Source organism: Paenibacillus tianmuensis, assembly GCF_900100345.1.
GTDB classification, from domain to species: domain Bacteria; phylum Bacillota; class Bacilli; order Paenibacillales; family NBRC-103111; genus Paenibacillus_G; species Paenibacillus_G tianmuensis.
Genome location: NZ_FMTT01000002.1, coordinates 115,343 through 227,714 on the forward strand (window position 1 = coordinate 115,343; position 112,372 = coordinate 227,714).

General features: G+C 53.0%; 116 protein-coding genes and 1 riboswitch (1 of these 117 only partly in view). Of the genes, 42 read left to right on the top strand and 74 right to left on the bottom strand.

Features of this window, described 5'->3' with window-relative positions:
* Together sdhA and BLO51_RS02185 are read right to left on the bottom strand one after the other, a co-directional pair.
* A protein-coding gene (gene sdhA / locus BLO51_RS02180; RefSeq protein ID WP_090666375.1) for a succinate dehydrogenase flavoprotein subunit crosses the window boundary here: on the bottom strand, nt 1–704 show its start. It extends 1,057 nt beyond the left edge of the window; the window shows 704 of its 1,761 coding nt (coding positions 1–704); the start codon lies at nt 702–704; its stop codon lies off the left edge, out of view.
* 15 nt (nt 705–719) lie between these two features.
* The gene (locus BLO51_RS02185) at nt 720–1,376 is read right to left on the bottom strand and encodes a succinate dehydrogenase cytochrome b558 subunit (RefSeq protein ID WP_090666378.1); all 657 of its coding nucleotides are present in this window, start codon (nt 1,374–1,376) and stop codon (nt 720–722) included.
* A 262-nt stretch (nt 1,377–1,638) separates the two neighbouring features.
* Between BLO51_RS02185 and BLO51_RS02190 the strand changes: the two genes are divergently transcribed.
* Nucleotides 1,639–2,547: a LysR family transcriptional regulator gene (locus BLO51_RS02190; protein WP_090666379.1), complete on the top strand. Its 909-nt coding sequence runs from the start codon at nt 1,639–1,641 to the stop codon at nt 2,545–2,547.
* Between the two features lie 20 nt (nt 2,548–2,567).
* Here the strand turns inward: BLO51_RS02190 and BLO51_RS02195 are convergent, their stop codons facing one another.
* The 3 genes from BLO51_RS02195 to BLO51_RS02205 are packed head-to-tail and all read right to left on the bottom strand — an operon-like array spanning nt 2,568 to nt 5,883.
* Nucleotides 2,568–3,803, bottom strand: coding sequence for a cation:proton antiporter (locus BLO51_RS02195; RefSeq protein WP_090666381.1), 1,236 nt, complete (start codon nt 3,801–3,803; stop codon nt 2,568–2,570).
* Nucleotides 3,804–3,857: 54 nt separating this feature from the next.
* A complete protein-coding gene (locus BLO51_RS02200) occupies nt 3,858–4,517 on the bottom strand; it encodes a potassium channel family protein (protein WP_090666383.1) in 660 nt (219 codons plus the stop codon).
* 13 nt (nt 4,518–4,530) lie between these two features.
* A complete protein-coding gene (locus BLO51_RS02205) occupies nt 4,531–5,883 on the bottom strand; it encodes a TrkH family potassium uptake protein (RefSeq protein ID WP_090666385.1) in 1,353 nt (450 codons plus the stop codon).
* Nucleotides 5,884–5,951: 68 nt separating this feature from the next.
* Nucleotides 5,952–6,097: riboswitch (cyclic di-AMP (ydaO/yuaA leader) on the bottom strand.
* A 232-nt stretch (nt 6,098–6,329) separates the two neighbouring features.
* Between BLO51_RS02205 and BLO51_RS02210 the strand changes: the two genes are divergently transcribed.
* Nucleotides 6,330–8,039 carry a CPBP family intramembrane glutamic endopeptidase gene (locus BLO51_RS02210; protein WP_090666388.1) on the top strand — a complete coding sequence of 570 codons (1,710 nt, stop codon included), beginning with the start codon at nt 6,330–6,332 and terminating at the stop codon, nt 8,037–8,039.
* Here BLO51_RS02210 and uvrC read toward each other — a convergent pair.
* Both uvrC and trxA read right to left on the bottom strand, forming a co-directional pair.
* Entirely contained in the window at nt 7,927–10,032 is a 2,106-nt protein-coding gene (gene uvrC / locus BLO51_RS02215; protein WP_281180310.1) for an excinuclease ABC subunit UvrC, read from the bottom strand. The two genes, BLO51_RS02210 and uvrC, sit on opposite strands and share 113 nt — an antisense overlap.
* A gap of 44 nt (nt 10,033–10,076) precedes the next feature.
* Nucleotides 10,077–10,394, bottom strand: coding sequence for a thioredoxin (trxA, locus tag BLO51_RS02220; protein WP_090666392.1), 318 nt, complete (start codon nt 10,392–10,394; stop codon nt 10,077–10,079).
* 217 nt (nt 10,395–10,611) lie between these two features.
* Between trxA and BLO51_RS02225 the strand changes: the two genes are divergently transcribed.
* On the top strand, nt 10,612–10,761 hold the full coding sequence (locus tag BLO51_RS02225) for a YqzM family protein (RefSeq protein ID WP_090666394.1): 150 nt from the start codon (nt 10,612–10,614) through the stop codon (nt 10,759–10,761).
* A gap of 73 nt (nt 10,762–10,834) precedes the next feature.
* Here BLO51_RS02225 and dnaI read toward each other — a convergent pair whose 3' ends face one another.
* The 3 genes from dnaI to BLO51_RS02240 form a co-directional block, all read right to left on the bottom strand.
* Nucleotides 10,835–11,797, bottom strand: a complete 963-nt coding sequence (gene dnaI, locus BLO51_RS02230) for a primosomal protein DnaI (RefSeq protein ID WP_090666397.1) — start codon at nt 11,795–11,797, stop codon at nt 10,835–10,837.
* Nucleotides 11,798–11,865: 68 nt separating this feature from the next.
* Nucleotides 11,866–13,365, bottom strand: coding sequence for a replication initiation and membrane attachment family protein (locus BLO51_RS02235; RefSeq protein ID WP_090666398.1), 1,500 nt, complete (start codon nt 13,363–13,365; stop codon nt 11,866–11,868).
* A 293-nt stretch (nt 13,366–13,658) separates the two neighbouring features.
* Nucleotides 13,659–13,943, bottom strand: a complete 285-nt coding sequence (locus BLO51_RS02240) for a YuiB family protein (RefSeq protein ID WP_174551183.1) — start codon at nt 13,941–13,943, stop codon at nt 13,659–13,661.
* 400 nt (nt 13,944–14,343) lie between these two features.
* On the opposite strand from BLO51_RS02240, the gene hemQ reads away from it, so the two are divergent.
* Nucleotides 14,344–15,090 carry a hydrogen peroxide-dependent heme synthase gene (hemQ, locus tag BLO51_RS02245; RefSeq protein WP_090666403.1) on the top strand — a complete coding sequence of 249 codons (747 nt, stop codon included), beginning with the start codon at nt 14,344–14,346 and terminating at the stop codon, nt 15,088–15,090.
* A 67-nt stretch (nt 15,091–15,157) separates the two neighbouring features.
* Here the strand turns inward: hemQ and BLO51_RS02250 are convergent, their stop codons facing one another.
* Together BLO51_RS02250 and BLO51_RS02255 are read right to left on the bottom strand one after the other, a co-directional pair.
* Complete coding sequence (locus BLO51_RS02250; protein ID WP_090666405.1) at nt 15,158–15,415, bottom strand: hypothetical protein; 258 nt, start codon at nt 15,413–15,415, stop codon at nt 15,158–15,160.
* A gap of 3 nt (nt 15,416–15,418) precedes the next feature.
* Complete coding sequence (locus BLO51_RS02255) at nt 15,419–16,609, bottom strand: NAD(P)/FAD-dependent oxidoreductase (RefSeq protein ID WP_090666407.1); 1,191 nt, start codon at nt 16,607–16,609, stop codon at nt 15,419–15,421.
* A gap of 419 nt (nt 16,610–17,028) precedes the next feature.
* Here BLO51_RS02255 and BLO51_RS02260 point away from each other — a divergent pair, with 419 nt between their 5' ends.
* The gene (locus BLO51_RS02260; RefSeq protein ID WP_090666409.1) at nt 17,029–18,015 is read left to right on the top strand and encodes an NAD(P)/FAD-dependent oxidoreductase; all 987 of its coding nucleotides are present in this window, start codon (nt 17,029–17,031) and stop codon (nt 18,013–18,015) included.
* Between the two features lie 115 nt (nt 18,016–18,130).
* On the opposite strand, the gene sda is transcribed toward BLO51_RS02260, so the two are convergent.
* Nucleotides 18,131–18,286: a sporulation histidine kinase inhibitor Sda gene (gene sda / locus BLO51_RS02265; RefSeq protein ID WP_090666411.1), complete on the bottom strand. Its 156-nt coding sequence runs from the start codon at nt 18,284–18,286 to the stop codon at nt 18,131–18,133.
* Between the two features lie 343 nt (nt 18,287–18,629).
* Here sda and BLO51_RS02270 point away from each other — a divergent pair, with 343 nt between their 5' ends.
* The 3 genes from BLO51_RS02270 (at nt 18,630) to BLO51_RS02280 (ending at nt 20,038) form a co-directional block, all read left to right on the top strand.
* Nucleotides 18,630–18,926, top strand: coding sequence for a magnetosome magnetite crystal formation protein family (locus BLO51_RS02270; RefSeq protein WP_090666413.1), 297 nt, complete (start codon nt 18,630–18,632; stop codon nt 18,924–18,926).
* Between the two features lie 73 nt (nt 18,927–18,999).
* A complete protein-coding gene (locus tag BLO51_RS02275) occupies nt 19,000–19,389 on the top strand; it encodes a cyclic-phosphate processing receiver domain-containing protein (protein ID WP_245719496.1) in 390 nt (129 codons plus the stop codon).
* Nucleotides 19,390–19,492: 103 nt separating this feature from the next.
* On the top strand, nt 19,493–20,038 hold the full coding sequence (locus BLO51_RS02280; RefSeq protein WP_090666419.1) for a hypothetical protein: 546 nt from the start codon (nt 19,493–19,495) through the stop codon (nt 20,036–20,038).
* Between the two features lie 72 nt (nt 20,039–20,110).
* Here the strand turns inward: BLO51_RS02280 and BLO51_RS02285 are convergent, their stop codons facing one another.
* On the bottom strand, nt 20,111–20,569 hold the full coding sequence (locus BLO51_RS02285; protein WP_090666421.1) for an SRPBCC family protein: 459 nt from the start codon (nt 20,567–20,569) through the stop codon (nt 20,111–20,113).
* 200 nt (nt 20,570–20,769) lie between these two features.
* Entirely contained in the window at nt 20,770–21,078 is a 309-nt protein-coding gene (locus tag BLO51_RS02290) for a hypothetical protein (RefSeq protein ID WP_090666423.1), read from the bottom strand.
* Between the two features lie 245 nt (nt 21,079–21,323).
* On the opposite strand from BLO51_RS02290, the gene BLO51_RS02295 reads away from it, so the two are divergent.
* Entirely contained in the window at nt 21,324–21,557 is a 234-nt protein-coding gene (locus BLO51_RS02295) for a helix-turn-helix domain-containing protein (protein ID WP_090666425.1), read from the top strand.
* Nucleotides 21,558–21,649: 92 nt separating this feature from the next.
* Here BLO51_RS02295 and BLO51_RS02300 read toward each other — a convergent pair whose 3' ends face one another.
* The 3 genes from BLO51_RS02300 to BLO51_RS02310 all read right to left on the bottom strand — a co-directional run bounded on the left by BLO51_RS02300 (nt 21,650) and on the right by BLO51_RS02310 (nt 23,193).
* Nucleotides 21,650–22,207 (bottom strand): hypothetical protein, encoded by a 558-nt coding sequence (locus BLO51_RS02300; protein WP_090666608.1) that lies wholly within the window; start codon nt 22,205–22,207, stop codon nt 21,650–21,652.
* A 351-nt stretch (nt 22,208–22,558) separates the two neighbouring features.
* Nucleotides 22,559–22,924 (bottom strand): HesB/IscA family protein, encoded by a 366-nt coding sequence (locus tag BLO51_RS02305; protein ID WP_090666427.1) that lies wholly within the window; start codon nt 22,922–22,924, stop codon nt 22,559–22,561.
* Nucleotides 22,925–23,007: 83 nt separating this feature from the next.
* Entirely contained in the window at nt 23,008–23,193 is a 186-nt protein-coding gene (locus BLO51_RS02310; protein WP_090666429.1) for an aspartyl-phosphate phosphatase Spo0E family protein, read from the bottom strand.
* 439 nt (nt 23,194–23,632) lie between these two features.
* On the opposite strand from BLO51_RS02310, the gene mqnE reads away from it, so the two are divergent.
* Complete coding sequence (gene mqnE / locus BLO51_RS02315) at nt 23,633–24,736, top strand: aminofutalosine synthase MqnE (RefSeq protein ID WP_090666431.1); 1,104 nt, start codon at nt 23,633–23,635, stop codon at nt 24,734–24,736.
* A 31-nt stretch (nt 24,737–24,767) separates the two neighbouring features.
* On the top strand, nt 24,768–25,832 hold the full coding sequence (locus tag BLO51_RS02320) for an NAD(P)/FAD-dependent oxidoreductase (RefSeq protein WP_090666433.1): 1,065 nt from the start codon (nt 24,768–24,770) through the stop codon (nt 25,830–25,832).
* A 3-nt stretch (nt 25,833–25,835) separates the two neighbouring features.
* On the opposite strand, the gene BLO51_RS02325 is transcribed toward BLO51_RS02320, so the two are convergent.
* Entirely contained in the window at nt 25,836–26,093 is a 258-nt protein-coding gene (locus tag BLO51_RS02325; protein WP_090666435.1) for a YuzB family protein, read from the bottom strand.
* A gap of 77 nt (nt 26,094–26,170) precedes the next feature.
* Here BLO51_RS02325 and BLO51_RS02330 point away from each other — a divergent pair, with 77 nt between their 5' ends.
* Nucleotides 26,171–26,419 (top strand): NifU family protein, encoded by a 249-nt coding sequence (locus tag BLO51_RS02330; protein ID WP_010493716.1) that lies wholly within the window; start codon nt 26,171–26,173, stop codon nt 26,417–26,419.
* Nucleotides 26,420–26,485: 66 nt separating this feature from the next.
* Here BLO51_RS02330 and BLO51_RS02335 read toward each other — a convergent pair whose 3' ends face one another.
* The 5 genes from BLO51_RS02335 to BLO51_RS02355 form a co-directional block, all read right to left on the bottom strand.
* Nucleotides 26,486–27,304, bottom strand: coding sequence for an SDR family oxidoreductase (locus BLO51_RS02335; RefSeq protein WP_090666437.1), 819 nt, complete (start codon nt 27,302–27,304; stop codon nt 26,486–26,488).
* A gap of 104 nt (nt 27,305–27,408) precedes the next feature.
* Nucleotides 27,409–28,104, bottom strand: a complete 696-nt coding sequence (locus BLO51_RS02340) for a Cthe_2314 family HEPN domain-containing protein (protein ID WP_090666439.1) — start codon at nt 28,102–28,104, stop codon at nt 27,409–27,411.
* Nucleotides 28,105–28,246: 142 nt separating this feature from the next.
* Entirely contained in the window at nt 28,247–30,007 is a 1,761-nt protein-coding gene (locus tag BLO51_RS02345) for a UbiD family decarboxylase (RefSeq protein WP_090666441.1), read from the bottom strand.
* A gap of 88 nt (nt 30,008–30,095) precedes the next feature.
* Nucleotides 30,096–31,040: a COX15/CtaA family protein gene (locus BLO51_RS02350; protein ID WP_090666443.1), complete on the bottom strand. Its 945-nt coding sequence runs from the start codon at nt 31,038–31,040 to the stop codon at nt 30,096–30,098.
* 232 nt (nt 31,041–31,272) lie between these two features.
* Nucleotides 31,273–31,617, bottom strand: coding sequence for a thioredoxin family protein (locus tag BLO51_RS02355; RefSeq protein WP_090666445.1), 345 nt, complete (start codon nt 31,615–31,617; stop codon nt 31,273–31,275).
* Between the two features lie 213 nt (nt 31,618–31,830).
* On the opposite strand from BLO51_RS02355, the gene BLO51_RS02360 reads away from it, so the two are divergent.
* Both BLO51_RS02360 and BLO51_RS02365 read left to right on the top strand, forming a co-directional pair.
* Complete coding sequence (locus BLO51_RS02360) at nt 31,831–32,673, top strand: SPFH domain-containing protein (protein ID WP_090666447.1); 843 nt, start codon at nt 31,831–31,833, stop codon at nt 32,671–32,673.
* A 9-nt stretch (nt 32,674–32,682) separates the two neighbouring features.
* Nucleotides 32,683–32,895 carry a type II toxin-antitoxin system antitoxin gene (locus BLO51_RS02365; RefSeq protein ID WP_090666449.1) on the top strand — a complete coding sequence of 71 codons (213 nt, stop codon included), beginning with the start codon at nt 32,683–32,685 and terminating at the stop codon, nt 32,893–32,895.
* A gap of 135 nt (nt 32,896–33,030) precedes the next feature.
* Here BLO51_RS02365 and BLO51_RS02370 read toward each other — a convergent pair whose 3' ends face one another.
* Nucleotides 33,031–34,593: a copper amine oxidase N-terminal domain-containing protein gene (locus BLO51_RS02370; protein WP_090666451.1), complete on the bottom strand. Its 1,563-nt coding sequence runs from the start codon at nt 34,591–34,593 to the stop codon at nt 33,031–33,033.
* Nucleotides 34,594–34,737: 144 nt separating this feature from the next.
* Here BLO51_RS02370 and BLO51_RS02375 point away from each other — a divergent pair, with 144 nt between their 5' ends.
* Nucleotides 34,738–36,027: a DUF2515 domain-containing protein gene (locus BLO51_RS02375; RefSeq protein WP_090666453.1), complete on the top strand. Its 1,290-nt coding sequence runs from the start codon at nt 34,738–34,740 to the stop codon at nt 36,025–36,027.
* A gap of 172 nt (nt 36,028–36,199) precedes the next feature.
* On the opposite strand, the gene BLO51_RS02380 is transcribed toward BLO51_RS02375, so the two are convergent.
* The 4 genes from BLO51_RS02380 to asnB all read right to left on the bottom strand — a co-directional run bounded on the left by BLO51_RS02380 (nt 36,200) and on the right by asnB (nt 41,155).
* Complete coding sequence (locus tag BLO51_RS02380; RefSeq protein ID WP_090666455.1) at nt 36,200–37,888, bottom strand: putative polysaccharide biosynthesis protein; 1,689 nt, start codon at nt 37,886–37,888, stop codon at nt 36,200–36,202.
* A 25-nt stretch (nt 37,889–37,913) separates the two neighbouring features.
* On the bottom strand, nt 37,914–38,393 hold the full coding sequence (locus tag BLO51_RS02385; protein WP_090666458.1) for a DUF456 domain-containing protein: 480 nt from the start codon (nt 38,391–38,393) through the stop codon (nt 37,914–37,916).
* Between the two features lie 56 nt (nt 38,394–38,449).
* A complete protein-coding gene (locus tag BLO51_RS02390) occupies nt 38,450–39,193 on the bottom strand; it encodes a Cof-type HAD-IIB family hydrolase (RefSeq protein WP_090666460.1) in 744 nt (247 codons plus the stop codon).
* Between the two features lie 87 nt (nt 39,194–39,280).
* On the bottom strand, nt 39,281–41,155 hold the full coding sequence (gene asnB / locus BLO51_RS02395; protein ID WP_090666462.1) for an asparagine synthase (glutamine-hydrolyzing): 1,875 nt from the start codon (nt 41,153–41,155) through the stop codon (nt 39,281–39,283).
* 177 nt (nt 41,156–41,332) lie between these two features.
* On the opposite strand from asnB, the gene BLO51_RS02400 reads away from it, so the two are divergent.
* Complete coding sequence (locus tag BLO51_RS02400; RefSeq protein ID WP_090666464.1) at nt 41,333–42,181, top strand: sugar phosphate isomerase/epimerase family protein; 849 nt, start codon at nt 41,333–41,335, stop codon at nt 42,179–42,181.
* Between the two features lie 24 nt (nt 42,182–42,205).
* Nucleotides 42,206–42,400: a hypothetical protein gene (locus tag BLO51_RS29650; RefSeq protein ID WP_217266674.1), complete on the top strand. Its 195-nt coding sequence runs from the start codon at nt 42,206–42,208 to the stop codon at nt 42,398–42,400.
* Between the two features lie 128 nt (nt 42,401–42,528).
* Here BLO51_RS29650 and BLO51_RS02410 read toward each other — a convergent pair whose 3' ends face one another.
* The 4 genes from BLO51_RS02410 to BLO51_RS29025 form a co-directional block, all read right to left on the bottom strand.
* Nucleotides 42,529–44,595 carry a peptidoglycan D,D-transpeptidase FtsI family protein gene (locus tag BLO51_RS02410; protein WP_090666466.1) on the bottom strand — a complete coding sequence of 689 codons (2,067 nt, stop codon included), beginning with the start codon at nt 44,593–44,595 and terminating at the stop codon, nt 42,529–42,531.
* A gap of 225 nt (nt 44,596–44,820) precedes the next feature.
* Complete coding sequence (locus BLO51_RS02415; RefSeq protein ID WP_090666468.1) at nt 44,821–45,981, bottom strand: transglutaminase domain-containing protein; 1,161 nt, start codon at nt 45,979–45,981, stop codon at nt 44,821–44,823.
* A gap of 41 nt (nt 45,982–46,022) precedes the next feature.
* Complete coding sequence (locus tag BLO51_RS02420; RefSeq protein ID WP_090666471.1) at nt 46,023–46,463, bottom strand: hypothetical protein; 441 nt, start codon at nt 46,461–46,463, stop codon at nt 46,023–46,025.
* 84 nt (nt 46,464–46,547) lie between these two features.
* Nucleotides 46,548–46,703, bottom strand: a complete 156-nt coding sequence (locus BLO51_RS29025; RefSeq protein ID WP_167670081.1) for a hypothetical protein — start codon at nt 46,701–46,703, stop codon at nt 46,548–46,550.
* Nucleotides 46,704–46,858: 155 nt separating this feature from the next.
* On the opposite strand from BLO51_RS29025, the gene BLO51_RS02425 reads away from it, so the two are divergent.
* From BLO51_RS02425 to BLO51_RS02440, 4 genes are all read left to right on the top strand, one after another.
* A complete protein-coding gene (locus BLO51_RS02425) occupies nt 46,859–48,022 on the top strand; it encodes an MFS transporter (RefSeq protein WP_090666473.1) in 1,164 nt (387 codons plus the stop codon).
* A 394-nt stretch (nt 48,023–48,416) separates the two neighbouring features.
* Nucleotides 48,417–50,042, top strand: coding sequence for an S-layer homology domain-containing protein (locus BLO51_RS02430; protein WP_090666475.1), 1,626 nt, complete (start codon nt 48,417–48,419; stop codon nt 50,040–50,042).
* 143 nt (nt 50,043–50,185) lie between these two features.
* Nucleotides 50,186–50,632: an SMI1/KNR4 family protein gene (locus tag BLO51_RS02435; RefSeq protein ID WP_090666476.1), complete on the top strand. Its 447-nt coding sequence runs from the start codon at nt 50,186–50,188 to the stop codon at nt 50,630–50,632.
* Nucleotides 50,633–50,787: 155 nt separating this feature from the next.
* Entirely contained in the window at nt 50,788–51,147 is a 360-nt protein-coding gene (locus BLO51_RS02440) for a ribonuclease M5 (RefSeq protein WP_090666478.1), read from the top strand.
* Here BLO51_RS02440 and BLO51_RS02445 read toward each other — a convergent pair.
* The 9 genes from BLO51_RS02445 to BLO51_RS02485 form a co-directional block, all read right to left on the bottom strand.
* Nucleotides 51,144–52,070 carry an AEC family transporter gene (locus BLO51_RS02445; RefSeq protein ID WP_090666480.1) on the bottom strand — a complete coding sequence of 309 codons (927 nt, stop codon included), beginning with the start codon at nt 52,068–52,070 and terminating at the stop codon, nt 51,144–51,146. The genes BLO51_RS02440 and BLO51_RS02445 overlap by 4 nt on opposite strands.
* Nucleotides 52,071–52,096: 26 nt before the next feature.
* Nucleotides 52,097–52,705 (bottom strand): SCO family protein, encoded by a 609-nt coding sequence (locus BLO51_RS02450; RefSeq protein ID WP_090666482.1) that lies wholly within the window; start codon nt 52,703–52,705, stop codon nt 52,097–52,099.
* Between the two features lie 92 nt (nt 52,706–52,797).
* A complete protein-coding gene (gene cyoE, locus BLO51_RS02455; RefSeq protein WP_090666484.1) occupies nt 52,798–53,736 on the bottom strand; it encodes a heme o synthase in 939 nt (312 codons plus the stop codon).
* Nucleotides 53,737–54,009: 273 nt separating this feature from the next.
* The gene (locus BLO51_RS02460; protein ID WP_090666486.1) at nt 54,010–54,864 is read right to left on the bottom strand and encodes an urease accessory protein UreD; all 855 of its coding nucleotides are present in this window, start codon (nt 54,862–54,864) and stop codon (nt 54,010–54,012) included.
* Nucleotides 54,857–55,525 (bottom strand): urease accessory protein UreG, encoded by a 669-nt coding sequence (gene ureG, locus BLO51_RS02465; RefSeq protein WP_090666488.1) that lies wholly within the window; start codon nt 55,523–55,525, stop codon nt 54,857–54,859. The genes BLO51_RS02460 and ureG overlap by 8 nt, the downstream gene beginning before the upstream one ends.
* Nucleotides 55,526–55,580: 55 nt before the next feature.
* Entirely contained in the window at nt 55,581–56,282 is a 702-nt protein-coding gene (locus BLO51_RS02470) for an urease accessory protein UreF (protein ID WP_090666490.1), read from the bottom strand.
* A 27-nt stretch (nt 56,283–56,309) separates the two neighbouring features.
* On the bottom strand, nt 56,310–58,037 hold the full coding sequence (gene ureC / locus BLO51_RS02475; RefSeq protein ID WP_425415795.1) for an urease subunit alpha: 1,728 nt from the start codon (nt 58,035–58,037) through the stop codon (nt 56,310–56,312).
* Nucleotides 58,038–58,048: 11 nt separating this feature from the next.
* The gene (locus BLO51_RS02480) at nt 58,049–58,414 is read right to left on the bottom strand and encodes an urease subunit beta (protein ID WP_090666494.1); all 366 of its coding nucleotides are present in this window, start codon (nt 58,412–58,414) and stop codon (nt 58,049–58,051) included.
* A gap of 95 nt (nt 58,415–58,509) precedes the next feature.
* Nucleotides 58,510–58,818 carry an urease subunit gamma gene (locus tag BLO51_RS02485; RefSeq protein WP_090666497.1) on the bottom strand — a complete coding sequence of 103 codons (309 nt, stop codon included), beginning with the start codon at nt 58,816–58,818 and terminating at the stop codon, nt 58,510–58,512.
* 382 nt (nt 58,819–59,200) lie between these two features.
* Between BLO51_RS02485 and BLO51_RS02490 the strand changes: the two genes are divergently transcribed.
* The gene (locus BLO51_RS02490) at nt 59,201–60,034 is read left to right on the top strand and encodes an aldo/keto reductase (RefSeq protein WP_090666499.1); all 834 of its coding nucleotides are present in this window, start codon (nt 59,201–59,203) and stop codon (nt 60,032–60,034) included.
* A gap of 174 nt (nt 60,035–60,208) precedes the next feature.
* Nucleotides 60,209–60,655, top strand: coding sequence for a spore coat protein GerQ (gene gerQ / locus BLO51_RS02495; RefSeq protein ID WP_090666501.1), 447 nt, complete (start codon nt 60,209–60,211; stop codon nt 60,653–60,655).
* A 67-nt stretch (nt 60,656–60,722) separates the two neighbouring features.
* Here gerQ and lplT read toward each other — a convergent pair whose 3' ends face one another.
* The 16 genes from lplT to BLO51_RS02575 form a co-directional block, all read right to left on the bottom strand.
* Entirely contained in the window at nt 60,723–61,958 is a 1,236-nt protein-coding gene (gene lplT / locus BLO51_RS02500; protein ID WP_090666503.1) for a lysophospholipid transporter LplT, read from the bottom strand.
* A complete protein-coding gene (locus BLO51_RS02505) occupies nt 61,955–64,084 on the bottom strand; it encodes an AMP-binding protein (RefSeq protein WP_090666505.1) in 2,130 nt (709 codons plus the stop codon). Before BLO51_RS02505 ends, lplT begins: the two co-directional genes overlap by 4 nt.
* 213 nt (nt 64,085–64,297) lie before the next feature.
* Nucleotides 64,298–65,152, bottom strand: coding sequence for a metallophosphoesterase (locus BLO51_RS02510; protein ID WP_090666507.1), 855 nt, complete (start codon nt 65,150–65,152; stop codon nt 64,298–64,300).
* A 95-nt stretch (nt 65,153–65,247) separates the two neighbouring features.
* Complete coding sequence (locus BLO51_RS02515) at nt 65,248–66,222, bottom strand: ABC transporter ATP-binding protein (RefSeq protein WP_090666509.1); 975 nt, start codon at nt 66,220–66,222, stop codon at nt 65,248–65,250.
* Nucleotides 66,203–67,216 carry an ABC transporter ATP-binding protein gene (locus BLO51_RS02520; protein WP_090666511.1) on the bottom strand — a complete coding sequence of 338 codons (1,014 nt, stop codon included), beginning with the start codon at nt 67,214–67,216 and terminating at the stop codon, nt 66,203–66,205. Before BLO51_RS02520 ends, BLO51_RS02515 begins: the two co-directional genes overlap by 20 nt.
* 14 nt (nt 67,217–67,230) lie before the next feature.
* Complete coding sequence (locus tag BLO51_RS02525) at nt 67,231–68,040, bottom strand: ABC transporter permease (protein ID WP_090666513.1); 810 nt, start codon at nt 68,038–68,040, stop codon at nt 67,231–67,233.
* Nucleotides 68,041–68,052: 12 nt separating this feature from the next.
* The gene (locus BLO51_RS02530; protein WP_090666515.1) at nt 68,053–68,994 is read right to left on the bottom strand and encodes an ABC transporter permease; all 942 of its coding nucleotides are present in this window, start codon (nt 68,992–68,994) and stop codon (nt 68,053–68,055) included.
* 113 nt (nt 68,995–69,107) lie between these two features.
* Complete coding sequence (locus BLO51_RS02535; RefSeq protein WP_090666516.1) at nt 69,108–70,661, bottom strand: ABC transporter substrate-binding protein; 1,554 nt, start codon at nt 70,659–70,661, stop codon at nt 69,108–69,110.
* A gap of 59 nt (nt 70,662–70,720) precedes the next feature.
* Complete coding sequence (locus BLO51_RS02540) at nt 70,721–71,455, bottom strand: MBL fold metallo-hydrolase (protein WP_090666518.1); 735 nt, start codon at nt 71,453–71,455, stop codon at nt 70,721–70,723.
* Entirely contained in the window at nt 71,452–72,321 is an 870-nt protein-coding gene (locus BLO51_RS02545) for a MurR/RpiR family transcriptional regulator (protein ID WP_090666521.1), read from the bottom strand. Before BLO51_RS02545 ends, BLO51_RS02540 begins: the two co-directional genes overlap by 4 nt.
* Entirely contained in the window at nt 72,318–73,031 is a 714-nt protein-coding gene (locus BLO51_RS02550; protein WP_090666523.1) for an HAD family hydrolase, read from the bottom strand. Before BLO51_RS02550 ends, BLO51_RS02545 begins: the two co-directional genes overlap by 4 nt.
* A 288-nt stretch (nt 73,032–73,319) precedes the next feature.
* Nucleotides 73,320–74,435 carry a Ger(x)C family spore germination protein gene (locus BLO51_RS02555; RefSeq protein WP_167670082.1) on the bottom strand — a complete coding sequence of 372 codons (1,116 nt, stop codon included), beginning with the start codon at nt 74,433–74,435 and terminating at the stop codon, nt 73,320–73,322.
* Complete coding sequence (locus BLO51_RS02560; RefSeq protein WP_090666527.1) at nt 74,432–75,535, bottom strand: GerAB/ArcD/ProY family transporter; 1,104 nt, start codon at nt 75,533–75,535, stop codon at nt 74,432–74,434. Before BLO51_RS02560 ends, BLO51_RS02555 begins: the two co-directional genes overlap by 4 nt.
* Before the next feature lie 43 nt (nt 75,536–75,578).
* Nucleotides 75,579–76,688 (bottom strand): Ger(x)C family spore germination protein, encoded by a 1,110-nt coding sequence (locus BLO51_RS02565; protein WP_090666529.1) that lies wholly within the window; start codon nt 76,686–76,688, stop codon nt 75,579–75,581.
* 112 nt (nt 76,689–76,800) lie between these two features.
* Nucleotides 76,801–78,339 (bottom strand): spore germination protein, encoded by a 1,539-nt coding sequence (locus BLO51_RS02570; protein WP_090666531.1) that lies wholly within the window; start codon nt 78,337–78,339, stop codon nt 76,801–76,803.
* A gap of 479 nt (nt 78,340–78,818) precedes the next feature.
* A complete protein-coding gene (locus BLO51_RS02575; RefSeq protein ID WP_090666533.1) occupies nt 78,819–80,096 on the bottom strand; it encodes an ArnT family glycosyltransferase in 1,278 nt (425 codons plus the stop codon).
* 500 nt (nt 80,097–80,596) lie between these two features.
* On the opposite strand from BLO51_RS02575, the gene BLO51_RS30040 reads away from it, so the two are divergent.
* On the top strand, nt 80,597–80,689 hold the full coding sequence (locus BLO51_RS30040; RefSeq protein WP_143006804.1) for a dihydroorotate dehydrogenase: 93 nt from the start codon (nt 80,597–80,599) through the stop codon (nt 80,687–80,689).
* Nucleotides 80,690–80,752: 63 nt separating this feature from the next.
* Here the strand turns inward: BLO51_RS30040 and BLO51_RS02580 are convergent, their stop codons facing one another.
* The 6 genes from BLO51_RS02580 to BLO51_RS02605 all read right to left on the bottom strand — a co-directional run bounded on the left by BLO51_RS02580 (nt 80,753) and on the right by BLO51_RS02605 (nt 85,896).
* Nucleotides 80,753–81,340, bottom strand: a complete 588-nt coding sequence (locus BLO51_RS02580) for a hypothetical protein (RefSeq protein ID WP_090666536.1) — start codon at nt 81,338–81,340, stop codon at nt 80,753–80,755.
* A gap of 90 nt (nt 81,341–81,430) precedes the next feature.
* Complete coding sequence (locus tag BLO51_RS02585) at nt 81,431–81,973, bottom strand: TetR/AcrR family transcriptional regulator (RefSeq protein ID WP_090666539.1); 543 nt, start codon at nt 81,971–81,973, stop codon at nt 81,431–81,433.
* 94 nt (nt 81,974–82,067) lie between these two features.
* The gene (locus BLO51_RS02590; protein WP_245719498.1) at nt 82,068–82,817 is read right to left on the bottom strand and encodes an alpha/beta hydrolase; all 750 of its coding nucleotides are present in this window, start codon (nt 82,815–82,817) and stop codon (nt 82,068–82,070) included.
* Nucleotides 82,818–82,849: 32 nt separating this feature from the next.
* Complete coding sequence (locus BLO51_RS02595) at nt 82,850–83,845, bottom strand: FecCD family ABC transporter permease (RefSeq protein WP_090666544.1); 996 nt, start codon at nt 83,843–83,845, stop codon at nt 82,850–82,852.
* Nucleotides 83,846–83,864: 19 nt separating this feature from the next.
* The gene (locus BLO51_RS02600; protein ID WP_090666546.1) at nt 83,865–84,875 is read right to left on the bottom strand and encodes a FecCD family ABC transporter permease; all 1,011 of its coding nucleotides are present in this window, start codon (nt 84,873–84,875) and stop codon (nt 83,865–83,867) included.
* 25 nt (nt 84,876–84,900) lie between these two features.
* Nucleotides 84,901–85,896, bottom strand: a complete 996-nt coding sequence (locus BLO51_RS02605) for an iron-hydroxamate ABC transporter substrate-binding protein (RefSeq protein ID WP_174551184.1) — start codon at nt 85,894–85,896, stop codon at nt 84,901–84,903.
* A gap of 237 nt (nt 85,897–86,133) precedes the next feature.
* Here BLO51_RS02605 and BLO51_RS02610 point away from each other — a divergent pair, with 237 nt between their 5' ends.
* The 6 genes from BLO51_RS02610 to BLO51_RS02635 all read left to right on the top strand — a co-directional run bounded on the left by BLO51_RS02610 (nt 86,134) and on the right by BLO51_RS02635 (nt 90,455).
* A complete protein-coding gene (locus tag BLO51_RS02610) occupies nt 86,134–86,487 on the top strand; it encodes a hypothetical protein (protein ID WP_090666548.1) in 354 nt (117 codons plus the stop codon).
* Nucleotides 86,488–86,614: 127 nt separating this feature from the next.
* Nucleotides 86,615–86,995, top strand: a complete 381-nt coding sequence (locus BLO51_RS02615; protein ID WP_090666550.1) for a hypothetical protein — start codon at nt 86,615–86,617, stop codon at nt 86,993–86,995.
* The gene (locus BLO51_RS02620; RefSeq protein WP_090666552.1) at nt 86,992–88,350 is read left to right on the top strand and encodes a right-handed parallel beta-helix repeat-containing protein; all 1,359 of its coding nucleotides are present in this window, start codon (nt 86,992–86,994) and stop codon (nt 88,348–88,350) included. The genes BLO51_RS02615 and BLO51_RS02620 overlap by 4 nt, the downstream gene beginning before the upstream one ends.
* On the top strand, nt 88,347–88,928 hold the full coding sequence (locus BLO51_RS02625; RefSeq protein ID WP_090666554.1) for a nitrous oxide reductase accessory protein NosL: 582 nt from the start codon (nt 88,347–88,349) through the stop codon (nt 88,926–88,928). Before BLO51_RS02620 ends, BLO51_RS02625 begins: the two co-directional genes overlap by 4 nt.
* Nucleotides 88,928–89,749 carry an ABC transporter permease subunit gene (locus tag BLO51_RS02630; protein ID WP_090666557.1) on the top strand — a complete coding sequence of 274 codons (822 nt, stop codon included), beginning with the start codon at nt 88,928–88,930 and terminating at the stop codon, nt 89,747–89,749. Before BLO51_RS02625 ends, BLO51_RS02630 begins: the two co-directional genes overlap by 1 nt.
* A complete protein-coding gene (locus BLO51_RS02635) occupies nt 89,742–90,455 on the top strand; it encodes an ABC transporter ATP-binding protein (protein WP_090666559.1) in 714 nt (237 codons plus the stop codon). Before BLO51_RS02630 ends, BLO51_RS02635 begins: the two co-directional genes overlap by 8 nt.
* 62 nt (nt 90,456–90,517) lie before the next feature.
* Here BLO51_RS02635 and BLO51_RS02640 read toward each other — a convergent pair whose 3' ends face one another.
* Nucleotides 90,518–91,420 carry a TetR/AcrR family transcriptional regulator gene (locus tag BLO51_RS02640; protein WP_167670083.1) on the bottom strand — a complete coding sequence of 301 codons (903 nt, stop codon included), beginning with the start codon at nt 91,418–91,420 and terminating at the stop codon, nt 90,518–90,520.
* 61 nt (nt 91,421–91,481) lie between these two features.
* Entirely contained in the window at nt 91,482–92,726 is a 1,245-nt protein-coding gene (locus BLO51_RS02645) for an MFS transporter (protein ID WP_090666564.1), read from the bottom strand.
* A 398-nt stretch (nt 92,727–93,124) separates the two neighbouring features.
* Between BLO51_RS02645 and BLO51_RS02650 the strand changes: the two genes are divergently transcribed.
* Entirely contained in the window at nt 93,125–94,603 is a 1,479-nt protein-coding gene (locus tag BLO51_RS02650; protein ID WP_090666566.1) for an Lsa family ABC-F type ribosomal protection protein, read from the top strand.
* Nucleotides 94,604–94,687: 84 nt separating this feature from the next.
* Here BLO51_RS02650 and BLO51_RS02655 read toward each other — a convergent pair whose 3' ends face one another.
* The 7 genes from BLO51_RS02655 to BLO51_RS02685 form a co-directional block, all read right to left on the bottom strand.
* Nucleotides 94,688–95,068 carry a VOC family protein gene (locus BLO51_RS02655; protein WP_090666569.1) on the bottom strand — a complete coding sequence of 127 codons (381 nt, stop codon included), beginning with the start codon at nt 95,066–95,068 and terminating at the stop codon, nt 94,688–94,690.
* Nucleotides 95,069–95,200: 132 nt separating this feature from the next.
* On the bottom strand, nt 95,201–95,605 hold the full coding sequence (locus BLO51_RS02660; RefSeq protein WP_090666571.1) for a hypothetical protein: 405 nt from the start codon (nt 95,603–95,605) through the stop codon (nt 95,201–95,203).
* Entirely contained in the window at nt 95,602–95,868 is a 267-nt protein-coding gene (locus BLO51_RS02665; RefSeq protein ID WP_090666573.1) for a GNAT family N-acetyltransferase, read from the bottom strand. The genes BLO51_RS02660 and BLO51_RS02665 overlap by 4 nt, the downstream gene beginning before the upstream one ends.
* 149 nt (nt 95,869–96,017) lie before the next feature.
* The gene (locus BLO51_RS02670; protein WP_167670084.1) at nt 96,018–97,418 is read right to left on the bottom strand and encodes a M28 family peptidase; all 1,401 of its coding nucleotides are present in this window, start codon (nt 97,416–97,418) and stop codon (nt 96,018–96,020) included.
* A 177-nt stretch (nt 97,419–97,595) separates the two neighbouring features.
* A complete protein-coding gene (locus tag BLO51_RS02675; protein WP_090666577.1) occupies nt 97,596–98,279 on the bottom strand; it encodes a VOC family protein in 684 nt (227 codons plus the stop codon).
* 23 nt (nt 98,280–98,302) lie between these two features.
* The gene (locus BLO51_RS02680) at nt 98,303–99,217 is read right to left on the bottom strand and encodes a YitT family protein (RefSeq protein ID WP_090666579.1); all 915 of its coding nucleotides are present in this window, start codon (nt 99,215–99,217) and stop codon (nt 98,303–98,305) included.
* 267 nt (nt 99,218–99,484) lie between these two features.
* Nucleotides 99,485–100,354 carry a LysR family transcriptional regulator gene (locus tag BLO51_RS02685; RefSeq protein WP_090666581.1) on the bottom strand — a complete coding sequence of 290 codons (870 nt, stop codon included), beginning with the start codon at nt 100,352–100,354 and terminating at the stop codon, nt 99,485–99,487.
* Nucleotides 100,355–100,492: 138 nt separating this feature from the next.
* Here BLO51_RS02685 and BLO51_RS02690 point away from each other — a divergent pair, with 138 nt between their 5' ends.
* Genes BLO51_RS02690 through mdcH form a run of 8 tightly spaced genes read left to right on the top strand, consistent with a single transcriptional unit; the run spans nt 100,493 to nt 109,600 of the window.
* The gene (locus BLO51_RS02690) at nt 100,493–101,875 is read left to right on the top strand and encodes a M20/M25/M40 family metallo-hydrolase (protein WP_342672323.1); all 1,383 of its coding nucleotides are present in this window, start codon (nt 100,493–100,495) and stop codon (nt 101,873–101,875) included.
* A 16-nt stretch (nt 101,876–101,891) separates the two neighbouring features.
* On the top strand, nt 101,892–103,427 hold the full coding sequence (locus BLO51_RS02695) for an AbgT family transporter (RefSeq protein ID WP_090666583.1): 1,536 nt from the start codon (nt 101,892–101,894) through the stop codon (nt 103,425–103,427).
* 51 nt (nt 103,428–103,478) lie between these two features.
* On the top strand, nt 103,479–105,140 hold the full coding sequence (gene mdcA / locus BLO51_RS02700; RefSeq protein WP_090666585.1) for a malonate decarboxylase subunit alpha: 1,662 nt from the start codon (nt 103,479–103,481) through the stop codon (nt 105,138–105,140).
* A gap of 1 nt (nt 105,141) precedes the next feature.
* Nucleotides 105,142–106,044, top strand: a complete 903-nt coding sequence (locus tag BLO51_RS02705) for a triphosphoribosyl-dephospho-CoA synthase (protein WP_090666587.1) — start codon at nt 105,142–105,144, stop codon at nt 106,042–106,044.
* Nucleotides 106,032–106,328, top strand: coding sequence for a malonate decarboxylase subunit delta (locus BLO51_RS02710; RefSeq protein ID WP_090666589.1), 297 nt, complete (start codon nt 106,032–106,034; stop codon nt 106,326–106,328). Before BLO51_RS02705 ends, BLO51_RS02710 begins: the two co-directional genes overlap by 13 nt.
* Before the next feature lies 1 nt (nt 106,329).
* Nucleotides 106,330–108,039 (top strand): biotin-independent malonate decarboxylase subunit beta, encoded by a 1,710-nt coding sequence (locus tag BLO51_RS02715; protein WP_090666614.1) that lies wholly within the window; start codon nt 106,330–106,332, stop codon nt 108,037–108,039.
* Complete coding sequence (locus BLO51_RS02720) at nt 108,027–108,650, top strand: malonate decarboxylase holo-ACP synthase (RefSeq protein ID WP_090666592.1); 624 nt, start codon at nt 108,027–108,029, stop codon at nt 108,648–108,650. The genes BLO51_RS02715 and BLO51_RS02720 overlap by 13 nt, the downstream gene beginning before the upstream one ends.
* A 23-nt stretch (nt 108,651–108,673) precedes the next feature.
* Nucleotides 108,674–109,600 carry a malonate decarboxylase subunit epsilon gene (gene mdcH, locus BLO51_RS02725; RefSeq protein ID WP_090666594.1) on the top strand — a complete coding sequence of 309 codons (927 nt, stop codon included), beginning with the start codon at nt 108,674–108,676 and terminating at the stop codon, nt 109,598–109,600.
* 54 nt (nt 109,601–109,654) lie between these two features.
* On the opposite strand, the gene trxB is transcribed toward mdcH, so the two are convergent.
* Nucleotides 109,655–110,596: a thioredoxin-disulfide reductase gene (trxB, locus tag BLO51_RS02730; protein ID WP_090666596.1), complete on the bottom strand. Its 942-nt coding sequence runs from the start codon at nt 110,594–110,596 to the stop codon at nt 109,655–109,657.
* 216 nt (nt 110,597–110,812) lie between these two features.
* Between trxB and BLO51_RS02735 the strand changes: the two genes are divergently transcribed.
* From BLO51_RS02735 to BLO51_RS02745, 3 genes are all read left to right on the top strand, one after another.
* Complete coding sequence (locus BLO51_RS02735; protein WP_090666597.1) at nt 110,813–111,340, top strand: YfbM family protein; 528 nt, start codon at nt 110,813–110,815, stop codon at nt 111,338–111,340.
* A gap of 30 nt (nt 111,341–111,370) precedes the next feature.
* Complete coding sequence (locus BLO51_RS02740) at nt 111,371–111,973, top strand: hypothetical protein (RefSeq protein WP_143006805.1); 603 nt, start codon at nt 111,371–111,373, stop codon at nt 111,971–111,973.
* A gap of 199 nt (nt 111,974–112,172) precedes the next feature.
* A partial coding sequence (locus BLO51_RS02745) for a helix-turn-helix domain-containing protein (RefSeq protein WP_167670085.1) occupies nt 112,173–112,372 on the top strand: 200 nt, incomplete at its 3' end.

The window sequence follows — 112,372 nt, forward strand, 5'->3', positions numbered from 1 at the left end:
ATCTGAATGAACTCGCCGTTCGCGTAATAAACGCCTTGTTGATATACCGCACTGGCCGCCGTACCCGTGTTGATAACCGAGTTCGTCGTTTTACCGAAGATAATTCCCGGGCCGCCTGTCGCCAAAATAACCGCATCAGCCTTGAACGTGTTGACTTCCATGCTGCGCAGGTCTTGTCCGGCAATGCCGCGGCATACGCCGTCGTCGTCCAGCACCGCGCCCATGAACTCCCAATGCTCGTATTTTTTCACCAGACCGGCGGTTTCCCAGCGGCGTACCTGCTCGTCAAGCGCATACAGCAGCTGTTGGCCTGTCGTCGCTCCGGCAAACGCCGTACGGTGATACTTCGTTCCTCCGAAACGGCGGAAATCGAGAAGTCCTTCCGGCGTACGGTTGAACATAACGCCCATCCGATCCATCAAGTGGATGATGCCCGGCGCCGCTTCGCACATTGCTTTAACCGGCGGCTGGTTGGCGAGGAAGTCTCCGCCGTATACTGTATCGTCAAAGTGTTCCCACGGGGAGTCGCCTTCCCCCTTCGTATTCACCGCTCCGTTGATGCCGCCCTGCGCACACACGGAGTGGGAACGTTTAACCGGCACCAAGGAGAACAGGTCGACGTGAACTCCGGCCTCTGCCGCTTTGATGGTGGCCATCAAGCCGGCCAAGCCTCCACCGACTACGATGATTTTTGAATTCGCCATGATCGTCCCTCCCCCTTAACCTTTCACCGTTTTCGGCAGCTGACTGAAATCCGGATTCATAAATGCTGTCAAAGACAAAATAAACATGATGGACATCACCACGAACACGCCCATCCATACATAAGTCGAAACTTGCTGCGCGCGCGGCCCCACGGTAATCCCCCAGCTGACGAGGAAAGACCACATGCCGTTGCTGAAGTGGAACACGGCCGCAATGATGCCAATACAGTACATAATGAAGTAAATGGTGTTGGTAGCGATCCCATGCATGTGCACGCCAATCGCCGCTTGCTCCACGTTGCCGAATGTGATCTGCAGGCGAGTTTGGAAGAAGTGAAACGCCACGAACAAGAACGTAATAACGCCTGTTACACGCTGCAGGAAAAACATCTGGTTGCGGAAGTAGCCGTAGTTGGATACGTTGTTGCGCGCCGTATATGCGACGTACAAGCCGTAGATCGCGTGATAAGCGAGCGGAATCCAGATGCCGAAAATTTCCAGCAAGTACATCAGCGGCAGGTCATGCAGCCAGAACACCTGATCCAAAAAAGCCGCATGTCCGCCGCTGAACGCCTTGTAGTTCGTCAGCAGGTGCTCGACCAGGAAGAAGCCGACCGGAATGACACCAAGCAATGAATGCAGCTTCCGTGAAAAGTAAGAATTTTTAAACATTGAAACTCGTTCCCCCCTCAAATTAAGGCTTGTCACCGCTTCGTCAAAACCATTTACCATTGTACTCCCGCGTACTGGGAGCGTCAACAAAAAACGCTATGCCTATTTTCCATGTTCCGACAAGCTTTTATACCGTTTGCGGCAAAAAATGTGAACAAGAAGTGACATATTCCATACTACTCCTGAATCGCTTATAATGGAAGTGCTTATTTTTTATATATGCTTATAACTTATTAACATATGAAAAGGAGGGATACCCGCTATGGAGCTTATCGACGTATTTGCCACTGTCGTCGAGCAGCAGAGCTTGAACAAAGCCTCGCAGCTGCTCAACGTTTCCCAGCCCGCGCTGTCTCGTAAAATTATGCGGCTGGAGGAGGATCTCGGCATTCAGCTCTTCGTCCGCAAAGGCAAACGACTGGAACTGACCCGTGCCGGCGAGGTATGCTACGAGTTCGCCCTGGAGCAAAAGCGGCTGGAACGCCGGCTGCACGAGAAGCTGCAGGCGTTCAAAACAAACGTCAAACCCGCGAGCATCGTCATCGGAGCAAGCCTGACGACGCTCCAGTCGACGCTGCCCGACCTGATTACGATTTATACCCGCGAATATCCGAATACGGACATCAAGGCCGTTACCGGCAAAACGCACGAGATCGTGCCGCTCATCAAAGAGAAACGCGTGGACATCGGTCTCGTCGCCTCCATGATCGAAGATCCGTCCATCGTCTGCGTGCCCTTATTCGATGACCCGCTCTGTCTTGTACTACCCGAAGGGCATTCGTTCGCAGACAAGGAGGAGCTTAATATTCAAGATCTGCATGAGCTGCCGATGATCTTGTTTTCGCGGGGCACATGGTACCGCGTCTTGATGGACGAGATGTTTCACCGCTGCGGGGTACACCCTGACGTCAAAATGGAGATCGACTCGTTCGAAGCGATTACCCGGCTTGTATCCACCTGCAAAACGGCAACACTCTTGCCCGAATCGTATTTGCGCCGCAATCTGATCGAAGACAACGAACTGACCGTGCGCTTCATCCCCGATCTGGAACAGACGAAAAGAACGACCTCGCTGTTGTTCACGGAGGAAGCCGTTCTTGAACCGTCTATCCGCCGCTTCATCGATCAAGCGGTTCGGCATTACCATACGTCGGACGAATACACGTTATAGAAAGCCGGGGAGACGAAGCGTCAGGTCTCTCCGCCCGCCTTCTCCTCCAATCCGAGCCTTCGGGCGACATACGCCGTCGTTCCGGCCTGCAGCAGGATGGTCAGCAGTACGGCCAGAAACGTGACTGACGCGATCACGTCCCCATACTTCACGCCCATCCCGACAACCATGCCCGATAACGCCGCCGGGATCACTCCCGTTTCGCGCACCCAGAACATGAATACAATCTCGTTGCGTTTCCACCCGGCCTTGCGGTCCGGAAGCGCGCAGGCCAGCACCGTCAACGGGCGGGCGATCAGCATAAATACGGCGATGACGGCAAGACTCGGCCATAGATGATCGAGAATGACCCGGAAATTCACTTGGCTGCCCAGCATAATAAAGATGAGCATCCGCATAACCACCGTCATATTTTCGGTAAAATGGGCCATTTCGTGCAGCTTGTCGTCCAGCTCCAGCTTGAACATATCGTGATTGCCCCAGATGAGGCCGGCCACGAAGGTCGCCATAAAGCCGCTGACGTGCAGCACGTCGCCGAGCCAATACGCGCCGAGCGCCGTGACGATCAAGGCGATGGTCGCATAATCCCGCAGCCAGCCAAGCTTGAAGTGAGCCGTAACATAGACCAATACGAGTCCGACAAGCACGCCGACGACAATGCCGCCCACGGCCGACTGCACAAACCCGATCACACTCGCGCTGACCGACAAGGCTTGTCCGCCTGTGATCGCGCCGAGCACCGAGAAGGTCAGGATGGAGCCGGTTGCGTCGTTGAAGGCGGACTCGCTTTCGACCGTTTCCCTTACCTTCGGACGAATGCGCACCTGCTTGAAAACGGGGATGAGCGTCGCCGGGTCGGTCGAAGAAATAATCGCGCCGAGCAGCACCGCGTACATCATCGGGATGCCGAGCAGCCAGTGTGCGGCAAAAGCAACGACGGCACAGGTGATCAGAACCCCGGGCACACTGAGCAGCGATACGGTGATCCATACTTTGCGAAGCCCCGACAACCGGATATTCCGTCCGCCGTCAAACAGAATAAGCGCCGATCCGGCCGTCAAAATAAACTGGTTCATAAACGAGCTGCTGGGCTCGTTGACCAGATGTAGCCCTTGGCCCACGACAACGCCCGCGATCAAAAAAAGAGCGACGTCCGGCAGTTTCAGCCAGCTCGCTACTTTTCCGAAAATCATACCGATGAGGAGGATAAATATAATAAGAAAGAGTACGTGTTCGATCATAACACTGTTTTCCATTTGTACCTCTTCGCCTCCTGAAAACTCGGCCTTACTGCGGTCGATCGCCCTTTGCTACCGGATATCGTTCTCAAACGTCTCGATCTGCTCGTTCGTTCCAATGACGACCATAACATCACGCTCTTCCACCATATCTTCTGCAGTCGGAGCGATGATGACGCCGCTCTTCTTATTAATCGCCACGACGCTGCAGCCGTACCGCGCTCTCGGATCGAGCTCCTTCAACGAACGGCCGTTCAAGCTGCGCGGCACCGAAAGCTCCACAATCGTATAATCGTCAGACAGCTCGATGTAGTCGAGCAGATTGGGCGATACCAGTTGGTGCGCCACGCGGATGCCCATATCCCGCTCGGGATAGATGATGCGGTCCACCCCGATCTTTTGCAGCACTTTGCCGTGCAGCTCGGACAGCGCCTTGGCCACCACCATGCCTACACCGCTATCTTTTAACAAAATCGCCGTTAAAATACTTGCTTGAATGTCATCGCCGATGGAAACGACGACGCAATCGAAATTCCGGATGCCGAGCGAGCGGATCACATCCTCGTCGGTAGCGTCCGCCACCACGACGTGCGTCAGCTCGTCGCTCATCTCCTCCACCGCTTCTTCATCCTTGTCGATCCCCAGCACCTCATAACCGAGCTTGATCAGTTCCTTTGCAAGGCTGGAACCGAAACGGCCGAGGCCGATGACTGCATACTGACTACGTTTCATTCGCTAGCTTCCCCTATCCGATCGTAATTTTTCCTTCCGGGTATCGGTACAACTCTTTTTCCGCTTTCGGCCCAAGCGCATAAGCGAGCGTAAGCGGTCCGAGACGGCCGGCAAACATAGTGAGAGAAATCATAATTTTTCCAAAATAAGAAAGCTCCGGCGTCACACCCATCGTTAATCCGACCGTGCCGAAGGCGGAAGTCACCTCGAACAGCAGCTTCAGAAACGACTGGTTTTCCGTCATGGTGAGCAGCATTGTGACGAAAATGACCAGAAACAAAGCGATCATCGTGAGCGTAATCGCTTTAAGAATGCGATCCTTGCCGAGCCGGTAATGGAACAAGACGATATCTTCCTTCCCGCGGATCATGGCAATCATCGCTCCAATCAGCGTTGTGAACGTCGTCGTCTTAATCCCGCCGCCCGTCGATCCCGGAGACGCCCCGATAAACATCAGGATAATGATAAAAAATTGCGACGCCTGGCGCATCGCCCCAATATCGACCGAGTTCGCCCCGGCCGTCCGCGGCGAAACGGATTGAAAGAACGAAGCCAGAATTTTGCCGGACCAGTTCAGCGAGCCCAGCGTCTTCTGATTCGTAAACTCGAAAATAAAGATGACGACCGCCCCAACCACGATCAGAAGGCCAGTGGCGGACAGCACGACCTTAGAATGCAAGGACAACCGCTTATGCTTTCTGTAATCGACGACGTCGGACATGACGACGAAGCCTATGCCGCCCAGTATGATTAAGCTCATCGAAACGATGTTCACGATCCAATCGTCCGCGTACGTCGTCAGACTGGTGAACGGAGCAACGACAGAGCCGAATAAATCGAAACCGGCGTTATTGAAAAACGAGATCGCATGGAATATGCCGAAATAAATGCCTTTGGCTATCCCCAAATCGAACGACCAGCGAATGGAGAAAATAACGGCCGCAACGAATTCGATCGTAAGCGAATAGACGAGGACGCGCCGGATCAGGCGGACGATCCCTTCCATGCTCCCTTGGTTCATCGCTTCCTGCAAGATGAGCCGCTCCTTGAGCGATATGCGCTTTCGGAGCACGAAAGCAAACAGCGTCGCCATGGTCATAAAGCCGAGGCCTCCGACCTGGATCAAGGAAATAATGACAATTTGTCCGAACATGGAATAGTGGCTGCCCGTGTCCACAACGACCAATCCGGTTACGCAAGTGGCGGACGTGGCCGTGAACAACGCGTCCAGAAAGGGCGTAGGTTGTCCGCTTGCCGAGGAGATCGGTAAGGAGAGCAGAGTAGCCCCGAGCAGAATGATCGCCGCAAAGCCGATCACTAAAATTTGCGGCGGCTTCAGCTTGATTTTTTTGGCGATAGATTTCATCATACACCTCTGTTAACAGGTTTCAGGCAACAAAAAAGACACTGGAAACCCCTAGTGTCGTGTGTAAAGGTTCCTGCAAAGAAAGCCTACGAGGTTAGCTGACGGATTCGGGCTTACAGGCACCCTATCCACACGCCCAAAGAAGGACTTGCGGAATTCACCCCTAAAATCATGGTTCCCCCGTTTTCGTAAAGAAATTCGGCTTGTTATTCAATTGATATGAATTGAATTATAATCCCGTTTGCCCGGAAGTACAAAGCTGTTTTTGACTGAAATGGTACGAGAATTAGAACCTAAAGTCAGATGTAAGCGCTCTTACGCCTATGTGGCTTCGCTTTTCGCGTTTTTCCCTTACCACGCTCGCAATATCGATGGATTTTCTCGGAGCATGTATGCTAATTTATAAGAATACAATGTTATTATTCCGGATCCGATAAGGAGCTCTTATGCTGAAACGATTCTATTCCGCAACTCCCCTGCCGTTGCTTGCCGTCATCGGACTGCTGCTGTACTTTGGCGTCATCATCGTCTCGCCTTTTTTTCGGGACACAGAGCGGGTGGACCAAGCCCCGCCGAACACCCCGGAAGTGTCCAAACAACAAGCGGAAGCGGCAGCGACAGACTTTGTGCGCAGCAGGTTCAAGCTGTCCCCGGAGTCGCAAACGAACGTGCTGTATCAAGCGTACACGGCCATTAGCGGCTATCTGCAAAAAGAACACCTGTACAACCAATACGCGAAGCGCTACGGTGACCAATATCCGCTTGAATATTACGAGGTAGAGATCAACGACAAGCGGTACGGAACAACTTATTATGTCGCCGTAAATTACAAAACGCTGCAAATCTTCAGTTGGGAGCGCAGTAAATCTCCGGCTGCAAAAAGCGATGCGGTCAGCTCGTCCGAAGCCGATCCCGCCCGATTGGCGGAGCAAACCATCCGGGAGATGGGCTACGCACCGGAGCAGTTTACACGATCTGGTGAACAAGGCAGGGACCGCAGCGGGGCTCTCGTCTACGTGAGCAAAACAGAACAAATTGGCGCGGCAAAGCTGGAGCTCCGTCTCGGCGTGTCCGGCGGGCAAGCGGTGTCCTTTAAACCGGTTTTCCCGGCTCCGGACAGCTTTATTTCCTGGCAGCAAGCCCAAGATGAGCGATCCGCCCTGATGACTAGAATCAGTATGGCGGCATCTCTGATGATGACGTTTGCCGCGCTGATTGTTATCATCCGTTATCGGAGGCAGGTCCGCTTCGGACGCGGCACGGTGCTGACAATGCTGTTTTTAGCCATCTACCTGACGAACAACTTCAATATGCTGCCGGCCTTCCGGACCATGCACGGAAGCGGCCCCTCGGAACCGGAGGCCGCTATCTATTTGCTGATTATGAATATTTTCATTACGCTGATGGCCGGCTCGACTTACCTTTCCTTCCTGGCCGGGCGGCAGCTTTGGCTGAACCGCGGCTGGAATGCGTGGCCGGTATGGCGCGATCCGCAGTTCGGAAGCGAGACGCGAACGGCCATGGTACGCGGCTACTTGATCTGCTTGTTCATTCTTGGCGTGCAGCAAGTGATGCTCTTCATCGCCTCGGAAGCATTCGACGTGTGGGCGGTCAGCGAGCCGACGGACTCCATATACAATATGCGCGTACCGGGCTTATTCCCATTAATGGCTTGGGCTGCCGCGATATCGGAGGAAGCCGTCTACCGGCTGCTCGGCATTGCGCTCGTGCTCAAACTGACCCGCAGCCGGGCGCTGGCTGTGCTCCTGCCCAGCATCATCTGGGCCATGAGCCATACGCAGTACCCGATCTATCCGGTGTACACGCGACTGATCGAGGTGACGGTGCTCGGCCTTGTCTTCGGATGGGCGTTTCTGCGGTACGGCTTCCTGACCGCTATGTTCGCCCATGCCGCTATGGACAGCATCCTGATGGGACTATCGCTTATGTATACGGGAGAACCGCTGCAGATTGCCCTCGGAGCGCTATATCTCCTTGTACCCGCAGCGGTCGGATGGATCATTGCATGGCTTCACGGCCGGTTTAATCGGCGTCCGCCTGCTGCATCTCTTCCTGGAGCTCCCCCGCTTCCGGAGGCGAGTCCGGATTCCGGCCGTTTAACGCCGATAAAATTTGGCCCGCCAGCTTCTCACTGATCCCCAGAGGCTTGAAGTCTGCGACTTCGGCCTCTTTTATTTTCTTAAGCGAGCCGAAATGCTTCAGCAGCGCCTTACGTCGCTTCTCCCCAATACCGGGAATCGCGTCAAGCTGCGAGACGGTCATCGACTTGGCGCGGGTTTCCCGGTGGAACGTGATCGCAAAGCGGTGCACTTCGTCTTGAATGCGCTGGAGCAAATAAAATTCCTGACTGTCGCGCGGCACCGGGACCACTTCGGCCGGATCGCCGATCAGCAGCTGGGCGGTTTTGTGCTTCACGTCTTTGACCAGCCCGCAGACAGGAATATAAAGCCCCAGCTCGTTCTCTAGTACGTCGATCGCTGCGGACATATGACCCCGCCCGCCGTCGATGACGATCAGGTCGGGCATTTGCAGGCCTTCCTTGAGCACCCGCTCGTACCGGCGGCGCACCACTTCCCGCATCGTTTCGTAATCGTCCGGACCTTGTACGGTGCGGATTTTGTACTTCCGGTACTCTTTGCGGTCCGGCTTGCCGTTCGTAAATACGACCATCGCGGATACAGGGTCCGACCCTTGAATGTTCGAGTTATCGAACGCTTCGATCCGGCGAACGGTGCCCAGGCCGAGCCATTGTCCCAGATTTTCGACCGCTTTGACCGTCCGGTCCGCGTCGCGCTCGATCAGACGGAATTTTTCTTCCAGCGATACGCGGGCGTTGTCACATGCCATGTCGACCATATTTTTCTTGAGTCCGCGCCGCGGAATATGCACTTTGACCTTGAGCCAGCTTTCCAGCGCTTCCTTCACATCGGCCTTGGACCCCGATCCGGTGGGATCGTCCGCTTCTACTGGATCATCGGCTGGCTCCGGATCGGTGTCCGTGGAATACACGGTTCCGGTTTCGGCTACCATTTCCACGTGCGCCTCCATCGCTGGCGCCTCGACGGTGGCGGCCGTTTCCGAGCCTGACGCGGGCGGCTGCCCTTCCGTCCATGCCGGGAGGAACACTTCCTTCGGCAGCGCCGGGTTCTCGCTGTAATATTGCGTCACAAACGTCAGGAAATCGTCATACGCTTCGCCGTAGTATGGAAAAGACGACGCATGCCGCTCGATCAGCTTGCCTTGGCGCATATAAAGAATCTGCACGCACATCCAGCCCTTGTCTACGGCGAAGCCGAAGACATCGCGATCCACGGTATCCGTCGTCGTGATCTTCTGCTTTTCCATGACGATATCGATGTGCTGAATCTGGTCCCGCAGCTCCTTCGCCCGTTCGAAATTGAGCTCCTCCGCCGCTTCGTGCATTTTGCGGGTGAGCTCCTGCTTGATCTCGTTATGCCCGCCGCTGAGAAACCGGCTGATTTCGTGCACCATCTTGTCGTACGTCTCCTGCTCGACCTCGTATTCACAGGGCGCAATGCACTGTCCAAGATGATAGTACAAGCATACGCGGTCCGGGAGCGTCTTGCATTTGCGGAGCGGATACAGCCGGTCCAGCAGCTTCTTCGTCGCCCCCGCAGCGTACGGGTTCGGATAAGGACCGAAATATTTGGCTTTATCCTTCAGCACCCGGCGCGTTACTTCCAGCCGGGGATGCTTTTCGTTCGTAATTTTGATGTATGGAAATGACTTGTCGTCCTTCAGCAGAACGTTGTATCGCGGATAATATTTTTTGATCAGATTGCACTCCAGAATGAGCGCTTCCATGTTATTGGCCGTAACAATGTACTCAAAATCGACGATATCGTTTACGAGCAGCTGCGTCTTGATCGTATGACTCCCTGTAAAATAAGACCGCAGCCGGTTGCGCAGCACCTTGGCTTTGCCGACATAGATGATCGTGCCTTCCCGGTTCTTCATCAAGTAGCAGCCGGGCTGCTCCGGGACGAGCGACAGCTTGTTTTTGATCGCTTCCCGTATTTTTTTCCGGTCCTGGCGATCCGGTTCCCCTGCATATTCGGTCAACGAAACCCTCCCCTTTCCCAACGCAAAAAGCTCTTTTTCCAGCATAGCAGAAAAAGAGCTTTTTCTCACGCAGTCCGCAGGCTGCCAAATTATTGATGGCGGCTCAATACGTTTTTCAACGCATCTTTACTCTGGAAGCCGACGGTTTTATCGACAGGCTGGCCGTCTTTGAACACGATCAGCGTCGGAATGCTCATTACACCGAAACGGGAAGCGGTCTCCGGGTTGTCGTCCACGTTCACTTTCACGACTTGCACGCTTTCGCTGATTTCTTTATCCAACTCCTCCAATACAGGAGCAAGCATTCTGCAAGGACCACACCAAGGAGCCCAAAAACCTACAAGAACCGTACCAGATCCTTCTACGTCAGTTGAGAAAGATTGGTCAGACGCATTAACGATAGCCATGATTCAATTTCTCCTTTTGCGGAAATAATGTCAACATGTAAAGTATACCACAACGAGAGCCTTTTTCAACCGAGCCAATGTTTGCACAATTGTCACTTTACATCCTTTACAATAGAATGCGACTTTGGGTATACTAACCGTATATGAGTATCGCTAAGCTGCCTAAGCTGTGCCGTCAGGCGGCTTTGCCCGGCACAACCCGAAGGAGGAACCTTGTATGAACGACTCGACAAGAAATCCCGAACTGCACGTGTATGAAGAAAAACGGGACGATTTTATCGACGTTGCCACGGGCTTCGGCGTGTTCTTCGCCATCCTGCTCGTGATCGGTATCATCGCGACAGCGGCTTCGCTTATGATGAAGTAAATGGCTCGGCCGTTGCGGAAAGCCTCTGCTTGATCTCCATTTCCGGAGGACGGCAGAGGCTTTTTTATGCGTTTTAGGATTCAGGATGCGCTCCGCGCTTGTTATACCCGTTCACCATGACCACGTCCACGAACGGCCGAATCCGGTCCATGATGCGCCGTCCTTTGAACTCCTCGTCCCCGTCCTTGCTGGTAAAGCTGAAATGCTTCTCCAACGCGTCCAAATCGTGATTGGACGTGAAGAACGTTGGCTTGCGGTTCATCCGGTAATTCAGGATCGCTCCCATCACATGGTCGCGAAGCCAAGGATTCAAATTCTCCGCTCCGATATCGTCAAAGACGAGCAGATCCGTCTCTTTCAGGACGTCGATCGTTTCCTTCAGCTTAAGCGGATCTTGGAACATCGTTTTTAAATCCTCGGCAAAATCCGGCATGTACACGATAGCCCCGCTGTAGCCTTCTTTTGCCAGCTCATAGAGCAAATAGCACATCAAAAACGTTTTACCTGTTCCGAAGTTACCGGCTAAATAGAGGCCCGTTGGCTGTAGCCCCTGCTGACGAATCGTTACGATGTATTGCATAATCCGGCCGATCGCTTCTTCCCGGTCCGGATCTTTATCGAAAATTTCGAGCGACGAGTACCCTTGGGACAACGCCCGCTCGTCCACATAGAAGCTCCGAATCCGGCTGCGGACCGCATCCTGCGTCGTTCTGGCGATAAATTTCTTGCATGCGACCTTCTGATCATACACCCGTGTCCAATCGTCCCCCGGCTCGACGTTCAGCATCGTGTAATGACCTTCCATATCGTTCGGACAACGGTCCAGCCCCGGGCAATTGTTGCAGTTGTTATATTCCGTTATATATTGGTGCAGCTTGTTCAAATTCAGCTTGATCGTCTTGCTGTCGAGCTCCGGGTGTTTGGCTCTCAGCTTGACGATCAGCGGATCGGATGCAATTTCCCGCACCTTATTTTCCGCCTGCTGCAACAACTGACGTCCCTGACCGCCCCGCAAAAGTTCCCCAAGCGACTCCATCCGCTGCACCTCCCCATTGATTGCTAGCCGGGCATCGCTGACACTTCTCTAGTACGATTACGTCTCTATTACAGCTTGCCGTCGAGCTGCTGCGCCATTTTACGGAGCGCTTCCCGCTCAGTCGCAGACAGCGTTTTCGCTGCCGGCGTATCCTTGACGATCGGAATGACCGGCTTCTGTCGCCCCCGGCCTCCCCGGGCCGGAGCGCTCGCACCGCTTGCGCCTGCGCTGCGGCGCGTCCGCTGCTGCTCCTGATACTTCATTTGCTCGCGGATGTACTGCACCGCTTCTTCAAACGTGCCGACCTGCTTGGCCAGCATGTCCGTGACGCTGAATTCGATGGACGCTCTCGACCAGGAACGCTTATTGACATACATGTAATGAATCAGCACGTTCATGACTTCCTCGCGCAGGCCGTAGTTCAAATCGACCTTGGCCAGCGTATCGAGCAGCCCGTCCGGTATGGAGCCTTGACTGAATATCTTCTCCAGCAAAAACGTATACGGCTCATTGCGCAAAATGTAGTTGTATTGATGCTGGTTGCATTCTCCTTGAAACAGGTCGGGCACTTGGAGGTAATATTCCATCTCGACGATTTTGTCTCCAGCCGGTTCCGGGCTCTTGCTAGCGCGGTCCGTCTCGCCGGTTTTATCCGCAATCCTCGCCATATGGCGCGTCCGCTCTTCGGTTCGCTTTTTGTCCTGCCGGAACACTTGGTTCGCCTTGTGCTGCAGCAGCTCGAGCACAATCCGTCCGTCCTCGTCGAACACGCCGTCTTCATCCAAAAGCCGGCATACGTCGGTTAAAAACAGGTTGTACTTTTTCGCTACAAAATTGATCGTCGCCAACTGCTCCGGCTCGTATTTGAGCCGCTCCACGAAGTCCCGGTTTACCGACTCCCGCGGAAAGTGCATAATGATCTCCGCATATTGGTAGCCCTTGTACATGACCTCCGGCTTCGCTTCGGCAGGCTTCGCCGCCGCCGATTCGAAGAACGCCTTCTCCAACTCGTGATCGATCACCTGCGTATTCAGACGGAACAGCTCGTAGAACGGCACGGACAAATTTTCGGTATTGGCGTCCGCCACTTCCTGCGCTTCCGGCAGCACCAGCTCGTCCCGCAGCGCAAACACCGCATATTTGCCGACCTTATCCCGCAGCAGCAGCGTCAAATGCTGATTCCGGAAAAATTCCGTCGGCGGCAGCGGCGCAAACAGCGTGTACTCGTACACGTAATCATCCGAAGCGGCCGCAAACCGGCGCGACGTCTTGAGCAGTCCCACCGCTTCCAGCCTTGAAGTCTGTTCAATGAACAGCTTCCGTCCGTTCTCGCTCGCATCCAGCTCCAGGGCCAGAAACAACTTGCGCTGCTGCTCCATTGCCGAATGCCCGACTTTGTCCGCAGGCAGCTGCTGAAACAGCGTCATGTATACGCTGACGGCATAAGCGCCGATCATCGGCTGATATACCGCGGCCATCATCTTGTAATCCAAGCTGCTTAAAGCGAAATCCCGCATGACATAGAAACGGTGATATTCGGAAAAATGCAGCAAATTCGTTATCCGCATTCGGTCAAAACTCCATCCGTGATTCAAGTGTTTACTCTCCATTTTATCACACAAATCGACAATGAGGGTAGAAGGAAAAAGCAGGCTTTGGGGGGGTGGCAGGGTATGTTTTTAGGGATCAGAGGATTGGGGAGTTGCGCGGAGAGTCGTGCTGACTGCCTCCGGCAGTCACACGACTCTCCGCTCCCCCCCCTATTCCCCCAAAAAAACACAAGCTCTGCCAAACGGCAGAGCCTGCTTGAAAAAGAGTAATAAAAAGCAAAACCAAAAATCAAAAACAAAAACCCGAAAAATTAAAACATTTTAAACCCTTTTTCACGAAGGGATTTGATCGTAGAGCCGCTAAGGATGGCGCCGATCAGGCCGCCGACGGCAGGGACGTAATCGGCGAAGGAATATTCGGCCAGATTCGAAGCGAGCGAGCCGGTGCCCCAGCCCCAATAAATGACCAAGCCGATCAAGAGCGCTATATATCCGTAAATAGGGAACCAAGTCGTTTTCATGAGCATGTTTAGAATAAAACCGAGCCCGAAAAACAGAACGAACAGCAGCACGGTTACGATGATCAATTGCAACAAAGCGGACAGCTCCTTTCCATATGCCTATATTGTATAAAAAAACGAAGGCGCGGTAAAGTGAGCCGTTGTGAACGAAATATGAAAAAAATCACAGACGCGAGCTAAAAAAGAGAACAGATAAAACGGTACCAGCCGATCGCCGCGATCCAAAACGGGATGCTGATGAGCGTCCCCATCAAAATGCCTAGCGTTAAACGGTTTGTCATGACGGACGCCTCCTTTTACAGGTACATCGGCATACGGACTCCGAATTGTAATAGCATTTTTTCCAGGAAGCCGTTCACAAAAAGTTTGCCGTTTCGTCACGGAGCCGCATTTGCCCTTTGCGGCCGATTTCGCTACAATAAAACAAGCAGCTGGCAGCAGTGCCCATTTTGAAGGAAAAAGGGAGTGTCCGTTAATGAGTGAAGTCGTACATCCATTGGATGGCTGGTATAGCTTGCATGATTTCCGCGCGATCGATTGGAACGCCTGGAAAAGCTTGACCGCTCAAGAAAGAGCGCGCGCCGAGGACGAACTGTTCACCCTGCTCGGCAAATATCAGAGCACCGAGGACCAAAAGCAAGGCAGCACCGCCTTTTATTCCATTGTCGGGCAAAAAGCCGATTTCGTCTTCATGCATCTGCGTGAGACGCTGGAAGAATTGAACGAGCTGGAAACCGAATTTAACAAATCCATGTTCGCGCAAGTGACGATTCCGACGTACTCTTACGTCTCCGTGGTCGAGCTCGGCGCTTATATGGCCAAGCCGGGGACCGATCCGATGCAGGACCCGGATGTCGTGGCGCGCCTGAAACCGATCCTGCCGAAAGCGGGACATATCTGCTTCTACCCGATGAACAAGAAGCGCGAGGGCAACGACAACTGGTATATGCTGCCTGCCGAAGACCGCCGCAACTTTATGCGCGGACACGGAATGATCGGCCGCAATTATGCCGGCAAAGTGAAGCAAATCATCGGCGGCTCCATCGGTCTGGACGATTGGGAATGGGGCGTTACGCTGTTCGCGGACGATGTGCTGCAATTCAAGAGAATCGTTCATGAAATGCGCTTTGACGAAACGAGCGCCCGGTTCGGGGAGTTCGGCGATTTCTATGTCGGCAACTTGCTGAATCAAGAGAAAATGGCTTCGATGCTGAAGCTGTAACGGGCCAATCCGCTCAAAAAACCCTTGCTGGCATTCGCCGAAACGAAAGCTGCAAGGGTTTGCTCGTTTATTCGTCGTCTTCATCCAAGAGTCCCAGCTCTTTGCGCCGCAAGTACTCTTCCGTGTCCCGGTCGCGCTGTCGCGATTTTTCCTTCAGCCGCTCGATAGCTGGAAGAATGAGGATGTCGATTTCTTTCTGCACGATATACGACAGGTCGTAACGGTTCTGCGATTCGAGGTAATGACCTACATCGAGAAGGGCGTTGTATCGGTCAAGCTCCTCCCGAGTAAGCAGCCCCCGAACCTGAATGCTACAGTTGCGCATGATCTAGAAGCGGCCTTTCTTCAGCACGAGCGGAATACCGCCGATGATATACAAGTAGCGCAGGTCGATGAGCTTTTTCATCACGGCCGCGGCACCGCCCTTGATTTTCTTGGAGCCGACGATCCCGATCGCTTCGCCGCGTCCGAGAGAGGCTACGGTACCTTTCGGCTTATACTCGAACTTATTCAGCTCGGAGCCGCGGATTTGCGCTACCAGATTGTGCGCGCACACATCAGCCTGCTGCATCGAGATTTGCGCCGTTGGCGGATAAGGACGGCCTTCGGGGCTCATCACAATCGAACAGTCGCCGAGCACGTACACGTTGTCGTGTCCTGGAGCATGCAGCGTATCGTCGACCTTGATGCGGCCGCGCATCGTCTCGAAGCCAGCTTCCTCCAGCATATGGTTGCCGCGAATGCCGCCTGTCCAGATGACGGTAGCGGATTTGATCTCTTCACCAGTTGCAAGCACGACGCCGTCCGGGGTGCACTCTTTGATCGCGGTCGCGATTTTGAATGTGACGCCTTTGTTTTTCAATACGTTCATCGCGTACTCGACGAGCTCGGGGTCAAAGCCCGGAAGCGCCGTCGGGGCTGCTTCGATGTTATATATTTTTACGAGGGATGGGTCCACGTCGAATTCTTTGCACAGGTCCGGAATCCGGTCGGCCAATTCACCGACAAACTCGATCCCGGTGAATCCGGCGCCGCCGACAACGAAGGTCAGATAGTCCGTACGGGAAGGCTCGCGCTTGAACTTCGCAAATTGGTACTCTACGTGCTCGCGGATGAAGCGAACGCTGTTGATGGAGCGAATATTCATCGCATTTTCTTTCAGCCCCGGAATGCCGAACGTTTCCGGTTCGCCGCCCAAGCCGATAACCAAGTAATCGTAAGAGAGCGTGCCCTCTTCCAGAATGACTTTTTTCTCTTGCGGCCGAATTTGAACGACGGTTGATTTCACGAAATCGATCTTGAACTCGTCGATCAACTTCAGAATGTTCACGCGTGCATTTTCGGGATTATCCGTCCCTGCGGCAGGCATATGCAGATGGGTCGTAATGTAATGATAGTCGTGCTTATTTACGAGCGTGACGTCAGCTTCATTATAATTCAGCTCTTTTTGCAACCGAATAGCCGTTACGATCCCGCCGTAGCCTGCGCCTAAAATGACTATTCTTGGAATTCGACTCATGGTTCTATCCCTTCCATCACATATTTTTCTATATAGTATATGAGTTTGAAAACTGTTTGTGAAAAATTACACAAGCGACGCCGAAAAATGGTTTTCTTCCTATAAGGTTCCCTCCGGCGTTTGAAAATATAAGCAAATGATGTGTATTTATACCAACAGTTTTAACCAATTCAAATGCAATAATATAATGATACGAAGCAAATAGCAAGTTTTATTTTGATTAAAAACCCAGGAAAATCGCCAGACTAACTAAGGTATCCCCTCGATTCCTTCGGCTGCTGCCTTTTGCCATATAAAAACTTTATCAGGCTAATTAATTATATCACTCATTGAAAAGTCTTATTTATATTTTCAATGTCGTGGCCGTACGATTATAATTAGAATGGACCTTACTATGTTTCGGAGGTGTTTGACCCACCATGAGCAGCGAAATCGTCGACATTATTATCGTAGGCGGCGGCCCGGCAGGGATGTTTGCGGCGTTTTACGGAGGAATGCGCCAAGCTTCCGTTAAATTGATTGAAAGCATGCCACAACTGGGCGGTCAGCTTGCAGCGCTTTATCCGGAAAAATACATCTATGACGTAGCCGGCTTTCCGAAGGTAACGGCGCAAGAGCTTGTTAATAATTTGGAAGCGCAAATGAAGCATTTCCCACTCTCCATCTGCCTGGAAGAAAAGGTATTGAAAGTGGAGAAAAAAGACGAGCGTCTGTTCGAAGTGACGACGGACAAAGGCGTGCATCAATCTAAAGCGGTCATCATTACCGGCGGCGTCGGCGCGTTCGAACCGAGAAAGCTCGAACTCCCAGAAGCTGCGCAATACGAGAAGAAAAACCTGCACTACTTCGTCAGCGATCTTCACCGCTTCGCAGGCCAAAAGGTACTGATCAGCGGCGGAGGCGATTCTGCAGTAGACTGGGCGCTGATGCTGGAGCCGATCGCAGAGAAAGTAACGCTGATTCACCGCCGCGACAAATTCCGCGCGCATGAGCACAGCGTCGAGAACCTGATGAAGTCCAAGGTGGAAGTTATCACTCCGACGGAAATCAAGAAGCTCGAAGGCCGCGACCAAATCGAGCAAGTCGTACTTGCCCATTGCAAGACGGGCGAAGAACGCGTCATTGATGTCGATGCTGTGATCATCAACTTCGGCTTCGTCTCCTCCCTCGGCCCGATCGCCGAATGGGGACTGAACATCGACAACGGCTCCATCATCGTCGACTCGCGGATGGAAACGAACGTGCCCGGCATTTTCGCGGCAGGCGACATTACGACGTACCCCGGCAAGCTGAAGCTCATCGCCGTCGGTTTCGGCGAAGCGCCAACCGCCATCAATAACGCGAAGGTGTATATCGATCCGACAGCTAAGCTGTCCCCGGGCCACAGCAGCAACATGAAATTGTAAAAATACTTTCATCTATATTTGCTTTAGCCGAAAAGATCGCTCTGTTCCTAACAAAAGCGATCTTTTTGACTTTTAACAGGGGAATCGCTTTCCACATAAAAGAAAAAAAGCCCGGTCAGCTGACCTGGGCTTCACCTTCTTTGTAGTAATCTAAGTTGATTTGTCTCCTCTTGATCTCGTCTAACAACAATTCGACAAAATCTTCTTCGAGTTTCAAATCGACGGCTTTGAAATAGGAGTCCACTAAAATCTCATTACTGATCAGTTTCATGGAACAACTCACCTTATCCTGTAATGTAAAATTATATTAACATGTGCCCAAAATTAGAACAACCGTTCCATTATCCACATAGAATTGTGCATATCTTGTGAGTATTATGTTAATAAGTGTCGAATATACGTCATTGGCGGGGTGTATAGTGTGGACAAAGTTATACACAAGCAGCGTACCGTTTTTCGCGATAAAAAAATATGATCGGAAAAGACCATTTTACTCCATTTTGACTATAATAGGGTAATTTAAGGATTATCTTGTCATTTATTGTTTAATCGTCCCTCCGTCGGTTGAAACTATGTAGTGATGGATTTTGATATACGAAGAAGGGAGCATCCCCGTGGAGGCACGTAAGCTGATCGCTTCGTTTTGTTATTTCAGCATATTTTTCGCCGGATTTCTTGTACCGGTTGTCGTCTACTTCGTCACCAACGACGGCTGGGTCCGCGAACACGCCAAAAAAGCGCTTCTCTCGCACATCTTGCCGTTCTTCTCGCTGCTCTTCTTCCTCATCATCTGGATAGCGACGATCTCGGTCACCTCCACGATTTTTCTGGGCGTGCTCAGCCTGATTTTGTATTTCGTCGTAACGATCTGGAACGTGATCAAAGGCATTCAAGTTCTGCTGGAACGATAACTGCCATGCTGCGTGCGGACGCTACTTCGAACAAGAAGTGGCGTTTTTGGCGTTCGCGGGATAAACGCGCGCTGTGGCTGTGCCGCAGTCCAAGCAATCTAAACGTGCGGTGCGTATGCTGGAAGTCAAAGAGAGGCGATGGCATATGATTAACGTGTATTTGGATGACTTGCGTCCGTGCCCGAAAGGTTTTACGCTGGCGAGGTCAGTCGAGCAGTGTATCGATTTGATGACGGCCGGATCGGTTAACATCCTGTCGCTCGATCATGATCTGGGCCTCGGTAAAGCCAGCGGCTACGATTTGGTCAAATATATGGTCGAGAAGAACCTGTATGCAAAAGAAATTATTATTCACAGCGCCAACCCGATTGGCCGGCATCTCATGTGGACGCTGCTGCAGAAGCATAAGCCAAGCAAGGTCAAGCTGTCGGTTCGACCCCAGCCATTGGCGTTTAGGATTTAACCGGCGGATGCGGATATGATACAATGAAGTATCCGTTCGCACGTTCGCTGCCAACTACGGCAGGAACCGCGGAATAAACCCATGCTTAGATAGGAGCAGTCACGTGAATGCCAATGTGCTGAATTTTGAAGGAGACTCGCCGAAGACGGAAGCCAAAGCCAAGCTCACCGACAGCCCGGATATCGTATTCGAAGAGCTTCAAACGATTGCGATCCGACGGGAGGACGCCGACTTTTGGCTGAAATTTGCTTCCGAATGGGGCGGGGCTTTGTACTTGCTGGACGAAAAAAACTTCAAGCAGTTCGAGCGCGGGGAGATCGACCCGCAGGCGTTTGAATTTGCGCGAAGAACGTATCGGCTCGGCCTTATTACGCTAAGCGCCTTGTATGACAAGCTGAAGACTTGGTCGGATTCGAATCCGCAAGAGGACTACCAGTTGGCGATAAACGTATTGGAATGTTATTTTTTGCCGAGTTATCTGGACGACTACGGCCGCGCATACGCGCCGGGAAAAAAACAGGGTCGAGCCTACGTCGAAGCGATTCGGCAAGCCTTCGGCGAAGGTGGCAGCCTTGAGCAAAAGGCGGAAGCCCTGCAAGCGCTAGTGCATGAATATATCGAGTACCTGCATGTCTACGCCAAACAGTGAGCCGGACCATCAACCACGGTAAAAAAGCGGACTCCTTGTACAGGATCGTCCGCTTTTTGCATGGGTGGGCATTCATGCGGCTTGCTTCTCCGCCAGCTGTTTAATGTAGAGATTTCGTTTCAGCAAAAAACTTCTCATGTACGCTTCCAGAAACATCCGGTCCGCCAGCTTGCCAAGAGGCCCTAATGGCGATGTGTAATCAAATTCGTCAATCATCAACGTTCCCGAATCGACGGCGCAGAACTCATGCGTATGCCGAAACCGCTTGAACGCGCCCCGGACCATCTCGTCCACAAAATAAAAAGGCAACTCAAATTCCGTTATTTTCGCGGTCAACCGCTGCTTGATGCCGAAATGGACGGCCTCCCACGTTACCGTCTGCCCCAGCTCAATCAACCCGCTCATGACTCCGCCGACCGCTCTTTCCTTCGTTTGCGAAGTCGATTGGGCATGAACGTCGATACTTCGCGCCAGATCGAAGCAGGTTTCAATCGGCGCTTCTATGTACAATTCGGATCTGATTACCGGCATATTCGTCCTCCTCTCCAAATCGAACGAAGCGCTGCGTCTTCCACGCCCCCGGTAACAAACACCTGTTCTGATATTACTACAAAATGGTTATTTGAGCAACGAAGCGCCAATCCGGTTCGAGGATGTTGTTGAGTGTGAAAACTCGTCATCCGTCGTCAGCTTTTGGCCGTCGTGCCAAGTTATGCCAAGAGAGTCCATCTTCAACGAATAAGGCTCAGTTTATCTGCATCATGGAGCACATGGAAATTCAGAAGTTCGTAAGCAGTCATAGCATGGAGCTTTTCGTGCAGATCGAAAATAGCGATTTCTCCTTTATGCGTCTTGCCTAAATTTAATTTGGCACCGCACTCCACGTAAATTCGATGATTTTGCGTCCGGGAAGCCATGGTATAATGAACAATATGGTTTAAAATAAAAAATGCGTGCGATTCGTCGGGCGTCAAGTATGCATCTGTAAGTTCAAAATCATTTTCGCCCGCTTCGAGAACAAGGGTTACCCTCTTCAACATGTTCTGCCACTCCTTATTGTTCTTTTAATGCGTTCGTTCCGCAGAAGTACCAAAGATGAAGCCACACAACATCGGATGCCTACTACCGGTGAAGTGATGAGATGTGATGTCAGAGCTCCTTTAATGTAATTACGTTTTTCGTAATTTTATTACTTTTATAATAATTCCGAATTTCGTAATTTTCAATATTTCATTTTTTTCTATCTTCTCTGTTTTTTGTATACTTCTATTTGAGGTGGATATTGATGAGAAAAGTGCGCTGCAATCTGAAAGCGATTCTTGAAGAACGAGGCATGGAACAAAAAGAGCTTGCACAAATAACGGGGATTAGAGAAGCGACCATTTCCGAGCTCTGCCGCGATATCAATAAAATGTTTCCGCGTACCGTGATCGATAAAATTGCAGATGCCCTGCAAATCGACGATATTAATCTATTAATTTCTATCCAAGACGAAAAAGACGGCAGCCGATCGGAATAATCTGAAAGGCTATCGTCTATATTTGTTTCAAAATATTTAGCAACTGAATCCTCGTAAGCCTAGTGCTCTTTGCTTCGGCTTCGTCCTGAAATTTATTTCTTCTTCAACGCCTGTACATCATCTTTAAAAGCGTCACTATACTGCTCGAATAATCCCGTATTAAACTTATAACTCTTGTCATTGGCTTGGGGCTTATTTTCCTTAAGTTGTTTGTACAAGTTATCGGTTTCACTCGATAGTTTAGTCCATACTTGCTTCACATTATCATACTTCGCATCCAATCCCTTTATATAAGCATCATATTCCGCTTTCTTCTCCATCGCTTTACCAAGTCGTTCAATTGTGAAATCTATGTCTAACTCCTTGCCTGTGGCGCTGGTACCTCTACTTTTGTACGAACCGATGTTTACGAATCCTTCGTTCCAAACATTCACGGTTATAAACCTGTCAATCTCAGCTAGTTTTGATTCCACTGTAGGCTCTTCCTTTTTAGTAGAAGCATCCGCCTTATTAGCAGAGTTCGCAATCGATTTCTGAATGGCCTCGGCTAGCTTTTCCTCATCGGTTTTTTCTTTTGCACATCCGGAACTGACGAACAGCAATACAACGGCCATTCCAATCAAAAAACCAATTTTGTTGCGATTAAACATCTCAATACTCCCCTCTTTACACATGTTGATTTCCTTTTATATCGGTTACTCCCATATATATCGGATTTTCCAACAAAATTTTGAAGGAAATTTATGAAGAAGTTGCCCTAACTACCTGGCTTCAAATCGCGTGTGCCACCGAAGGTAATCACCGGCAGACCAGCGCCCGACCACCAACACCTCCGAGCAGCACACTTTTTTTGTATGTACTGCATACATGTTTTTAAGCTTCAAAATAAAAACCTCCCAACGTTGTATTCCGAAGAATAACGTCAGGAGGTACGGAGTTCGCAACCCATAAATGAAAAAATTCGGGTTGTTATCGTTCATTTCGTACGGACCAACCGTGCCTCAATCCTCGCAAGGCTGTGCCAGCACTTCTTCTTCCGGCTTCGTGCGGAAGCTGGAGCCGCAGCCACATGTGGCTACCGCGTTCGGGTTATGAATGCTGAACCCGCCGCCGATGCCGGTGTCTTGGAAATCGATCTCCACGCCGTACAAATATTTGGCGCTCTCTTCATCCACGACGACCTTCAGCCCGTGGATGTCCATGACTTTGTCGCCTTCCTGCTCGTTGTCGTCAAAGCCCATCCCGTAGGAGAAGCCGCTGCAACCGCCTTCCTTGACGCCTACGCGCAAGAACAGATTCGGAGCTGCTTCCTCCGCCGCGAGCATTTCTTTAATTTTATCGCAAGCCGTTTCGCTGATTTTAATCATATCGCCATGCCTCCCTTACCTGCTCGAAAATGTACTTCTATATAGAAGTATACTCCTTCCGGCCTCGGTCCTCAAGGGCTGCCTCATTTGCGGCTGTCCGTTTTATCGGCTTCATAATAACGAAGCAGCAATTGATCCAATTGTCTGCTGCAGTGCTGCACTTCCGGATGCATGAACCCGAACTGGTTTCCTAAACTTACCATCTGTTCCCGCATGTCTTCGATTTCTTCGGAAATGGAGGCCTGCTCATCGAGAGCTGGAGTAAGCAACTTGGCACCGTCCTACCCAATGTGATTTCAATCTAACAGTATACTAGACTCCCCTGCCCATGAAAATAGGAACTAAACCCTATCTTGTTAAATTCTACAACAGGAATAATATAGTTTTAACGATTCATGTATTGCCCCTCTCCGGCAGTAGGTTTATAATAAGGAGTATTGTTTATCACACGTGTCATTCGGGTGAAACGCATCGTTGGTCTGTCCAAGCGCTCAAGCGAAGCTTCGTATTTCATGGAATACGTCCAAGCTTCGCCTACCTGTGTGTCCTGGCCTGTTGACCATGTGCAAGCTTTCACAGCTTTTGCCGGTTCATCCGCAGCAGACTGCGAAAGACACGATTCCCTGTATCGTTGTACAACTTCATCGACAGAGCGTCCCGTTAACGGAAACCAGGGGCGCCTGACCCATTTACGGAGGTGGCTAAACCATGAGTACGATCATCAACAGCCAGGAAAGGCGCATGGCCGAAATCGCCGAAAAAGTGGAGCACGGAGAGCGTTTGACCCTGGAAGACGGCGTTTTTCTGTACGAAACGGACGATTTATTAACCATCGGACAATTAGCGAACCAAGTGAATTTGAAAAAGAACGGCAAAAAAGTGTATTTCGTCGACAACATGAGCCTGTACTTCACCAATGTTTGTGAGGAGCATTGCGCGTTCTGCCATTTCCGCCGCGACGAAGGCGAGGACGGCGCGTACACGCTGACGGCCGAGCAAATGTTCGATTACATCGACAAGCACTACCATCCGAACATGCGGGAGTTCCACATTACGGGCGGCCACAATCCGAACGTGCCGTTCCAATATTATGTCGACTGTATCAAGGGACTGAAGCAGCGCTATCCGAATGTGACTATCAAGGCGCACACGGCGGCAGAGATTGAGTTTTTTTCCCGACTTAGCGGGTTAAGCTATAAAGAAGTGCTGCAAGCGCTGATGGATGCCGGACTCGGCACGATGCCGGGCGGGGGCGCGGAAATTTTGTCCGAGCGTTACCGCAAAAAAATGCACCTGGTCGACAAAGCCTCCACCGAAGCGTGGCTGGAAGTGCATCGTACGGCGCATCAGCTCGGCATGAAAACGCACGCCACCATGCTGTTCGGCGCCATCGAGACGTTCGAAGAACGGATCCAACATATGATGTACTTGCGCGAGCTGCAGGACGAAACCAGCGGCTTCATGGTCTTTATACCGAACTCGGTTCAGCCGGCCAGCGTCAATGCCAGCATCAAGCGCCGGGTATCGGCCTTCGACAATTTGAAGACGATCGCGATCAGCCGTCTGATGCTAGACAACATTCAGCATATCAAAGCTTATTTCATCAATCTCGGTACGCAGCTTACGCAAATCGCCCTGACGTTCGGCGCTTCGGACGCCCACGGCACGATTATCCAGGAGCGTATCAGCCATGCCGCCGGAGCGACCTCGCCGGAAGGCATGACACGGGACGAATTGGTTTGGCTCATTCAAGGAGCCGGCCGCATTGCCGTCGAGCGCGATACTTTCTATAACGAGATCAAGGTCTACTAATTAAGTCATAAGAGAAAGGGTTAACCGTTGTATGAAAAAACTTGTCATTTTGGGCGGAGGCTACGGTGGACTGACGGTAGCGAAAGAATTGTTGGAAGGAGACATCCCGGCCGATACGGTGATGATCATGATCGACCGGATGCCTTATCAGGGACTGAAGACGGAATACTACGCGCTGGCTGCCGGGACGGTGTCCGAACAAGACGTCCGGGTGCATTTTCCGGTAGACCCGAGATTGATTCTGAAATACGGCGAAGTCACGGCCGTCGATCTCGAGCAGAAGGTGATCCGTTTCGCGAACGACGAACCATTGTCTTACGACTGGCTCGTTATCGCGCTTGGATGCGTGGACAAATACCACAACATTCCTGGGGCGCAGGAATTCTCGAACAGCATTCAGTCGTTGTCGGCCACCCGCAAAACATACCAGGCTTCCAACGATGCGGCTCCTTACGGTCAGATCACCATTGTCGGAGGCGGTCTCAGCGGCGTAGAAATGGCGGCGGAGCTGCGCGAAAGCCGGCCGGACTTGAACATTCGCATCCTGGACCGCGGCGGCAGCGTTCTGTCTCCGTTCCCGGAAAAGCTGCAGCGGTATGTGCGCGAGTGGATGCTGGAGCACGACATCGAGTTGCGCTCGCACGTATCGTTGAGCCGCTTGGAAAGCGGTCTGCTGTATAACCAGCAGGAAATCATTCAGACCGACATTACCATCTGGACCGCCGGCATTCAGCCCAGCCCGATCGTGCAGAACTTGAATCTGCCCAAGGACAATCAAGGACGGTTAACGATTAACAAATACCATCAACTACCGGACTACAATGAAATTTATGTCGTCGGCGACTGTGCGGCCCTGCCCTTCTCCCCGAGCGGACAAGCGGCAGAAGCGCAAGGCAAGCAAGTGGCGGAAGTCCTGCAAGCCGTATGGAAAAACGAAACTCCCCGGCTCGGTAAAATCAAGCTCAAGGGAGTTCTCGGGTCGCTCGGCAAAAAAGCCGGCTTCGGCCTGATGGGCAAACGGACGGTCATGCTCGGCATGGTGCCCCGTGCCTTGAAGAGTGGCGTGCTCTGGATGTCGAAGCGCCATCTGGGATAAACTTTATTCGTCTTGGAAGAGATCGAGCAGATCCTCGATCTCTTTTATTTTAAGCAGAATGGCCGCCTCCAGCTCCTCTGCGGTCGCTGCCGCTACGATCTCGCCGTTCACCAGCGCGAACGGAGCCAAATAGCATTCGCCGCAGTTGCCGAGACATCCATACTCGATCACGTCATATTCCGGATTTTGCTCCAGTTGCTGCATCAGCTTGGCTGTCCCGTGGTGCATATTGTTCGTACAAAATTCAATGATCGGTCTCATCGTACTTCGCCTGCCTTACAGCCATTTTAATTTTCGGTCGATTGTACTATAATAAAATAAGAAGGGAGATGATGCAAATGAGCGAGAACACTCAGCAAAGCACCATGTACGACGAGGTTCTTGAAGTTCTAGATAAGCTGCGTCCGTTCCTGCAACGCGACGGCGGCGACGTAGAGCTGGTCGACGTGGAAGACGGCATCGTTAAACTGCGTTTGATGGGCGCTTGCGGCAGCTGCCCGAGCTCAACCATCACGCTGAAAGCCGGTATCGAGCGCGCGCTGCTTGAAGAAGTGGAAGGCGTTCAAGAGGTTATGCAAGTATTCTAATGCATGGACCGCCGGATCACAGTCTTACGAAGAACAGCCCTGAGCCCGCATGCAACCATGCGCCGCTCAGGGCTGTTTGTTTGTGCCGTTTGCGGACGCTTGCACGGACCCGCTGCCGATCATGGCGCGGATCGGGTCAAGCCCTCCGGATACGTCCATAATGTTGCCGGTAATGAAATCGGAGCGCTCTTCACATAAAAAAGCGATAACCCGTGCGATGTCTTCTCCCGTTCCGGGACGTCCACGCGGGGATTCGTCATCATGCAGATGCTCTACCTCGCCGATCGTCCGCTCTTTATTCGCGCCGCGAATGTCCCCCGGGCAAATCATGTTGACTGTAATCCCTTCCGACGCTTCTTCCACGGCCAGCGTTTTCGTGAAGGAGACGAGGCCGACTTTTGCCGCTGCATAGGCTGCCCGGTGCGGCCATCCCCGTGCCTCCGCCGCATGGCCGAAGCCGAAATGAATAATCCGGCCCCACTGCTTTCGGCGCATCATCGGAATAACCAGATGATCCAAATGCATCACGCCGAGCAGATTACCCTGCATCAGCTCATTGATTTCTCCAAGTCCATACTCCATAAACAGCCGGCGCTCGCGGATGAACGGACCAGCGTTGTTGATCAAAATATCGATAGATCCGAAATGACCGATCGCTTCCTGTACGAGCCGTTCCCTGTCCTCGGGAACGGCTACGCTTCCCTGCACCGTCTCGCAGCGCACGCCCTTGCCGCATATCGCCTCGCGCAGCTCGAACGCTTCCTTTTCGCTGGACACGTAATTCAGCACGATATCGGTTCCCCGTTCGGCAAGCAGGAGCGCGGTCATTTTACCAAGACCTTTGGCGCTTCCCGTAATAAGGGCGGTTTTCCGCTGCCCCTCCATGCTCCCACCTCCCGCTTCTCGTTCGTTCCCATTCTATACAAAGTATAGTGCAAGCCGGAGAGCGATTCAACTTCATCCGATACATAAACTCAACACGCTCCGGATCACCGGACCAGATAACGAAATACGGTCGTCACCGAACGGAACGCCATGTCGCAGCCTTGCGCGAGATCGGCCAAATTCTCTCGGACATCCTCCGTCTCGGAACGCAGCCGTTCCCCGTATTTCGCTTCCTCCGCCTTCATCAGATCGTCCAGCAGATCGGCGTTAATCGTATGGATTTCCATGTTGCGCTGATTCCGCAGACGCGTAAGCGGCTCTTTGTAGCTCGTTTTAAGCTCGTAGAGCTTCGCCTCCAAATCGGTAAACAGCTTATGTTGATGCATATTGCGAAGAACGGTAAAATATGAGAACCTCGATTTGATCTTTTCGGTCTTCAAAGCCAAACGTTCGTTCATAAAATGCCCGAGCTTGTCCAGCACGGCAAACAGCCGAATCAGTGCGTTGTTATAATAATATAAATGGCGGTGGTAATCGTCCAGTTCCTCGCGTTCCATCTGATCGATGAACGTCGTCTTCACTCGCTCTCCGTAGCGGAGGGCTGCGTACTGGCTTTGCTCCAATTCGTCCAATGCCCGCAGAAAGCTTTGGCACCAAATCGCATAACGGCGCTCCTGCGGGGTCGGAGCCGCCCCCTTCTTCCGGGTGACGGTCCGCATATAGCCCCGGATCGCCTCGTTGGCCTCAAGCAGGAGCCCGGTGTCCTGCCTGGGCGGCTCGCCAAAAATCGCTCTTAACATAGGTGTCCCCATCCCATCCTGTTGTCCCATTCAGTATACCCGATCCCGTTTTGCAAAAACAATCGCATCCTGCAAAAAAAACGATAGTGGCGCATCGCCCTGGTAAAAGGACACGCCGCTATCGTCGGTTGCGTTCGTGAAATTAAGCAAAATATTCGCTCCATCTGGAGTCGACCAGCTTCACGATATCCTCCCGTGGGAAAAGCTCATCCGGGTACCCCGGCTTCATCCGGGCGTCAATCACGAGCGGCAGCTCGTATCCGATATGATGGCGCTTGACCTGCGTGCGCGCGTAAATATCGGCGGCCGGGTTGAAGCGGGTGAACACCGTCCACAGAAACGCCGTCTGGTCGCCGGCAATAGACGTCTCGTCCGCCACGATGACAAGCGGCCACTGGGCAAGACGATCTCCCGCCTCCTCCGCCAACCGGTTAGCCAATCTGGGATCGTCCGTATAGGAGGCGCCGGAGACGACGAGACAGCCGCGGCAATAGACGGCGGCAGCCGAAATGCCTGGCAGCTCCCCGCCCATATAAACGGCCGGCAGCTCCCGCTTCGGCTCACCAACACCGACCAGCACCGCTTTACTGCCATGGTTAAGCCGGTCGCCGGTATAATCGAGCGTATCATTCGACGTATTGGCGAATACATACAAGTCCTGCAGCGGATCGAACCGCTCCAGCACCGTCTCCAGCAGCGTCGGGAAACGTTCTAGTTCCACTTGCCGATCCGTCACCATCAAAACCTTCGTCAGCGACAGCTGGCCCTCGCCAAGAATACGGAAAGCCGTGACGATCGCTTCGCGGCTGTAGCTTTCGCGGACAATCGCCGCGGCAAGCGCATGAAAGCCGGTTTCGGCGTACGTCCACAGGTCTTTGACGCCCGGCATCGCCATCGGGAAGGCAGGCGAAAGCAGCTTTTGCAGAAACTCTCCGAGATAATAATCCTCTTGTCTCGGCTTGCCGACAATGGTGGCCGGATAAATCGCATCCTTACGATGCCATACATGACTCACGTTGAACACCGGAAAATCGTGGGTCAGCGAATAATAGCCGAAATGGTCTCCGAACGGGCCTTCGGGACGGCGCACATGCGGCGCTACCGAGCCGCAAATCGCAAATTCCGCCTCGGCGACGAGACGATGTCCGCCGTGCGGATTGGCCACAAGCGGCAGCTTCTGCCCCAAAATCAGCGAGGTCAGCAGCAGCTCCGGGAGATGCTCGGGCACCGGCGCGATTGCCGACGCGATCAAGGCCGGCGGACCGCCGAGAAAGACTGTCACCGGCAGCGCTTGTCCGCGCTTCTCCGCTTCGTGGTAGTGGAAGCCGCCGCCCTTATGAATTTGCCAGTGCATCCCTGTCGTCCGGTCGTCATACACCTGCATCCGGTACATGCCCAGGTTATGATTGCCGTTTTCCGGATGCTCGGTATACACCAGCGGAAGCGTGACGAACGGCCCTCCGTCTTCCTGCCAGCTCGTCAATACGGGCAGCCCGGCAAGCGGCGCCTCGGTCTTGCACTGCTGCAGCACCGGAGCCGCATCGGAGGACACGTTCTTGGTCCCGACTTTGAGCAGGTCCAGAAGAAGCTGCCGCTGATCCCAGACCGCCTTCGGCGTTGGCGGAAGCAGCGTATCCTTGGCCGCGATAATATCCTTCATCAGCTGCTCGGGACGCGGCCCGAACGCGAGGTCTACCCTTCGGCTTGTACCGAACAGATTCGTTACGACCGGAAAGGAAGCGCCTTTTACATTGGTAAACAGCAGTGCAGGCCCTTGCTCATCGATGACCCTGCGGTGAATTTCGGCAAGCTCCAAATTCGGATCGACCGGCGCGGAGATGACTTTTAATTGATTTTCCTTACGAAGCGCTTCCAGAAAGCTGCGTAAATTTTCGAATCTCATGGCCAAGCGTCTCCCTTCTTTCATCCCACGAAGTGAAATAGATCATTGCTAAATGTCCCCGATTAGGACATATAGTAATAAGAGGGGCTTACGGCAGCCGAGGAGCCGCGTAAGCCCGTACTTTCCCCTCTTCCGCGTGCAGAGACGTTATCCCCAAGTAGCACATGATGCCGAACAAGCAGGAGATCAACAGCGCATGCAGCATGCTGGCGACCAAATAAATATCGTAGCCCATGGCCAGCGTGACAAAGCCGCCGCTTAAGATTTGCAGGATGACAAGCACCAGTGATAGGCGGGTCGCCTGATAGATCGCGCTATCCGTATGCGCCTGCTTCCGTACGACCAGGAACAGCACGAGAATAGCGATCCCCAATACCGCAGCCGCCACGCGGTGCATGAATACGATGCCGGTCGCCCCGCCCAGCTCCGGAATGACTTGTCCGTTGCACAAGGGCCAGCCGATACAGCCACCGGTCGATTCCGTATGCCGGACAAAGGCTCCCAAATAAACGACGACATAAGAGTAGATCAAAATACCCCAGATGGCGGCACGCACGCCTTTGGTCAGTCTCGTTCCGTCACCTCGGTGCAGCGCGTCTCCGAATTTCGTGAAAACCAAATACAGCAGCAGCGTAAAGGCAAATGACAGCAGCGAGAAGCCGAAGTGCAGCGCAAGCACCGGGCCGGATTGCGGCCATATGACGGCCATGGCGCCGAGGATCGCTTGCAGCACCGTGAACGCCATCGCCCCGCCTACGTACCATTTGGCATCCTTACGATGGCTGTACAGCAGCACGAGAATGGTCGTAACAAGCAAAATAATCCCCACAATGCCGACCACAAAGCGGTGGCTGTATTCTATCATCGATTCAATCGTATAAGCCGGAACGAACTGTCCGTTGCACAGCGGCCAATCGTCGCCGCAGCCCCGGCCCGATTCCGTTTTCGTCACCAACGCACCCATCAGCAAGATCAAAAACATGCCAGCCATGCTCGCAAAAGATAAGCGTTTCAACCAACGTTGTATGTTCATGCGTCACATTCACCCGCTTCTTCTATAAAATACGTCTATCATCATTTGTCGACAACATTAGACAAAAGCGAACGTCCAACCCTTATTATAGCGATAAAAAGTACCTAAATCCATGCAGAAATGTTACAAAGCCTTGAAACCGGACGAACCGGCTACACCGCCCTCTTCAACGAACAAAAGCCCGGCCGGAGCGGTTTCCGGCGGGCTTTTGAGCTTGGGCCCTCTATGGCTGTTACTTTTGCAAGGCGTTCGATACTTCCAGTGCGCGGTCCAGGAATTGCTCGATCTCGTCGCGCGTTTTGCGCAGCTTGCTGACAAAACGGACAAGCTCTTGACCGTCGCGGAACGCGATAAAGCTCGGGATGCCCAAAATGTTCAATTCCGAGCTAAGGTCCGGCAAATCGTCGACGTCAATATGAACGAGGTTCAGGCGATCTTGGTACGCTTCCTCCACTTGAGGCATGAATGGATGGATAAAATGGCAATCCTTGCACCAAGTCGCTTGGAAAACGACAACGGTCGGCTTGGAGCCGGCGATTACTTCTCTAAATCGTTGTTCGGCTGTCACTTGTTCCATAGAAAGCACCGCCCTTCGGTCATCGTTTTGCGCTATTTCTTTCGCTTACCCCACTTATAGCACTCGGAGTGGCTTCTGTCAATCTTGCGTAGGCGGAGCCAATTTCAATCCTAAATTGAATTTCCAGTTTATACATCTTTACAATTATTTCTAAAAGTGATATCATAAAAATATCAAAACAATATGATTTCCTTAAAAAAAGGAGTGCTTGCGATGAAAGAAAGAAAAGCATGGGTGATGAACGGATTTCTCGGGCTGCTGCTGGTGCTTGCAATGGTTGGAGGAGGACTTTACCTGCTGATTACCGAAGCTTCGACCACTCTGGGCATTGTCTTGATCGTCCTGTCGGTGCTACCGTTATCCTCATTGACGGTCGTTCAACCGAATCAAGCGATGGTCGTAACGTTCTTCGGCAGCTACGCCGGAACGCTGCGCGAGAGCGGCATGTGGGTAACGGTTCCTTTCTCCGTTCGGAAAAAGGTATCGCTGCGCGTCCGCAACTTCAACAGCGCCAAGTTAAAGGTGAACGACATCGACGGCAATCCGATTGAAATCGCCGCCGTTGTCGTCTTCCGCGTCGTCGATTCGGCTAAAGCCAGTTTCGATGTTGACAACTATGAGCAATTCGTCGAGATTCAGAGCGAAACTGCGCTGCGGCACGTAGCCAACAAATATCCGTACGATTCATACGAGAACGGCTACTCCTTGCGCGGCAACTCCGAAGAGGTTGCCCTAGAGCTGAGCCGCGAGCTGCAGGACCGGCTGTCGGTGGCCGGCGTCGAAGTCCTTGAAGCCCGCTTGACGCATCTCGCTTATTCCACGGAGATCGCCAGTGCCATGCTGCAGCGTCAGCAGGCAACGGCGATCATCGCCGCACGCGGCAAAATTGTAGAAGGCGCCGTCGGTATGGTGCAGCTCGCTATCGCCCAATTGCAGCAAGAAGGCGTCGTAGAGCTTGACGAAGAACGCAAAGCCGCCATGATCAACAATCTGCTCGTCGCCATCGTGTCAGACCGTTCCGCCAGCCCGGTCATCAATACGGGAAGCTTATACTGACGGTCCCCCATGGCCGGCAAAAAAAACTTCCCGCTGCGGCTTGATCCGAAGCTGTACGAAGTGCTGGAAAAATGGGCGGCTGACGAATTCCGCAGCGTCAACAGCCACATCGAATATTTGCTGCGGGAGACAGCCGCCCGAGCCGGTCGGCTGCCCTCCCCCCGGTCTCTGGGGCCGGGAACGGAGACGAAAGCCCTAACTTCCGATTCAACCCAGGATTAGGCCTGATCCTCGTATATGAAATAGAAACAGCCCCCCATCTTTCCGAGGCGGAGTCGGATGGGAGGCTGTTTTCTGCTTTCAAGGCCGAATAGTCCGGCCATTCAAGCACATATTAAGGATGAAGCCATATTCATATTAATCGCGGGTAATTTTAACGGTTTGCATTGCTTGCTCCCAGCCTACTTTCGCTCCAAGGCCTTCGGAAACGACGCGAACGGGAACAAAAGTAACGCCTTCTACGAGAACGGCCGGCTTCTCCAGCTTAACGGTCTTGCCGTTAACGGTAGCTTCGTCGCTGCCGATCGTTAATACGAGCACGGCACCGCTCAGCGGATCGGTCACTTTGACTTGCTTGGTGGCCGCATCCCACTTCACATCGGCGTCCAGTTCCTCGACGACGAAACGCGCCGGGACCATAATCGTACCGTTGTCGTTATAAGGAAGCGTGCCGAAAGAAAGTTCTTTGTCTTCGCCGACGATCATGCTGATATTTTTCTTCGTTACGCCAAGATCGTCTTTAAGCAGTTTGTACAGTTGAGAGTTCGGATCAAGCGATGCGACGAATTTGCCTGCCGTCAGGCTGCCGTCCGCACCGTTCATTTCGATAACTCCGCCTGCGGTATCGATTGTGGCGGCCTGTATCGGTTTGTTCACGTTCCACACTTCGTAGACCGACGTAATTTTGACGCTTTTCAAGCCGCCTCCCTTGCCTTGCGGAAGGGTAAATCCAATTTCCGCGTTCGATTTGCGGGTAACGTAATCTTTATCTACATACAAGTCCATCTTAAGCGATTGGTTGTCGCTCAACCAGGCTTTGGCTTCCGGATCCATCTTATCGACCGACGCGTCGAAATCCTTGAGCGCTTGCTCCAATTGTGTTTTCACGAACGTATGAACGAATTCTACCGCCAGCGCTTTATTGTTCAGATAAGGCGTGAGCGTGTCGTTTGAATCGGCATTATTTTTGCCGACTTCCTGGGTGACTTCCTTCAAGATCGGCACGTACAGATCGTACAGCACGCCGATGAAATCTTTCAGACCTTGATCGTCGGCGAGCACGTTCGTCAGGAAGCCTTTCACCAAGCCCAGCAGCTCGTTGCCGTAAATTTCGGCATGAACCTTTTGCAGGGTCAGCGCTTCGCCGTTCACGGTTTCGCTCACTTCCGCAGCCGTAATTTTGCTCGGGTTCGGGAAGTTGCGGGTGAAGAACGGCGTGAGCGAAGGTACCGCTTCAACCGCCTTCTTGCTAAGCTGCTGGAGCTGCTCCTGCAATTCCTTGGGAAGCTCGGTAGCGGCCGTCGCGCTGTTGCGGATCATGATCGGCTTTTTCGCGCCTTCGATTTTGAGCGTGTAATTCATGTCGGACATGACCAGTTCGAACGGCACGCGGCCTTTCTGATACTCGAATGCGCCTTTCATAGACGCGTGCAGCTGATCTTGCGTCTTCATCTCGGTAATGTCAATTTTCACCTTGCTGAACAGATCAAACATCCGCTTGCCCTCCGGCGACATCGTGACCGCCGGGTCCGGCGTCAGCTCCAGCGTTACCGTTTGCTTGCCTTCCGAAGATTTGACGGCCAAACTTCCGGCCATCGCTTTGCCTACGTCGACATTGCCGACCGGTTGGCAACCGGCAAGCAGGATCAGAATGCCGACCAGCACGAGGCTCAGCATGGTGTTCCAACGTTTTGTTCTCATCGGGAACCTCCTAAAAATATGTACTATGATGCATGTAACCCACCGTCTTATACGAAATAATTGGCAGAACGTTGCGCACCTGCATATGGAATTATACGACAGACGTTTGAAAAATCCTTTTTTTAAGGCGGGAGGTCTCGGACCATGAACCGGAGAAATTACCGTTGGAATGGCATCGATCTGCTTCATAAGCTGGCGGATTTGCCACAGGAAGCGGTAGAGTGGATCAAAGGAAAGGCGCAGACGGTAGCGCATGAAAAAAAGCTTCTGGCCGCGGCGCACCGCATTCCGATCGATCCGCTTTCGATCGAAGCGCTGCGCAAGCGGCTGCAGTGGAAGCTTGCGCTGCAGGAAGGGAACGCGGAGTCGGTAAAAGAATCCCCGGAGACTGGGCCGGATGCCAAAGAAGAGGAGCAGGAGCTGCTGGAGCGAATCCTACGTGAGCGGGACGTGCATATCCGCAACAACGTGACGCGTACCGCGGCTTATTTGCATATGTACCGGGAGCATCCCGAACTGCATTGGGCGTTGCTGGCCCATATGGTGTCGCGCAACGGGGGGTGGAGCATGACGGATCTACGGGGAGATCTGCTGCCTTTTCTGTTGAACGAGGAGCAGTGCGAGAACGTCTTCGCTTTTTTGGAAAGGGCCAACGCGCTCATCTTCCGGGATGCTTACCCGCAGCTTCTACTGTACCGGGCGAGCGTGCAGTTGAAACGCCCGCTATTTCATCTGCTTCCCCTGCTCGGCGTCTCGCGCTTTATGCGCCCGGTCTGGGACCGTTTCTGGATCGAGCGGGAATCCGGGCTGTTGACCATCGCATTAATCGTGAACGAGCAGCATTATATTGAGGAGCGCGTCGTCCGTCATCCTTCGTTTCAAAGCACCGTACTCGACACCTTGTTTTTTCAGACGCAGACGCTGCTTCAGCTGAACCAGGTCGTGTTTCCTTATGTCCAGGGCGACCGTATACGGCTCGCAGGTCTGATTCTGGAGAACTTCAGCAGCGTGCGCGAGCGCATCGAGGTCGGCAAAAAGCTGTACGCCATTCTATTCGGCATCCGTGCGGTAGCCGAAGGCGCTCAGGCGTTTGCCTGCGGACGCCGTCACAGCGGCTCCCGCGCGGATTACTGGCCGCACCTGTTCGCACCCGTGCGCAAGGAGACGCCCCGGCCCCGCGGCCAGCTGCTGGAGCGGCTTGACGGCTGCAAGCTGCGGCCTGGCGCGGCCCCGCTGTACAGTCCGGCGCTGACGGATGCATGGAGAGACAGAGACGTCGAACCGCCCATTCCGGGGGATTGGTTCCGCGACCTGTCCGTCCTCGATTATTTTACGGAAATCAGCGCGCCGTTCTCCTTCGAAATGACGCAGGAATGCGGCCTCGGACTGAAAAAAATCGAGTTCGCCGTGCTCGCCGGCGATCTGCTCGTTTAATGCGCGGACTCCAGCGCAGGTCCACTGCACTTCTGTGTGGCGCACACGGGAATGATAGCGCACTCCGAAGCCGCCTCCGGACGACGAACAGCCCCGAACCTCCTCAGCAGCAGTATCTGCTTGGAAGGTTCGGGGCTGTTTTTACAATCGTCTATGAGCATTGCCGCATCGTTTACCGTTTTTCTTGCTGCGTCGTGCGACCAAGACGAGCGAGCAGCGGCTTCGCCAGCTTCCGGAGCGGTCCTGGCAGATGCTGCAAATCGTGCAGCGTCATGACCCGCGTCAGGAAGAGCAGGACAGGGTAAGCCGCGCCGATGATCGCACAGATGATCAAGGCTTGCACCATATCATCCCAACGTCCGCTGCCGAACGGATGGACATAGGCAACACACAACTGCTCCAGTCCATAGCCGATCAGGCAAATCAGCGTCGTCGTCGCCGCGAGCGACAGCCAACGGCGCAGGCCGAACACCCGGAACGGCACGGCGGACCGCAGCACCGAGAGGTTGAGCCACGCCATCACGATGAAGCACAGGGCGGTGGCAGCGATGATGCCGTAGATGCCCCAGTACGGAGCCAGTACATAGCTTCCTGCCAGCTTGACCGCGATGCCAAGGATCACGCTCAGTACAAGCGGCCTCATGCGGCCCATTCCCATCAGCACCGCGCCCGAGGTCTGCATGACGATCTGGAACATCGCGCTGACGGTAAGCAGAGTGATGATTGAAGGGGCATACGCATCCACGATCAGCGAACCGGTCAGGTTCGCAAAAATAAACCCGTTGATCGGGCGCGCCCCCAGACTGATCAGCAGCACCATCGGCAGGCCGGTAAGAATCGATAATTGCAGTACCTTGGCTGTCTGATCGGATACCTGCTTCAGGTCTTTTTGCGAATAGGCTGACGAAATAATCGGTACGACCGATTGGCTGAGCGCCACTGCGAGAATGATCGGAATGCCTGCCAGCGATTGCGCCCGGCCAGCTAAAATCCCAAGCATTTCACGAGCCGCGTGCTCTCCAAACTGATCCTTGAGCAGCAGAGTCACGATGGACGAATCGATCGTATAAATCAGCGTGACGGTCATCGAGAAAATGACGATCGGCACGGACAGCTTGAACAGCTGCGCATAGATCGCTTTGAACGTCAGCGGTTGGCCGGACGCCGCAGCGCCCGCGCTCTCTGCCGCAGCTGCGTCGGCGCCCTCCGCGGACCGCTCGCGGCGGTCTCTTTGCTTCAGCCGCAACGCATAATACAGCATCACGGCCGCTGCCGCGATGCTGCCTACCACGCCGCCGAACGAAGCTCCGGCGACGGCATAGTCCAAGCTGTGGCTAAGCAACAAATAGGCAAGCGCCACCGAAGTAACGACGCGGAACAGCTGTTCGATGATCTGCGATATGCCGTTCGGCATCATCATCCGGCGTCCCTGGAAGTAGCCGCGCATGATGGCGATCAGCGGAAACAGCAGCAGCGCCGGTGCGATAGCTTGGATCGGCAGCGCCGCCTGCGGGTTGAGAATGCTGTCGGCAAAATACGGTGCTGCGGCATACAGCAGAACGGTCATCAGCACACCTGCGCATACGGCAAACCACAGCGCCGCCTTGTAGATCCGGTCCGCCTCCGCATGCCGGCCGAGCGCGGTCTTTTCGGAGATCATTTTGCTGAGCGCGCTCGGAATGCCTGCGGTGGCGACGACGAGCAACACGGAGTACAGGTTGAAGGCGATGCCGTAGGCCGCCATGCCGATATCGCCGAGCAAATAAACGAGCGGGATACGCTGCACCACGCCGAGCGCCCGGGCGACCAATGCCGCCAACGTTAGAATCAGCGTTCCTTTAACTAATGAATCTTTGGACAAAACGTTCCCTTCTTCCCTTCATGCCTTACACGACCCAGATGATAAACAGCACGATCATCAGCAGCTGCAGCACGAGTTTAACGACGAGCCCCGAGAAAAAGCCGACCAGCGCCCCGATTCCCGCCCGCACCGCCTGACGGAATTCCGTTCCGACGATCAGCTCGCCCACGACGGCGCCAATAAACGGACCGATCAGCAGCCCAGCGACCGGGATCACGAACGGTCCGATCAACAGCCCGATCGTACTGCCGATGACGGATGCCCGCGTGCCGCCGAACTTTTTGGCGCCAACCGCGCTGACGGCATAGTCGGCCACTATCAGAACGGCTACGATCGTCGTTTGAATGAGCCAGAACCAAACCCCGAACGGTTCGAAGCCGACCATAAAGCCGTAGACAAAAAACGCCGCATAAATCGCGAGCGCTCCCGGCAGCACCGGATATACCGCCCCGGCCATGCCGACGAGAAACAGAACAACGATGATGATCCATGCGGCGATGACCATAGATGGATGCCTCCCTTTTCAGCTGCGATGCGTAACTTGCCGGACGGCACGATCCGCTATTTCAGCGCAAACTCTCTGATAATTTGAGCGACGCCGTGTTCTTCGTTCGTCCCGGTCACCGCATCAGCCAGCCGCTTGACTTCCTCCTGCGCGTTCCCCATCGCCACACCGAGTCCCGCTTCGCGGATCATGGCCGCATCGTTCAAGCTGTCGCCCATGGCGATTACCTGCGACATCTCGATTCCCAGCACCGCGCATACTTGTCTCAGTCCGCTGGCTTTGCTAATGCCTTTCGGATTCACCTCGATATTGAACGGATGAGAATTCGTAATTTCCAGCTTATCCCACGATTCCAGCTCCCGGCGGATGGCCGCGAGGCTTTCTTCGTTCTCGATATAATAGCCGAACTTCAGCCACTGCTGCGCATCGATCTCCGCTTCGGGCAGCCAGTGCTCTTTGTTGTAGATGTCCTTGACGCCATAAGCCCAAAACCAAGTATCGTATTGGACCGCGAGCGCATGCATGCGGCGGATCAGCTCCGTGTCCAACGTATGACGCTCAAGCAGCTCACCTGGCGCTTTCCATACTTCGCTGCCGTTCACCGTGACGAGCGGCGACTTCAGGCCGAGCTCCTCCGCATAAGACTGACAGTTCTGAATGCCCCGACCGGTCGAAAAGACGACCGTTACTCCGGCATCTTGCGCCGCTAGAATAGCCGCGCGGTTTTCCTCCGAGATCGTCTTTTCTTCCGTCAGCAATGTGCCGTCCAGATCCAACGCTACCATTTTGAATCGACTCATGTTCGCTTCTCTCCCTTTTCGTCCGTTCCTTGAAGTAACGTACCTGCCGCGTTCTGCGGCCGCACTCGCTCCTCTGCGGACCTTCGCTTATTGAGCGTGCGCGAGCGTTCGGGCCGGCAGCTCCTCCATGTAGGCCGCATGCCAAAGCGCGAACATATAGATCGTCCAAATGCGCCGGGCGTAATCACCCTTGCCGCTCTGATGATTTCCGAGCATCGCCCTTACCGTGTCCATCCGGATGTAATTGTCGATGCCGCTTGCCGCGATCTGCTCCATCACGACGTTTCCTTGCGGACCCTTCAGCCACTCGCGCATCGGCACCGGAAATCCGAGCTTCGGCCGGTTCAGAATAAAGTCCGGGATCATGCCTTCCATCGCTTTGCGGAATACGTATTTGGTCGTGCCTTCCGCAATCCGGTATTTGGCCGGAATCCGGCGCGCCACCTCATACATCTCCACGTCGAGGAACGGCACGCGCAGCTCCAGCGAATGCGCCATCGTCATTTTGTCCGCCTTCATCAAGATGTCTCCGGGCATCCACAGGTTCATATCGATATACTGCATCCGGGACACGGGGTCCAGATGCTTGCTTTTATCGTAAAATGTTTGGGCGATGTCGAACGGATTGCGGTACCGGCTCAGCAGCTCGCGGTCGGCGCGCACGATCTCGGCCTTCATGTCTTCGGTAAAAATTTTGGCGTTGCCGAGGAACCGCTGCTCCAGCGGAGTCGTGCCGCGCAGCACGTAATTGCGGCCGTAGACGCCGTCCGGCAGCAGCCGGGCAAGCGCATGCAGCAGCCGCTTCACACCGTGCGGCAGCCGCTCGATCGGCGCTAGCGACTGCGGCTCGCAGTAGATGCGGTACCCGCCGAACAGCTCGTCCGCTCCTTCGCCGGACAGCACGACCGTCACGTGCTCGCGCGCAAGCTGCGCCACATGATACAGCGCAATCGCCGAAGGGTCGGCCACCGGCTCGTCCTGATGCCAGGCGGCTTTGGCCAAGGTGCCGAAGTAATCTTCCTTCGTAATAATTTTATCGTAATGCTCGGTACCCAGCGCCTGTGCGGTCTGACGCGCGATAACGGTCTCGTTGTTGGCCCCCTCGAAGCCGACGGAGAACGTGCGGATCGATTCGATCTGGCGCATATGCGCGGCGATCGCCGTCGAGTCAATGCCGCTGGATAAGAAGCAGCCCCGCTCCACGTCGCTCTGCATATGGTGAACGACCGAATCCTTGAGCGCCTCGCGGATGCGCTCGACGCATTCGTCAAACGGCCGCTCCTCCGGCTCCAGCATCGCATCCCAGTATTGCTTGACCGACAGTCCGCCGTCATACGATACGGTAACGGTATGTCCCGGCGGCAGCTTATGTATGCCTTGAAACATCGTCGTCGGCTCCGGCACGTACTGGAACGTCAAGTAGTTCAGCAAACTTTCCGTATGAATCGTCCGAGTGACTCCGGCGGCCAGAATGCTTTTGATTTCCGAGCCGAACAGGAATTGGCCGCCGTCGTGGTAATAGTAGAACGGCTTGATGCCGAAATGGTCCCGCGCGCCGAACAGCTGCTTTTTCTTGCGATCCCAGATGACGAACCCGAACATCCCGCGAAGCTGCTTCACGCATTCTTCCCCGTACTCCTCGTACAGGTGGACGATGACTTCGGTGTCCGAATGGGTTTTGAATTGATGTCCTTTCGCCTGAAGCGTATTGCGCAAATATTTATAGTTATAAATCTCGCCGTTAAACGCAATCCATACCGTTTCGTCTTCGTTGGCGAGCGGCTGATGGCCTTCCTGCAAATCGATGATGGACAAGCGGCGGAAGCCGAGTCCGATGCGGTTCTCACTCCAAAATCCAAAATCGTCCGGTCCCCGATGCACGATACAGTCGGTCATGCTCTTCAGTATGGACGGGGAAGGCTCGCGGTCTTCAAAATACATGACGCCGGTGATCCCGCACATTGTTTTTCCTCCTCAAACGCTAAAAAATAGTCCGATACAACAGTATACCATATTCGTACGGGTTTCAGGAAATGGTAGGTTTCCTGAAAAATATGTCGCTTTTTCCGAGTAGACAGCCTGCGGAGCGGCGGTTTATGATGTGGGCGGATAGACCTTGTGGAAGGAGAGGACGAACGGATGATCAAGGGATTGACCAGGGCAGGCATCGGCGAGGCCGGGACGATCCGCGAGTTCGCGGAGCTCGCCTCCCGCTTCGGGTTTGGCGCGATCGACGCGCACGGCCAAGAGCTGGAGGCATGGATCGCAGCGGCAGGCTTGGAGCAGGCGAGAGATTTTTTGCAGGAGAAACAAGTGCGCATTGGCGCGACCGGACTCGCCGCGGAATGGCGGCAAACCGAGGAGGCGTTCCGGGACGGCTTGCCCCGGCTCGCCGCAGAAGCGGCGGCGGCAAGCAAGCTCGGCGTAACCGCCTGCTGCACGCATGTGCTGCCATCGACGGACGAGAACGCCGCGCGTTTCATGGCCGTCGCGACCCGGCGGCTGCGCCTTTGCGCGGACATTTTGGAGGCGTACGGCATCCGGCTCGGACTGGAATTCGTCGGGCCGCATCATCTGCGCACGCGATGGAAGCATCCCTTTTTATGGGATGCAGAGAGCACGTTGGAGTGGATCGATACGATCGACAAAAGCAATGTCGGCCTGCTGTTCGACGCCTACCATTGGCATACGACGGGAGGTACGGCCGCCGATATCGCCAAGCTGCGCGCCGATCAGATCGTGCATGTCCATATCAACGATGCCAAGGACGTTCCGGTCGCCGAGGCGCTGGACAACGACCGGCTGTATCCGGGCGAGGGCGTCATCGACCTGACGACGTTCCTGCAAGGGCTGCAACGTATCGGCTATACCGGCGTCGTGGCGCAGGAAATTTTGACGCCGCAGCCGCCAGCGGAAACCGCCGAAGCGTTGGCGGCGCTATCGCAGCAGGCATTTAAGCGCGTATATGAAAAAGCCGGGCTCCAGTGAGCCCGGGCTTTCCCATGTTTGACAATGTCGGTGATCATCCCAATTGTAGCCGTTTTTTTCACTTTGCCGGAAGCGGCACTCTCCTTAGGCGCTCCGCATGCGGCGAGCGATACGGCAAGTGCGAGGAACATGATCGTCATAATAAATCGTTTGAACGAAGACGATAGCCTCGGTTTTGTTTTTACGTTTTTCAAAGTACTCCTCTCCCATCTTTCCTAACAAGTTGTATTAGTCCATTTTTATTTCCCTAATGACTATATGTTTATGATATGCAAATATGTTGACTCAGTGCAAATTTTTTACAAAAAAAGAAATCCCCTTTGTCCAAGGAGATTTCCGGTGCTTCGTTATGGCGTTTTGGTTGTGGTCGGAGGCCCTTTCGGTTTCCCATCTAGTCCGTAATATTGATCGTAAGCGTCGAACATTTTGCGTGCGATCGGGCCGGCGCCGTAGCTGCCGAATCCGCCTTCCGGCACAACGACGGCGACGGCAAGCTTCGGATTTTCCGCAGGCGCGAAGGCGATAAACACGGCGTTGTCGATTTCTTTGCCGCCGGCCACTCTTTGCGTGGAGGTTCCTGTTTTTTTGGCGACCGGATATGGGAAATCGTCAAAGCCTTGAGTGCGGACATCCAACATTCCTTTGATCACAGCGTCCCAGTAAGCTTTCGGGAAATCGGTCTGATCCAGCACGACCGGGTCAAACTTCTTGACAATCTGGCCTTTGTCGTATGTTTCGATCCGGTCGACAAGCAGCGGTTGAAGCCGTTTGCCCCGGCTCGCGAGCGTTGTGGTATACTGCGCCAATTGAAGCGTCGTGTACTTCTCGTTCTGCCCCCAGGAGGCGAATACCATCCGGGATTGTGGCGTTTCTTTTGTATTGGTCTTGTACTCGCTGATTCCCGCGCTTTCCCGCGGCAGGCCGCTGCCGGTAAGCACGCCCAGACCGAATTTGGCCAAATACTGGTCCCAGATCTCTACAGCCTTGCCAGGGGAGCGCATATACAGTGCGTTACCGATCAACGCTGACATGAACGTGTTTGACGAGTTTTTGATCGCTGTCGTAGCATTGATCGGTCCAAAAGAGGCCCGGCCCGAATTCGTATGTCTGGAGCTGTTGTTTTTACCATAGGTAAATACGCCGGTATCGTTGTAAATCGTATTGGGCGTAAGCAGCCCTTCGTTGAACCCGACCAACACCGTGAGCGGTTTAATGACGGAGCCCACATACACGATGGACGTAGGATGATATTTTTGCTCGTCATCCGGGTAGTCCGGATACGCTGTCGTAATCGTGCCGTTGTTGATTTTCGTCTGAACCTGCTTGTAATCGGCATCCGAGAACGGATTGCTCCAGAAGGTCGGATCGTAATCCGGCATACTGGCCATCGCCACGACTTTGCCCGTTTCAACCTCCATCGCCACGGCATAGCCCGCGACGGCGTTGACTCCTTTGGCCGAGTAAGAATTGGAACGATAAGCCGAGCTTTTCAACGTTGCCAGATGGTCCGTGATCGCCTGCTCGGTGGCAAGCTGGACGTTTTTGTCAATCGTCAGGTACAGGTTGTTCCCCTTCTCCGGCGGGGTGACCGTAGGGGCTTCCGCATCGCCGATAATTTTCTGCAAGACATTGACCGGATACGACTTCACGCCGTTTTTGCCACGGAGCTCTTCCTGGTACATCAATTCAATGCCATCATAGCCGACGTATTCCCGGTCGAGGTATTCTGCCGTTTTTGTTTTATCCTTATAAAATTCAAGCCCGTTCTTCGCTTCTCGCGCCGTCGAGAACGGCCGCATGTACCCGACAAGCTGCACCGCAATGGTGTTCTCGCGGTCGTACGTGCGGAGGCTCTCCTCCATGATCTCAGTCCACTTCAGCTCGTCGCGGTGCTCCAAAATAAACGCCATTTCCATTTGTGTCAATTCGGTCTTGATCCGCCTCGGCACCCAGTAATAGCTCGGTTTTTTGGCCGTATCGTCCTGGTTCAAATCGAAGCCGACATCCATTGCCTTAATGATTTCCTCCGCGGTCGGCTGCTTCACGTCCTTGTTGCCGTACTGCGCGAAAATGTCGGCCAAGCGCTTGGCCAAGGCGACCACTTGATCCTTGGGCTGGTCCTGCTCGATACGGAAATAAAGCGACTGGGTCGACGTCGTATAGGCGATCGGGGCACTGCCGCGGTCGAAAATATTGCCGCGTATCGGAGGGATCGGCGTATCGGCGTTGTTACTCCTGTCCTTTTTCGCCGCCAGCTCTTTGCCTTCGACAAATTGCAGCATCGCCAGTCGCACGATAAGCACGGAAAACAGGAAAAACGTAAAGAAAAAGAACAGGTTGATCCGGGTTGTAAAATGACGGCGCTGGCTTCCGTCCTGCTTGCTTGAGTCGTCCATGCCGATAGGTTTCTTCATCTTGCTTGCGGCTCCTTCCTTCCAAAAATAGTTCCCATATGCGACTTTACATCCCGCAGCAGCTCGCGCAGGGAAAGAATGCTGTCCCCAGTATGATAAAACGATAAACCCACCTTTTTCAAACTTACATCGTACCAAGTGTATCATATTCGAAGAATTTATAGAAACGTACGGAAAAGGAAAAAACCGGTTCGTCGCTTTGTGGCGGCCGTCCGGCTTCCGTGATTACGTATCTTTAATATGCGTTTCCTGAAAGCGTGGCGGATTGAACCAGTTGCCTCCGCTGGCCACCCAGGTGGAATCGAGCGGCACCCACTCGCTTTTCTCCCCCAGGTACACTTCGTTCCACGCGTGAGGGCCGTAACCGCCACGTCCGTCATAGCCGAGTCCGGTCACAACCTTGACGTCCAGCCCGACCGCCCTCGCCATCACTGCGTACAACCTGGAAAAGTCGATGCAAACGCCCTGCTTCGTGTTAAACGTATCCTCCGGCGTCTGCTCTCTCCAAATGCGCTGCTCCTCGTACGCCTTCACTTTGTCCCAGTCGTATTTGATACGCGTGCCGACCCAGCGGTACAGCAGCCTGGCTTTCTCTTCATCGGTCTGGCCTTTGGCCGTCACTTGCTTGGCCGCTTCCGCGACATCTTGGGGAATGCGGGCATCCACAACCTCATATTTCCGCTGCAAAATGTTGGCGAACTCCTGTTCCACGGCCCGTGTGAAAACCGGGAGCTGGTTAGCGAAAAAATCGCCCGTCATTGGCCGGATCACTTCCGTCGCCCCTTTTTGAAAAAGGGACGAATCCTGAATATAAGCGGCCACCGGCGTCTGCGGGAACAGCGTCGTGACGATAAACAGCACGGCAATCATAATCATCCCCCGGCCAAACCCGGTCACCGAGCCGATGACGCCGCCGATCAGACTGCTGAGCAGGGAGGGAGTGGCTACTCGTCCCCTGTTGGCGGAGCCCGCATTCGTCCGTTCCGCCAACCAATCGTTCACCAGCGGGTCGATCATGCGGTAAACCAGCTGCTTAATCAAGCCGTATCCCAACACAAACAGGACGCTGAACCGCAGCAGGGAAAAATCGCGCAGAGCCGTTGCGGCGGTGTAATATAGCTGCTTCCAAAAGCCGAGTTCCTCGGATGGTATCGTCAGCCCGAGCCCTATAAGCCACGCCTGCAGCTTGGGCGACAGCCATGAAGTCAGCTCCCAAGCGAGAAACAGGCTGAGCAGTGTAACCGCCCCTTCCGTCACCATGAGCGCCAGATGCTTCGCGGTGGAGGACGCCCCGCGAAGCAAGCCCTGTACAATCGATACTACAAACAATACGGCGATGAGCACGGTAATCCAATTGATTTGCGCCAGCTTCTGCAGCTCGTTCACCAGCGTCCCCCTCCTTTCCTATCGAGATGCGTTCCGAAGGTTTATTGGCCGGCGTTTTTCTTCGCCTGATCGATGAATTCTTTCAGGACATCGTCCAGCTTCATCGTGAACGTTTGGTTCATAAAGGTAACCTGCACATCGCTAGAGCCGGGTTTGCCTTCCAACTTCACGCTTCTGGTGCTTACGGTATACGATCCGTCGGCGTTCTGGCTGTATTTCGCTTCTTTCACTTCGTCGGTAATCGCTTTGACCGTTTGATTCTTGACTTCGGCGGCGACTTTCGCTCCCACCGTCGTGCCCAGCTCCAAAAGCTGATCCTTGTAGCTGGCGCCATACCAGATGAGCCCCGCCAGTATCGCGAGCACGAGAACCCATTTGATGACGGTTTTCACCACTTTGATGACGAGAAACAACACAATCAGCGCCCCGACGAGCACATACCACCGCTCGGATAAAAAAGCCGTTACAAAATCCACTTCCATCGCTCCCCTAAAAGTCCGTCTTCCATCGCTTATGTAAATCCCTTACTGCGGCTCTCCGCGCCCTTATCATACACCAGCCCGGCGTCACTCTTCATCTCTTTTTTTGCGGAGCTCGGCGAGCTTGCGCTGGATTTCCGCCCCTTTGTCTTCTTTTCGCCTGGTTCGGCGAAACGATACGAGCAGCCTCCACAGCGCCAGCAGCAAGACGGCCACCAGCACGATTCGGATAAACAGGTCCATCCGAGATCCCTCCTTTTGTCCGCCGGAACCCGCGTTTCTTATACACTAAACGATCCGGCATGCTGCAAAATACTTGTACTATCCCTTTGCCGGCAGACGTAAACGTATAGAGTAGCGATGGACAGACGAACCCCATTATAAAAAGAGGTGATTTCATGAAAACCGCCGTATGGCTCTATCTGTTCATGTTCGTCGCCATTTTCGATCTGCATGCCCAATACCCGATTCTTACTCCTTTTGCCGTGTCGCTGGGTGCGACGCCTTCGTTCATCGGGCTTATTCTCGGGGTCTATTCGATCACGCACTTGCCCGGAAACCTGATCGCAGGCTACGGCGTCGACCGCTATGGGAGCAAGGGCTTCATTGTGTTCAGCCTGATTGTAGCAGGAATCGTGCTCTTAATTCAATCCCGCGTCAGTGATCCGTGGGGGCTGCTCGTCATCCGTTCGATCAGCGGCTTCGTGCTGGCATTTTTATCGCCGGCCTGCTTGTCCCTGCTCGCCAAAATCGCCAAAAACCAAATTCAACAAAGCAAGCTAATGGCCGGCAACGGCATGGTGCATACGATCGCTTCCGTGCTCAGTCCAGCCGCCGGCGCCTACCTGGTCTCGCAGCTTGGCTTTGCCAAATCGTTTACGTTTCTCGGATGGGGCCTCATCCTTACCGGCTTGCTCGCTTGGATCGGAGTAAAGGAGCAGCGAGGCGGGAAACCCGCCAAGGCAGCGATTGCGGGGGAAGACGCCTCTCCACCCGCTTCCCAGAGGAATTTGCCGGTCTCCGGCCAGGAAAGCGTTCCTTGGCTTTTCTTCGTTATTCCTCTTGCGCTTTCTTGCTCCCAAGGCATTTTGTTTTTCGAGCTTCCGTTGATGAAGGAGGCGAGCGGCTCCATCATGACCTCCGGCGTGTTCTTTTCCGTCATTTCCATGGGGTCGTTGGTGACGCTTAGCCTATTGTTTTTGAACCGGATTTCCCCTTTTTACCGGATGCTGTTCGGCAGTCTTGCGCTGGCGTTCATTTTTTTCGGGATGTCCGTACATTGGCCGCTGCCGCTCTACGCTTCGCTGTTTCTGATCGGGATGACCAAGGGCGTCATTTTTCCGGCCATCGCATCGCTGCTTGCGGCCCTAACGCACGCGGAACGTTACGGACGCGTCTTCTCGATTCTGTCGATTTCGTACTCGATCGGCGCCTTTATCGGCCCGATTGTCGCCGGGCATACACGGACACAAGTATCGCCGTATTTTCTCGCGTTTCTCTGCCTTATGCTTGCGCTCTCTCTGCTGCCGCCCCGTTCGTTCGCCGCTCCCGTGCGAGTTTGAAACGATTTTTGGAGATAGGAAATATTTTAGCCGCGGTTCTTTGCTTTTCCTAATGAAATTAAATTCCTAACTCAGTTGATTTATAGGTATTTAGTCATAAATTAATAGTCCAAAAGTATCGATATACGCTTCGGAACGCAACTTTATTTCGCTCTCTACCGTTTAAGATGCCGAGATGTTTCACTGCGGGCAGATTGGGCAATGTTCAAAGGGCCGCCATAATGGATCATTCTTCCATTGGCGCGACGGACATAAACGGCTCTGTCCGATTCGAAAACATCTAAATGATATCAATTACTAGCCGAAGGAGGTGAAAATGCATTTGTCCAGGAAACCTGTTCAACGCAATAGCAATAATCCATTATTCGTTAAGGAAGATAGGAGTGAACCCTGCATGAAGCCAGCTGTGCTTAAAAAGACAGCACAAGTGACCGTACTGATGCTTATCATTTCTGTTTTGGTTCCCGTTCTGGCGTTTGCCGCTGCGGGATTCAAAGATTTGAAGTTTGAAAGCAACAACACGGTAACCGGTACGGTGTATTCCGATGTTTACAGCGTGAATGCTACCGTATACGCGTTTGACCCGAACGGAAATCGTTTTGACGTTTCTGACGCCACTTATGTTGACTACGATGTTACAAGCAATGTCTATAACTACAAATTTACGGTAACGAGCAACACCTATGATTATGTTCGTGTACAAGGGCCTTTTGGCACCTCGGTTGACGGAAAAACAATTACTGGTGCTGTTTACGATTCCGTTCAACGTAACACCGGCGGTAACTCTGGCAATAGCGGTTGCTGCTCCGGCGGCGGTGGCGGCGGTGGTGGCGGGATCTGGGGCTCGGAAACGATCTACGTGAACTCTGACGGTTCCGTTGATGCCGACCAACTGAAAAATTCGTTCAAGGACCGCGACAAAGTGACGCTGAAGCTGAGTGGCGACATCGCTCTGATTCCGGCTAAAGCGCTTGTCGATTATGTAACGAATTCCAAGAAGGTACTGGTCATCGTTAACAACAACGGCTCGTACAGCATTCCGATCAACGCGCTGAAGCTGCAAGACTTGGCCAGCAAACTGTCGGTAACGACGGATGAGCTGAAGCTGAAAGTAACCATCGCGAAAGCAAATGATGCGACGAAAGACGGCGTAGATAAGGCTGCTAAAGCGCTTGGCGGTACGGTAGCCAGCAATGCTGTCGATTTCGATATCGTCGGTCTTGGCAAAGATCAGAAAACCGCTGCTCTGGACCTCGGCAACAACTACATCAGCCGGATTCTTCCGCTGAGCAAGGCTGTCGATTCGTCCAAAGCGACAGGCGTTCTGTATAACCCGACAACGGGCAAACTGAGCTTTGTGCCTGCTGTCTTCTCTTCTTCGACGGATGGTAAAGGCGAAGCAACATTGAAACGCAACGGCAGCAGCATCTATGCCGTGATCGAGATGAATAAAACATTCTCCGACATCAACGGCCACTGGGCTGAAAGCTACGTCAAACTGCTGGCTAACAAACTTGTCGTTGACGGGGTAACCGACACGACATTCCAGCCGGAGCGCAATATCACCCGTGCGGAATTCGCAGCACTGGTTGTTCGCGCACTGGGTCTGGATACGAACAGTGGCAGCAGCACATTTAAAGACGTTGCAGCTAGCGAGTGGTACGCAAGCGTTGTAGCAGCAGCAGCCAATGCGAAGCTGGTTGACGGCTACGAAGACGGAACGTTCCGTCCGAACGCTACGATCAACCGCGAAGAGCTGGCGGCTATGGTCGTACGCGCTCTGAACTATGCCAGTGCGAAACCGGACGTCTCGGCTGATAAACAAACTCAACTGTTGGCGAAGTTCAAAGACGCAAGCAAAATCGTATGGGCGAAGAACGAAATCGCCACTGCGATTGACGCCGGCATCATCGACGGCATGACGGACGACACGTTGGGCGCCCGCGATACGGCGACTCGCGCACAATCCGCAACCATGCTGAAACGCCTGCTCTCCAAAGCAAGCTTCATCAACAACTAATTGCTATCACATCATGAACCACTCTCCATGAACTTGGGCCGTTTCTTTTGTCTCTCGCAGACAAGGGCAGCGGCCCTTTTGTTAACGAATGTATCTTCCTCGAAAAGGCTTCGGTAAGAATCTTGTAAAGCAAAGGTGACAATATGGATTTTAACGAATATATGGCGTTTGTCAGAAAATGCAGTCAAGAGCCCATCCAAGAGCTTACTGAATTAGACTTTAATGATTTAGAGAAAACTTTAGAAACAAAATTGCCAGCAGAGTTTAAGTCCTATTATTTGGAATATAACGGAAACGACTCTGCTCCAGATGAATGTTGTTATTTGTTTTTCCCGATAAAATACGGATTTTCTATCGAACGGCGGTTAGAAGTTTATGCAAAACAAGGTATTCACTTTGGAAAAAAGATACCGTTCGCCGGGGATGAATACGGACATACTTATGTTTTGTCATTGGAAGATAGCAGCTTTGGAAAAGTACTATTTTTGCAGCATGAATACGAAGATAATCAGGAATATGAGGTTGTTGCCAATAGCTTTTCTGAATTTTTAACTTCTTTTGTATCCAAAGGAAAGACATTTTTAAGGTAAACTGATTGGCCTTAGTTTCCCTAAGATTGCCCCGCCGTTCATTACAGTCGGCGGGTTTTCTGTATCCATCTTACTCCTCGTCCTCAAGTTCTCAAGTTCAAGCAAAAGGGGATATACTACAAGAAGGAAATTCATTGCAAGAACGGAGGCAGTCGATGTCAATAGCCATCATTGTGGAAGGAAAAAACGACAAAACTAGGCTTCGCCGCCTGCTGACAGAGGACATCATCATCGTTTGTACCTTCGGATCGCTGAATACGGATCGTTTGGAAGAGTTGAAGAAAAAGATCTTAACGCGCGACGTGTACTTGTTTACGGACAATGACCCCTCGGGCAAAAAAATACGCGCCATTCTCCGGGATACGTTTCCGGATGCCGAACAAATGTATACACGGCGCGGCTATGCAGGCGTCGAAGGCACGCCAGACGAGTACCTTATTCAGCAATTGGAAAAGGCCGGGCTGGAGGAGTTTATTATTTATCCCCCGATAATCCCGACCTTTGAGAAGTTTTAGCCTATAAATTTTATTAAATAAATAACCAGCGTTACCGTAAAAATGCTAAATATCGTTGAGGAAAACACCGCCTGCGACGAAAATTCCGGTTCATTGTCGTATTCGACGGCGATGAGCACGCTGCTTAGCGATGTCGGCACCGCGCAGGACAGCACAAGCGCCTGCGCCATGAGCCCTTCGATCCCCATTAGCATGACGATCAGAAATCCGACGGCCGGGCCCACACAGAGCCTCAGCACGTTCGACAGCATGACATCCGTCAGGTTGAACGTCCATTTCATGCTTCCCAATTGTACCCCGAGCGTCAAAAGAGCGGTTGCAATAAACGCGTCCGATACATAATTGATCGGAGCATACACCGGTCCCGGAATAGGAATGTCCAGCCCCTTCATCAAAAACGCGATCGGAATGATGTAGATAACCGGCAGCGTCAGGATCGTGCGGAGCGTCTGCTTCATGTCGTTGCGCTTAGAAGCATTAACGGCATATATGCCGTATGTGTTCGGCAGAAGACTCTGCATCATCATAATGATAATCTGAATCGACAAGGTGAACGCGTCCCCGACAAACACGAGCTGGTTAAGCGGAATCGCATAGTTCGCGCTGTTGTAAAAAATAACGCTGTTGCGCATCGCCGGGATCATGCCGCCCTTATATCCCCGCAGACGGATCACGACTTCCATCAAAAGAAACATCGCGGCAAAAAACAGGACGAAAAACAGCAGCGTTTGTCCGAGAACAGCTAGCGAGAGCGACGATTCATACAGCATTTTGAAGACGAGCGCCGGAGAGAATAAGTAAAAATTCAATTTGGAAAGCGTCCTGATATCGAGCTTGAATGCCCGGTACAAAATGACGCCTATCGCAATCATGATGGTCAGCGGAACGACATTATTGAGCAAGATGTATGTAAAATAAGTCATGTCAATTCGGTGCCTTAGCCGCTTGCCTAGGATTCCTTGCTAACTTGAATCAAATCGTTTGCGATTCCTTCGATATCTATATTTTCGTCGTTACCCGAATAGTAGGTCCGCACGTCGCCTTTACCGTCGACCAGTAAAAATAAGTTCGCATGCGTAAAATCGCCGGTTTTCGGGTCTTTGGTTACGAGGACGTCGAACTTCTTCGCAAGGTCCGCCGTATAGGCCTCGTCGCCGCGCAGGAAATACCAGCCCTTATAATCCGGATGATAACGGCCGGAAAATTCCTTAAGCCGTTCAGGCGTATCCCGCGTCGGATCGAATGTGATGGAAAGAAGCGCCGTCTTTGTGCCGAACATGCCCTTTTTCACCAAGACGTCCTGAATTTTAGACAGGTTGTAGGTCGTTGGCGGACAGACGTCAGGGCAATGCGAAAAATAGAAATATATCAGCTTTGCTTTTCCTGCCGTATCAGCCATCGTTACCGTCTTGCCGTCTAGGTTTTCCAGTTTGAAATCCGGCGCCTTCTTGAGCACCCCGATTTTTTTCTCCGGACCTTTCATCAGCATATAAGCCAATGTTGCGATCAAACCAACCAACAGCACCATGACGACGATTTTAAAACCGGTTTTCTGCATTTCATCGCTCACCTTCCCATTGTTCAAAAAATAAATCCCAAGGCCGGAGCCAAGGGATTGTCATCCACCGTGCTGCACCGTTCGCAAATACCTTAAGGTAAAGGAGTGGTGCTGATGACCATGATGATATACAGCAAGGTCAAATAGTTAATGGAGTAAATAAACATTTTTTTGGCCCATTGCACTTCGTCTTCCGCTTTGAACCCTTTGAGGCTCAAGAACGCCCAGTACAAGCCCATGATCGTAGCCGCGAAGAAGTAAAGCTCTCCTACAAAACCAAGCCAGTACAGCAAAAGCGAAACGGGCACAAGCAGTACGATATAACGAATCATCGCCATCTTGGTAATGTACGTTCCTTTGACTACCGGCAGAAGCGGGAAGCCGGCTGCGCGGTATTCTTCCATCCGGCGAATGCCAAGCGCCCAGAAATGCGGCGGCTGCCACAGAAACATAATGCCGTACAGAATAAGCCCCGCGGCATCGATCTGTCCCTGAACGGCGCAGTAGCCAAGCAGCGTAGGCATCGCGCCGGAAAAGCTGCCGACGAACGTGCTCCATACGGATGAACGCTTAAACCATGCGGTATAAATCCATACGTAAATGAACAAACCGAGTAAACTTAGCAGAGCGGTAAGTGGATTCGTCAAGAACCACAGCACTGCAAGGCCGACAACGCCGAGTACGATGCCGTACCATAATACGGTCTGCGGAGCAATGCTGCCTACTGCGGTAGCACGCTTTTGCGTCCGGGTCATTTTCTTGTCCATGTCCCGGTCCAAATAGTTATTCAGCACGCAGCCGGACGCCATGACCAACACGCTCCCGAGCAGCATATATATCAATTTATCCCACTGGATATGCCAGCCGGAAGCGACCCAAAAGCCGCCAAATGCCGTAATCGCGTTGGAAAATAAAATGCCGGGTTTGGCGAGATTCACAAAATCTCTCCACGTAGCCGACGAGTTGACAGCGGCGTCCGCTTCAATATTTGTCGTCTCTACACCCATCCCCAAGCCTGCCTGTTTTTCCACCTCTATGCAACCCCCTTGTGTGAAGAATTCAAAAATGATTGTGATATCCTTCACTCTTGAAAAGATCCTCTTTATCATAACAACCTGCGAACCTTTTGACAACAAAGGATAGCGTTGTTCAAAATATTGTCGAATCCCCCATCAAGGGACGAGAGCGGTTGTGCGCTTGGAGACGCCGGACATGCACCGCATATTTTCTTGAATATCATCGGAAAATACAAGGAGCGGCGAACCCCTGCTTTTTCCGTCTAAGACCAGAGACATTGACTGGAATTACTTAGGAACCCTCAACACTTCCTTGCCGAACGCTTCCGTACGGATATAACGCCAAGCTTCGTCCAGCAGCTCTTGGACATCCCCGACACGATAGCCGAGGACAGAAACGGCAAGCCCGTGCTTGTAAGTCAAGCTTACGCCATAGTAAAGCTCCGAATCGGCCGCAGAAGCGGGAACAAAGCCGTTCAGCCGCTCGCGCAGCCCTTCCACAAGCCCTGTGTCAGTCCGGTCGGAGAACAGATACAGCGTCCCCAGATGCGTATAAAGATCCCAGCGGGCCATGGAACGCGGCGTCTCAAGCTGCGGCTCCACCCGCTGTCTGGCGCTGAAGATCAGCTCGTCGTCGCGGCGGACCGATAACGTGTTTTGGTAACGGGCATAATGAAACCGTTCGCCGCGATGCGTCCGGCCTGGGCAGACGATTTCGCTCAGCACCAAGGATGAGCCCGGCTCCAGCTCGACGATCGTCTCGTTGCAAAACGAAGCGGCCTGGTACAGCATCAGCGGCTCCGGCATATATTCCACGTAAGCTCCCTGTCGGAGCTCGAGCCTTTGCAGCTGTGCGCTCGGACGAGGGACATCCCAACCCGTTTTGTGCGACGGATGCACCTTTGTGTAGGACTGGTTGGTCACATGAACGTTCGTATCCTCTCCGAACCGCCATGTCAGCTCGTATCGGTCGCCCGCCATAATTCCCGGGGATGCGTCCATGACGTAAACGCCAAGCTGCCCGCCGCCGAACGGAAACGTCTTCGCAATCTTGAGCGGATACGATTGCGCATGATTCCTGAGCTGTGTTACGCCGTCCGCCGCCGAAAAGTACGCGTCAATGCAGCCCGTCACTTCAGGCATGGCTATCGCTGTATTCTCGCTCGACCCAAGCCACGATGTCGTCGAGCCCTTGTCCGTCGAACAAGTTGGAGAAGACGAACGGTCGGTCGCCGCGCATTTTTACCGTATCCTCCTCCATGACCTTCAAGGAAGCCTTAACGTGCGGGGCGAGATCGATTTTGTTAATGACCAGCATATCGGAGCGGATGATGCCGGGCCCGCCTTTGCGCGGAATTTTTTCTCCCTGCGCCACATCAATGATATAAATAAACCGGTCCACCAGCTCCGGGCTGAATGCCGCCGCCAGGTTGTCCCCGCCGCTTTCTATGAAGATGATGTCCAGGTGCGAAAAGCGGCGCTCCAGTTCCTCGACCGCTTCGAAATTCATCGAGGCGTCCTCGCGAATCGCCGTATGCGGGCAGCCGCCCGTCTCTACCCCGATAATCCGTTCGGCCGGCAGCGCTTCCGAACGTATCAAAATATCCGCGTCTTCCTTCGTATAAATATCGTTGGTGATTACGGCAATGCTGTACTTTCCGTTCAGCTTCCGCGCCAGCCGTTCCACAAGCGCTGTTTTACCCGAGCCGACCGGTCCGCCGATTCCGATACGCATCGGACGTTCGAGCTGACGATCCTCCGGCGTTTCCCAATGATGGTGATGATGCGTTCCTCCTTGACACATGGTTAAAGCCCTCCTTTGTTTAGAAAATAAGGTTATGATAAAAAGAATTCTGACTCTACGACATGAACAGCCGCGAATAAAGCCCTTCGTGCCGCATCATGGCGATTTCCGCCTGCGGCGTGCTGGAAAAACCGTCCTCCAACGGGTCCAAATGAGCAAAGCGCAGCCACGCCTCCCGGATGGAAGGAAGTAGCGCGGCAAGCAGCCGTTGGCCGTCGGTTTGACCAAGCGACATCAGGCGCAAGCCGCTGTTGATGCCGGTCGTTACGCATGTGTACAAGTATCCTTCGGCGGCTGCCGGCAGCGGCACGCCAAGCTGCAGGCTGATCCAGCCATGGACGAGCGGATGGGTGCCGACGCATCGCCCGTCCCGCATTGCCTCAGCCAGCGGCCCCCACTCCAGCTGCGGGTATATGGCGCGGGCAAGCTGGAGCAGCCTGCGGCCCATTTTGGCCACGCCTTCCCGCGTCTCGGCAGATGCCCGCTGCACATGCTGTGTCCGGTCGACAAGCCACAGCTCCTCCCATCGCTCGCTGGGAGCGTAGCAGTACACCGCTTTGACGGCCAAGGCATCGACCGGCGCCCAGCTGTGAAACAGCATCGCTAACATATAATCTTTTAGCTGATCCGGCCTTTCGATCCGGCCGTCCTGCACCAGCGTCTCCAGACCGAACGAGTGGGAAAACCCTCCGATCGGCACCGCCGAGTCCAATAGCTGCGTATAGGCAAGCCAAGAAAAATCTGTGGTGTGCTCCATGGCGCGGCCGCCTCCTAACGATTGCATTCAGAACAAAAAATACCGCTGCGCCATCGGCAGCACGCTGGCCGGCTCGCAGGTGACCGACTGCCCGTCCACCTTCACCTCATATGTTTCCGGATCGACTTCAATGCCCGGCGTTTCTCCGTTGTGGATCATATCCTTCTTCGTCACGCTGCGGCAATTGCGGACCGGCTCGATCCGCTTCAACAGCCCCAGCTCAAGGTGAACGCCGTTATCGTAAGCCGCCTGTGAAACGAACATGATGCTGTGCCGCAGTGCCCGTCCGAAAGCGCCGAACATCGGCCGGCCGAACACGGGCTGCGGCGTCGGGATTGAAGCGTTCGGATCGCCCATCTGGGCGTAAGCAATGATGCCGCCCTTGAGCACCATGTCGGGCTTCACCCCGAAAAAGGCGGGGCTCCATACGACGAGATCGGCCAGCTTGCCGATTTCGACCGAGCCGACCAGATGCGCGATGCCATGAGTCAGCGCTGGATTGATCGTATATTTCGCAATGTAGCGTTTGATGCGGAAATTATCGTTATCCGGTGTATCGCTGGCCGGACCCGGGCCATCGGGCGCAGGCAAATGCCCGCGCTGCTTCTTCATCTTGTCCGCCGTCTGCCATGTCCGGGTAATCACTTCCCCTACCCGGCCCATCGCTTGCGAATCGGAGCTAATCATGCTGAAGACGCCAAGGTCGTGTAAAATATCTTCCGCCGCGATCGTTTCGGGACGGATGCGGGAATCCGCAAACGCCACGTCTTCCGGGATGCGACTGTCGAGATGATGGCAGACCATCAGCATGTCGAGATGCTCTTCGACGGTGTTGATCGTATACGGCCGGGTCGGATTCGTCGACGACGGCAGAACGTTAAGCTCGGAAGCGATGCGGATAATGTCGGGCGCATGCCCTCCTCCGGCGCCTTCCGTGTGATAGGTATGAATCGTACGCCCGCCGATCGCACGAATCGTATCTTCGACAAACCCGGACTCGTTCAGCGTATCCGTATGAATCGTCACCTGCACGTCGTAGCGGTCGGCTACAGCGAGGCAAGCGTCGATGGCCGCCGGTGTCGTCCCCCAATCCTCGTGCAGCTTCAGCCCGATGGCCCCCGCCTCGACTTGCTCCGCGAGCGGTTCCAGGAATGCGGCGTTGCCTTTGCCCGTGAACCCGAGGTTCATCGGGAACGCCTCCGCCGCCTCAAGCATCCGGCGCATATGCCATGCGCCGGGGGTGCACGTCGTCGCGCTCGAGCCTGCCGCCGGGCCCGTACCGCCGCCGATCATCGTCGTTACGCCGGACGACAGCGCCGTCTCGATCTGCTGCGGACATATATAATGGATATGCGTATCGATGCCCCCGGCCGTGACGATCTTGCCTTCGCCCGCGATGACTTCCGTCGATGCTCCGGCAATCATGCCCGGATGTACGCCGTCCATAATGTCCGGGTTCCCCGCCTTCCCGATGCCGACGATGATTCCGTCCTTGATGCCGATATCCGCTTTGACGATCCCGCCGTGGTCGATAATGACGGCATTCGTAATTAGCGTGTCCAGCACGCCCTGGTCCCGCGTATGGCGCGACGACTGACCCATCCCGTCGCGGATGACCTTGCCGCCGCCGAATTTGCACTCCTCTCCATAAACGGTAAAGTCATACTCGATTTCAGCCCATAAGTCCGTATCGGCCAGACGCACCTGATCGCCGACGGTCGGTCCGAACATGAGGGCGTACGATTTACGGTCCATCTCTGCCACGGTTAAGCTCCTCCTTCCCATTCGGCCAGCCGGATGCGAACCGGCTCCGGGAGAACGCCGCGCCGAACGGCGCCCCGGGACAAGCCGTTCAACCCGTAGGACAAACGCTCGCCCCCAAGCTCGGTAAGCCGCACCTTCTTCTCTTCGCCCGGCTCGAAGCGGACCGCCGTGCCGGCAGGAATATCGAGCCGCATCCCGAAAGCGTGCACCCGGTCGAACGAAAGCGCCCGGTTAACTTCAAAAAAATGATAATGAGATCCGACCTGCACCGGCCGGTCCCCCGTATTCACAACGACGAGGTCCGACTTTTCTTTTCCTTCGTTCAGCTTGATCGATCCCGGTTTGATCTGGTATTCACCCGGTACCATAGACGCTCACCTCTCTGCACCGGCTTTCCTGCGCTGCACACGAAAGCCGCTCCATATGTCGCATGAATGAACGGTAACCCATTGGTTATCAACGGTTAGCCTTTCCGAATCGGCTGATGGACAGTAACCAGCTTCGTCCCGTCCGGAAACGTCACCTCCACCTGTACCTCGTGAATCATCTCCGGCACGCCTTCCATCACCTGCTCCGCCCGGAGCACCGTCGTTCCGTACTGCATCAATTGCGCTACCGTCTTCCCGTCGCGCGCTCCTTCCATGATCTCGGAGGTAATGAGCGCCACACTTTCCGGGTAGTTCAGCTTTACGCCGCGCGCCAGCCGCCGCCGGGCCACATCGGCCGCCACGGTGACGAGCAGCTTCTCTTTCTCGCGTTCCGTCAAATACATGAAACACCTCCCAAATCCAAAGATAAGCTCTCCAATGCGATTATTATTTTTTGAATTCCCCAAGCTGCAAATCATTTTATGTAATATTTTATAACATGAAGGATGGTTTAATACAAAAGTATTGAGTAATAAATGATTATGCATGGCTAATTATATTAAATTAGGTTTTATTTGTAAATCATTTCTTCAAACGAAACCCTTCGAGGAAGAAGGCTTGGCGGCAAACCAAAATCACCACCGCTCGAGAAGCTTTCTACTTCATTAATAGTGGTGATTCATCAGCATCCTTCATCCCACGTGATCCGGACCGCAATTTTTCGTTCCGCAGCCGGTTGTGTTATCATGAAATAGAATGAAATTTGTCCAGGGAGGGAATTTGAACATGACCGAGATTCAGCGAAACAGCGACACTACGGTGTTGAACAACGGCGTCCGCATGCCATGGCTCGGACTGGGCGTCTGGAAAACCAAGGAAGGCGACGAGGTCGTCCAAGCCGTGCAGCATGCGCTGGAAGCCGGTTACCGCTCCATTGATACGGCTGCCGTCTACGGCAACGAAGCCGGGGTAGGCCAAGCGATTCAAGCCAGCAGCATTCCGCGCGACCAGTTGTTCGTCACGACGAAAGTATGGAACGCAGATCAAGGCTATGACAGCACGCTTCGGGCTTTCGAGGAAAGCCGGCGGAAGCTGCAGCTTGAGGTCATCGACCTGTACCTCGTTCACTGGCCAGTGAAGGGCAAATATAAGGAAACGTGGAAAGCGCTCGAAAAGCTGTATAAGGACGGAGTCGTCCGGGCGATCGGCGTCAGCAATTTCAAAGTGCACCATCTGGAGGATTTGCTGCAGGATAGCGAAATCGTCCCTGCGGTTAACCAAGTCGAATTCCATCCGCTTCTGATTCAGCAGGAGCTGCGGACGTTCTGCAAGGAACACAAGATCCAGCTTGAAGCTTGGAGTCCGCTGATGCAGGGTAATCTCGATATGCCGCTGCTGAGCGAGCTTGCGGACAAATACGGCAAAACGCCAGCGCAGATCATTCTCCGTTGGGATTTGCAGAACGGGGTGGTCACCATTCCGAAGTCCATTCGCGAAAGCCGCATCCGCGAAAACATCGACGTCTTCAACTTCACCTTGTCCGACGATGATATAGCGCGTCTGAACGGCCTGAACCAAGACCGTCGCTTCGGTCCGGACCCGGATCATATTGATTTTTAGTTCAGGAAGAGCCCTTGTGAATCGAGGGCTCTTTTTGCATCCGTATACGAAAGGACGAGGAATTCCCATAAAAAATCCGTCACCAAACATTCGCCCACACCATAGTATGAATGGTGTGCTCCAGCCCAGTCGAAACCCAAATCAAGCGAAGTTTGAAGGAGGCTTTATAAAGCGATGTATAGCAATCCGACCAAAGCAGTACCGACTCCTTATGGCGCCGGTTACCCCAGCCCCGGCTACGGCCAGCCTACTGCGCAAGCAGTGCCGCCGATGATTCCGGCAGGCTCTACGATTACTGCTGCAGGACAGCCGGTACCGACGGCGGCCGCGCCGACCACCCCGGGGCAGCTGCCGATGGAGCAGTCCTTCATCGAAAACATTTTGCGGCTCAATTTGGGCAAAATCGCTACGCTGTATATGACGTATGAGAACAACACCCAGTGGAACGCCAAAATTTTCAAAGGGCGTCTGGAAGCCGCCGGCCGCGACCACATCATCATCAGCGACCCCAAAACCGGCATGCGCTATTTGCTGCTGATGGTTAATCTCGACTACATCACGTTTGACGAACCGCTTCAGTATACTTATCCGTACGGCGCGGCCCCGCTGCCGGGACGCTAAGCGCAAGAAAGACCGGATCCTGCCAGGCGGTGGGGTCCGGTCTTTCTTGCGCTTACGAATGCGGGGATTATACGCGGGAATCGGCAACTCCGGCGCTTTTCCGCTTCAGCATCACGGCCTGGAACACCAGATACAGTACGAACAGCGCCAGCACCAGCCCGACGCCGTAAATCGACGTCTCCACGCTTGTTCCCGCAGCGGTCGCCTGCGTATACGCCCGCACGCCCGCGAACATCAGGATGTTCTCGAACAAGTTTTGCACGGCAATCGTTTTGCCTGCTCCGATCTTCGGGTTGCCTACCTTCTGCAGCACCGAATTCAGCGGTACGACGTAGACACCGCCGGCAAAACCGACCGCCAGCAAGATGAACACCGTCACGTACAAATTGCTCAGCATCGGGAAAACGAGAATGAGTATAACCATCACGACGCCGTACAGATAAGAGTTCAAGTACTTGTGCGCCGGGATCAGCTTGGGAGCGGCCAGGGCTCCGACCATAATGCCGATCGCCGTAACCGCAATCAGCATCGAAATCTGATCGACCCCGTGAATGCCGAGATGCAGCGGAATCCAGGCGATAACCGCCACGCGAATCACCGACGACGTCAACCAAAATGAGCCGGTGCCGATCAGGCAATAGCGGGCCGTCCGGTCCCGGAACAGCTCGGCGATATCTTTAAAGAACAAGATCGAATCTTTGATGTAATGAATGTTCGGGTTCCCCACCACCCTCGGAATCGAAAGCGACAAAAGCAGCGCGGTCACGTACAGCAGCAGACAGGCGACGATGCACACCGTCAGCGACTGCTTCGCCAGAATGCCTCCGCCCACCGTACCGGCCAAAATGGCAATGATCGTATAACCCTCGATCTTGGCATTCGCCTTGAGCAGCTCAGAATCGAGCTGCTTCGCATCCGTCGCGGAACGGCTCAAAATTTCGCCGAGGATGCCGTACTTCGCCGGACTGTACACGGCTGCGCCGATTCCAATTACGGCGTAGCTTAAGGCAGGCTCGAGACCGAGCAGCAGACCAACGATCCCGAGCGCTTTCAGCGCGTTGCCGATCAGCAGCACGACTGACTTCGGATGCTTATCCGCGAAGCTGCCGACGAACGGCGCCAGAACGACGTAAGCGAACAAAAAGGCTTGCTGCACATTGCCGATATACGATTCGGGATACGCCTTGGCTCGCAGCATCTCAATGATCGCGAACAAAATAGCGTTATCGGCGAACGCGCTCCAAAATTGCGAGACGAGCAGTGCATGGATCGGCTTGAGTTTGAGTTTTTCCCATAGGTTCATACGGCGTTCGCTCCTTCGTCTGCCGCCGGCTCTTCGGCCAGCTTTTTGAGTGCCACATAATCCGGCTTGCCGCTGCCCAGAATCGGCAGCTTCTCGACCCGCACCAGCTTGGACGGGGTCATGAGTTGAGAATGCCCGTGATCCTTTACGAATTGTTTGATCGTCTGAATCTGATGCTCTTCTTGCGTCACGAACAGAATAATGCGCTCGCCTTTGCGGCTGTCCGGCAAGCTGACTGCGGCTACATTCGCATCCCTATAGCAGCTTGTTGCCATCTCCTCCACCTGGTTCAAGGACACCATCTCGCCGCCGATTTTCGCGAACCGCTTCACCCGGCTCACGATCGTCACGAAGCCGTCTTCGTCAATCTTCACCACGTCTCCGGTATCGTACCATTCGGGGCACGGCTTGAAGCCCTCTTCGTGGAGCAGGTAGCCCTTCATTAAGTTTGGTCCCTGAATCAGCAGCTTGCCGCCTTCCAGCCCCGGCACCGGCTCCAGCTTATATGCGATGCCCGGGAGCAATTGGCCGACCGTGCCTTTGCGGTGCCACATCCGGGTGTTCATCGCCACGACCGGCGACGCTTCCGTCGTGCCGTAGCCTTCCACCGGGCACACATGGAACTTGTCGACCCACAGCTGCCGGACTTCGTCCTTCAGCTTCTCGGCTCCGGCGATCACGCAGCGAAGCGATTGAAAATCGTACGGATGCGCCGCTTTGCCGTACGCCGCCAGGAACGTCGAGGTGCCAAACAGAAACGTCGCATTTCGATCGTAGGCCAGCTCCGGAATGACCTTGTAATGAAGCGGGCTCGGGTACAGAAACACCTTCACGCCGTTCAGCACCGGAAGCACTGTCACCAGCAGCCCAAGGCTGTGGAACATCGGCATCGCGTTGAAAAAGACGTCCCGGGCGTTAATGTCCATCACCGTATGCGTCTGCTGCATGTTTGCATACAGGTTCGCATGGTCCAGCACGACCCCTTTCGGGACGCTTTCACTGCCGGAGGTGAAGAGCACGATCTCGGTATTGTTCACCGTCGCCTTCCGCTTGAGCAGGAAGTCCGCGAAACCGGACAGCTTATCGCTCATACGAAGCGTGTCCTTCATGTCTTCCAAATACAGCACGCGGTACTTGTGGCCGAGACTTTCGATCACCGGCGTCAGCTTTCCTTTGTCGACAAACTGTCTGGAAGTTAGAATCGTGCGGACGGAAGCGGTTTCGCAGGCGATGCGCATGTTAGTTTCACCGGCCGAAAAGTTGAGAATCGCCGGCCGTTTGTCAAGCTTGAACAGCGCGAACAAAACAAGCAGATGGGCGGCGGAATTCGGCAGCAGGACAGCGACACCCGGCTCGTCTTTCAGTTCGGCCGCAAGCTTTCTGGCAAAGACGTAAGAAGCGGTTAATAGCTTTTTATAAGTAAACGTCTGGCTCAAATCCTCGCACACCGGGAAGTTGTAGCCGTGATGCTTGGCGGCGGTCAGCAGTTCGTTGAACAGGTTGATTCCTGTCTTCACCCGGCTGCTCACCAGCTCGGCTTCCAGCTTCTTCTGGATTTGCGCCGCAGCGCGTTCCTTTTGCGATTTCATCGACTGGCTGCGGTCGTAATCCAAGGTAAACGGATCGCCGATCTGCACGGTCACCTTGGGGAACCACACCTGCCGAATTTTATGCTTCAGGTAAGAAAATTTCGACCGTTCTGGGCCGTTCAAGGCAATCGGGTACAGCGTCGCGCCCGTGCGGAGCGCAATGTAGCCGACGCCGCTATATATTTTCATCAGCGAGCCGCCGCTCGCGGTATTGATGCGCCCTTCCGGGAATACGAGGAGCGGGGCCCCTTTCTGTACCGTCTTGACCATCTGCTTCACGGAGTACGGATTCATCGGATCGACGGCGATATGCTTGCGCAGCCGGATCAACGGGGCGAACCGCTTGGCAATGCGCGTGTTCACGACGAACGTCACTTCCTCCGGCAGCCGCGTAGCCAGCAGCGCCGCGTCGATCAGCGACAGATGATTCGGAATCAGAATGGTCGGTTTGCGGAAGTCGAGCTTTTCCAAACCGCTGAATCTCGCTTGAAAGAACAGGTTGAGTACGATTCGGGCCAACCATTTTATCAATACCATAGCCATTCCCTCCGTCGGTGCTTTGTGTTTTTTGCGATTAGTTCTTAGCACCTGGTCTTAAACCATATTGTACGCGGATTCGACAAAGCGGGTAGTACTAACTTTGCGTAGTACCCGAAGCGTACTGCATCCTATTCCGGAAGAACGAAAAAAGAAGCGCCTCCGACCGCTTTCGCCGTAAGAGGTGCTTCCTTTGTAAAATGGACGGATCAATTATGCATTCAGTGGGCTTCGATCCTCAAGAGAGGCCAGCTCGATCACGGACAATGCCTTCGCAACCTCGGTCTGCGCATCTCCCGGATTCGACCATTCCCGGGTATAGCCGAGACAGCTGCATACGTACAGCGTGCCGCCGAAGGTTTGCCGCTTCCGGTAGTGCACGTGGCCGCAGACGGCCAGCTTCACAGAGGAGGCATACGATTCGATCAGCTTCCCGTACTGCTCGCTTCCGAGAAAGGCGTTAAAGTAGCCCCATACCTCGCCAGCGTTCGGGACGGTAAAATAACGGTGAGGCAGGACGTGGGTCATCACGATGACCTTCTTGTCCCGAAGCTCGCTCAGTTGCTTGTCCAGCTTCTGCACGAAATAATCGCAGACCTCTGTCGTCGGCCGGTCCCACCGGGCGAACAGACTGTCCTGCCATGTCCGCTCGCCGAGCGACATCTGGTCAAACTCCTCCTTCGTGTAGCGGTCTGCGCCGAACGAGTAATCGTACCAACCGATATCTCCGACGACGGCCCATTCTTCATTAATCATGTAGGCGCCGTTCGCGAGGTTCCCTTCGTACGCCTGCAGCTCGCGGTACGAATCCCAAGCCGTACGTTCCGGATCATGGATATTCCACAGATCGTGATTGCCCGGGACGAACAAGCACGGAATGGACAGCCGTTCCCGGATGTACCTGAGCGTCTTCAGCGTCGTGGCGCTGTTGTTGGAGATGTCTCCGCCGATCAGCAACAGATCCACCTTCTGCGCAAGCGCCGCTTCGCAGAGCGCGTCCTCGACTGAAACAGAGCAGCCGGGGTTATTGGTATCGATATGCAAATCCGACAAAATGCCGATGTTCAAAACGATTCCCTCCTCGTTCTCCTGTAGGCTTGAGCGGGCCGGATGGCGATGGCGGCTTCTGCAAGCTTCGCCCCGCCGATCCGATGCAATGCTGCTTAAATCAGCAGGCAGCGAGCGTAATGGTCCAGGCCGACAGGCTTCCAGTCCGGCAGCACGAGGGCGCATTCCGCCGCCGCCTGCGGGCAGCGCGTGTGAAACGGGCAGCCCGCAGGCGGATGAAGCGGGCTCGGCACCTCGCCGCGGAGCACGATGCGTTCGCGCCGCTCCCCGTCACGGACGGACGGGATCGCCGAAAGCAGTGCCCGCGTGTACGGATGGACCGCACCGCGAAATAAAGCTTCGGCCGGCGCGAGCTCGACAAGCGTGCCCAGATACATAACGGCGACCCGGTCGCTCATGTACTGCACAACGTTCAAATCGTGCGAAACGAACAGTGTAGTCAGCGCGAAGTGCCGCTGCAGTTCCTTGAGCAGATTCAAAATTTGCGACTGCACCGATACGTCGAGCGCGGACACCGGCTCGTCCGCCACGACGAAGGACGGGCGAAGCATAAGCGCCCGGGCGATGCCGATGCGCTGACGCTGGCCGCCGCTCAATTCGTGAGGATACCGGGAGGCGTAGCTGCGGTCCAGCCCTACCGTCTCCAGCATGTCGCGAGCCTGCTGCCTACGCTCGGCAAGCGATCCGCTCCGGTGGACGCGAAGCGGTTCCTCCAGAATCGAGCCGATCGTATGCCGCGGATTGAGCGACGCGTACGGGTCTTGAAAGATCAGCTGAATGTGCTTCCGCATCTCCCGTATTTCGCGGCCCCGCAGCGTTGTCAGCTCCCGTCCGCGAAAGCGGATGGACCCGGAGGTCGGCTCCATCAGCCTTGCAAGCAGTTGGCCGGTCGTCGACTTGCCGCAGCCGCTTTCTCCGACGAGGCCGAGCGTCTCGCCGCTGCGGATATTGAAGGAGACGCCGTTCACGGCGTTTACCCATGCCTTGGGCTTTCCGAAGCCTGCGGCGGCCGGGTAGCGCTTCGTCAGCCGGTCGATCGCCACCAGCGGTTCAAGCGAGCTGATACTCACGGACGAACGGCCTCCCTTCCTCGGCAAGCAAGCAGCGGACCTCGTGCCGGTCCGCGATCAAGCGGCTCGCCGGCCTAACGCCGGAGCAGGCCGCAACGGCACGGTCGCACCGGGCCGCGAACGGACAGCCTCCGGAGCGCTCCTCCGGCGGAGGCACGCGACCGGGGATCGCGTACAGCGCCTCGTTCCGCTTGTCCGGCGAAGGGATCGACCGCAGCAAGCCGGCCGTGTACGGATGGGCGGGCGACCGGAACAGCTCCGCTGCCGGGGCCGTCTCCGCCACCTGCCCGGCGTACATGACGGACACGCGGCTGCACATTTCCGAGATGACGCCGAGGTCGTGCGAGATCAACAGCACCGACGTGCCTTCCGTCCGGTTCAAGTCCCGCAGCAGCTCCAAAATTTGCGCCTGCACCGTCACATCGAGCGCCGTCGTCGGCTCGTCGGCGATCAGCAGCTTCGGACGGCACGCCAGCGCCATCGCAATCATGACCCGCTGCCGCATCCCGCCGGACAACCGGTGGGGATATTCGCGCATCAACTGCTCCGCGCGGGCCAACCCAACTTTTTCCAGCATGCCTATGCTATGATTATACGCGTCTTTACGGGACATCGCCAAGTGCAAACGCGGCCCTTCCATCAGCTGTTCTCCGACCGTAAATACCGGATTGAGCGAGGTCATCGGGTCCTGGAACACCATCGCAATCTCTCTGCCACGCAGTCTGCGCATCGCCTCCGGCGACAACCGTGTCAGCTCGGCGCCGGCGTAGTCGATCGCCCCGCCCGCAATGCGGGCGCCGGCAGGCAGCAGTCCCATCACGGCTTGAGCCGTGATGCTTTTGCCGCAGCCCGATTCTCCCACGATGCCGACGATTTCCCCCCGCCCGACCGATAGCGATACCCCTTCGAGCACGGCGCGCATGCCCTGACGGGTCGGAAGCTCGATATGCAGCTCGTCCAGCCTCAAGAGAGGCGTTTCTTTTCCTCTGGCCATGGTACGTTCCCCCTTCATCGTTTCGGGTCGTTCCAATCGCGCAGCCCGTCGCCGAGCAGATTGAAGCCGAGCACGGTCATCGTGATCATAAGCCCCGGCGCCAGCGTGTACCACGGCGCTTTCGCAATATAGCTCTGGGCCTCGTTCAGCATGCGTCCCCAACTCGGGTCGGGAGGCTGAATGCCGAGCCCGAGGTAGCTCAGCCCGGCTTCCGCGAGAATCGCCCCCGAGAAGCTCATCGTGGCCGCCACGATGAACGGCGACAAAATGTTCGGAAAAATGTGGCGGAACACAATGGAGAGCGGACCGGCCCCGATGCCTCGCGCCGCCTTCACAAAATCCATCTCCTTGTACTGCACGAACCCGCTGCGAACGATGCGGGCAAACCCGGGCACGGCCATCAGGCCGATCGCCACAATCGTATTGGTCAGGTTCGGCTGAAACACCGCGACCAGCATGAGCGCCAGCAGCAGCCCGGGGAACGCCATCATCGCGTCCATCAGCCGCATCAGCGCTTCGTCCAGCCAACCGCCGACATAACCGGCGGCGGCTCCGACGAGCAGCCCCCCGGCCGCGCCGATCAGAACGGTCAGGAAGCCGACCTGAAAGGCGGTCCGGGAAGCCGTCATCACCCGGCTTAAAATGTCCCGTCCGAAATTGTCCGTTCCGAGCAGGTGCTTCGCCCCGGGAGCGAGAAACCGGCCGGCCGGATTCATGCTATTGACGTCGTAAGGAACATACAGCCAGCTAACCAGCATGAGCGCCAGCATCGCGCCGATCAGTGCGCCCCCCACGAGCAAATGAACGTTCCGATTTCGTGTCATTCCGCTCTTCTCCTACTTCAACCGAATTCTCGGGTCCAGCACCCGGTACAGCATATCGACGGCAAAATTGATCGCAATCACCGTTACGGCCGTGAATAAAATCATCCCCTGCACAAGCGGAAAATCACGGGCGCCGATCGAGGAAACAAGCAGCCGCCCGAGCCCGGGCAGCGCAAACACCTGCTCCACCACCAGACTGCCGCCCAGCACGTCGGCAAAAATCATCCCCATCACCGTGACGACGGGGATGAGCGCGTTTTTCAGTACGTGCTTGTACAGCACTGCCTGTTCTTTCAGTCCCTTGCTGTAGCCGGTTCGGACGTAGTCCTGCTTGAGCTGCTCCAGCATCGTCGTTCGCAGGTAGCGCACCACGACGGCAACCTGCGGGATCGCTACGGCCAGCGCAGGCAGGAACAAGGAGCGCAGCGCCTCAAGCGGCGACTCCGACCACCGAACGTAGCCTCCGGCCGGAAACCAGTGGAAGGTCAAAGCGAACAGCAGCACGAGCAAAATGCCGAGCCAAAACGACGGAACGGCCAGTCCGAGCTGACTGAGCAGCGAAATCCACCAGCCGGACGCCCGGCGCTGGGACTTGGCCGCCGCAATGCCGAGCGGCACGGCGATGACGATCGTTATCGCCATGGACAGCACCGCGAGCGATGCCGTCACCGGCAGCCGGTCCAAAATCAGCTCCCCGACCGGCCTTGAGAACTTGAGCGATTCGCCAAGATCGCCCGATACAACGCCTCCGAGCCAGCTCGCAAATTGCTCGCCGAGCGGACGGTCGGTGCCCAGCTTCGCCTCAAGCGCGGCCACCTGCGCCTCGTCCGCCTCCATTCCGAGAATGGTCAAAGCCGGATTCCCCGGAATGATCCGAAAGACGGCAAAGGTCATCATCAGGACCAGCAGCACCGTCAGCACAAGCGTAAAGGCTCTCCGCCATGCATACGTCACGTCGCTGTCTCTCCTTTCCTAAAAAAGTGGGCGATTCATTCGAGATGCCGCGCGAGCGGACCGTTTTTTCCGATTGATCCGCCCGTTTAACTCGACATTAGCCCAGCTTCTTGTTACTTCACACGGTGAATCGTGGACATATCCTGCACGTAAATCGGGTACAGCTTGTAGCCGTCCAGCTCTTTTTTCATCGCTACGGTGAAGTTCGGGTCCATGATGTAGACGGCGACGGCGTCTTTGGTCAATAGTTTTTGCGCGTCTTTATAGAGCTGCGCCCGTTTGGCGTCGTCCAGCTCGACTTGAGCCGCCTTGATCAGCTTGTCGTATTCCGGGTTGTTATAGTTGTAGAAGTTCGACTTGTAGTCCGACGCGTAGCGCACCAGCACTTCATGCGGATCAAGCTTGCCCGTCAGCCCGATGATCGTCATATCGTAGTCGCGGCCTTTGTAAATCCGGTCCAGCCAGACGGCCCATTCGACCATTTCGATTTTGGCGGTGATGCCGACCTTCGCGAGCTGCTGCGCAATAACCTGCGCGGTATCGACATGGAACTTGTAGTTGGACGGCACCGAAATCGTCGTGCTGAAGCCGTCCTTCAGCCCCGCCTCGGCCAGCAGGCTTTTCGCCTTGTCCACGTTCACGTTGTAGGTCGATTCCAGACCTTCCTGAAAATATTTTTGCATGACCGGGCTCATGTTGGAGCCGAGCTTCGTTCCTTTGCCGTCCGCCACGACTTTAATAATTTCATCTGTATCCACGGCGTAATTGATCGCCTGACGCACGCGCGGGTCGTCGAACGGCTTGCGGGCGATATTCATCGTCATGAGCTGGACCATGTTTTGCATGCCTTCCACATAGCGGAATTGATCCCCTAGCTCGGCGATGCGCTCGTTGCCGATCCGCGGATACATGTCGATGTCCCCGGATTTCAAAGCAAGCAGCGAAGCCTCGGCGTCCGGCATGATGCGAAATTCGACCTTGTCGAGGTAAGGCACGCCTTTGACGTAATAGTCTTTGTTCTTCTCGATCACGAGCTTCTGGTTCGGCTGGAACTCGACGAATTTGAATGGCCCGGTGCCGATCGGCGCTTTATTCTGGTTGTCGTATCCCTTCGGCAAAATAGCGGCCGTGAAGTTGCTCATGAACGAGACGTCGTTCTTTTTCAGCTTGACCGTGACCGTCTTGGCGTCCGGCGTATCGACGGCTTCGACGTTCGCAAAGGCGCTGGAGAGCGGCTTGCCCGTTTCCTTGCCCATCAGCCGCTCGTACGAAAATTTTACGTCCTCCGCCGCCACCGTCTTGCCGTTGTGGAACTTGACGCCGTCACGCAGCGTGAACGTATACGTCAGCCCATCGGGAGAAACCTTGTATTCCTGTGCGACCGCGGGCTGCAGCTCCCCTTTTTCGTTAGGCTTCAGCAGGCCTTCGAACACGTTGAACATCATCTCCTGCGTCCCCGAAGCAACGGCTAGGTGCGGGTCGAGATAGTCCGGGTCCTGCGGAACGGCGACGACGACGCTGCCGCCCTGTATGGGTTCTTTGGCAGCTTCGGCGCCGGTCGCCGGCGTCTTCGCCGGGCCGCCCGAGCCGCAGGCGGACAGGACGGTGACGGACAGCAGCAGAGCGGCAAGCAGCAGGGGGGTCCTTCGCAATCTTTCGGTTAGCATGGTTTCTCCTCTTTTCCATCCGTTGTTTGTTTAATAGGCGGGCATTTCTTGTGGCTGTGTTACAGCACATATTGATCGCCCGTACGGGCGAGATCAATCGGTCCTGGATACGTCTCTTGCGCCTCCCGGACAAGCTGGCCGAGATCGCCGTATTGGGGAAGATGCGTCAGCACGAGCCGCTTCGCTCCGCACTGCGAGGCGAGCCTTCCCGCTTCGCCGGCGGTCAGATGTCCACCGATTTTGCCGAAATATTCGTTGTACAGATTGCTTTCGCAAAGCAGCAGATCCGCGTTCCGGCCGATTCGTACCAAATCGTCGTTCCAAGCGGTATCCGCCGTAAACACGAGCGTCTGTCCCCCATGCTCGATGCGCATGGACAGGCACGGAACGGGATGGGTCGTATGCCCGAAGGTCCAGGTCAGATCGCCAAGCGTAAGCGTATCTCCTACCGCAATGACATGCGAATGCATGTACTCTCCGTAAGCGAGCGTTGCGAAGGCCTCCGGGTCCGCGTCGTGAGCGTAAATCTCGATCGGCTTCGTCCTGCGGCCGAGCTGCATCAGAATCATCGCCGCATGCTGCAGACAGTACACGTCGGCGATATGATCCGTATGGTAATGCGTGAGCACGACCGCGTCCAGCTCCTCCAGCGGCAGATGCCGCTGGAGCTGGGCGAGCGCGCCGGAGCCGCAATCCAGCAGCACGTTGACCGACTCCGTCTGAATCAAATACGACGCCGACGCCGAATCCGCAGCCGGATAAGCGCCCCACGGGCCCAAAATCGTTAATTTCATTTCGTTGTCCCCTTTCCGTTCGGTCCGGTCCACCCAGACGATTCCGTCTCGAACATCCGGAACTTCCGTTCCATCTCCACCATATTGCGCTTGACCCGCTCCAAATCGAGCTGGGCCATCTTCTTGATCAAGGCGTTCGCCAGCGCAAGCGGCGCCACGTACGAATCGAGAAAGCCCCGCGAACGGGTGGCGGCAAGCAAATACACGTCGGCCAGCTTGGCAAAAGGCGACACCGGCGAATCCGTTAAGGCGACGATGCGCGCGCCCTTCTCTTTCGCCGCTTCCGTCAAGTGCCTCGTCGTCTGGCAGTAGCGGGGAAACCCTGAGACGAGCAGCACGTCCCCCGGCCGGAAATGCGCCGCATATTCCGCCGCCTCGCCTTGCGGCACCAACCGGGCCTGGCCGAGCATGTAATGCAGGATGTAAGCGAGCGGCGCCGTCACCGCAAGGCCTGCGCGCCAGCCTGCCGTATACGTGCGCTCCGCGTCCAGCAGCAGCCGGACCGCCTCCTCCACCTTCGCCTCCTGCTTGAGCGCAGCCGTCTCGCGGAGGTTGTCGATATCCCGCGCGAACAGCTCGTCAAGCCACGTTGCCTGCTCCTCCTGCGCCGTCTCGAGCAGCCGCTGCACCGGGCGCGCCTGCAGAAACTGCGATTGCAGCTCGCTCTGCAGCGCGGCGTAGCCTTCGAAGCCGAGCGTCTGCGCGAGCCGGTGCACCGTAGCCTCGCTGACGCCGGCAAGTTCGCCCATCTTTTTGGCCGGCAGCACGGCCGCCTGGCGGATGTCTTTGGTCAGGAAGTAAGCGGCTTTCTTTTGACTCGGACTGAGCGAATCGAATAGTTGCTCGATCTTGCGTTCCACGCTCATACGCTGCACTTCCTTTCCTTTCTTTGCAAATAAGCGGGCAGCTCCTGTACCGACGCAAGGACGGGCTCATACTGCACCTCTTCGATGCCGACCCGGCCGAACCGGTTGATCAGGCAGCAGTCCATCCCCACCTCGCGGCAGCCGACGACATCGTCGTAATAATTGTCTCCAACGTAGGAGCATTCCTCTGCACGTACGCCCGCCTGCCGCAGCGCCAGCTCGAAGATGGCCCGGTCCGGCTTCTCGACACCGACTTCCGAAGAGACGATCACATGGTCGAAATACGGCAGCAGTCCGGTATCCGCCAGCACCTGCCTGGCGCTTGAATCCCAGTTGGAGATCAGTCCGATTCCGTAAGAGTTCCGCTTTAGCTCCGCCAGCACCTCGGCCGCGAAAGGATAGGCCACCCAAGGCGAACGAAGCTCTGCCCGCAGCTCGTTCAGCCGCCGCCACTGCTCCTGCAGATCGAGACACAACCCCAGCCGGTAATTCAAAACGCCCAGATACCACAGGAAGAACGTCGTCGCCTCCCGGCCGAGGACACCGGGGTATTCGCGCATGAACAGCTTGTCCGCATAATGGTAAGCCAGCTCGATCTCCCGCAGCTTCTTCGCGATCCCCTGCTCGGCCAAATAAGCCGCAAACCATTTTTCCCTTTCCAAATAAACTAACGTATACCCCAAATCGAACCACACAAACGTCGTTTCCATGCCTTTCCTCCGCTCCGTTAACCCACCAAGAAGGAAATCCTACACCTTCCTTCACTTTGTTGTATTCTCTACATCTTTACTTTATCCTCCGATTGTTTGCGCAATGTTAAATGAATCCAAAGATGATGTGAAGACGGCGCTACGCTAAAGCGGCGATTTTCATTTCGTGGAACAACGCAAAAAAGGCTCTTGTTCGCATCTTTGCGGCAAGGGCCGATCTTTATTTTTCTCCGGATTTCTCGGAATTTTATTCCGTAACGGATGACCTTGCGCAGAGAGCCGCATGAATCACTTGATGGCCCCGCTGCTCTTGAGCGTCAACTTGACTTTTACGTTCACGTCCGCTTTTGCGAACGCATTGCCCCACTCTTCCTGCACCTGCTTGAATGCCTTGAATTGGTACGCCCGCGCGAAGATGCCGAAGCCGACCGGATCGACCTTCAGGCTCTGGAATTTTTTCACCAGCTCCGAGAATTGCTTGTCCAGCTGCTTCTCAATCGCGGCTTCCAGCTCTCCTCCTTTTTTTTCAATATCAAACGGAAACAGTCTCTGCGTCAAAGCTCCTGACAAATGGATGTCCACATCAAAACGAAACTTCCCTTGATTGTAAGCCGTTTTGATTTTGACCTTCTCGGTACCTGCGTTGAAGCTGACCATATCCGAGGCGAAAACACCGCTCTTCCGCTCATGCGGGATATGGATATTGAAAGGAATCTCTTCTACCGTACTCCTCTGCAGAATAAGCAGCAAAGAACTTTCCTGTTGATTCAGCGAGCCCTTGTATTTCCCTTTGTTATTCAGAAGCGCCGTGCCCGTCACCTCGAATTCCTTGTTCAATTTAAGCTCGGAAATGGAGATGGTCATGCCTTTCTCGTACTTCTGTTCGATCAGCTTTTGAAGCGTCGTCCGGACGGTGAAATTACGCCGATTGTTTTTATCGAGCAGCCTGGTCAGATGAAGGGAAAGCCGCGGCTTGTCCTTAGGATAATGGTGCATCACATCGGATACCCGGCCGTCCACGAGCACGACCTTGGCACTGATGGTCTGCTTCCCGTCCCGGAAAAAGGTATCCATCAAGGGAAGCCAATCTGCCCGTTCCGTCAATCGCTTGCCGAGAAACAATATTTGCGATTTCCCACCGACGGTAAGGGCGGACACGACGGCATCGAACCGGTTTCTGGCCGTGCGGATCGTCTTGGACCGGAATTCGTAGTCTTCATTTTTTTTCTTCGCTTCTTTACTGAACACGGGAGCGGCCATAGAGACCAACAAGTTATCTTTCTCGTCCAAATCGAGGCCTACCGATAAGCCGAGCGTTAAATCCTCAATATTCGCCTGATCCCAACATCCAGGCAGCATCGCCACGAATACGACCAAGGCTGCCGTCCGTACCCATCGCTTCATGTTCCCCCTCGCCTCCAGCGCAGACGATCGTGAAGCCATACGTACAGCCACAATATATATGGGAACAAGTAGCCGAAGAACATCTCCGTCAGGTTGACAACTTCAATCCATTTATCGGTCTTGTTGAACGTCGGCATAACAAAGATCACGCTGCCGACAAAAAGCAGCATTACCCATTGAAGCAGTTTACGGTGATCCTCTCTGCCGAAAATCCAATTGATCGAGAAAACGGAAAGGTATAATCCCGGCAGCCATGTTGTTGAAATGATCATAATAAAGAAAGAGAGAAAAACGATTTCCAGCCGTTCGATAAACCGGAATTCCATCGTTTTGAGCAGATTGACTGAGGGCTCATTAAAGTGGGTAATGGCATCCGGGCTATAAAAGACGTTGCAGGTCACGGTAACATGCAAGTAAACGAGCAGCGTCAGCACATTGGCGATAACAATCCCCCTTGAGGCGTATTGTTTGGATTTTAGAAACGGATACAGGAGAAACGACGCTTCAAACCCTAAAAAGGCGTACAGCGCCGGCTTCATCGCAAGCAGGATCGGATGCAGACCCTCTTTAAACACAGGAAGCATGTACAGCCAATTGCTTTCTCTCAAGGAGAGCAGGTAGAAGAAAGGCATCCACAAGGTGATATAAAGGACGATCTCCGCATAGCGGCCTAAAACGCGAACGCCTCCCCGGGCAAGCAAATACGACGGAATGGCGAGTAGAATCAGCATGACGAAATCAGGGGTTTTCGGTAAAATCCACGACTTGATGAACAAAACAGCCCTTACCATGATGGTATAGGAAAAGAAAGCGAAATACATTGCGGTCAAGACCGCTGCGGCTCGTCCCACCCATTTCCCCGCATACCGCTTCAGCAGATCAAAAAGCGTCCCATCCGGGTACCGCTTCATCACCTGAACAATCGTTAAACTGGAGCAGGTGGCAATGAAAAAACAGATGACGATAGCGATCCATCCGTCGGTTCCTGCGAGTTCGGCCAACTCCCGCGGCAACTGCAGCAAGCCGACGCCCATTTGAATGCCGGCGATCAGAAAAATATATTGCATCAATGTAATGTCATTAAACGCATACTTTTTCATTCGTTATCACCCGCTTTACGAATTGAACAAGCTTGGGCATCTCTTATTTGGCCGGCCCCATATCGACAATTTCTGTTTTTACGGAAAGCTTCACATCCGCCTTGGCCAACGCTTCGCCCCAATGTTCCTGCACCTTCTTGTAGGCTTGATACTCATGAGCGCGGGCGTAAAGCCCGAGACCGATCGGATCAACCTGATGCTTTTGAAAACTTCGGATCATTTGTTCGAACTGCCGCTTCAACTGCTTGTCAATGGCCTGCTCCAGCTTGTCTCCCTTTTTTCTGACGTCAAACGGGAATAACCGCTCCGACAAGGCAATGGGCAACCGAATATCGATGTCGAATTGAAACTTGTCTTGAGCGTGCTTCGTTTTAATCTTCATCTTGACGCTTTTGACCCGAAAGGTGGTCACGCTTCGTGAGACCGGACGTCCATGACCTTTTCCGGGAATTTCAACCGACAGATTTATTTCCTTCCCGCGGTTTTGCAAAAGAAGCAGCAAGCTGCTCTCTTGCAAGCCCAGCAGCTCCGCATACTCCCCGCGCTCGTTCAGCACCGCCGTTCCTGTCACCTCAACGGCTTTGCCCATCTTAACTTCACTAATCGATGGCGTCATTCCCTTCTCGTACATTTGTCGGTGCAGCTCCTGCTGCGTCGTTCGCACGGTTATCCCTCTCCGGTTGGCTGTGTCGATCAATTTGGTCATATGCAGAGGCAGCCGCGGCTTATCGAGCGGATAGAAGTCAATGATTTCTGAAACCGGCCCATCGACGGCGACGACTCTGGCGTTCACGGAATACTTGGCGTCCCGGTATACGACATCGAACAGCCGGAACCAATCCGGATGCTGTAGTACGCGCTTACCTACCAGCATAACCTGTACCTTCCCCCGAATGGTCAGTCCCGTCGTCATCGCATCGAACCCCGTCATCGCTTGACGAAACGTTTCTGTCTTACGGCCGAACTCTTCATTTTTCTTCTTCGCTTCCTTGTTAAATACAGGGCTGGATAAGTAATACACCATATGGTTATCTTGGTCCAAATCCATGCCGAGCATTAAGCCGAGCGTCAAATCCTCGACATTGATCTTATCGTTGCTGCAGCCTGGAACGAGCAGAAGAACCAGCAGTCCGAGCATAACCCATCGTTTCATGCGAGCTGCCTCCGGGTAACACGAGTTTTCATCCACAGCAAAAACCCACAGCTTCAAAAAAAGCACGGCCCGAAAAAAAACGAGCGCGCCGAGCTTCCCTATACTTCTTCATTCAGCCGTCACCTTTCGGGTGGTTATCGCCCATTCTTCGCGATTGAACGGCCCGCGAGCTCTTGGGACGCGTCTTCATGCTCCATAAGGGCAGACGAACGAATGTATCCTTCATATCCGCGAACCGCATCGGGGCGATCGGGTTACCGTAAGGTGTGCCTAGCGATTCCAGTGAAATCAAATGTGCAATCAAGGTCATCATACCGATCACGATGCCCACAATCCCGAACATCGAGGCGATGATCATCATCGGAAACCGAATCAGCCTGATGCCGGAGGCCATGTCATAATTGGGGATAATAAACGAAGCGATCGCCGTGGAAGCGACCACGATAACCATAATGTTGCTGACGATTCCCGCGGAGACGGCCGCTTGACCGATCACGATGCCTCCGACAATCCCGACCGTTTGCCCGATTGGTGCCGGAAGCCGGACCCCCGCTTCGCGCATCATTTCCAGCGTAATTTCCATAAGCAGCGCTTCGACAAGCGGAGGAAACGGAACGCGCGCCCGAGATTCTCCGATCGACAGCAGCAACTGCAGCGGAATGACCTCGTAATTAAAGGAAATGACGGCGATATAGAGCGCTGGTAAAAAGACGGCTAAGGCAAATCCCCCAAACCTCAGCAAACGTGTAAAAGACGCGACCATCCAGCGTGTACTGTAATCGTCCACACTTTGAAAAAACGAAGTAAACGTCGCGGGGCCGATCAGTACGCTGGGCGAACGGTCGACAACGATGACGAATCTCCCTTGCAACAGTTGGGCAGCAGCCGAATCCGGGCGTTCCGTGGTAATAAACTGCGGGAAAGGCGAATACGGGTTGTCCTCGATCAGCTCGACCAATTCCCCTGTGTTAATGATGGCATCGATGTCCAACCGCCGAATGCGATCATCGATTTCCTTTAATACTTCGGGATGAACGATATCGGCCATATATAAGATGGATACGAGGGTGTTCCCCCGGCGGCCGATCGTCAGCTCCTTAATTTTCAGCTCGCGGTTCGGGATGTAGCGTCGGATCAGAGCAATGTTCTGGCTGCCGGTTTCGACAAAGCCTTGATGCGCGCCCTTAAGCGATGCTTCGAGTTGCGGGTCTTCGATCGCCCGCTGCGGCCATCCTTGGGTGTTGAAGACGACGGCTTCGCTGCGGCCATCCTCGAACAAAATGCTGACGCCCTGCAGCATGGCCATTTCGAGATCGGACCACAGACTTATGGTCTTGACATTCCCGACGTTCACCCGGGGCAAATTGTCCGGCGCGTCCGCATCCGATTCGAATTGAAGCGGGCGCAGCACGTTGTTGTTTAGGGCGTTTTTATCCGTAAGCCCGTCCAAATAAGCGATTGCCGCCTGTCTGCCCGTCTGTTTGATCACGAAATGGCGTACGACCAAATCGGGCGTCTGACTGAACAGCTCGTGCAAATCCGCTATATTTTGCGATAATACGGAGCTGATCGGAGTATTCAGCTTGTGGTTCGCCTGAGCCTGCGACGCAAAGCTCTTCTTTCCTCGAATCCAATTATGCAAAAAAGCCATGGCGATCATCCTGTGTGTTGTAGAGAATAAGTTACACGTTAGGATGCGGTTTCCATGGCAAAGTTATACGTTAATTTACGTTAATTCATAGTCTAATTCATCCGTTCTCATTTCGCGGCTGTTTCCCCATTCAAATCTTCATCCGTTATCGAATATCTAATCAGAAATTCATACCAATATTGATCAAAAGAAATTTTGTTCCTGTCCTGCAAGGTCAAGTATCGATCCCATAATCTCATCCGGAGTTTTTCCAAGTCGGTCGTCGGCTCCATATAGCATTCTCCTCCCAGGACGCATGATCCACTTTATGAGATTAGTCTATGGGGATATATCCAAAGGAACACGGTAGTTGCCCAATGAGGAGAAATAAAAAAATCCCTACCAGCCTATGCCAGCGGAACGGGTCGAAGCTTTCCGGCACAAGGTGAAGGGATGGTCGCAATCGCCATATTACTCAGTATGGAGCGATGTGAACCGCGCTAAACCCCACTTTCATGTCGGGGATGCGGCGGTAAGCCATGATTGTTTTTAGCAGTGAACTCTTTTGTAAAAATCAATATTACCTGGTAGATCATATAGCTCATAAACAATATAAAAAATGTCATCACTGGATAGCCATATCTCGACATCGCAACAAATGGGATCTGGATAGCGGTAAAATAAAATAATGTCAGAAGAATCGGTAATAAACTCTTCCCAGTTTTGCGGACACACGCCCAAAACATACCTATGAGGCCGCCCCAAACAATGATAGTCTGTATATTACCAACAATGTTCTTTTTAATTGAGAAGATATCATGCAAGTAGAATGGAACTAAATAAAGGGCACGAAGTCTTCCAATGGTATAGTGATGAATATACTTTAATGGTTCATGTATCAAGCCGTATTTTAGAACATCTAATCCTTTGGCAACCGCCACCTGATCTGCACCGGTAAAGATGGTGCTGGGATCGTATTGAGGATAAGCCGCAAAAAAACCATCAGGCGGAAGCTCGTACCGAATTTGAGTTCCAAGAAGGAATGGGCTCCCCGCGGAATTTGTAAACAAAATAAAATGGCCAAAGGTGATGTAATTTCGAATCCACCACGGGATCAACAGAACGATATAGGCGGCTATGATAGTGAGCGTGAATCGAACAATTTCTTTAAACGAATAGTGGTAACATAGCCACAAAAATAGCATAATGCCTGGAAATAATGAGGCTTGCGGCTTAAAATAAGCTGCTGATGCTGTCAGTAATCCAACCCCAATGTACCAACTCGTTTTTTTTGTATGAAGAGCAGTGATCATGACGCATAAAAGTACCAAAACAATAAAACGGAAAATACTCTCGGTTAGAATTGAACCGGAGGTAAAGTAATCTGGAAGATAGACAGCAACTAATAATGAGGTGATAATAGCAACCCGATGATTAAAAGTATACTTGGCAATATAATAGACTGGAAAAATGCATATAGCCTGCAGAAAGGCTTGAAAGATTCTAAAAGCAGTTACACCGCCATGCTGCTCCCCAAAAATCGCCATAAATCCGCTTAATATAATGGTCAAGCCTGGCATAATAAATGCGGAAGGATCATTCCCTGAATTATAGACAAGGGTACCTTCGTTAAGGAGAACTCTCGCACTGTGGATATATTTAACGTCATCATTATCGAGTTTAATCGGATCTCCCAGTAAAAGACGGTCGCCATGGACCAATACGACTATTATAGAAATAAGAAATACAATGGATGACAAGATCAGCAAGAATCGCATGGTTGTAGCTTCCTTCAAATGAGAAAAAAACAAAATTTTAACCTCCGAACGAAAATAAATTATTTATAAAGCCCATCAATATATAACAATCCTACACTAAGAAAGTTGGTTTTTCAACAAAATCCGCCAAAATCAGCATGTCACATAGGGGAAGCACAAAGGCGAATTGAAGAATATCTTGATTTTTATATCACAAAAGAGCACAACGAAAATTAAACAAGCTGACGCCGATGGAATACCGACGCCAGCTTGCAGCCTAGGGCTTTGTTCAATGTCACTAAATGCCGCAGCTCGTTCGCCAATCAGTGGATATAATCCGCCTTTTTTTGATGAGCCGCGACTGGCTACGAAACGATCTGCAGCCGATGGGTATGTATAAACATGTTAATTGCCACATGTCACCAGCCCATACATTCGCTCTGTACTCGAATATCCTAAGATTGAGAGTTACCGGGAAGGTTACAAACGGTACTCAATCACATTCAGAGGAGTGTTGACTAATGAGTTTCGTTAGAGGTTTTACTTCCACCGGTGTTATTCTGGTTCTTTTCATTCTGCTCGTTATCGTTGCTTGCAGTATCTGTTTTATTTAAGCGAACTAATGTAGAAGGGGGCCGCCGACAGGTGGCTCCTTCCATATTCAATCATGGTCAAAATCAACTGTTTCTGAAGACCTCCTCAAGCATATTTAAATAACCACTCTTAATCATCTTCTGATCTTTCAGCTTTAATAATAATTGATAAAAACCTTCTCTATAATCGGAATAATGGAAGATGTTCGCTTTTTCCATCATTGTTGCAAATCGTTTTTCAAACTGTGGCGCGTCACGCATCATATACTTGTAGTTCATCACCCATAGCTTCATCAGATGAATCCATTGGTCATTTTCAAACCGTGTTTTGTCATAGACCAAATTCTTATCACTGTTCAGGATACAGACATCAAAAAATGTGAAAGGATTGTCTCCTCCAATAAAGGTGGATACTAAAAATTTTTCAGGCATCAGGCTGTTTGCAAAATCATACCACGTCGGTTGGAACTTCGCTTTTATACTTTCGGTCAGTTCGTACAATGCGATATCCGGAGTAATATCTTTAATTGTTAACGATAAGTCTACATCCGAGTAGGTGTCTGAGGTTTGTTCAACACGACTTCCAACTACATGTATTCGGGTTATAAAATCCAAGCCCTTTAAATGGTTCATCAACTGTTCGGTCAAATCTTCATTTGTCGATGTCCCCATAATATCTCCAGCCCCTTCTTTATTTAGATATCGCAAAAAAATAGAATCAGCCTGTTACGGCTGATTCCATAAGCTCATGCTCTTCGGGCTCTAGCGTTCCGGGTGCTTCGGTTTTAGCTCGGGCATCTCCAAAACAGCCGAAATGTTGCACAGCATGCCGTTCGCCATGAACATGCTGACCGCCACCTCCGGCTGCTCGATGCCCGCTTCGCGAAAGCGCGCCTCCACGTGAGCCGTCACCTGAAGCATGCCTTCTCGCATCACTTGGCGGATCGGCTCTTCCTTGATGACCATCGCTTGCATTTGCAAAACGATCTCATGGTGATGCGTGCGCATCAGCTCTTCGTAAGTCTGAATCATCGCCTGCTCCAGCCGGTCCGAAGACGCATCCACCCCCGAGAACACACGGACGACGCGCTCGAAGGCCAGCTTCAGTGCAGCGGCGAACAGCTCCGCTTTGCTTTTGAAAAATTTAAACACGTAAGGCTGTGAAATGCCCACCCGCTCCGCAACCTGCGCCGTAGTGGCGCTGTAGTAGCCATGCTCCGCGAACACCGCAACGGCGGCTTCCAATATTTCTTCTCTGCGGCTCGCCGCGGCAGGCGCGCCGCTCCTCAACTTCATCTTGCCCATCGTTCCTCCTGCAAAATCGGAGCGCTCCGGCCGACCTCTTTGATCAGTTAGTTATTAATTACTAACTGTACTATAAGCGGATCGACCGGATATTTCAAGAACCGATTCCCGCCGGAAACAGCCAAGTCATCGCTTCCGGAAAACGCTTGACAAAATACTTCGACTCGTGACCCACGCCGTCTTCGATTTCAAACCGCAACCGATCCCCGGTGAACCCGCGCTCCGTCAATATCGCATGCGCTTCCCGGGTGTACGGAACCATCATTTTCTGGGCGCTCGGTTTATAAATGCCTTCGATGCTTCCCACATACATGTAGATTTTGCATCCTGCTTCCTCCATCGGCTTCGTTCTCACATACTCCATGAAGTCCGGGTACCAGAAGGAAGCGGACAGCAGTCCGAACCGGCCGAACACGTCGGGATGCAAATATGCGGCATAAAGCGAGACCAAGCCCCCGAATGAGCCGCCGGTAATGCCTGTCTCCTCCGGCAGGCAGGATGTCCGGTACTTCTCATCGATCCATGGCTTCAACCGGCCGGTAACGAAGGCGAGATATTCGGCGCCCTTTCCACCGAAATTCCGGGACTTGTCCGCCAGCGAAAGGGCAACCCACGGCGTGTACTCGTCATTCCGCTCGAACGGCGTAATGCCGACGAATATAAGCTCGCGCAGCCCGCCGCTCTCAAACCTGCGTTCCAGCTCCTCTATGGAAGAATCGAACAAATAGCTTCCGTCTTGTACGTAAACGGCCGGATATGCCGCTCCACTTGTAAAATACGAAGGAGGGAGATAGACGGTTATCTCCCTGCCATCGAACGATTCGACTATGATTTTCCCACGCATGACGCCCTCCCGGGTTGGGACCAGTCCTTGCATCAGGCTCTGGCCTTAAATAACAAATACACAAAATACGGAACGCCGATAATTGAAATCACAATGCCGACAGGCAGCTCGGCGGGCGAGAATACCGTCTTCGCAATAAAATCCGATACGACGACCAGCGCCATGCCGATCAGGCCGCAGACGGGAACCATGCGGACGTGCCGAATGCCTACGAGACGCCTGGCGATATGAGGCGCCATCAGCCCGACGAAGCCGATCCCTCCCGACACGCTGACGCAGGCGCTCACTAGCCCGATGCTGCCGAGCAGCAGAATCATCCGTTCTTTTTCCACAGCGACGCCCAAGCTTCTGACGCTGTTTTCCTCCAGCTGCAGCAGGTCCAGAGTATACGATCTGCGCACAATAACGGGAATAAGAACAACCAGCCACGGGAGCATCGCGACAATAAACTTCCAGTTGGCGTTGTAGATGCTGCCAGTCATCCAGACCGTCGCCATCTCGAAGTCGGACGGATTCATTTTCAGGCTGATGTACATGGAAAGCGCACCGAGTCCGGAAGCGGTAGCGATGCCCACCAGAAGGACACGCTGCGGGTCCAGCTTGCCATCCTTCCAAGCGAACAGATACAGAAATGCAGCCGTGCTTAGACCGCCCGCCCAACCGAACAACGGCATCGCCATCGTGGAGAACCAGCCCGCTCCCTTGATTTGCCCGCTGAAAAAAAACATAAAGATGACGACGGCCGCGCCCGCTCCGGCGTTGATACCCAAAACTCCCGGATCGGCCAGCCCGTTCCGCGTGACGCCTTGGATCGCCGCGCCGGCCACGCCCAGCCCCAGGCCGACCAAAGCGGCAATAACGATGCGGGGCAGCCGGAAATCGAAGATGACCAGATCGTGCTCGGGCTGCGGGTTGATCCGAAGCAGCGTTCGTACGATATCGCCCACCGTGATGTCGAAGGCCCCGTTCGTGAGAGAAAGGTATGCGGCGATGAAGATAAGCGCGACCGCTCCGAGCAGCACCGCCATGTACCTGCCAGCTGAAAGATTACGCACGCTGCTCCCCTCCCTTCTTCCGGATCAGATACAGAAAGAAAGGAACCCCGATCAAGGACGTCACGACGCTGATCGGCATCTCGAACGGGTAGTTCATGAAACGGCTTGCGACATCGCACAAAGCAAGAAATACCCCGCCCAGCACACCGGCGCATGGCACGATCCACCGATAATCGAGGCCGACGAGAAAACGGGTAATATGCGGGACGATCAAGCCGACGAAGGCGATCTTGCCGGCCAGCGCCACGGATACGCCCGTAAGCAAAATGACGGCAGCCATCGCGACCGCTTTAACGATCAGCGTCCGCTGTCCGAGGCTGACCGCCACTTCCTCCCCTAAGGAAAGAATCGAAACGGATTTCGAGATGAGCAGCGCAAGCACGATCCCGACCACGGCAAAAGGAATCGCCAGCTTGATCAGATTCGGGTCCATCTGATGCAGTCGGGCGCTATACCAAAAGCCGATTTTTTGCGAAACCTGAAAATACGTCGAAAACGCGGTCGCCATGCTGCCGAGAAACGTTCCGATCACGGTGCCCGTAATCGCCAGCCGGACCGGAGACATCCCGCCCGGCAGCAGCGACGCCAGTCCGAAGACAAGCCCTACGCCGAGCGCCGAGCCGATGAACGAATAAACGATCATTTCGATCGAAGAAGAGCCGGGCAGCGCGATCATGCAGACCGTAATGGCGAATACCGAGCCGTCGGTCACCCCCATGATCGAAGGGGATGCAAGGTAGTTCCTTGTCATCCCCTGCATAAGCGCTCCCGACATCGCCAGGAAAGCACCGATGAGCAGCGCTCCGACCGCGCGCGGGACGCGGGAGTGCATCACGATTTGATGATTGACGTTGCCCGGGTCGAAACTTGCGAACGCCTCCCAGAGCGTGTCTGCATCGATCGTTTTGGAGCCGAAACGGACGGATAAAATGATCGAGAGGACAATCGCAACCGGCGAAAGCCATAAGATCCACGCCGGGTGAAGCTTGTATGCTTGTCTCATGCTTTGTCGGCTCGCCTGCCTGGAATCAGGAGGCCAGCTTTTCCATAGCTGCTTTCAGGAATTGAATTTTGCTCCACGAGGTGCCGCCTTGCCCTAACGGATCGACGACGTTGACGAATACTTTGCCGTTTTTCACTGCATTTATGCTTTGCCAGATCGGATTTTTTTGCAGATCCTCCAGCGCCTTCGGCTTGTCTTTGTTTTCGTCCTCGGAAAATTGCAGGAAAATGTAATCCGGGTTCATTTCGCTAAATTTCTCGATCGAGATGAGCTCCTGCGCCTTCGCGGCCTTCACTTCCGGAGGCGCCGTAAAGCCGAGATCGGCATACAGCGACGCGTTGAAGAATACGCCTTCGGGATAAATGTACAGGTTGCCGGTCCGGACTCTCAGGGAGACGACCTTCTTGTCTTTCAAGCGATCGCCGAGCTTCGCTTTGGCTGCTGTCACATCTTCCTTATACTTTTGCAGCACCTGCTTGGCCTGCTCTTGTTTGCCGGTCAACTCGCCCAGCAGCAGCAGATTGGCTTCCCAGTTCGTCGAAATATGGGAAACCGGGAACGTCGGCGCGACTTTCGCCAGCTTTTCCGCCATTTCCGGCGGAAACTTCGAAGAGCCCAGAATGACGTCCGGCTTCATTTTCAAAATGCCTTCGATATTCGGCTGCATTTTTTCGCCGGTGCTTTCCACGCCTTGCGTGATGCTTTCGAACATCTTCGGAAATTTGCCCCCTACGGTAATCGCGCCGATCGGCTTCACGCCCAGCACTAGCGCGTCTTCCATCGCCTCCATCGCGCCGCTGATGACGATTCGGTCCGTTTTGCCGGGAACCGTGTAATCCTTGCCGAGATATTTGATCGTTTTGGTCGCCGGAGCCGCAGCTTCTTTGGCCGTTGCCGCCGGTTTCTCCGTTCCCGACGAAGCCGCCGGCTGCTCTTTCCCCTGACCTGCCGTGCCGCAAGCGGACAAGGCAAGCGCAAGCAGCGCCGCAGCCCCTATTCCTGACCATCTGCGTTTCATCATCTTGCTAAATCCCCTTTCATTGATAATGATTCTCATTTTCGATTATAAACGACCCTCCTCGCTTAAACCATGGACAATTTCCTGATTCACTTTGGACAATTTCCGAAAAAAATAATGATAACAATTGCTTTGCAGTAGACCTAGTTCTTCGGATGACGTGATTAAAACTTTACAAAGTACCACGTTTGAGGCCATACTTCCGTTATTAAATAATATTTTCACGAAATAGGTGATTATATGAAAAAAACCTTACTTTTCGCATCTTTATCACTAGTTATCGCTTGTTTATGTTGTTATTGGTTTATTTTCTATTTGTATCAACAAAGCGAAGACGGTATTCCAATACCTAGCAAGGCAATATTAAAAGAAAAAATCGTTTCGGATAAAGGCGCCGTGCACATCTATAAATTAAATGATTTGCAACAAACAAACGGTTTCCCCACAAGTTATAAAATTCGACTCCATCTTGCAGGGTGGGAATATTCAGGGGGAGAAAGTGAAGGGGCAGAATTTGTATTCAAAAAAAATGATGGCAGCAAAGTATATTTCTCTATTTACACTTACGAGCTTTCACTTTTTAGACCGAATTAAAAATCTGCCAAAAAGTTCATTTTATCTTCACAGGAAACCGCCCCCGATAGCCCTACCGGGCTATGGGCAACCTGCTTTCCGTTCTATACAATGAGGATGCTTGCCTGTTTCGTGAAGGAGTGATGAGATGAATCGTAAACGAATGCTGACGGTCCTGCTTGGCCTGCTGCTGGCGGCTGTGATAACCGCCTGCTCCTCCGAGCGTCCGGTCGATCCGTCGGAGGTGGAGGTCACGCTGACGACCAACCCTTCGCCGCCCAAGGCAAACGCCGTCACCAAGTTCACCGCCACGTTAGGCGGTGTGCCTGAATCGACCAAAGCCACCCTGTCCTTCGACATTCGCAAGTCCGAAAATGATACGCTGTCGTATTTGAATGCGAAGCAGGAAGGACTCGCGTTCTCCGCGGACAAAGAATTGAAAGAGCCGGGAACGTACACCGTCTATGTGCATCTGTACATCGGCGACCTGCACATTACCAAGAAAAAGAAGATTGAGGTCGCTTCATGAGCCGCATCCGCAGCCTGATGCCGCGCGCATCTGCCCTGCGAACCGCGCTGCTGGCGTTCTCGCTCGCGATCCTGCCGTCCGCGGCGGTCTTCGCCGCAAACAGCGGAAGCAGCGGGAAGGAAATCCCGCTCCAGCAGCTCATTGACGAAGCGCCGCCGGGCGGCACGCTGAAGCTGGCGGAGGGAACCTACCGGGGACCCGCCGTCGTCGCGAAGCCGCTTCGGATCGAAGGCGCGAACGGCGTGCGGATCGTCAACGAGTCGGATCAGCCGGCGGTCGAGCTCCGCGCCAACCGTTCCGCGTTAGCGGGCCTGGCGATCCGGGACACGGGAGCCAAGACTACGGCCGCCGTGCTGCTTTCCGGCGCCGACAGCACGCTGGAGAATCTGCGGATCGAGACGGTGTCCTCCGGCATTCATCTGCGGGACGCAAGCCGCAACAAGATCAGCCGTACGACTGTAAGTTGGGCGGGGCCGGACGTCAAGATGACGGAGAAGGGCAACGGCATCGACCTGTACGCCTCCCATGACAACGTGATCGCAAACAATACCGTCATCGGCATGCACGACGCCATCTACATCGAGAACAGCAACGGCATCCGGGTAGAACAGAACGAGGTGAACGAATCCCGGTACGGGGTGCATTTCATGTACGTCAACGACTCGTCGATCCGGAGCAATATCGGGGCGCGCAACATCACGGGAGCGATGGTGATGAACGTCAATCGCGTAGAGGTAACGAGCAACACGTTCGTTAAGCAGAGCGAGAACGTTAACTCCCAAGGCCTGCTGCTGTTCGACGCGAGCGATTCCGTGTTCACGGACAACCGTCTGGAGGGCAACCGCGTCGGCATCTTCGTCGAGCAAGCGCAGAAGAACGTGCTGGAACGCAACCGGGTTACCGTGAACTACGTGGGCCTGCAGCTCAAAGAATCCGAGAACAACCGGTTTCAGGGCAACGATTTTCAAGGCAACGTTATCCCGGCGGAAGCGACGGATAGCCAGAATAACGACGTGAAAGCCAACTATTGGGACAGCTTCCAAGGCATCGATCTGGACGGAGACGGGTTCAGCGATATGCCCTTTGCGATCAATCCTTTTTTTCAAAAAATGACGAAAACGACTCCGCCGTTCCAGCTGTTCTTCCAGTCGCCGGGCATGGCGTTTCTGGAGGGCATGCTGACCTCGTCCAAGCAAGCTTGGACGACCGACCGCGCGCCGGCGATGAAGCCATACGCAGCGGACGCCGACCGTCCGCCGGGCGCTTTCGAAACGACGGGAACGCTGGTGATCAGCCTCCTCCTGCTGGGGAGCGCGGTAACAACCATATTCGTAACGGGGGTTCGACGAAAATGAAAAAATTCACTTTTAGCCTGGCCATTGTCATGATCATTCTGGTGCTGTCGGCATGCGGAGCCAAAAAGTACGAGCCGCAGGCCATCAACGAAGCGACGGACAAATGCGCCGTGTGCAGCATGCAGGTGAAGGACGACCAGTTCGCGACGCAAACGGTCCTGAAGGATGGCAAATCGCTCAAGTTCGACGATATCGGCTGCTACAACGAGTGGAAGAAGAAAAACGGCACCGAGCAGGTCGGAGCGACGTTCGTCCGGGATTACCATTCGAAGGAATGGATCGAGCTGGAGAAAGCTTACTATGTGTACGACAAATCGTTCAAATCGCCGATGGCTTACGGCATCTATTCGTTCAAGGATAAAGCAACGGCGGAGAAATTCATCTCGGACAACGGGAAGGGCAAGCTGATGACAGGCTCCGAGCTGGGCTCCCATACGTGGGAACGCAATTCGGATAAAATGAAGCATATGAAAGACGACCACAAGCCCGGCGATGAAGGCAAGCAAGGGATGAAAGACATGAAGGACGGTCATGGCGGCAGCGAAGCGAAGAAAGAAGAGCCGAAGGTTGCGAACTAATGAAACCGATGCTGACTGTGGCGATTCGCGAGATGAGAATCGGCTTCCGCAACCCGTGGGCATACTCGTTCCTTGCGCTCTTTTCCTTATTCAGCCTGGCCCTGCTGCTGATTCACTCCAGTCGGGTCGTCGAAGGGTATTCCAGCGTCACGGGCACGATGCTGAACCTGATCTTGTACCTGCTGCCGCTCATGACGCTGCTGCTCGGCTCCTTCTCCCTGACCGCGGAAAAGGAAGAAGGCGGCTGGCAGCTGCTCTCCGCTTATCCGCTCGGCACGCCCGCGTTCGTGCTGGGTAAATATGCGGGCATTGCCGCCGTGCTGCTCGTCATCGTCGCCTTCGGCTACGGCTTGACCGGCGTCGTCGGGCAGTTCACCGGAAAGCCGTTTGATGTAAAAACCTTCACGTTGTTTCTGGCCTTCTCGGCCGGCATCGTGCTGCTGTTTTTGGCCGTCGCCGCCATCGTCGGCACGCTCGCCAAAAACCGCTGGCAAGCGCTGACGTACGGGGTGGCGATCTGGTTCTTCACCGTCATCGGGTGGCCGACGCTGCTTGTCGCCGTACTGGGCTTGCTGCCGTACCTGTGGATCAAACCGGTGCTGGCCGCGCTCACCCTGCTCAATCCGGCAGAGCTGGTCCGGCTGTTCATCGTCGTCAAGCTGAGCGGAGGGTCCGTGCTCGGGCCCGAATATTACGAATGGATCGGGTGGATTCGCGGGACGGGCGGCACCCTCCTGTTCCTGCTCGTCGCGGCCGTCTGGATCGCCGGTTGTTTGGGCGCTGCCGTTCTGTTCTGGGAAAGGGGGCGGTCGCGTGGCTAACCCGGTGCTGAAGCTGACGAACGTCCGCAAAACAATCAACAAACAACCGATCGTCAAGGGCGTCGATCTGGAGCTATACCCCGGCCAGGTGATGGCGCTGTGTGGCGGCAATGGAGCGGGCAAAAGCACGCTGCTGCGTATGATCGTCGGCAGCTCGCAGCCAACTGAAGGCTCCATCGAGGCGTGCGGGCTTAAGTGGCGCGCCGACCGGATGCGCTACGCCGCTTCCGTCGGCTATATGCCCGACGACTACGTGTTCGGGCAGGCGCTGTCCGCCCGGGAGACGCTCACGTTCTGGGCGAAGCTCCGCAGCGTGCCGCCGTCCCGTGTTCAGGAGCTGCTGCACAAGGTCGGCTTGGCCGAGGTGCAGCAGAAGCCCGTCACCTCCTTCTCCAAAGGGATGCGGCAGCGGCTGTTGTTCGCGCAGGCGCTGCTCGGGGACCCGCCTCTGCTCGTGCTGGACGAGCCGACGAACGGCCTCGATCCGTACTGGCTGCAATCGTTCGTGCATCTCATTGAAGAAGTGAAACGCGAAGGCCGCGCCGTTATTTTCTCGACGCATCACCTGCAGGTGGCCGAATCCGTCGCTGACCGGGCCATGTTCCTGCGAAACGGCGAATTGGTACGGCAGGGCTCCATCGACGAGTTCCGGGAGCACTACGGGCCGAAGGGACTGGACGGAGCGTTTACGGAATTTATGGCTTGAACGAGTCTTTGGATCACAAGAAAGCCTTGTCCTCTTTCCATGAAGAGAACAAGGCTTCTGTCTTATCCGCGAACGAGTCCCGCCTGCTTGCACGCCGCCTCCAGCTCCGCCAGCGAATCGGCCAGTTCCGAAACACGCTTCAAATTCGCCAGCATCCCAAGCACGATGACCTTGCGCGGACGGATCTCCACCAACTCCTGCTCCAGCACGGCCAGAGAATCGAGCGCCTCATTGCGAGCTTCCCCTTCGGAGAGCCGTTCCAACCGTTCCCGGCAACGCTTTACGAGCAGGAGCGGATGAGCCGACTTCGTGCTTCTCGCGGACACCTCCCTCAGCCCCGGCCAATTGATTTCGTTCAGAAAAGGCTTCGGCTTCTCCCGCAGCGTGCGTTCCGCTACGGCATCGACGATATGCATCATATGGCGGCACACCTCTTCCGGCCCCAGCGTGATCTTCTCGACCAGCTGCAAGCCCGAGTAGCTCGACATCAGACTGCTCAGCAGCAGCGCGCCCTCCGGCGCATAAGGCGCGTAGCCTTCCCCGTAAAGGCCCACAAGGCTGTCGATAAAGTTCAACCGTATTTCGGTATTCATCCGCTTCAAGTAATCCTCAATTTCCTGGCTTACAAAGCCTCCGTTTTCCCGCATTTGCATGGTGAGAAATTCGGGATATTCGGCCCACAGATGACGTTCGACGAGTATTTTCTGCTCCAGACGTTCCCTCGGGCTCAGATGCCGTTCGCATTCCACCAACTGCAGTCCGTCGTTCACCCGCTTATTAAAAAATTTGAAAATATCCAGCAGCAGCTCCTCCTTGGAGGCAAACTGCTGGTACACACTGCCTTTGGATATTTTGCAAGCTTCGGCGATTTCCTGCATCGTCGTCTGCATGTACCCGTTCGCAGCGAACAGCTTCATCGCAGCAAGCAGGATGTGCCGCTTCTTCTCGTTCCACTTATCTTCCACCATTACACCGCCCCGCAACTTGTATGGTCTGCTTCGTTTCCGCTATAGCGAAAAGCTCCGTCTATTCCCGGGCAGCTGCGGCGCCTTCTTTTACCTGAGCGGGAATCCCTGCCTGCTTGCGAAGACCCGGGCTCTCCTTCCAGCGGATCACCATGACCATGCTTGCCACCATGAAGGCCGCTCCGAGCACATAAGGGTAATTGACGTTAACGTCGAACAGTACGCCGGCAATGGCCGGTCCCGCAATCGTCCCCAAGCTCATGTAGGCGTTGTTCATCCCCGCGACGAATCCCTGCTCGTTTCCAGCCATCTTGGACAACAGCGTATTGACGGCTGGCCGGATCAGCGTCGTAGCGACGAAAAACAGAATGGTAACGGCAAAAATGGCAACGTACGTCTTCGCCGCTAAGACCGCCAGCATCATGACGGCGGCAAGCAGAAACATAGCCATAAGAATTTGACGCTCGCTAAACCTCCGCAGCAGCCTTTCGAAAAGAACGGCTTGGGTAAAAACCCCTGCCAGCGCGCCAAGCGTAATCATCAGCGAGATATCCTTCGGCGTAAATCCGTGCTTCTCGGTCACATATAAACTAATCACGGATTCAAAACCCATCAGGCCGAACGTCATCATGAATACAAGCAGTAGCAGCATGAAGTACGGCGCACGAAACGAGCTAAGCATTTGCTTGAGCAGATTTTCCCGCTTCTTCTCCGACGTCCGGGCCAAATGCCTCGCTTCCCGGCTTTGGGTTTCCGGCAGAAACAGCAGGGACAGCAGCACCGACACGCCGGCTACGGCCGCCGCCACATAGAACGGAACCCGCAGCCCATATTCGGCCAGAAATCCGCCGATGCCCGGCCCGATCACGATGCCGAGCGACATCGAAGCGCTGAACAAGCCCAGCCCTTTTCCGCGTTCTTCCTCCACCGTAATGTCAGCCACATAGGCCATCATCGCCGGTGTCAGGAGCGCCGCCCCGATTCCGCTAAGCATTCTGGACACGTAAAGCAGCCACATCTGATCGGCCAGCCCGAACAGCAGCTGGGACAAGGTAAACACCCCGATCCCCAAGACAATCATGAATTTACGCCCGTATTTATCGGACATTTCGCCGCCAATAGGGGAAAATATGAGCTGCGTCACCCCCATAGCCGCGATAAGGTAACCCATTTCCCGGCCGGTTGCCCCTAATTCCATCATGAATTTAGGTAAAATGGGGATGATCAGTCCCATTCCCACCATCGTAATGAACATGTTCACCATCAAAATGACGAGCGGTCCCCAATTTGATCTGGTTTTGGTCATAACTTTCACCTCTCTTGCAGATTTCAATTCCTTACCAATTGACCAATTGGTTCTATAAATGACTACGTGGTTATTTCGAGATTATATCCTTCCCCACTCCGTTAAGTCAACTTGTTGAAATTAAAAAACGGGTATGATATGATGGCTCTAAATTAATGATGGGAGCTGAAAAGATATCATGTAAAACTTTTCTTGCTAAGAAATATAAAATAATAAAACAAAAAAGCGATACGAACGCATGTTTTATTATTTATATGCAAGAAAGTTACGATATCTTTTCGCTCAAACAATATTTCCTTATCTAACTCGGCATCGGGTTGGATTCGCTGTATTTATTTGAGCTGCAAGAAAGTAACTTTCTTGCAGCTTTTATATTTTTATACAGGAGGATCTATTCTATGTCATTAATCAGCGTGACAAACCTGACGTTTGCCTATGACGGCAGTTACGATAACTTATTCGAGAACATAAGCTTTCAAATCGATACCGATTGGAAATTGGGATTTACGGGAAGGAACGGCAGAGGCAAGACCACATTCCTCAACCTATTGCTCGGGAAGTATGAATACAGCGGAACTATTTCGGCCAAGGTCAGCTTCGAGTATTTTCCATTCCATGTGGAGAACAAGGAACATAACACAATGGATGTTATCGGCGACATCTACCCGGATTACCTTCACTGGGAATTGATGCGCGAGCTTTCATTGCTCAAGGTGTCGGAGGATGTTCTATATCGGCCCTTTGCTTCATTGTCCAATGGGGAGCAAACGAAAGTATTACTGGCTGCCCTGTTTCTTAAGGAAAACAGCTTTTTGTTGATTGACGAGCCGACCAATCATCTGGACATGGACGCCAGAAAGCTTGTCAGTCAATATCTCAATACCAAAAGCGGGTTTATTCTCATCTCTCACGACAGGTCATTCCTGGATCGCTGCGTTGACCATATCCTGTCCATCAATAAAACCGACATCGAAATTCAAAAAGGCAATTTTTCCGATTGGTGGGAAAATAAACGGAGACAAGATCAATTTGAGCTTGGCGAGAACGAAAAGCTGAAAAAAGACATAAAACGTTTGTCAGAAGCGTCCAAACGAACGAGTCACTGGTCGGACGAGGTGGAAAAAACGAAGAACGGCACAACGAATTCCGGCTCCAAGGTAGATAAAGGGTATATCGGCCACAAGGCCGCCAAAATGATGAAACGCTCCAAATCCATGGAGCATCGACAGCAGGCTTCGATCGAGGAAAAGTCGAAGCTCTTGAAAAATATCGAAAGCTCCGAGAGCTTAAAGATTACCCAGCTGGCTTATCATAAAAACCAGCTCGCCGAACTGGACCATGTTTCCATTTACTACGGGGAGAAGAGGGTCTGCACCGATCTCAGCTTTACGATTGAGCAAGGCGAGCGGATTGCGCTCTCGGGTGCGAATGGCTCCGGAAAATCAAGCATTATCAAGCTGATTTGCGGCGAGGATATCGCGTATACCGGCACGTTCAGAAAAGGAAGCCAACTGAAAATATCGTACGTTTCGCAGGATACTTCACATTTGCACGGCAACTTAACGGATTACGCCAGAAGCAGCGGGATTGATGAAAGCCTGTTTAAATCGATTCTAAGAAAGCTTGACTTTTCCAGAGTTCAATTTGACAAAGATATATCAGCCTATAGCGGCGGTCAAAAGAAGAAAGTGCTGCTGGCGAAAAGTCTTTGCGAGAAGGTTCATTTGCATATTTGGGATGAGCCGCTTAATTTTATCGATGTGATTTCGCGCATGCAAATCGAGGAACTGCTGATCGAGCACTCCCCGACCCTTCTTTTTGTGGAGCATGACAGCGAATTTTGCAAAAATATTGCTACCAAGGTCATTGAACTCTAAATGGGCACAAGATGAATAGAGGCAGCGGCAGTCCGGGACGTTATTTTCGCGTCCGAAGCTGCCGCTGCCTTTTATTTTTAGAGTTTACTTTTTTTCCATGACCGCAAAGTAATTGTCTTCATCATCTGCAAAGTTAAATACTCTTCCGGAAGGCATCGTTACCATTTCTCCGACTTTGACATTTTTATTGGATAGGTCGCTATACAATTGATCGAGATTTTCCGTAAAAAACATCAAAGAAGGCGTACCGAGATTTAATCCGGGCGACATTTTGGCAACGAATTCCTTGTTATGGAGAATGATGCTTGTTTCTGCACCCTTGGCAGGAGCAATTTCGATCCATCTCATGCCTTGGCCGTTATTTTCTTCCGAAATGACCTTAAATCCTACTTTTTCCGTCCAAAAATCCCGTGCCTCATCTTGGTTATTTACATACAACATAATTTGACCGACTTGACTAATCATCAATGGTTCAGCTCCTTTATTATAAGTAATTACCAAATCCGATGCTCCTAATGCAAAAAGCAGCCCATCGCGAGCATGCACGCGTCCTGATTCTAATCGTTGCGGCAGTCTGCGCGCCGGAATCTCGTCATCCTACGGCCAAATTACCGCTTCTTCCGGGCTCAAAGGCCGGTCGTATAAATTATTGCTCATCAAACCTGAGTAGACGATATGCCGGACCACCTTGCCTTTATCGCAAAAAACGATGATCTTGTTGGCATCGTCATAGGATAAATGTTGATCGGTCCAGTTATAGCCTACAGCGGTATTGATGGTTCGCGGGTCGGTATAGGCACCAAAGACGTACACTTTGTCCCAAGCGAAGTCGGTATGATCCTTCAAATAAACCGCTGTGCCCGCTTCCCGGGCCTTCAACGCTTCTTTCTCAATGGTGCGGACGAGCTGCTGCTCCGGGCCCCCGATTTCGAGCCGGATCACAGCGTAAACGACGATTGCGGCAAGCAACATGGCTGCGGCGAATGCTATTGCTTTTTTCATGCTACAGCCCCTTTCGGAAAACTTGCTGCGTCTTCGTATTTTCGAATCCTGCGCCCTTGTAGAATTGATGGGCCATGCGCATGAATCCAGCCGACGAGCTTGCTTTGCGCTTCCGCCACGATTACGACATGATCGGCCACATTCAGAATGGGAGCCAATCTTGCTTCGATTTGCTCCGCTCTGGCGGGGTAACCCAATTGTCCGGATAACCGGGCAATCTCTGGGCCATCCTGCGGCACGGCCTTCCGGTAAAGCAAGTCCATTTCATCTCATCCCCTGTCGCTGTTCTATTTTTCCTTTTACACTTTAGCAAATAGTGTATCACATCCTCCTTCCTAAAAATAACGCTAGCGGCGGCTGGACGGAAACGAGAAAAAGGACCGGGTTTAAACCCAGTCCTCCGTGAAGCGGATCAAACCCCCGGCGTAGTCGGATCGAATGGATAGTTCACCGGCGTAAAGAAATCCTTGTATCGTTTGAATGACGGCGTCGTGGGCGACAAGATCTCCGCCACGGAGTTGCCGACAATCGTTGCGACGTTGGCCAATTTGTCCTTGCTGATTTTATCGATCGTGTCGTACCGGGAATGGTATTCAGGCTCTGCTGGGGAATGGGTGTACAAAGCGGTGGCGACTCCCCGCTGGTAGAAAGGAACATGATCGCTCCGTCCGAACCGCCCGTACGGAATGACCCCGGATAATCTGGAGGCAAAGGTCGCGCCCAAGTCGGTGACTACGTTTTTCTGTCCGTTCACCGTGTACATAATCAAGTTGCCCGAATTTTTGCTGCCTACCATATCGAGTTGAAAATGCCCGATAAACCGGCCGATATCCGTGGAGCTGAGCGACCTGGCATAGGCTTGGGAGCCGTATAAGCCGTATTCTTCCGCGCCGAATGTCAGAAAACGGACCTCGGAATCCCGCTGGGTACCCGCGACGGCCCGCGCGATTTCCAGCACAACGCCCACGCCGGAAGCGTCGTCGTTGGCTCCGGGGCCTGCGGACACCGAGTCGTGATGTGCGCCGACCGTAACCAGATCCGTGGTCGTTGTCGTCGTATTGGGCCTTAGCGTAGCCACAACGTTGTAGGAGGTTGCCGCCATGGCGGCTACACCTTGAACACTGAGACTTGCCCGGGGACTGCCGTTTGCCGCCAGCCTTTGCTTCAAATCTTGCGCGTCTTTGCCCGAAAGGCTGACGGTTGGAAGGGAAAGCGTGCTGTATTGCGTATCCGAAATCGGGGCATCGGAGGAAGGATCGTAGAGAATGACGGCCACCGCGCCTTGATCCGCAGCGTTGGCGATTTTTTCATTATTGTCGATTTGGCCCGCTTCGATCAGAGCTATCTTTCCCTCAAGCTCCAGACCTTTCAAATCCTGCTGCGCTCCTTTTTTCGCATCAACAACCTCGCCGCTGACCTCGCCGCCTTGCGTGTTTTGGAGTGCTTGCGGGGCAAGGTGCTCGCTTACGAATCCTTGCGCTCCTTCGATCGTCAGTTGAATGCTGCTTGGGGCGGTATATTTGGGGAAGGTAAAGGACTGCAGGGTGACAGAGTAGCCATACTTCTCCAATTCGCCTTTGATGTACTGCACCGCATTGTACTCATTTTGCGTCCCCGCTACCCTCGAAGACACGGCCAAGCGCGAAACGTGGTTGAATATGGCGTCTCCATTCACGGTGATGGTATTAGCCGGGCCATGGACGACAGCGCCCTCGGGTCCGGCCTCCGATGGAGCCGCTACAGCGAGCCCTGCGCCCGTTCCCCAGCAAAGACTGGCTGCCAAAAGAAAACGCGACCAAATAATTCCTTTCATCATGTCACTCCTTTTTGTTTTGAAAATGTAATACGCTTCTACTTTATTGCGGCGGCCAACTCAAATATGCATGCAATTTTGGAATGAACGAATGAAAAAAGCGCAGCCATATTCCCGTAACTACGGGGAGGCTTGCGCTTTTGAATAATTCACCGCTATTTCATTTTATTTAAACGATCAAGCCTGACCGCTCACGCTCTCGATCTGATACGGTTTAGGTCCGAGCTTGATACTACCGGCACGTTCCGTCTGAAGCTTAACCGTCGTCGGAAAAATACCGGGCATCCGCTCATCCGGGAACCAAGGGCGTTTGCGATCGATAACGATCAGCAGACCTTCCACGTTGCCGACCGCGGCGAATTGCCGGTCGTCCCCGCTCCACTTCTCAAGCGAAAACGATTCATGCAGCTGCCGGAGGGCAGCCGGCAGATCCTCGACCGGAAGCCCGATCTCGCTAATGCGTAAAATATCTTTGGACGAAAAAGGGGCGCTGGTAGCATTGCTCAAGGAATGATGAGCGATCAACTCCACGAGATTTCCGTCCGGATCGTAGAAATACAAGGCCGTGGCATTCCAATTCGGAAAAGGAAATTGTACGGCTTCGTTTTTGGCAATCGGCTCGATTCCTTTGCTGCGTACCCACTCCAGCGCTTCGTCCGCTTTATTGTCGGGAATCGTGAAGGCGATGTGGTAGTAGGTCTGCTCCCGGTCATCCGCAACAAAGGTAAGCTTGGACTCGCCCGCCTGAATCACCAGCGAATCCGCATTCTCTTCAAGTATGGGAAGCTGTAGCGTATCGCAATAGAACTGTTTTGTCGCCTCGTTATTGGAGGAGTGCAAAATAACCTCGCGTATTTTCATCTCGATCTCTCCTTCGCGATGGGTCACGAGAAGACTTTCGACGCGTCCCTTCCTGCCCGCGGAACCAAGGGATAGCTGTGGAACCCTTGTCCATACACTTCGCTGGCTTCACTTAGAATGACGAACGCTTGCGGATCTACCGTGCTGACGATTCTCTTAAGCGGCGCAATGTCGGCATTTCTCAGGACGACCATCAGGACCCCGCGGGGTTCCCCGGTATAACCGCCCCAGCTTGTGAACCGGGTCAAGCCGCGGTCCAATTCCAGCAAAATCGCGGCGCGCAGCGTCTCTTCGCGTGTTTGATCCGTAATGATAAAGGCTACCTTGGAATCCGAGGCCGAGTGAATCAGCTCCAGCGCCTTTTTGGTTAAAAACAACCCGATCCATGCATACAACGCCTTCTCCGGCGAAAAGACGATCGCAGCCATTAAAATAACGGCAAAGTCGAGGATTAGCAGCGCCTTTCCCAGTCCGATGCCGAGCTTGCGGTTCAGAAGCAGCGCCACGATCGTAAACCCGCCGGAGGAGGCGTTGCCTTTAAAAATCAAGCCCAACCCGAGCCCGGTCCCAATACCGCCATAAATGGCGGCCAGCAGCATGTTGTCCGTCAGCGACGGCACGCCTTCGGTGAACAAGATACACAAAGGCAGCAGGATGGAGCCCAATACTGTTTTAACCGCAAATCCCCGGCCGAATACCGCCGCGCCCGCCAGAAGCAGCGGCACGTTGATCAGCCATTGGCTGATCGCCGGCTTCAAGCCCGTTACATATTCGAGGACGGTGGACAAGCCGGTCACACCGCCCGCAGCAATCTGATACGGATGCTGAAACATGTTATAGCTGATTGCCATCAGAAGGCAACCGATTGTCAAGTAAGCCATCTGCACTCCGAAGGCCGCCGCACGGCCATACCCGGAAGCGCCGCGATCCGATTTCATGTTGCCTTGCACACTCCCTGCTCTTGGATGTAGTTCTTCATCTTTTTATCATGAATGCTACACCCTCGCAAGAGCGCAGGGCAACGCGAATTCGCTGTATAACGCCTACGCCGCAATGCTTTCACACTTTCTTGCAGCACAGCAATCCGGTAGACTCCTGCCGGTTTTCATCCACTCCTTTCCTGTAAGGATTTTATAAACTTAATATACTTTTATGTTTATAAATTATAATATCAATTTACTGATTTATTTGTCAATGCATGTTCATTAAAATTTGGAAAAGTAATCAATCATAAACTGCCGAAAAATTCGGGAGGATTCTGTAAGATAGCGATCTCTTACCCAGGATAACCATAGGATTCGTTGACATATAGGCTCCTCAATATGCAAAAGAATAACAGAAGATCCCGTTGTGCTGCCCCATGAAACTCCAGGAATAAAGGCTACCCCCAAGCCCGCTTTCACCAGCCTGCTTACGGTAGCAGGATCATCCGTTTCGAAGACGATGCGTGGAGTAAAACCGGCAAGCCTGCAAAAGTCATCGGTTAATCCTCTCAAACTTTTACCAGGTCTTAAACTAATAAAATCTTCATCTGCTACCTCTTGCAGCTGGATGCTTGAACGTCCAGCCAAACGATGATTGGATGGAACAGCTAAAAATATTTCTTCATTTACCAAGGGTGTACTGTGGATATTCTGGAGTTCAAGTGGCGCTGAAGAGATGCATAAGTCAAAGTTGGGTTGAATGGCTGATCTGGAGACATGCTGGAGTAAATGAAATCTAATATTGGAGTATTCTTTACGAAATTCCACCAGGATATCCGACAAGATATGGGAACCTACAAGAATTGCAAGATCGATATACTTGTGTTTCTCCAAACTGAGGTCGGCCAGCTCTCGTTTACCGTCTTCTAACGAGCTTAAAGCTTTCTCCACATGTTTTAAGAATACGCTTCCATTCTGATTCAGCTTGATATGCTTTCCTACCCGATCAAAAAGCTGTACGCCTAGTTCCTTTTCTAACAGGGAGATCATTTTACTAAGAGCGGGTTGGACAATGCACAATTCTTCTGCTGCCCGGGTCATATGTTCATGGCGGGCGACGGTTTGAAAATATTTTAGCTGCAAAAGCTCCATCTTCATCCCTCCTATATAACACTTTATATCAAATCATATAAAAATATATATTAGATTGCATCGATTTAGTAAAGGTATAATTTTAAAAAAACGATTATGCGGATGGATAATGCGAGAAAACACAGCCGGGAAAGGACAATGAACATGGCAGTAAGTCTTGAGAAAATTGAACCCATCATCTGTGACCGAAAAGAACAATATTTAGCGCAACTGTTTACGCTGCTGCGACAAAAAAGCATCAGCACCCAAAATGATGGTATTGTGGAATGTGCCGAGCTGTTAAGGGAATTCATGGAGGAGATTGGGATTCAAACTCGTTTAATCGAAACGAAAGGAAATCCTGTCGTATATGGTCAGCTCCTCAAAAATGAAAGCGCATTCACTTTACTTATCTATGGTCATTATGATGTCCAGCCACCGGACCCCCTCGAAGAGTGGTTGTCCCCGCCTTTTGAACCTACGATTCGGGATGGGAAAATTTACTGCCGAGGCGCAGGGGATAACAAAGGCCAGCTTATGGCTCAAGTTCTCGCAGTCAAGACTTATTTGGACGCCTATGGCGAGCTTCCGATCAATGTGAAATTTGTATTCGAGGGAGAAGAAGAGCGAAGCAGCGTCAACCTTCCTTCCTTTGTCCAAGAAAATAAAGAGCTTTTAAAGGCAGATCTGGTCTACACGTCGGATGGGCCATCTCATGAGAGCGGAAATCCCTTAATCTTATTAGGAGTTAGAGGGAACCTCAAGGTACAGTTAACCGCGGCAGGGGCTGACTGGGATAATCATTCGGGAAACAAAGGAAATATCGTTCCTAACCCTGTCTGGAAACTTATCGATTTATTTCACACCCTGCGGGATGGCAACGAACGTGTATTAATTGAGGGTTTTTATGACAATATACGTCAACCTACCGAATTTGAGCTTCGGCTTCTGAAGGAGATCCCTTATAATCGGGATGAAATTTCCGAAAAAATCGGATACAAGGATTTGGCTTTGGATGGAGAAACCTATTATCGCCGACTCATGTTTGAACCGACTTTCAATATCTCCGGATTTCATAGCGGTTATGGCGGGAACGGGGTTAAAACCATTATCCCCTCAAAAGCTACAGCGAAAATGGATATTCGTTTAGTCGCGGATCAAGATCCTGAAGATATTTATCAAAAGTTTGTTCGTCATGTCAAAAAGCACGCACCCGATATTGACGTGCAATTCATGGGTGCTGTTGATCCATCCCGAACGAGTTCGAACCATGAATTGGTCAAAGTGGTCACAAGCGCCGTTCGAGAGGCTTATCAACTAGAACCTATTATTCAACCCAGTTTAGGCGGCAGCTTGCCGGATTATGTATGGACAAAACTATTAGGCTTGCCATCGATTGTTGTTCCTTACGCCAATTTTGATGAAGCCAATCATTCTCCGAATGAAAATCTGAATATTGATCATTTTTTTAATGGGATAAAGTGTACGTGTCACGTGATCCATAAGCTTGGAGAACATTCGAGAACATCGATTACCATATAGGGAGGAAGCGTGAAATATGGCTAAATCACAGCCTATCATTCAAAACGATCCTAAAGGGCTGATACGATTTTTGAACTGGATTGAACGTACAGGGAATCGTATCCCTCACCCTTTTACCGTATTTCTATATTTAATCTTGTTTGTTCTGGTTGCTTCATGGATTGGCAGTTATTTGGGATTAAGTTCAGTTCATCCCGGTACGGGGAAGGAGCTTCATATCAAAAGTTTACTCTCCACCGAGGGTGTTCATTATATTTTGGAATCGACGGTCGATAATTTTGTAAAGTTCAAGCCCTTAGGATTGGTTTTGGTCATGGTACTCGGTATCGGGTTAGCCGATAAGGTTGGATTGTTTGAAGCCACCATCAAAAAAGTACTTTTAAATGCGCCGAAAGCGGCCATAACGTATGGAGTATTGTTTGCCGCGTTTATCGGCCACTTGGCTTCAGATGCCGCTTATGTCATTATTCCACCGTTAGCAGCGATGGTATTCCGGTCGTTCGGAAGGCATCCTGTTGCCGGTCTTGTTACAGGTATAGCGGGGGTGGGCTGCGGTTTTACAGCAAACATCTTTATAGCCGGTACCGATGTGCTTTTATCGGGTATTACCACCGAAGTAGCGCAAGCGGTTAACCCCAACGTTCAAGTAACGCCTATAGACAACTGGTATTTCATGTCCCTTTCGGTCTTTGTGCTCACGATCGCCGGGGCATTTATTACGGAACGGATTGTGGAACCACGGCTCGGAACCTATCAAGGAGAAAATTCGGAACCACAAATGATTGAACTCAGCCCCTTAGTGAATAAAGCGCTTCGAAATGCTATGGTTGCAGCATTGATCTATATTGGCTTCCTTGCTACTGTCCTTTTTATTCCTCATTCCCCTCTGAGAGGAGAGGATGGAGGAATTCTAACATCTCCATTTATGGAAGGGATTATCCCCATTATTTTGTGTTTCTTCATTGTTACGGGTTTAGCTTACGGAATTACTACGAAAAAGGTTACTTGCACAGCCGATGTAGTCAAGTTCATGTCAGACTCGATAAAAGATATGTCCGGCTTTATCGTGTTGGCCTTTATTATTGCACAGTTTATCGCTTATCTGAACTGGAGCAATTTGACCATGTGGATTGCGGTTAGCGGCTCCGAAATGTTGAAAGCGGTTCATTTGGTAGGCTTCCCGGCAATACTGCTCTTTACATTCGTAGCCGTCATCATGGCTTTGCTTATTACTAGCGGATCTGCGCTATGGTCGGTGCTTGCGCCAATCTTTGTTCCCATGCTGATGCTGCTAAACTTTCATCCCGCTTTTATCCAAGTGGCTTATCGAGTTGCGGATTCCGCAACGAATATGATTACCCCGCTCAACCCTTTTGTAGCCGTTATGCTCGGCTTCTTAGCGCGATATGACAAGAAAGCGGGTTTGGGGACGCATATCTCGTTAATTTTTCCTTACACTGTCGCTTTCCTTGTTATATGGATTATCATGCTCTGCCTATTTGGGCTATTGGGAATCCCTGTAGGACCAGGCGTTACCATGTACCTTAAATAAGACTTCCGAAGAAACAACACATTTATATTGAAAAAGGAAGGGTGCGACGTTATGAACCGGCAAGCAATAGATCAAGTAACTGGAAGATCATGGACGACACGTCGTGATCAGAAGAATAGCCGCTTGGAGAAAATCAAATGTTTTATGAAGGGACGCGTACTTCCTACAGATCGCATCGTCAACGCCCTGGAGTCTATACTGGCGCCTGGCGATCAAGTGGTTTTGGAAGGCAACAATCAGAAACAGGCTACATTTTTATCTCGTGCTCTAGCGATGGCGGACCCGAATAAAGTAAACCGTCTGCACATGATCATGTCCAGCATTTCCCGTCCGGAACACCTTGATCTCTTCGAAAAAGGGATCGCAAGAAAAGTCGATTTTGCTTATTCCGGTCCACAAAGCCTTCGTATCTCACAAATGCTCGAGGATGGGCAGATTGAGATCGGGTCTATTCATACGTACTTGGAGTTATATGCACGGATGTTTGTCGACCTCATCCCCAATGTCGCCCTCGTCGCCGCTGACAAAGCGGATGCGGAAGGAAATCTGTATACCGGTCCGAACACAGAGGAGACGCCAACGATCGTTGAAGCGACGGCGTTTCGCAACGGCATCGTCATTGTACAGGTCAACGAAATGGTTGACCGTCTACCGCGTGTGGATATTCCCGCATCCTGGGTGGATATTGTTGTCCAAGCGGACGAGCCTTATCAATTGGAGGCTTTGTTCACCAGAGATCCTCGCTTGATCACAGAAACGCAAATTTTGATGGCCATGATCGCCATTAGAGGCGTATACGAGCGTCATGAGGTACAATCGCTGAATCATGGCGTTGGATTTAATACAGCCGCGATTGAATTACTATTGCCGACGTACGGCGAAAAGCTCGGTCTTCGCGGGAAGATATGCAAACATTGGGCTCTTAATCCTCACCCTACGATGATTCCGGCTATTGAGAGCGGATGGGTGGAAAGCATTCACTGTTTTGGCGGGGAGGTAGGAATGGAGGCGTATACGGCTGCACGTCCCGATGTTTTTTTCACAGGTTCGGACGGCAGCTTGCGCTCGAACCGCGCCTATTCGCAAATGGCCGGTCAATATGGAGTGGATCTATTTATTGGCTCCACGCTCCAAATGGACGCTGTCGGAAATTCCTCAACCGTGACGTCCGGTCGACTGACCGGCTTCGGCGGCGCCCCTAATATGGGCCATGATCCTCGTGGACGACGCCACGCAACTCCGGCTTGGCTGAATATGATCTCTGAGGAAGGAACGATCGTGAGAGGAAAAAAACTCGTGGTCCAAATGGCTGAAACGTTCCAAAAAGGCGACCAACCCACGTTCGTTGAATCTTTGGACGCCGTAGAGGTTGGGCTTGATGCCAATATGCCCATCGCACCGGTTATGATCTATGGGGACGATGTAACTCATGTTGTAACTGAAGAAGGAGTCGCCTATCTCTATAAAGCACGCGACCTCGAAGAACGTAAATTAGCGATTGCGGCTGTTGCCGGAGTCTCTTCCCTTGGTCGTTATCATGACCTGTCCTTAAACGACCAGCTCCGCAGCGATGGTTTAGTCGCGTTTCCGGAAGACCTTGGTATCCGTCGCACGGATGCGAAGCGTTCTCTGTTGGCAGCAAAAAGCGTAGAGGATTTAGTCGAATGGTCGGGAGGACTCTACAAACCACCGGCGAAATTCCGGAGTTGGTAAGATGATCGAATATTCTGTTCCATGGACGAATGCTGATTCGTGCAGCACATGGCTCGCTGATTTAGTCACAAAAGCACTGATCGACGAAGCAGAGCTTACCCCGAAGCCTGGCTTGGTCGACATGGAAACGACAGGAGCCCATACGGACTTGCATATTGATCTCATGCGGCGATCCGCTCAAGCCTTGCATGAAACATTTGCGGAGATGGCGCGCGTTGCCTTTCGAAGGAAGCCGAATCAAGAGCTGCGCGAGCAATTAGCGCGGATTGGCCGTGACGGCGAAGAAGTGATGTTGCAAGCAACGGGAGGAACGAATACGCACCGCGGGGCCATTTGGGCACTTGGTCTATTGACCGCTGGCGCCGCAATCCATGGACCCCCTGCCTCTCCGAAAGAGATTGCAGCACTTGCCGGAGAGATTGCGCGTTATCCGGACCGGTATGCTCCCGCTAGAACTACAAATGGAATACGAGTTCGGCAGCAGTATAAGGTTTCCGGCGCCACCGGAGAGGCACAACAGGGATTCCCGCACGTGATTCGTATCGGATTGCCGACGTTGCAGTCATCCCGTCATCGCGGCGTATCCGAGAGCCAAGCCAAATTGGATGCTCTGCTTGCGATTATAGCCAGTCTAGATGACACTTGCCTGCTGCACCGGGGCGGTAGGGAAGCGCTCCATTTTACAAAACAAGGCGCTCGCCATGTTCTTGTATTAGGCGGAACGTCCACCGAAGAAGGATGGAATGCCCTTCGACAGTTAGATACGGGTCTGATCGCCCGGAATGCTTCGCCTGGCGGAAGCGCCGATCTTCTCGCCGCCACATTGTTTTTAGATGATCTCTCGATGTACAGATCTAATCGATATAAGGTTGCAATAGGAGGTGCCTTTGGATGGAACAATTGACGTTTGAATATAACGCTAAACAAAAAGTGTCGCGGCGTGCACACGTCGGAGTGGCCGGTTCCGGAGACTTGGAAATCTTGATTGAGCCTTGTCAAGAGCGACGGGCCTATGTGGTGATTCGTACTCGGTCGAATGGGTTTGGGGAAACGTGGAAAGCGGTACTGGATCGCTTTTTTACCGTCTACGAGTTGGCTGTGTCCATTGAAATCAATGACTTTGGAGCAACACCCGGCGTCGTATCGCTTCGATTGGCGCAAGCTGTGGAGGTGCTTATTGATGAATAACATGCTTTTGAAACATAGCTTCATTGAATTAAATGCCAGAGAGAAGGCTGCGGCGATTCTCGACCCGGATACTTTTCGCGAAATCCTCGGGCCCTTTGATCGAATAGAATCTCCTCACCTCGCACCTCAGGGCATTGTTCCGCAGAGTGATGACGGTGTGGTGATTGCTCGCGGCTTAATCAATGGAGCTTCCGCTGTTGTCATTGCCATCGAAGGCGCTTTTCAAGGAGGAGGAATTGGGGAGGTTTCCGGCGCCAAGATCGCGGGGGCACTTGAACAAGCGTTAGAAGACAATGAAGAGGGCATTCGTACGAAACCTGTATTATTGCTTGAGACAGGGGGCGTGAGATTGCAGGAAGGAAACTTTGGGTTGCTGGCTACTGCAGAAATGCAAGCTGCCATTGTGGCATTGCGCCGCTACGTACCCGTCGTAGGTGTCGTGTCAGGGATGATCGGTTGTTTTGGCGGCATGTCGATCACGTCTGCCTTATGCACAGCTCTGATCATGACTCGTCAAGGACGGTTGCAGCTAAACGGACCTGAAGTCATTGAGCAGGAAGCGGGAATCCAGGAGTTCGATTCGAGTGACCGTCCGTTCATCTGGAGCACGGCCGGTGGCGAGCAGCGATTTGCAACCGGTATGGTTGATACCTTGGTCCGTGACGACGTGGCAGAAATTTATCAGGCTGTTCGTGATGCATGTCAGCGAGACGTGCCGCTTGAAGCTCGTAGTTCTCAGGTGGAACGGTTTCTTTCTCGGCTTGCCGTTATCGACCCCTCCGCTCCTCTAGATGCTTCACGGTTACGGGCCCTATGGGGACGAGATCAAGAGCAAAAGGTCTCCCCTACTGACGAACGGATCAGGGAATTGGAAGAAGTGTGGCGCCAGACAGAATCGAAAGATAGGAGTCGTGGGAGAACGTGGTTTGAAGCGTTGACCGGCGTAACGAAGCCGGAAAAGGCTGGGGCACCATCCGTTTTGTGTGCGGATGCATCCTTAGGTGAAGAGAGCGTTCGTTATATTGCGGTCGTTCCCAATGCAAAAAACCGATTCCCTCGTGCCCGCCATGGCGAGGTAGGTTTGGACGAGGGCTGGACCATTGCACGATATGTCCGTGATGCCATCAAAGCTGATGAACACGGTAAGCGCCGAGCGATCGTTGCCATTGTCGACGTGCCGAGTCAAGCTTATGGTTACCGGGAGGAATTACTGGGTATTCATTTGGCCTGTGCTGCTGCCGCAGACGCCTACGCATCCGCTCGATTGGCTGGACATCCTGTCATTGCGTTCCTTGTTGGAAACGCCATTTCAGGCGCTTTCCTTGCCCACGGATTACAGGCCAGCCGCATCCTCGCGCTTGATGACCCCGGTGTTGCAGTACAAGTGATGTCCCGAACATCTGCCGCTCGTGTCACCCGTCGATCGATCGAAGAACTGGAAGAAGCGGCCAAAAAGCTACCCGCGACCGCTTACGATATACGTTCCTTTTCTTCACTAGGTTCATTGCACGAATTACTGGCGGACGTGTCTGCCGATGAGCCCGCGCAATCAGACATCGAGAACGTGCAAAGCAAATTAAAAAATGCGATTTCCGAGACACGAGACACGACAAGGGACTTAAGTCGTCGCTTGACTTCCGATCATGCCCGAAAGGGACGAGCCGCATCCATCGAAGTACGTGTCCGTATGGCGGAACAATGGAACTGTTAGTACATGATCTGCTGCAAATTCGCCATATAGAGGGCATCATCAGTAATGAAAAAGTGCCACAATGGGTGCGCGAATCGTTGTTTCACTCCCCTTGGGTTGTTGTTCGCAGAGCGCCGCTTCAGGATGGCATAATTCCGATCGGGGTTCGTGGCGAACATAGAAATCAACGTTTCGGTGCCTATCTTCCATCCTCTGAGGTCGTAATGAAAGTGACGCCGGAGCAGCTCGTCTCACAGGCCGGCTGGAGAACGAGCGCACGGCTTCATACCATTCGGGCTTTCCAGATCCTTGATATCGTTTCTTCGTATTACGGTCGTTATGATTGGTCTTGGGGACTCACGGGCAGCATCGGTTTCGAACTCGCAAGTTCTACACCGACTGCTCGTCCCGACAGCGATTTGGACATCGTGATCCGAATGCCCCAACCGCTTGCTAGGGAGACTGCAAGAACTCTCCACGATTGGCATACTCAACTACCGATTCGAGTAGATGCCCAGCTTGAGACTCCCTTCGGAGCGGTTGCACTCGCCGAGTATGCCCGTCATGAAAAGCAAGTACTCCTCCGTACAAGCTCCGGCCCTAAATTAGTGAACAATCCATGGTCTCCGTAAATTAAGAATCGGGAGGATGGAAGATGAGCGTTGTGTTTCTCTTTCCGGGCCAAGGTTCACAACAGACAGAAATGCTCCATCAATTGCCGGATCATCCGGCTATCGAAGCAACTTTTCATGAAGCAAGTGAGGTATTGAAAGAAGACGTATATACGCTAGATTCGGAAAAGTCTCTTTCCTCTACGATTGCCGTTCAACTTGCCTTACTTATTTCCGGAGTAGCTGCGGCCCGTGCTTTACAAGCGGAAGGAGCATCGCCGGATTGGGTGGCCGGTCATTCTGTGGGCGCATTCAGTGCTGCTGTCATTTCAAATGTTCTAGAATTCAAAGACGCGTTACAACTTGTAAAGCTGCGTGCCACGCTAATGGAAAATGCATATCCAAGGGGGTATGGGATGGGGGTTGTCGCAGGTCTCCATGAACGCCGATTATTTGAAATCATCCAAAAAGAGTTTACGCGCGAGGAGCCTGTCTACATGGCTAATCTGAATGCTCCTCAACAAATTACCGTTGCAGGTGCGATTGCCGGACTCGAAAGAGTCTTTGCATCCGCCCGTTTGTCAGGTGCTCGGATGGCCCGGTTATTGAACGTAAGCGTTCCTTCGCATTGCCCATTGCTAAATCGGGTATCAGAGGAGTTGATGGTGGCCTTGGAAAGGACAGCTTTGCGTGAACCAACTGTACCTTACGCAGCGAACGTTAATGCACGAACTCTTAAGAACGCAGCAGCCATCAGAAAAGATCTTGCATTAAGCGTTGCCAAACCTGTTCGGTGGCACGATGCAACTACGCTGTTATACGAACGGGGGGCCAGGCTGTTTGTGGAAATGTCACCTGGTCACGTCTTGACAGACCTGGCTGCTGCGGCATTTCCTAACGCACGATCGATTTCGTTCAGTAAGAGTGGATTGGAGGACGCGAAAATATTGATTTTGCGCGAGTCTTCTTAAAATAAAAACCCCCGGCGCCGTTGCAGACGCCGGGGTCATAGCCTTCCGATTCTATTACAGCGCAAGCTCCTTCAGCTCGGCCGACTCCAGAAACTTCTCGCAATCGAGCGCCGCCATGCAGCCTGTCCCGGCTGCGCTGATCGCCTGCCGATACCGGCTGTCTTGAACGTCGCCGCACGCGAACACGCCGGGAATGTTCGTTTCCGTCGTTCCGGGCTTCACCAGCAGGTAACCGTTCTCGTCGGTCGTCAGCTGGCCGTCCAGAAACTTCGTATTCGGCGTGTGGCCGATCGATATGAAGACCCCGCTCGTTTCGATGATTTCTTCCTCGCCGGTATCGTTGTTTCTCACCTTAAGCCCGGTAATGCCCTGTTCTCCCGCGATGACTTCCAGCGGAGTCCGGTTCAGCTTCCAGCTGATTTTCTCATTGGCTCGCGCCCGGTCCTGCATGATCTTCGACGCGCGAAGCTCGGTGCGCCGGTTCACCATAATGACCTCCGAAGCGAAGCGGGTCAAGAAGCCCGCCTCTTCCATGGCCGAATCCCCGCCGCCGATGACAATAACTTTTTTGCCCCGGAAGAAGAAGCCGTCACATGTCGCACAGGCGCTTACCCCGCGGCCGATGTTTTCCTTTTCTCCCGGAATGCCGAGGTATTTCGCAGAAGCTCCGGTGGACACGATCACCGTTTCCGCTTGAACGTCGCCCATGCCTTCTACCGAAAGCGTAAACGGCCGCTTGGAAAGATCGGCTTTATTCACCCATCCCGTCCGGAATTCGGCGCCGAAGCGTTCGGCCTGCTTACGCATATTATCCATTAATTCAGGACCCATAATCCCTTCCGGGAAGCCCGGAAAGTTCTCGACCTCGGTCGTCGTCGTCAGTTGTCCCCCCGGCTCCGGACCTTCAATCACCAAAGGCTTCATTCCCGCTCTTGCCAAATAAATAGCCGCCGTCAAACCTCCGGGGCCTGTTCCGATAATTACGCTGTTGTACATGATGTTTTCCTCCTTCATCCATCCTATCCTTAAGCTTTATCATATCTCACTCGGAGACAGGGTGCATGAAGGTTTGATTAAGGTCACATGAAGGATTCATGAAGAAAAAGCGGACAATTTCCGTATCCATTGCTATAGTAATTGGTTTTATTTGTGTGCTACAGTAAGAGTAAAATAATTTTGCCAGCTGTGACCGGCAGATAGGAGAGTGTCTTTATGAGCATGATTGGTAATTACTGCAAGATCACGAAAGAACAGTTTGATTTGTTATACCAAAATAAAATAGCTGTTTCAGAGTTTTTATATTCCGATGGAGGACATCTATCTGAAAATGACAAATTGGACATAGATAAAGCATGGGATATTATTAACTTCGTTTTGACTGGACAAAGTATGATGAACATGGGCGAGCATATGGAAAATATGAATAACTTGCCACCTATTTTCCATATTGTATTAGGGGGAAAAGAAATTAGCAATGAAGATATTGGCTATGGTTCGGCGAGGTATTTGACCAATCAAGAGGTAAAAGAGTGCTATCTTTCAATTAAGGGTATGACAAAAGAAGATTTCCAAAAGCGCTCTGACATAGAAAAAATGTTGGAAAATGTTGTACATCCCTTAATGGAAGATGAAGATGGTGAAGAAGTTTTTGAGTATTCTTATCATCACTTTGAAGCCTTACAATCATTTTTTGAGCAGGCAAGTTCTGAAGATAAGTATATGCTTTTATATATCAATTAACAATTTAAATTTGGGGTGACAACAATGCCGATGTCTACAGAAAATATACAGGCATTAAAAGATATTATTGAAGGTAAAAGTAGTGTTTGGTGGCATAAGTGGTGGCGTGATCATGCCGTTGCTCTTGAAAAGGAATTGGGGAGAACAGACTATTTAAAGTTAAAACATGGGCGTTTAACAGCTGTGTCAGAATACTTGAGCAAAATAGGCGTTTCCTATATATGGAGTCCAAAAGGCAGGCTAGCCGAAACTTATGCGAAATTAGACACAAGTTTATTAGATGAGGATGGCAAATTGAATGAGGCTGCGCTTGATGAACATTGGGGCGGAGCAATCGGTTTGTTTAAGAATGGGCAAGCCGATCAATCAATGAAAATTTTTAGAGAAATGTTATACAAAATAGTCGAATCTCAAAATATAGTCGAGTTTGAGGAGTTGGCAAATTGCGATATATTATTTGAACTTGGGGAAAATGACTTTGCCTTAGCTTGTTTAAAAGTAATATCAACGATTCAAACCGATGATGATTTTAGTAACGTTTTAGAGGAGTTTAATGAAACTTATGATGACATCGTATTTTCAGCGATTGATTTTGCTAAGAGTGAATACGAAAAACGTACTTCGTTGGAATGAATACTGAAAAAAAGCGAAGCGCCCTTTTACGTGGAGGGCGCTTGTCGGTAATCCTCATGCTTTAAACCAAAAGCCACGAAGTGAAAGGTGTTCGCATCTATATAAGTTGAACTAAAGACCTTAGAAATCTATGGTAAGGAAATTCATACCTACTTGTCGAATAAGTAATGAAACATGAACAGACAGGCAGGGAATGAAGATGGAAAACGCACAAAAATTAGAAGAAGTTAAGCAAGCGATGAAAAAAGCAAAAGATCGCCGCATGTACGAGCGTTATCAGGCGCTATATTTATATTTGCAAGGTACCCGGGCGGAAGCGATTGCGCCTATTTTAAACCGAAGCGTTCAAACGGTAAAAGGCTATATTCAAGCTTATCAAACAGGTGGTCTTTCCGCTTT

Excerpts from the sequence above, each read along its gene's own strand:
- BLO51_RS02670 (WP_167670084.1), bottom strand. The coding sequence starts at position 97,418 with ATGAAAGGAATTATTTGGTCGCGTTTTCTTTTGGCAGCCAGTCTTTGC.
- BLO51_RS02545 (WP_090666521.1), bottom strand. The coding sequence starts at position 72,321 with ATGAGCGTGGAACGCAAGATCGAGCAACTATTCGATTCGCTCAGTCCG.
- ureG (WP_090666488.1), bottom strand. The coding sequence starts at position 55,525 with ATGTGTCAAGGAGGAACGCATCATCACCATCATTGGGAAACGCCGGAG.
- BLO51_RS02685 (WP_090666581.1), bottom strand. The coding sequence starts at position 100,354 with ATGGAGCTTTTGCAGCTAAAATATTTTCAAACCGTCGCCCGCCATGAA.
- BLO51_RS02320 (WP_090666433.1), top strand. The coding sequence starts at position 24,768 with ATGAAAAAACTTGTCATTTTGGGCGGAGGCTACGGTGGACTGACGGTA.
- BLO51_RS02580 (WP_090666536.1), bottom strand. The coding sequence starts at position 81,340 with ATGGGGACATCGACAAATGAAGATTTGACCGAACAGTTGATGAACCAT.
- BLO51_RS02385 (WP_090666458.1), bottom strand. The coding sequence starts at position 38,393 with ATGGTCATCGCCGCATGGATCATCATCGTTGTTCTGTTTCTCGTCGGC.
- gerQ (WP_090666501.1), top strand. The coding sequence starts at position 60,209 with ATGTATAGCAATCCGACCAAAGCAGTACCGACTCCTTATGGCGCCGGT.
- BLO51_RS02630 (WP_090666557.1), top strand. The coding sequence starts at position 88,928 with ATGAAACCGATGCTGACTGTGGCGATTCGCGAGATGAGAATCGGCTTC.
- BLO51_RS02540 (WP_090666518.1), bottom strand. The coding sequence starts at position 71,455 with ATGAAATTAACGATTTTGGGCCCGTGGGGCGCTTATCCGGCTGCGGAT.
- BLO51_RS02400 (WP_090666464.1), top strand. The coding sequence starts at position 41,333 with ATGATCAAGGGATTGACCAGGGCAGGCATCGGCGAGGCCGGGACGATC.
- ureC (WP_425415795.1), bottom strand. The coding sequence starts at position 58,037 with ATGGACCGTAAATCGTACGCCCTCATGTTCGGACCGACCGTCGGCGAT.
- BLO51_RS02590 (WP_245719498.1), bottom strand. The coding sequence starts at position 82,817 with ATGCGTGGGAAAATCATAGTCGAATCGTTCGATGGCAGGGAGATAACC.
- BLO51_RS02440 (WP_090666478.1), top strand. The coding sequence starts at position 50,788 with ATGTCAATAGCCATCATTGTGGAAGGAAAAAACGACAAAACTAGGCTT.
- BLO51_RS02390 (WP_090666460.1), bottom strand. The coding sequence starts at position 39,193 with ATGAGTCGATTCAAAATGGTAGCGTTGGATCTGGACGGCACATTGCTG.
- BLO51_RS02420 (WP_090666471.1), bottom strand. The coding sequence starts at position 46,463 with ATGGAAGTGGATTTTGTAACGGCTTTTTTATCCGAGCGGTGGTATGTG.
- BLO51_RS02425 (WP_090666473.1), top strand. The coding sequence starts at position 46,859 with ATGAAAACCGCCGTATGGCTCTATCTGTTCATGTTCGTCGCCATTTTC.
- BLO51_RS02325 (WP_090666435.1), bottom strand. The coding sequence starts at position 26,093 with ATGAGACCGATCATTGAATTTTGTACGAACAATATGCACCACGGGACA.
- BLO51_RS02470 (WP_090666490.1), bottom strand. The coding sequence starts at position 56,282 with ATGGAGCACACCACAGATTTTTCTTGGCTTGCCTATACGCAGCTATTG.
- BLO51_RS02710 (WP_090666589.1), top strand. The coding sequence starts at position 106,032 with ATGGAACAATTGACGTTTGAATATAACGCTAAACAAAAAGTGTCGCGG.
- BLO51_RS02720 (WP_090666592.1), top strand. The coding sequence starts at position 108,027 with ATGGAACTGTTAGTACATGATCTGCTGCAAATTCGCCATATAGAGGGC.
- BLO51_RS02305 (WP_090666427.1), bottom strand. The coding sequence starts at position 22,924 with ATGATTAAAATCAGCGAAACGGCTTGCGATAAAATTAAAGAAATGCTC.
- BLO51_RS02520 (WP_090666511.1), bottom strand. The coding sequence starts at position 67,216 with ATGGCCAGAGGAAAAGAAACGCCTCTCTTGAGGCTGGACGAGCTGCAT.
- BLO51_RS02450 (WP_090666482.1), bottom strand. The coding sequence starts at position 52,705 with ATGCAGAAAACCGGTTTTAAAATCGTCGTCATGGTGCTGTTGGTTGGT.
- BLO51_RS02205 (WP_090666385.1), bottom strand. The coding sequence starts at position 5,883 with ATGAAATCTATCGCCAAAAAAATCAAGCTGAAGCCGCCGCAAATTTTA.
- BLO51_RS02355 (WP_090666445.1), bottom strand. The coding sequence starts at position 31,617 with ATGGAACAAGTGACAGCCGAACAACGATTTAGAGAAGTAATCGCCGGC.
- BLO51_RS02185 (WP_090666378.1), bottom strand. The coding sequence starts at position 1,376 with ATGTTTAAAAATTCTTACTTTTCACGGAAGCTGCATTCATTGCTTGGT.
- dnaI (WP_090666397.1), bottom strand. The coding sequence starts at position 11,797 with ATGGAGTCGCTTGGGGAACTTTTGCGGGGCGGTCAGGGACGTCAGTTG.
- BLO51_RS02350 (WP_090666443.1), bottom strand. The coding sequence starts at position 31,040 with ATGAACATACAACGTTGGTTGAAACGCTTATCTTTTGCGAGCATGGCT.
- BLO51_RS02535 (WP_090666516.1), bottom strand. The coding sequence starts at position 70,661 with ATGCTAACCGAAAGATTGCGAAGGACCCCCCTGCTGCTTGCCGCTCTG.
- BLO51_RS02560 (WP_090666527.1), bottom strand. The coding sequence starts at position 75,535 with ATGAAAAAGTATGCGTTTAATGACATTACATTGATGCAATATATTTTT.
- BLO51_RS02430 (WP_090666475.1), top strand. The coding sequence starts at position 48,417 with ATGAAGCCAGCTGTGCTTAAAAAGACAGCACAAGTGACCGTACTGATG.
- BLO51_RS02490 (WP_090666499.1), top strand. The coding sequence starts at position 59,201 with ATGACCGAGATTCAGCGAAACAGCGACACTACGGTGTTGAACAACGGC.
- mqnE (WP_090666431.1), top strand. The coding sequence starts at position 23,633 with ATGAGTACGATCATCAACAGCCAGGAAAGGCGCATGGCCGAAATCGCC.
- trxB (WP_090666596.1), bottom strand. The coding sequence starts at position 110,596 with ATGTACAACAGCGTAATTATCGGAACAGGCCCCGGAGGTTTGACGGCG.
- BLO51_RS02410 (WP_090666466.1), bottom strand. The coding sequence starts at position 44,595 with ATGAAGAAACCTATCGGCATGGACGACTCAAGCAAGCAGGACGGAAGC.
- BLO51_RS02605 (WP_174551184.1), bottom strand. The coding sequence starts at position 85,896 with ATGATGAAACGCAGATGGTCAGGAATAGGGGCTGCGGCGCTGCTTGCG.
- BLO51_RS02235 (WP_090666398.1), bottom strand. The coding sequence starts at position 13,365 with ATGCGGATAACGAATTTGCTGCATTTTTCCGAATATCACCGTTTCTAT.
- BLO51_RS02575 (WP_090666533.1), bottom strand. The coding sequence starts at position 80,096 with ATGCGATTCTTGCTGATCTTGTCATCCATTGTATTTCTTATTTCTATA.
- BLO51_RS02345 (WP_090666441.1), bottom strand. The coding sequence starts at position 30,007 with ATGAGATTCGAAAATTTACGCAGCTTTCTGGAAGCGCTTCGTAAGGAA.
- BLO51_RS30040 (WP_143006804.1), top strand. The coding sequence starts at position 80,597 with ATGAGTTTCGTTAGAGGTTTTACTTCCACCGGTGTTATTCTGGTTCTT.
- BLO51_RS02740 (WP_143006805.1), top strand. The coding sequence starts at position 111,371 with ATGTCTACAGAAAATATACAGGCATTAAAAGATATTATTGAAGGTAAA.
- BLO51_RS29650 (WP_217266674.1), top strand. The coding sequence starts at position 42,206 with ATGTCGGTGATCATCCCAATTGTAGCCGTTTTTTTCACTTTGCCGGAA.
- BLO51_RS02555 (WP_167670082.1), bottom strand. The coding sequence starts at position 74,435 with ATGAAGCGATGGGTACGGACGGCAGCCTTGGTCGTATTCGTGGCGATG.
- BLO51_RS02655 (WP_090666569.1), bottom strand. The coding sequence starts at position 95,068 with ATGATTAGTCAAGTCGGTCAAATTATGTTGTATGTAAATAACCAAGAT.
- BLO51_RS02195 (WP_090666381.1), bottom strand. The coding sequence starts at position 3,803 with ATGGAAAACAGTGTTATGATCGAACACGTACTCTTTCTTATTATATTT.
- trxA (WP_090666392.1), bottom strand. The coding sequence starts at position 10,394 with ATGGCTATCGTTAATGCGTCTGACCAATCTTTCTCAACTGACGTAGAA.
- BLO51_RS02285 (WP_090666421.1), bottom strand. The coding sequence starts at position 20,569 with ATGCCGGTAATCAGATCCGAATTGTACATAGAAGCGCCGATTGAAACC.
- BLO51_RS02525 (WP_090666513.1), bottom strand. The coding sequence starts at position 68,040 with ATGACACGAAATCGGAACGTTCATTTGCTCGTGGGGGGCGCACTGATC.
- BLO51_RS02550 (WP_090666523.1), bottom strand. The coding sequence starts at position 73,031 with ATGGAAACGACGTTTGTGTGGTTCGATTTGGGGTATACGTTAGTTTAT.
- BLO51_RS02705 (WP_090666587.1), top strand. The coding sequence starts at position 105,142 with ATGATCGAATATTCTGTTCCATGGACGAATGCTGATTCGTGCAGCACA.
- BLO51_RS02360 (WP_090666447.1), top strand. The coding sequence starts at position 31,831 with ATGAAAGAAAGAAAAGCATGGGTGATGAACGGATTTCTCGGGCTGCTG.
- BLO51_RS02690 (WP_342672323.1), top strand. The coding sequence starts at position 100,493 with ATGAACATGGCAGTAAGTCTTGAGAAAATTGAACCCATCATCTGTGAC.
- BLO51_RS02695 (WP_090666583.1), top strand. The coding sequence starts at position 101,892 with ATGGCTAAATCACAGCCTATCATTCAAAACGATCCTAAAGGGCTGATA.
- lplT (WP_090666503.1), bottom strand. The coding sequence starts at position 61,958 with ATGAACCTATGGGAAAAACTCAAACTCAAGCCGATCCATGCACTGCTC.
- sda (WP_090666411.1), bottom strand. The coding sequence starts at position 18,286 with ATGAAACTGATCAGTAATGAGATTTTAGTGGACTCCTATTTCAAAGCC.
- BLO51_RS02210 (WP_090666388.1), top strand. The coding sequence starts at position 6,330 with ATGCTGAAACGATTCTATTCCGCAACTCCCCTGCCGTTGCTTGCCGTC.
- BLO51_RS02735 (WP_090666597.1), top strand. The coding sequence starts at position 110,813 with ATGAGCATGATTGGTAATTACTGCAAGATCACGAAAGAACAGTTTGAT.
- mdcA (WP_090666585.1), top strand. The coding sequence starts at position 103,479 with ATGAACCGGCAAGCAATAGATCAAGTAACTGGAAGATCATGGACGACA.
- BLO51_RS02340 (WP_090666439.1), bottom strand. The coding sequence starts at position 28,104 with ATGTTAAGAGCGATTTTTGGCGAGCCGCCCAGGCAGGACACCGGGCTC.
- BLO51_RS02260 (WP_090666409.1), top strand. The coding sequence starts at position 17,029 with ATGAGCAGCGAAATCGTCGACATTATTATCGTAGGCGGCGGCCCGGCA.
- BLO51_RS02675 (WP_090666577.1), bottom strand. The coding sequence starts at position 98,279 with ATGAAAATACGCGAGGTTATTTTGCACTCCTCCAATAACGAGGCGACA.
- BLO51_RS02660 (WP_090666571.1), bottom strand. The coding sequence starts at position 95,605 with ATGAAAAAAGCAATAGCATTCGCCGCAGCCATGTTGCTTGCCGCAATC.
- uvrC (WP_281180310.1), bottom strand. The coding sequence starts at position 10,032 with ATGCTGGAAAAAGAGCTTTTTGCGTTGGGAAAGGGGAGGGTTTCGTTG.
- BLO51_RS02650 (WP_090666566.1), top strand. The coding sequence starts at position 93,125 with ATGTCATTAATCAGCGTGACAAACCTGACGTTTGCCTATGACGGCAGT.
- BLO51_RS02615 (WP_090666550.1), top strand. The coding sequence starts at position 86,615 with ATGAATCGTAAACGAATGCTGACGGTCCTGCTTGGCCTGCTGCTGGCG.
- BLO51_RS02680 (WP_090666579.1), bottom strand. The coding sequence starts at position 99,217 with ATGAAATCGGATCGCGGCGCTTCCGGGTATGGCCGTGCGGCGGCCTTC.
- BLO51_RS02445 (WP_090666480.1), bottom strand. The coding sequence starts at position 52,070 with ATGACTTATTTTACATACATCTTGCTCAATAATGTCGTTCCGCTGACC.
- BLO51_RS02570 (WP_090666531.1), bottom strand. The coding sequence starts at position 78,339 with ATGGCTTTTTTGCATAATTGGATTCGAGGAAAGAAGAGCTTTGCGTCG.
- BLO51_RS02300 (WP_090666608.1), bottom strand. The coding sequence starts at position 22,207 with ATGTTTAATCGCAACAAAATTGGTTTTTTGATTGGAATGGCCGTTGTA.
- BLO51_RS02625 (WP_090666554.1), top strand. The coding sequence starts at position 88,347 with ATGAAAAAATTCACTTTTAGCCTGGCCATTGTCATGATCATTCTGGTG.
- BLO51_RS29025 (WP_167670081.1), bottom strand. The coding sequence starts at position 46,703 with ATGGACCTGTTTATCCGAATCGTGCTGGTGGCCGTCTTGCTGCTGGCG.
- BLO51_RS02375 (WP_090666453.1), top strand. The coding sequence starts at position 34,738 with ATGAACCGGAGAAATTACCGTTGGAATGGCATCGATCTGCTTCATAAG.
- BLO51_RS02335 (WP_090666437.1), bottom strand. The coding sequence starts at position 27,304 with ATGGAGGGGCAGCGGAAAACCGCCCTTATTACGGGAAGCGCCAAAGGT.
- BLO51_RS02290 (WP_090666423.1), bottom strand. The coding sequence starts at position 21,078 with ATGTTGAAGAGGGTAACCCTTGTTCTCGAAGCGGGCGAAAATGATTTT.
- BLO51_RS02585 (WP_090666539.1), bottom strand. The coding sequence starts at position 81,973 with ATGGGCAAGATGAAGTTGAGGAGCGGCGCGCCTGCCGCGGCGAGCCGC.
- BLO51_RS02715 (WP_090666614.1), top strand. The coding sequence starts at position 106,330 with ATGCTTTTGAAACATAGCTTCATTGAATTAAATGCCAGAGAGAAGGCT.
- BLO51_RS02200 (WP_090666383.1), bottom strand. The coding sequence starts at position 4,517 with ATGAAACGTAGTCAGTATGCAGTCATCGGCCTCGGCCGTTTCGGTTCC.
- BLO51_RS02370 (WP_090666451.1), bottom strand. The coding sequence starts at position 34,593 with ATGAGAACAAAACGTTGGAACACCATGCTGAGCCTCGTGCTGGTCGGC.
- BLO51_RS02225 (WP_090666394.1), top strand. The coding sequence starts at position 10,612 with ATGAACGACTCGACAAGAAATCCCGAACTGCACGTGTATGAAGAAAAA.
- BLO51_RS02295 (WP_090666425.1), top strand. The coding sequence starts at position 21,324 with ATGAGAAAAGTGCGCTGCAATCTGAAAGCGATTCTTGAAGAACGAGGC.
- asnB (WP_090666462.1), bottom strand. The coding sequence starts at position 41,155 with ATGTGCGGGATCACCGGCGTCATGTATTTTGAAGACCGCGAGCCTTCC.
- BLO51_RS02505 (WP_090666505.1), bottom strand. The coding sequence starts at position 64,084 with ATGGTATTGATAAAATGGTTGGCCCGAATCGTACTCAACCTGTTCTTT.
- BLO51_RS02255 (WP_090666407.1), bottom strand. The coding sequence starts at position 16,609 with ATGAGTCGAATTCCAAGAATAGTCATTTTAGGCGCAGGCTACGGCGGG.
- BLO51_RS02595 (WP_090666544.1), bottom strand. The coding sequence starts at position 83,845 with ATGGCGGTGCTGCTCGGAGCGGTCGCGCTTATCTTCATCGCCGCATAC.
- BLO51_RS02480 (WP_090666494.1), bottom strand. The coding sequence starts at position 58,414 with ATGGTACCGGGTGAATACCAGATCAAACCGGGATCGATCAAGCTGAAC.
- BLO51_RS02330 (WP_010493716.1), top strand. The coding sequence starts at position 26,171 with ATGAGCGAGAACACTCAGCAAAGCACCATGTACGACGAGGTTCTTGAA.
- BLO51_RS02250 (WP_090666405.1), bottom strand. The coding sequence starts at position 15,415 with ATGCGCAACTGTAGCATTCAGGTTCGGGGGCTGCTTACTCGGGAGGAG.
- BLO51_RS02600 (WP_090666546.1), bottom strand. The coding sequence starts at position 84,875 with ATGAGACAAGCATACAAGCTTCACCCGGCGTGGATCTTATGGCTTTCG.
- BLO51_RS02620 (WP_090666552.1), top strand. The coding sequence starts at position 86,992 with ATGAGCCGCATCCGCAGCCTGATGCCGCGCGCATCTGCCCTGCGAACC.
- BLO51_RS02565 (WP_090666529.1), bottom strand. The coding sequence starts at position 76,688 with ATGAAACGATGGGTTATGCTCGGACTGCTGGTTCTTCTGCTCGTTCCA.
- BLO51_RS02435 (WP_090666476.1), top strand. The coding sequence starts at position 50,186 with ATGGATTTTAACGAATATATGGCGTTTGTCAGAAAATGCAGTCAAGAG.
- BLO51_RS02365 (WP_090666449.1), top strand. The coding sequence starts at position 32,683 with ATGGCCGGCAAAAAAAACTTCCCGCTGCGGCTTGATCCGAAGCTGTAC.
- BLO51_RS02460 (WP_090666486.1), bottom strand. The coding sequence starts at position 54,864 with ATGCCTGAAGTGACGGGCTGCATTGACGCGTACTTTTCGGCGGCGGAC.
- BLO51_RS02485 (WP_090666497.1), bottom strand. The coding sequence starts at position 58,818 with ATGTATTTGACGGAACGCGAGAAAGAGAAGCTGCTCGTCACCGTGGCG.
- mdcH (WP_090666594.1), top strand. The coding sequence starts at position 108,674 with ATGAGCGTTGTGTTTCTCTTTCCGGGCCAAGGTTCACAACAGACAGAA.
- hemQ (WP_090666403.1), top strand. The coding sequence starts at position 14,344 with ATGAGTGAAGTCGTACATCCATTGGATGGCTGGTATAGCTTGCATGAT.
- BLO51_RS02610 (WP_090666548.1), top strand. The coding sequence starts at position 86,134 with ATGAAAAAAACCTTACTTTTCGCATCTTTATCACTAGTTATCGCTTGT.
- BLO51_RS02190 (WP_090666379.1), top strand. The coding sequence starts at position 1,639 with ATGGAGCTTATCGACGTATTTGCCACTGTCGTCGAGCAGCAGAGCTTG.
- BLO51_RS02645 (WP_090666564.1), bottom strand. The coding sequence starts at position 92,726 with ATGACCAAAACCAGATCAAATTGGGGACCGCTCGTCATTTTGATGGTG.
- BLO51_RS02665 (WP_090666573.1), bottom strand. The coding sequence starts at position 95,868 with ATGGACTTGCTTTACCGGAAGGCCGTGCCGCAGGATGGCCCAGAGATT.